The 102,647-nt window shown below is 44.2% G+C and carries 80 protein-coding genes, 5 tRNA genes, 1 other RNA gene and 1 pseudogene; 54 read left to right on the top strand and 33 right to left on the bottom strand.

Annotated features, from left to right (window positions below; all coding sequences use genetic code 11):
- Positions 1 to 209 precede the first annotated feature (209 nt).
- The 7 genes from BLR43_RS01005 to BLR43_RS01035 all read left to right on the top strand — a co-directional run bounded on the left by BLR43_RS01005 (position 210) and on the right by BLR43_RS01035 (position 12,201).
- On the top strand, positions 210 to 1,013 hold the full coding sequence (locus BLR43_RS01005; RefSeq protein WP_167669366.1) for a sulfite exporter TauE/SafE family protein: 804 nt from the start codon (positions 210 to 212) through the stop codon (positions 1,011 to 1,013).
- 50 nt (positions 1,014 to 1,063) lie between these two features.
- Positions 1,064 to 2,005, top strand: coding sequence for a hypothetical protein (locus BLR43_RS01010; RefSeq protein ID WP_093067699.1), 942 nt, complete (start codon positions 1,064 to 1,066; stop codon positions 2,003 to 2,005).
- A 66-nt stretch (positions 2,006 to 2,071) separates the two neighbouring features.
- Positions 2,072 to 5,995, top strand: a complete 3,924-nt coding sequence (locus BLR43_RS01015; RefSeq protein ID WP_093067703.1) for an AAA family ATPase — start codon at positions 2,072 to 2,074, stop codon at positions 5,993 to 5,995.
- Positions 5,996 to 6,210: 215 nt separating this feature from the next.
- Positions 6,211 to 7,227, top strand: coding sequence for a cell division protein ZipA (locus BLR43_RS01020; protein ID WP_071002312.1), 1,017 nt, complete (start codon positions 6,211 to 6,213; stop codon positions 7,225 to 7,227).
- Between the two features lie 625 nt (positions 7,228 to 7,852).
- Positions 7,853 to 9,919, top strand: a complete 2,067-nt coding sequence (gene ligA, locus BLR43_RS01025) for an NAD-dependent DNA ligase LigA (protein ID WP_093067959.1) — start codon at positions 7,853 to 7,855, stop codon at positions 9,917 to 9,919.
- A 200-nt stretch (positions 9,920 to 10,119) separates the two neighbouring features.
- Positions 10,120 to 10,875 carry a hypothetical protein gene (locus tag BLR43_RS01030; protein WP_143007400.1) on the top strand — a complete coding sequence of 252 codons (756 nt, stop codon included), beginning with the start codon at positions 10,120 to 10,122 and terminating at the stop codon, positions 10,873 to 10,875.
- A gap of 465 nt (positions 10,876 to 11,340) precedes the next feature.
- Positions 11,341 to 12,201 (top strand): MauE/DoxX family redox-associated membrane protein, encoded by an 861-nt coding sequence (locus BLR43_RS01035; RefSeq protein ID WP_143007401.1) that lies wholly within the window; start codon positions 11,341 to 11,343, stop codon positions 12,199 to 12,201.
- Between the two features lie 36 nt (positions 12,202 to 12,237).
- On the opposite strand, the gene BLR43_RS01040 is transcribed toward BLR43_RS01035, so the two are convergent.
- From BLR43_RS01040 to BLR43_RS01050, 3 genes are all read right to left on the bottom strand, one after another.
- Positions 12,238 to 12,804 (bottom strand): hypothetical protein, encoded by a 567-nt coding sequence (locus BLR43_RS01040; protein ID WP_244265472.1) that lies wholly within the window; start codon positions 12,802 to 12,804, stop codon positions 12,238 to 12,240.
- Positions 12,805 to 12,983: 179 nt separating this feature from the next.
- Complete coding sequence (locus BLR43_RS01045) at positions 12,984 to 13,394, bottom strand: hypothetical protein (RefSeq protein WP_093067709.1); 411 nt, start codon at positions 13,392 to 13,394, stop codon at positions 12,984 to 12,986.
- A gap of 334 nt (positions 13,395 to 13,728) precedes the next feature.
- Positions 13,729 to 16,203, bottom strand: a complete 2,475-nt coding sequence (locus BLR43_RS01050) for a YgiQ family radical SAM protein (RefSeq protein WP_093067713.1) — start codon at positions 16,201 to 16,203, stop codon at positions 13,729 to 13,731.
- A gap of 519 nt (positions 16,204 to 16,722) precedes the next feature.
- Between BLR43_RS01050 and BLR43_RS01055 the strand changes: the two genes are divergently transcribed.
- Together BLR43_RS01055 and BLR43_RS01060 are read left to right on the top strand one after the other, a co-directional pair.
- Entirely contained in the window at positions 16,723 to 18,033 is a 1,311-nt protein-coding gene (locus tag BLR43_RS01055; RefSeq protein WP_379542918.1) for an ammonium transporter, read from the top strand.
- Positions 18,034 to 18,043: 10 nt separating this feature from the next.
- The gene (locus BLR43_RS01060) at positions 18,044 to 18,676 is read left to right on the top strand and encodes a hypothetical protein (protein WP_093067716.1); all 633 of its coding nucleotides are present in this window, start codon (positions 18,044 to 18,046) and stop codon (positions 18,674 to 18,676) included.
- Between the two features lie 103 nt (positions 18,677 to 18,779).
- Here BLR43_RS01060 and BLR43_RS01065 read toward each other — a convergent pair whose 3' ends face one another.
- Complete coding sequence (locus BLR43_RS01065; RefSeq protein WP_093067720.1) at positions 18,780 to 19,532, bottom strand: YidX family protein; 753 nt, start codon at positions 19,530 to 19,532, stop codon at positions 18,780 to 18,782.
- A gap of 146 nt (positions 19,533 to 19,678) precedes the next feature.
- The gene (locus BLR43_RS01070) at positions 19,679 to 20,146 is read right to left on the bottom strand and encodes an Lrp/AsnC family transcriptional regulator (protein WP_093067723.1); all 468 of its coding nucleotides are present in this window, start codon (positions 20,144 to 20,146) and stop codon (positions 19,679 to 19,681) included.
- 244 nt (positions 20,147 to 20,390) lie between these two features.
- On the opposite strand from BLR43_RS01070, the gene rarD reads away from it, so the two are divergent.
- Complete coding sequence (gene rarD, locus BLR43_RS01075) at positions 20,391 to 21,410, top strand: EamA family transporter RarD (RefSeq protein WP_244265473.1); 1,020 nt, start codon at positions 20,391 to 20,393, stop codon at positions 21,408 to 21,410.
- A 284-nt stretch (positions 21,411 to 21,694) separates the two neighbouring features.
- Here the strand turns inward: rarD and smpB are convergent, their stop codons facing one another.
- On the bottom strand, positions 21,695 to 22,171 hold the full coding sequence (gene smpB, locus BLR43_RS01080; RefSeq protein ID WP_093067726.1) for an SsrA-binding protein SmpB: 477 nt from the start codon (positions 22,169 to 22,171) through the stop codon (positions 21,695 to 21,697).
- 252 nt (positions 22,172 to 22,423) lie between these two features.
- Between smpB and coaD the strand changes: the two genes are divergently transcribed.
- Positions 22,424 to 22,942, top strand: a complete 519-nt coding sequence (gene coaD, locus BLR43_RS01085) for a pantetheine-phosphate adenylyltransferase (protein ID WP_058024491.1) — start codon at positions 22,424 to 22,426, stop codon at positions 22,940 to 22,942.
- Positions 22,943 to 22,986: 44 nt separating this feature from the next.
- Here coaD and BLR43_RS13980 read toward each other — a convergent pair.
- Positions 22,987 to 23,037 (bottom strand): annotated as a pseudogene (locus BLR43_RS13980) (hypothetical protein); the annotation flags it as partial.
- Between BLR43_RS13980 and BLR43_RS01090 the strand changes: the two are divergent.
- From BLR43_RS01090 to recO, 11 genes are all read left to right on the top strand, one after another.
- On the top strand, positions 23,038 to 23,286 hold the full coding sequence (locus BLR43_RS01090; protein ID WP_058024492.1) for a YfhL family 4Fe-4S dicluster ferredoxin: 249 nt from the start codon (positions 23,038 to 23,040) through the stop codon (positions 23,284 to 23,286).
- A 55-nt stretch (positions 23,287 to 23,341) separates the two neighbouring features.
- The gene (bioA, locus tag BLR43_RS01095; protein ID WP_379542916.1) at positions 23,342 to 24,661 is read left to right on the top strand and encodes an adenosylmethionine--8-amino-7-oxononanoate transaminase; all 1,320 of its coding nucleotides are present in this window, start codon (positions 23,342 to 23,344) and stop codon (positions 24,659 to 24,661) included.
- A 2-nt stretch (positions 24,662 to 24,663) separates the two neighbouring features.
- Positions 24,664 to 25,380 (top strand): dethiobiotin synthase, encoded by a 717-nt coding sequence (gene bioD, locus BLR43_RS01100; protein WP_093067729.1) that lies wholly within the window; start codon positions 24,664 to 24,666, stop codon positions 25,378 to 25,380.
- Between the two features lie 91 nt (positions 25,381 to 25,471).
- Positions 25,472 to 25,854, top strand: an RNA gene (gene rnpB / locus BLR43_RS01105) — RNase P RNA component class A.
- A gap of 122 nt (positions 25,855 to 25,976) precedes the next feature.
- Positions 25,977 to 26,053: transfer RNA gene (locus BLR43_RS01110), tRNA-Met, on the top strand.
- Positions 26,054 to 26,457: 404 nt separating this feature from the next.
- Positions 26,458 to 28,257, top strand: coding sequence for a translation elongation factor 4 (gene lepA / locus BLR43_RS01115; protein ID WP_093067732.1), 1,800 nt, complete (start codon positions 26,458 to 26,460; stop codon positions 28,255 to 28,257).
- 105 nt (positions 28,258 to 28,362) lie between these two features.
- Positions 28,363 to 29,265, top strand: coding sequence for a signal peptidase I (gene lepB, locus BLR43_RS01120; RefSeq protein ID WP_093067736.1), 903 nt, complete (start codon positions 28,363 to 28,365; stop codon positions 29,263 to 29,265).
- Between the two features lie 130 nt (positions 29,266 to 29,395).
- Positions 29,396 to 29,788, top strand: coding sequence for a DUF4845 domain-containing protein (locus BLR43_RS01125; protein WP_227674169.1), 393 nt, complete (start codon positions 29,396 to 29,398; stop codon positions 29,786 to 29,788).
- A 103-nt stretch (positions 29,789 to 29,891) separates the two neighbouring features.
- Positions 29,892 to 30,689: a ribonuclease III gene (gene rnc / locus BLR43_RS01130; RefSeq protein WP_093067743.1), complete on the top strand. Its 798-nt coding sequence runs from the start codon at positions 29,892 to 29,894 to the stop codon at positions 30,687 to 30,689.
- 248 nt (positions 30,690 to 30,937) lie between these two features.
- Complete coding sequence (gene era, locus BLR43_RS01135) at positions 30,938 to 31,969, top strand: GTPase Era (RefSeq protein WP_093067978.1); 1,032 nt, start codon at positions 30,938 to 30,940, stop codon at positions 31,967 to 31,969.
- Between the two features lie 62 nt (positions 31,970 to 32,031).
- On the top strand, positions 32,032 to 32,808 hold the full coding sequence (gene recO / locus BLR43_RS01140) for a DNA repair protein RecO (protein WP_071002297.1): 777 nt from the start codon (positions 32,032 to 32,034) through the stop codon (positions 32,806 to 32,808).
- A gap of 205 nt (positions 32,809 to 33,013) precedes the next feature.
- On the opposite strand, the gene BLR43_RS01145 is transcribed toward recO, so the two are convergent.
- Positions 33,014 to 33,742 carry a GspH/FimT family pseudopilin gene (locus BLR43_RS01145; RefSeq protein ID WP_227674167.1) on the bottom strand — a complete coding sequence of 243 codons (729 nt, stop codon included), beginning with the start codon at positions 33,740 to 33,742 and terminating at the stop codon, positions 33,014 to 33,016.
- A gap of 585 nt (positions 33,743 to 34,327) precedes the next feature.
- Between BLR43_RS01145 and BLR43_RS01150 the strand changes: the two genes are divergently transcribed.
- From BLR43_RS01150 to mscL, 3 genes are all read left to right on the top strand, one after another.
- The gene (locus BLR43_RS01150) at positions 34,328 to 35,527 is read left to right on the top strand and encodes an OmpA family protein (protein ID WP_093067746.1); all 1,200 of its coding nucleotides are present in this window, start codon (positions 34,328 to 34,330) and stop codon (positions 35,525 to 35,527) included.
- Between the two features lie 348 nt (positions 35,528 to 35,875).
- Complete coding sequence (gene typA / locus BLR43_RS01155; protein ID WP_093067749.1) at positions 35,876 to 37,726, top strand: translational GTPase TypA; 1,851 nt, start codon at positions 35,876 to 35,878, stop codon at positions 37,724 to 37,726.
- A gap of 272 nt (positions 37,727 to 37,998) precedes the next feature.
- Positions 37,999 to 38,442 carry a large conductance mechanosensitive channel protein MscL gene (gene mscL, locus BLR43_RS01160; protein ID WP_093067752.1) on the top strand — a complete coding sequence of 148 codons (444 nt, stop codon included), beginning with the start codon at positions 37,999 to 38,001 and terminating at the stop codon, positions 38,440 to 38,442.
- A 113-nt stretch (positions 38,443 to 38,555) separates the two neighbouring features.
- Here the strand turns inward: mscL and BLR43_RS01165 are convergent, their stop codons facing one another.
- From BLR43_RS01165 to cysM, 6 genes are all read right to left on the bottom strand, one after another.
- Positions 38,556 to 38,996, bottom strand: coding sequence for a hypothetical protein (locus BLR43_RS01165; RefSeq protein WP_093067758.1), 441 nt, complete (start codon positions 38,994 to 38,996; stop codon positions 38,556 to 38,558).
- A gap of 290 nt (positions 38,997 to 39,286) precedes the next feature.
- Complete coding sequence (mutM, locus tag BLR43_RS01170; RefSeq protein ID WP_093067761.1) at positions 39,287 to 40,216, bottom strand: bifunctional DNA-formamidopyrimidine glycosylase/DNA-(apurinic or apyrimidinic site) lyase; 930 nt, start codon at positions 40,214 to 40,216, stop codon at positions 39,287 to 39,289.
- Positions 40,217 to 40,271: 55 nt separating this feature from the next.
- Positions 40,272 to 42,809, bottom strand: coding sequence for a RelA/SpoT family protein (locus BLR43_RS01175; protein ID WP_071002292.1), 2,538 nt, complete (start codon positions 42,807 to 42,809; stop codon positions 40,272 to 40,274).
- Between the two features lie 380 nt (positions 42,810 to 43,189).
- On the bottom strand, positions 43,190 to 44,743 hold the full coding sequence (gene rlmD / locus BLR43_RS01180; protein ID WP_083328877.1) for a 23S rRNA (uracil(1939)-C(5))-methyltransferase RlmD: 1,554 nt from the start codon (positions 44,741 to 44,743) through the stop codon (positions 43,190 to 43,192).
- A gap of 62 nt (positions 44,744 to 44,805) precedes the next feature.
- Entirely contained in the window at positions 44,806 to 45,630 is an 825-nt protein-coding gene (locus BLR43_RS01185) for a 3'-5' exonuclease (RefSeq protein WP_093067765.1), read from the bottom strand.
- A 27-nt stretch (positions 45,631 to 45,657) separates the two neighbouring features.
- Positions 45,658 to 46,614 carry a cysteine synthase CysM gene (cysM, locus tag BLR43_RS01190; protein ID WP_201587605.1) on the bottom strand — a complete coding sequence of 319 codons (957 nt, stop codon included), beginning with the start codon at positions 46,612 to 46,614 and terminating at the stop codon, positions 45,658 to 45,660.
- A 573-nt stretch (positions 46,615 to 47,187) separates the two neighbouring features.
- Between cysM and BLR43_RS01195 the strand changes: the two genes are divergently transcribed.
- From BLR43_RS01195 to tsf, 10 genes are all read left to right on the top strand, one after another.
- A complete protein-coding gene (locus tag BLR43_RS01195; RefSeq protein ID WP_093067772.1) occupies positions 47,188 to 50,655 on the top strand; it encodes an ATP-binding protein in 3,468 nt (1,155 codons plus the stop codon).
- A gap of 209 nt (positions 50,656 to 50,864) precedes the next feature.
- On the top strand, positions 50,865 to 51,677 hold the full coding sequence (locus tag BLR43_RS01200; RefSeq protein WP_093067777.1) for a crotonase/enoyl-CoA hydratase family protein: 813 nt from the start codon (positions 50,865 to 50,867) through the stop codon (positions 51,675 to 51,677).
- Between the two features lie 301 nt (positions 51,678 to 51,978).
- Entirely contained in the window at positions 51,979 to 53,238 is a 1,260-nt protein-coding gene (locus BLR43_RS01205) for a multidrug effflux MFS transporter (RefSeq protein WP_093067781.1), read from the top strand.
- A 353-nt stretch (positions 53,239 to 53,591) separates the two neighbouring features.
- Positions 53,592 to 54,464 carry a substrate-binding periplasmic protein gene (locus BLR43_RS01210; protein ID WP_093067785.1) on the top strand — a complete coding sequence of 291 codons (873 nt, stop codon included), beginning with the start codon at positions 53,592 to 53,594 and terminating at the stop codon, positions 54,462 to 54,464.
- Positions 54,465 to 54,476: 12 nt separating this feature from the next.
- Positions 54,477 to 56,687 carry an ATP-binding protein gene (locus tag BLR43_RS01215; protein ID WP_093067790.1) on the top strand — a complete coding sequence of 737 codons (2,211 nt, stop codon included), beginning with the start codon at positions 54,477 to 54,479 and terminating at the stop codon, positions 56,685 to 56,687.
- A 62-nt stretch (positions 56,688 to 56,749) separates the two neighbouring features.
- On the top strand, positions 56,750 to 57,112 hold the full coding sequence (locus BLR43_RS01220; RefSeq protein ID WP_058025789.1) for a response regulator: 363 nt from the start codon (positions 56,750 to 56,752) through the stop codon (positions 57,110 to 57,112).
- Between the two features lie 30 nt (positions 57,113 to 57,142).
- Entirely contained in the window at positions 57,143 to 57,592 is a 450-nt protein-coding gene (locus tag BLR43_RS01225; protein ID WP_075107654.1) for a chemotaxis protein CheX, read from the top strand.
- A 38-nt stretch (positions 57,593 to 57,630) separates the two neighbouring features.
- Positions 57,631 to 58,080, top strand: a complete 450-nt coding sequence (locus BLR43_RS01230; protein ID WP_093067793.1) for a chemotaxis protein CheX — start codon at positions 57,631 to 57,633, stop codon at positions 58,078 to 58,080.
- A gap of 399 nt (positions 58,081 to 58,479) precedes the next feature.
- Positions 58,480 to 59,253, top strand: coding sequence for a 30S ribosomal protein S2 (rpsB, locus tag BLR43_RS01235; RefSeq protein ID WP_071002285.1), 774 nt, complete (start codon positions 58,480 to 58,482; stop codon positions 59,251 to 59,253).
- 362 nt (positions 59,254 to 59,615) lie between these two features.
- Entirely contained in the window at positions 59,616 to 60,497 is an 882-nt protein-coding gene (tsf, locus tag BLR43_RS01240; RefSeq protein ID WP_071002284.1) for a translation elongation factor Ts, read from the top strand.
- Between the two features lie 195 nt (positions 60,498 to 60,692).
- On the opposite strand, the gene BLR43_RS01245 is transcribed toward tsf, so the two are convergent.
- The 4 genes from BLR43_RS01245 to hflX all read right to left on the bottom strand — a co-directional run bounded on the left by BLR43_RS01245 (position 60,693) and on the right by hflX (position 64,931).
- Positions 60,693 to 61,502, bottom strand: coding sequence for a lytic transglycosylase domain-containing protein (locus tag BLR43_RS01245; protein WP_093067798.1), 810 nt, complete (start codon positions 61,500 to 61,502; stop codon positions 60,693 to 60,695).
- A 505-nt stretch (positions 61,503 to 62,007) separates the two neighbouring features.
- The gene (locus tag BLR43_RS01250; protein ID WP_093067802.1) at positions 62,008 to 62,697 is read right to left on the bottom strand and encodes an LrgB family protein; all 690 of its coding nucleotides are present in this window, start codon (positions 62,695 to 62,697) and stop codon (positions 62,008 to 62,010) included.
- A gap of 16 nt (positions 62,698 to 62,713) precedes the next feature.
- Positions 62,714 to 63,148: a CidA/LrgA family protein gene (locus tag BLR43_RS01255; RefSeq protein WP_093067805.1), complete on the bottom strand. Its 435-nt coding sequence runs from the start codon at positions 63,146 to 63,148 to the stop codon at positions 62,714 to 62,716.
- Between the two features lie 349 nt (positions 63,149 to 63,497).
- On the bottom strand, positions 63,498 to 64,931 hold the full coding sequence (hflX, locus tag BLR43_RS01260) for a ribosome rescue GTPase HflX (RefSeq protein WP_093067809.1): 1,434 nt from the start codon (positions 64,929 to 64,931) through the stop codon (positions 63,498 to 63,500).
- A gap of 307 nt (positions 64,932 to 65,238) precedes the next feature.
- Here hflX and BLR43_RS01265 point away from each other — a divergent pair, with 307 nt between their 5' ends.
- Positions 65,239 to 66,039, top strand: coding sequence for a lysophospholipid acyltransferase family protein (locus BLR43_RS01265; protein WP_093067814.1), 801 nt, complete (start codon positions 65,239 to 65,241; stop codon positions 66,037 to 66,039).
- A 131-nt stretch (positions 66,040 to 66,170) separates the two neighbouring features.
- Here the strand turns inward: BLR43_RS01265 and BLR43_RS01270 are convergent, their stop codons facing one another.
- Both BLR43_RS01270 and BLR43_RS01275 read right to left on the bottom strand, forming a co-directional pair.
- Positions 66,171 to 67,211, bottom strand: coding sequence for an aldo/keto reductase (locus BLR43_RS01270; protein ID WP_093067818.1), 1,041 nt, complete (start codon positions 67,209 to 67,211; stop codon positions 66,171 to 66,173).
- Between the two features lie 48 nt (positions 67,212 to 67,259).
- Positions 67,260 to 67,757 carry an FKBP-type peptidyl-prolyl cis-trans isomerase gene (locus BLR43_RS01275; RefSeq protein ID WP_093067823.1) on the bottom strand — a complete coding sequence of 166 codons (498 nt, stop codon included), beginning with the start codon at positions 67,755 to 67,757 and terminating at the stop codon, positions 67,260 to 67,262.
- A gap of 161 nt (positions 67,758 to 67,918) precedes the next feature.
- Here BLR43_RS01275 and BLR43_RS01280 point away from each other — a divergent pair, with 161 nt between their 5' ends.
- The 4 genes from BLR43_RS01280 to BLR43_RS01295 are packed head-to-tail and all read left to right on the top strand — an operon-like array spanning position 67,919 to position 71,055.
- Positions 67,919 to 68,587: a DUF1294 domain-containing protein gene (locus tag BLR43_RS01280; RefSeq protein ID WP_227674166.1), complete on the top strand. Its 669-nt coding sequence runs from the start codon at positions 67,919 to 67,921 to the stop codon at positions 68,585 to 68,587.
- A 20-nt stretch (positions 68,588 to 68,607) separates the two neighbouring features.
- Positions 68,608 to 69,399, top strand: coding sequence for a Hint domain-containing protein (locus BLR43_RS01285; RefSeq protein WP_093067827.1), 792 nt, complete (start codon positions 68,608 to 68,610; stop codon positions 69,397 to 69,399).
- An 18-nt stretch (positions 69,400 to 69,417) separates the two neighbouring features.
- Positions 69,418 to 70,233 (top strand): Hint domain-containing protein, encoded by an 816-nt coding sequence (locus BLR43_RS01290; RefSeq protein WP_093067831.1) that lies wholly within the window; start codon positions 69,418 to 69,420, stop codon positions 70,231 to 70,233.
- 18 nt (positions 70,234 to 70,251) lie between these two features.
- On the top strand, positions 70,252 to 71,055 hold the full coding sequence (locus tag BLR43_RS01295; RefSeq protein WP_093067837.1) for a hypothetical protein: 804 nt from the start codon (positions 70,252 to 70,254) through the stop codon (positions 71,053 to 71,055).
- Positions 71,056 to 71,184: 129 nt separating this feature from the next.
- Here BLR43_RS01295 and lspA read toward each other — a convergent pair whose 3' ends face one another.
- The 4 genes from lspA to BLR43_RS01315 all read right to left on the bottom strand — a co-directional run bounded on the left by lspA (position 71,185) and on the right by BLR43_RS01315 (position 77,432).
- Positions 71,185 to 71,835, bottom strand: coding sequence for a signal peptidase II (lspA, locus tag BLR43_RS01300; RefSeq protein WP_093067840.1), 651 nt, complete (start codon positions 71,833 to 71,835; stop codon positions 71,185 to 71,187).
- On the bottom strand, positions 71,828 to 74,677 hold the full coding sequence (gene ileS, locus BLR43_RS01305) for an isoleucine--tRNA ligase (RefSeq protein WP_093067845.1): 2,850 nt from the start codon (positions 74,675 to 74,677) through the stop codon (positions 71,828 to 71,830). Before ileS ends, lspA begins: the two co-directional genes overlap by 8 nt.
- 452 nt (positions 74,678 to 75,129) lie before the next feature.
- A complete protein-coding gene (locus BLR43_RS01310) occupies positions 75,130 to 75,687 on the bottom strand; it encodes a protein disulfide oxidoreductase (RefSeq protein WP_093067848.1) in 558 nt (185 codons plus the stop codon).
- Between the two features lie 107 nt (positions 75,688 to 75,794).
- On the bottom strand, positions 75,795 to 77,432 hold the full coding sequence (locus BLR43_RS01315; protein ID WP_093067851.1) for a carbon-nitrogen hydrolase family protein: 1,638 nt from the start codon (positions 77,430 to 77,432) through the stop codon (positions 75,795 to 75,797).
- A 534-nt stretch (positions 77,433 to 77,966) separates the two neighbouring features.
- Between BLR43_RS01315 and BLR43_RS01320 the strand changes: the two genes are divergently transcribed.
- Positions 77,967 to 78,596 carry a BLUF domain-containing protein gene (locus BLR43_RS01320; RefSeq protein ID WP_093067856.1) on the top strand — a complete coding sequence of 210 codons (630 nt, stop codon included), beginning with the start codon at positions 77,967 to 77,969 and terminating at the stop codon, positions 78,594 to 78,596.
- A 96-nt stretch (positions 78,597 to 78,692) separates the two neighbouring features.
- On the opposite strand, the gene BLR43_RS01325 is transcribed toward BLR43_RS01320, so the two are convergent.
- Positions 78,693 to 80,135: an FAD-binding oxidoreductase gene (locus tag BLR43_RS01325; RefSeq protein WP_093067860.1), complete on the bottom strand. Its 1,443-nt coding sequence runs from the start codon at positions 80,133 to 80,135 to the stop codon at positions 78,693 to 78,695.
- 335 nt (positions 80,136 to 80,470) lie between these two features.
- Here BLR43_RS01325 and serA point away from each other — a divergent pair, with 335 nt between their 5' ends.
- Positions 80,471 to 81,697: a phosphoglycerate dehydrogenase gene (serA, locus tag BLR43_RS01335; RefSeq protein WP_093067868.1), complete on the top strand. Its 1,227-nt coding sequence runs from the start codon at positions 80,471 to 80,473 to the stop codon at positions 81,695 to 81,697.
- A gap of 89 nt (positions 81,698 to 81,786) precedes the next feature.
- Here serA and trhO read toward each other — a convergent pair whose 3' ends face one another.
- The 4 genes from trhO to metX form a co-directional block, all read right to left on the bottom strand.
- Positions 81,787 to 82,860, bottom strand: a complete 1,074-nt coding sequence (gene trhO / locus BLR43_RS01340; RefSeq protein ID WP_093067872.1) for an oxygen-dependent tRNA uridine(34) hydroxylase TrhO — start codon at positions 82,858 to 82,860, stop codon at positions 81,787 to 81,789.
- Between the two features lie 263 nt (positions 82,861 to 83,123).
- Positions 83,124 to 83,705 carry a tetratricopeptide repeat protein gene (locus tag BLR43_RS01345; RefSeq protein WP_058025769.1) on the bottom strand — a complete coding sequence of 194 codons (582 nt, stop codon included), beginning with the start codon at positions 83,703 to 83,705 and terminating at the stop codon, positions 83,124 to 83,126.
- Positions 83,706 to 84,105: 400 nt separating this feature from the next.
- A complete protein-coding gene (metW, locus tag BLR43_RS01350; RefSeq protein ID WP_058025768.1) occupies positions 84,106 to 84,723 on the bottom strand; it encodes a methionine biosynthesis protein MetW in 618 nt (205 codons plus the stop codon).
- Entirely contained in the window at positions 84,720 to 86,072 is a 1,353-nt protein-coding gene (gene metX / locus BLR43_RS01355; protein ID WP_227674214.1) for a homoserine O-acetyltransferase MetX, read from the bottom strand. The genes metW and metX overlap by 4 nt, the downstream gene beginning before the upstream one ends.
- 443 nt (positions 86,073 to 86,515) lie before the next feature.
- Here metX and hemH point away from each other — a divergent pair, with 443 nt between their 5' ends.
- Positions 86,516 to 87,535 carry a ferrochelatase gene (hemH, locus tag BLR43_RS01360; RefSeq protein WP_093067877.1) on the top strand — a complete coding sequence of 340 codons (1,020 nt, stop codon included), beginning with the start codon at positions 86,516 to 86,518 and terminating at the stop codon, positions 87,533 to 87,535.
- A gap of 115 nt (positions 87,536 to 87,650) precedes the next feature.
- Here the strand turns inward: hemH and BLR43_RS01365 are convergent, their stop codons facing one another.
- From BLR43_RS01365 to BLR43_RS01380, 4 genes are all read right to left on the bottom strand, one after another.
- On the bottom strand, positions 87,651 to 88,001 hold the full coding sequence (locus BLR43_RS01365; RefSeq protein WP_071002267.1) for a hypothetical protein: 351 nt from the start codon (positions 87,999 to 88,001) through the stop codon (positions 87,651 to 87,653).
- A gap of 544 nt (positions 88,002 to 88,545) precedes the next feature.
- Positions 88,546 to 89,082 (bottom strand): hypothetical protein, encoded by a 537-nt coding sequence (locus BLR43_RS01370; RefSeq protein ID WP_093067993.1) that lies wholly within the window; start codon positions 89,080 to 89,082, stop codon positions 88,546 to 88,548.
- A 265-nt stretch (positions 89,083 to 89,347) separates the two neighbouring features.
- Positions 89,348 to 92,326: a DNA polymerase I gene (gene polA / locus BLR43_RS01375; RefSeq protein ID WP_093067881.1), complete on the bottom strand. Its 2,979-nt coding sequence runs from the start codon at positions 92,324 to 92,326 to the stop codon at positions 89,348 to 89,350.
- Positions 92,327 to 92,549: 223 nt separating this feature from the next.
- On the bottom strand, positions 92,550 to 92,963 hold the full coding sequence (locus BLR43_RS01380) for an organic hydroperoxide resistance protein (protein WP_071002265.1): 414 nt from the start codon (positions 92,961 to 92,963) through the stop codon (positions 92,550 to 92,552).
- Between the two features lie 254 nt (positions 92,964 to 93,217).
- Between BLR43_RS01380 and BLR43_RS01385 the strand changes: the two genes are divergently transcribed.
- From BLR43_RS01385 to tuf, 11 genes are all read left to right on the top strand, one after another.
- Positions 93,218 to 94,120 (top strand): hypothetical protein, encoded by a 903-nt coding sequence (locus BLR43_RS01385; protein ID WP_093067885.1) that lies wholly within the window; start codon positions 93,218 to 93,220, stop codon positions 94,118 to 94,120.
- A gap of 181 nt (positions 94,121 to 94,301) precedes the next feature.
- Complete coding sequence (locus tag BLR43_RS01390; RefSeq protein WP_071003680.1) at positions 94,302 to 95,897, top strand: peptide chain release factor 3; 1,596 nt, start codon at positions 94,302 to 94,304, stop codon at positions 95,895 to 95,897.
- A 362-nt stretch (positions 95,898 to 96,259) separates the two neighbouring features.
- Positions 96,260 to 97,114, top strand: coding sequence for an RsiV family protein (locus tag BLR43_RS01395; RefSeq protein ID WP_093067890.1), 855 nt, complete (start codon positions 96,260 to 96,262; stop codon positions 97,112 to 97,114).
- A gap of 116 nt (positions 97,115 to 97,230) precedes the next feature.
- Positions 97,231 to 98,424: an FHA domain-containing protein gene (locus tag BLR43_RS01400; protein ID WP_093067893.1), complete on the top strand. Its 1,194-nt coding sequence runs from the start codon at positions 97,231 to 97,233 to the stop codon at positions 98,422 to 98,424.
- A 237-nt stretch (positions 98,425 to 98,661) separates the two neighbouring features.
- Positions 98,662 to 100,158, top strand: a complete 1,497-nt coding sequence (gene trpE, locus BLR43_RS01405; protein ID WP_093067896.1) for an anthranilate synthase component I — start codon at positions 98,662 to 98,664, stop codon at positions 100,156 to 100,158.
- 194 nt (positions 100,159 to 100,352) lie between these two features.
- Positions 100,353 to 100,428: transfer RNA gene (locus tag BLR43_RS01410), tRNA-Thr, on the top strand.
- A 67-nt stretch (positions 100,429 to 100,495) separates the two neighbouring features.
- Positions 100,496 to 100,579, top strand: a tRNA-Tyr gene (locus BLR43_RS01415).
- An 85-nt stretch (positions 100,580 to 100,664) separates the two neighbouring features.
- A tRNA-Gly gene (locus tag BLR43_RS01420) sits at positions 100,665 to 100,738 on the top strand.
- Positions 100,739 to 100,841: 103 nt separating this feature from the next.
- Positions 100,842 to 100,916 (top strand) — tRNA-Thr (locus BLR43_RS01425).
- A 211-nt stretch (positions 100,917 to 101,127) separates the two neighbouring features.
- The gene (locus tag BLR43_RS13760; protein ID WP_071002261.1) at positions 101,128 to 101,445 is read left to right on the top strand and encodes a DUF6122 family protein; all 318 of its coding nucleotides are present in this window, start codon (positions 101,128 to 101,130) and stop codon (positions 101,443 to 101,445) included.
- 276 nt (positions 101,446 to 101,721) lie between these two features.
- On the top strand, positions 101,722 to 102,647 hold a 926-nt coding region (tuf, locus tag BLR43_RS01435; protein ID WP_093067900.1), incomplete at its 3' end, for an elongation factor Tu.

Here is a 102,647-nt window from a genome sequence, read left to right on the forward strand (position 1 = left end):
AACGCAGTATGGGGCAATTTTAGCATCAGCCCCAACGATAAAAGCAGGGGACAGGACTCTTTTTTGCCGCTTCATCGTTAAAAATAAGCGCTTAGAATGACTAAACTTATTATTTTTAACATCGAATCGCCTAAAAAATAGTCGCTGTCAGTGCCATGGTCGAATGTTCAACACGCCCTAGGCCAGTATTATAAAAGGTTTGTTCTATGATGTTATATGTGTGGTTTGTGATTGCAGGGGCGTTTGCAGGTGTCAGTGCAGGCTTGTTTGGCGTGGGCGGCGGCATGATTATCGTTCCTGCACTGGTCTGGATTTTTACCGCGTATGACTTTTCGCCAGAGGTGGTGACACACCTAGCTATTGGTACGTCTCTTGCGACCATTGTTGTGACCTCGATCAGCTCACTGACGGCTCACAATAAACGCGGCGGTGTCCGCTGGGAAGTATGGCGCAAGATGGCGCTTGGTTTGGTGGTGGGGAGTTTGGTCGGCGCTGGTATCGCAGATATGATTGATGGTCAGGCGCTACAAGCCATCATTGGGGTCGGTGCGCTATTGGTTGCGCTAAAAATGCTGTTCTTTTCTAACAAAGAGCAAGTGGGTAAGCCGCTGCCACCTGCTGGGGTACAGTTTGGCGCTGGTACGGGCATTGGCATGGCGTCCTCTATCTTTGGGATTGGCGGTGGTAGTTTGACCGTACCATTTTTGAACTGGGCGGGGCTGCCGATGAAGCAATCGGTCGGTACGTCAGCGGCGTGCGGTCTACCCATTGCTCTGGCTGGCGCGGCTGGATTTGCTTGGTTCGGTCAAGATGTGGTCAATCTGCCTGAAGGCACCATCGGATTTGTCCATGTCATAGGATTTTTGTGTATTTCGGTGGCGAGCTTTGCGATGGCAAAAGTGGGTGCCAAACTCGCTCACGTACTGCCTGCCTTGATGCTCAAGCGCGCGTTTGGCATATTATTGATATTTGCAGGAGGGCAGTTGTTATTAAGTGGATTGGGTGTGTTGTAATCACGACACATCTTTGTTGTAAAAAATGTAAACCATGAGACATTATTAGTATGAAAGCAGCAGAAAAATATCGCCGTGTCTTTGGCTCGGTGAGGCACTTGAAAGATCAGCTATCATGGACGACTGGTCTTACCAATATGGTAGAGTTTTTGGCGTGGGAGCCCAAGCAAATTCTTGGTATCACCAAAAAGCAATATGTACGCCAAATCATTGAGTGGGCTACCCAGCCTGAGCTAGCAGGCAAAAGTGTAGAAGAGATTGAACACGCCATTATCAAAAAGCTCAACGCAAAAATGCATGACACGGAGCAATTAGAAACCTATTCATCCCAAAGGGTCGGTATCTGTCATCCGAGAGAGGCCACCCGCCGTGTCATGTTTTTTTCTGAAGAGTATCTCAACAAAGAGTTCGATATCTTTTTAAGTTTATGTAGTGATGTCTACTTAGACTCATTTTATCAGCAATTCATCACCTTTGAGCCAAATGGGTCGTGGTCAACCCATGGCAACAGTGGATTGTTTGAGGCCAGCACAGAGCTAAAAGCAATGTATATGGACAATTTGGCCTACAACCATCAGGCGAATATGCTGGTAGCCAATGAATTGAAATTTAATGGTCGAAAAAACCCAGATCAGCTGCTCAAGTACTGCGTGATGTATGAGCATTTACTTGATAAAGGCTTTATTGATAAAGGGGCTAAGTTTTTGTTGTTGTTCATCGGCGGCAGTGAGCTAGAGCACAACAAGCAGCGCTTAGCCGACCGAGAGCTGGCGCTGTGTCACAAAAGACCCAAAAAATATCAGCATCTATTAAGACCAGAGCTGTTAGACATCGTCGATCATCTGCAAGTGGCCAGTATCACGTGGTCAGCATTGATTGCGTTCAATCAACGCTACTTAGGAGAAAACGAGGTCAGCCAAGTGGAGCAAAAACTATTACGAGGGTTTCATCAAAGCCTGAAGGCAAAATCGTTTATGCACTTAGACGTTTAACCCTAAAAACTTACAACAATTTCAGGTAGAATAGCCGCCTGTTTTCGCCATATCAACTGACTATTCATGCGCTTAAAATCCCTAAAGCTGGCAGGCTTCAAATCTTTTGCCAACCCAACGACCTTTACTTTTCGTCATGGTATCACCGCCATCGTCGGGCCAAACGGCTGCGGCAAATCCAATGTGATTGATGCCATACGCTGGGTGCTGGGTGAGACCTCTGCCAAGCAGCTGCGCGGCGGGGCGATGAGCGATGTCATCTTTGCTGGTACGCAAGACAAAGCGGCCAAGAGTGTGGCGAGTGTCGAGCTGACCTTTGAGCATACCCAAGATGAGCAGACAGGTATTCGCCATGAGCTTAACTTGTACCAAGAGCTGTCCGTTCGCCGTCAGGTCAATAAAGACGGCCGCTCAGATTACTTTATCAATGGTACGCGCTGTCGCCGCCGCGATGTGGTCGACGTGTTCTTGGGAACAGGGTTGGGCGCGCGTAGTTATGCGGTCATTGAGCAAGGTATGATTGGGCGGATTGTTGAGTCAAGTCCTTTGCAGCTGCGTGAGTTTATCGAAGAAGCGGCTGGGGTGTCGCGCTATCAGGCGCGGCGTGAAGAGACACAAAAAAAGCTTGAGAAGACAAGAGACAATCTGGCGCGTCTGCACGATATGCAAAGCGAGCTGCTCCGCCAACAAAAGACACTGTCCAAACAGGCAGCGAGCGCGCAGCGTTATGAGGAAATCTCACTAAGCTTGGCTGATATTGAGCAGCAGCTTGCCATTCAGCAGCTCTATCAGGCCAAGCAGCAGCAGCATCAGCAAAAAATCGCACATGAGCGCAGTACGGCTGAAGTGTCAACATTGCAAGCCGATTATGACACGCTAAAGGCAAAGCAAGATAAGCTCACCGCTCGTATTAACCAAGAGCAGTGGCTCAAAGATGATGCCCAAAGCGCGCATTACGAGCAGCAGCTGGGCTACCAAACTGCCGAGCATCAACTGAGTGATGCCACTGCACAGCTGGCAGCCATTGAGCAGCAACTGTCTCACTTAGCGCAGCAGCGTGAGCAATCACTCGCTGATATTGAGCGGCTTAACGCTGAACAAGCTGAGCAGCAGCAAGCATTAGAGACGTTACGCCCACAGCTCGCTGAGCTGAGCGACAAGCGTGATAACCACAAGCGTCATGAGCAACCATTGCAGCGCGCGTGGCATGATGCGCAAAACCAGCTGTCACGCTTGCAAGACAAGGCTCGCACGCTTGAGCAGCAGCAGGCGATTAATACTCAAGCACAAAAGCGCCATCAGCAAAGCGATGATAAGTGGCAACGCCGCGCGCAAAACTGGCAAAACCTCTGGCAGCAATTACAGCAGTCTATAGCGCCATCTGCCAGTGCTGTTAGTGCCAGTGCTGATGCAAGTCAGGCAGCGGACGAGCAAGACTTGCATCAGGTGCTAGAAGAGCAAGTCGCTAAGCTGAGCAAACAGCTACAGCAGATTGAGCGTCAGCAAGAAGGGGTGGATGAACGTCTGTCTGAGATACAGCCGCAAGCGCATCATTTGCAGCAGCGACTGAACACGCAGCAACGCGAGCTGAGCGATGATGAAAAACGTCATGCGTTACTGGCAGGTGAATACGACACTTTGCATCAGATATTGCATCCAAAACCTATATCAAACTCTCAAAACAAAGCAGCTGCAACAAATAACACCGATAGTGGCGCTGTAAATACGCAGCAATTGGCTATTACGACGCTGCGAGAGCAGATTGAACTGAGTGCGACGGGCCAAGCACACGCACAGCTGCTCGATAGTATCTTGGCGTTATGGCTAGACAGCCATGTATTAATTGCAAGCCGTGCTGATCATGTGAATGATGCGGATCAAAAAGCCAATAGTTTGAGTTTGTGGCAAGCACTTGAAGATGATGTTACTGATTTACTGACTTATCAAACCATACAAAACACCTCAGCCAGTACAAAAGACAAAACACTAGCAACGGGTCATAGCCTATGGTTGCCTGCGAAGCAAAATAAAACCAGAGACAGTGCCTTTACCAGCGACTTACCAGAGAGCTTAACTGATAAAGTGTTGCCATTATCACAGCTGATTGCGCAGCCTTTGCTTGCGCTATGGCAGCAGTGTTATCTATACACAGCGCAGTTTGAGTCTACTAGTGAGCATGATATTAACGTGTTTGCCGATGTCTTAAAGTCATTACCGTCATCAGCGCTTCTGCTGACTGCTGATGGTTGGATCATCAGTCGTCAAGGCACGCTTAATTTGAGTAAGCTCGCTGGCGCGCAAGACGATCAAAGCGAGGGCAGCAGTCAGTTTCTCACCCAGCGTTTGGCGCAGCGCACACGTTTGCAAACGCTAGAGGACCTACTCGGTGAGCTAGAGTTGAGCATCGACAATCAGCAAAAATCTATCGCAAAAAATCAGCGCGATTATGATGCGTTGATAGTCAGTTTGGAAGAAACGCGCGCCCAAGCTGAGCAATTAACCCGTGATAAGCATCGATATCAGCAGCAACTGACGACCGAGCGCGCCAATGCCGAGCGCTTGCAAGCAGACAGCCAACGCCTAAATGCTGACAAAGCGGCGCTCGAGCAGGAAAAGCAAGAGCTTGCGCATGAGGCGCAGACACTTCTTCATGAGCAGCAGGATATCGAACGCGAGATCGCCACACTCACGCCGCAAATAGCAGAGGCACGAGCGACCAATCAGCAATTACAATCTGAGCGCAGCGAGCTAAACCGCGCACGTCAAGCCGATGATGAGGCTTGGCAGGCACTGCAGCTACGTATTCAGCAGTACGAGATGCGCCTAGAGCATCGTGTGAGCAGTCTGGCGCGTGCAACCGAGCAATATGATAAGTCATTAAAGAATGAGCAGAGTCTACAGACGCGTCACAAGCAGCAGCAAGCCAAACTGCCCGATCTGCAAGCCGAACTGCATAGCGCACAGACAATGCGTGATGAGCAGCAAGCGTTATTGACCGAGCGTGATAGCGCGCTCACAGCGCTAAAGCAAGCGTATTCTGAGCAGCAGACGGCATTTGATACGTTGCAAAATACCTTGCAGAAGCAGCAAAGCGAACTTGCACAGCATGCAACTGAGTTAGCATTAAGTGCCGCGCGTTTAGAGGATGCAAGTAGACATACCCAAAGCGCGCTAGAGGCTTATACTCAAGTGAGTGAGAAATACAAAACGCAAGCAGAACACTCGCAACAAACCATGAGTGTCTCAAACTTGCTGGCAGACTTTATCGCTCATGATCGCCGTGTGCGTCCAGACAAAATCGCTGAGCTTGCGTCCGAGCGCGCCAAGCTTGCGCAGCAATTAAGTAAGATTGGCGCTGTCAATCTTGCTGCTGTCGCGGAGTTGGCCGAGGTCAATGAGCGCTTGGAGCCACTTGCGCAGCAGACCACCGATATCGCCGCCAGTATGCAGACATTGACTGAAGCGATTGCTTCGATCGATGAGACGACCAAGACGCTATTTATGCAGACGCTCGATGCGGTCAATAATGAGCTGGCCAATTTGTTTGCCAAAGTCTTTGGCGGCGGGCAAGCCAGTCTGACGTTGAACACAGACGAGATGCCAGCCAATACGCCAAAATCAGAGCAATGGCGAGCAGGGCTTACCTTGATGGCGCAGCCAAAAGGCAAGTGCAATAGCCGCTTAGCCGTACTCTCTGGCGGTGAAAAAACACTGACCGCATTGAGTTTGATTTTTGCGATATTTAAGCAGCATCCGGCGCCGTTTTGTGTGCTTGATGAAGTTGATGCGCCGCTCGATGATGCCAATGTTGCGCGTTTTACTAGCCTCATTCATGAGTTGGCAGATGACTTGCAGTTTATCTTTATCAGTCATAATAAACTGACGATGCAGATTGCCGATGAGCTAAAAGGCATCACCATGCCAAGCGCAGGTATTTCTACCCTAGTCAGTGTGTCGCTTGATGAAGCCGCGCGTTATGTAGAGAGCTAAGACCAAAAAAGCCAAAATTAAAAGCGCTATGAGAATCAAAGCGATGCAAATATAATCAATCCATCGGCATAAATACAAATAAGCTTGACCTCAGTCCAGCATACTGGTTATAAAGTACACAATGTGGTGACGACATGGGTCAGCCATGCTAGAATATTGCCATTTATGCTCGTTTGTGTATTCCCTTTTGTTATATATACTAGGATGTATTTATCATGACCGCTATTCAGTTTGTATTGATTGCCATTGCCGCGTTTATCGTGCTCGCAGGGCTGTTTATGGTCATTCGCAGTTTTAAGCGCCGTAATGGTGCTGAAGCTGCTGCGGTCAATTATGATAAAAACGGTATTCCCATCATACCGCGTCATGAGCGCAATATCGTTGATCAGCCAGACTTTGATGATACGGTTGCTGGCGAGACGAGCATTGGCCCTGACCGCACTTATCTGAATGCGGTCGTTGAAGAAGAGCCATTGACGCAGACTCATACTAACGTCGATCCCCAGCTGACTGCTGAGCGTGACACTATGGCAGATGAAGATCATGACGTCGTCGACAATGAGGACTATGCGCGCTGGCAAGAAGAGCAACGTCGCGCTGATAACGCTGAGTTTTTAGAGGCGGCTGAGCAGATGCATATCGAGCAAGAGCCTGATGCATTCTCTAGCCTCATGTCGGCAACAGATAGCTTGATGCCATCGATTGACACGGCAGAAGAGCCAAGCTTCGACAACAACAGCCCGATACTGGATCAGCATTTATCAGAGTCAGGCGATGATGCGCAAAACGGCCCCTTGATCAATGCCAAAGACAACATCAATATCACCATCTTGCCGCACCAATATCGCGATCGTCCAACCGCGATTATCCGTGGTCATGATCTGCTAGCATTGATTGATAAATATGGTCTACGCTATGGCGCGATGAATATGTTCCATCGCTACGAGCAAAAAGACGGCACGGGTATGCTGTGGTTTAGTATGATGGGTATCACCGACAGTGGTATCGCGCCCTTTGATCCGCATAGTGTCGCGACCAACACGTATAACGGCATCGTTATGTTTTTATCATTGCCACATCCTCAAGCCGTGCGCAGCTTCGATAGCATGATGAGCATTGCTTATATGATGGCAAGCGATCTTGACGCGATTATGCTCGATGAAGAGAACCAACCAATCACGTCTGAATACAAGCAGCAGCTACGTAATCAAGTTCGTGATTATGAAGGCTAAAAGCTTAAAGGCGAATAGCTCGAAGGCTAAGTAAATCAACTGCTAAAAACAATTATAGAGTGTTAAAAAGGCAAATAGCGATTCATGTTATTTGCCTTTTTTAATGGGCTATAGTTTCTGAAAAATATTAGGGCGTGTTGAACATTCGACCATGGCACTGACAGCGACTATTTTTTAGGCGATTCGATGTTAAAAATAATAAGTTTAGTCACTCTAAGCGCTTATTTTTAACGATGAAGCGGCAAAAAAGAGTCCTGTCCCCTGCTTTTATCGTTGGGTCTGATGCTAAAATTGCCCCATACTGCGTTACAAATCTCGCTAAGGCATCTGCATTATCGTCGCTTTGTGCCTTGTCTGGAACAATTTTAGCGATCAGCAGTGCCTATTTGCGAATGTTCAACACGCCCTAGAGTCGGTTCAAGATAATTTAGATACAAGGAAGGCGGGGGAAAGTACTACACATAGTAGACTGAGCGAGCCTGACACAGTAGCTGATTTATATAGGATTGGCTATATCCGAGTATCCTGTAAACTTGTTATCATATCGTCATCTTGAATGACAAAAAAGACCCCGACTATGACTGACGCTACCTTATCAAATAATTCTAAAAACCTATCTGCTCAAGTGCAAAGTGCAACATCTAATATAGCCAGTTCGGCCAATGACGGCACAAATAATAATGCAGAAATTGTCTCGCAAATGCGCATGCTTATCGAGTCTATCAAACGGCACAACTACGCCTACTATGTGCTTGATAATCCAATCTTAGAAGACAGTGAATACGATCAATTGCGCCGCTCGCTGCTTGAAATCGAAGAAGAATATCCAGATTTGGTTCAGCCAGATAGCCCAATCAATCAAGTCGGTGATATGCCGCTCTCCGCTTTTACTCAAGTCACGCATGATATTCCAATGTTGTCCTTGGGTAATGTTTTTGAATATGATGATTTGCGTGACTTTATGCGCCGTGTCAATGATCGTCTGAGCGACTCGCAGCAAAACCCTGAATACGAGATGGAGCTAAAGCTTGATGGTCTGGCCGTTTCATTAAAATATGAGCATGGCAAATTTGTCCAAGCGGTCACGCGCGGTGATGGGCAGACGGGTGAGGACATTACCCAAAATGCCAAAACCATTCGCAATTTACCATTATGGATCGCCGATGCGGCTGATATTGAGTTGTTAGAAGTGCGCGGTGAAGTGCTGATGCCAAAAGCCGGTTTCGAGCGCCTCAATCGTTTGGCGGAAGAAAAAGGCGAAAAAACCTTCGCCAATCCACGTAATGCTGCCGCTGGTAGCTTACGTCAGCTAGATCCCGCCATAGCCGCCAGTCGTCCACTGGCATTTTATGGCTATTCGGTCAATCAAGGATTGCCTGAAAATATCGACACTCAATCAGGGGCGCTGGCATGGCTCACTGAGCTTGGCTTCACCGTCAGCGCTGTAGAAGTGGTCGCCAATCCACGCGCTGCCCAGACTTATTATGAGTCAGTGATAGAAAGTCGTGCCGATTTGCCATTTGAGATTGATGGCATGGTCATCAAGGTCAACAGCCTCGCTCTACAGCAGCAGCTCGGGTTTTTATCGCGTGAGCCGCGCTGGGCGACGGCCTATAAATTCCCTGCCGAGACCGTCATGACGCGTCTCAACGATATCGAATGGCAAGTCGGGCGTACCGGACAGATTACCCCTGTGGGCAAGCTGGAGCCTGTCAAAGTCGGCGGTGTCACTGTCAGCAATGTCACCTTGCATAACTTTGGTGAGATCCAGCGCCTTGACGTGCGCGCAGGCGATATGGTCAGCGTGCACCGCGCAGGCGATGTGATACCCAAAGTCACCCGCGTTTGGCACGAGCAGCGCCCAGCGGGTTCTGAACCTGTGACCCTACCTTCTACTTGCCCTGTCTGCGACTCTCCTGTTGTCCTGCCAGAAGATGAGGCATTGGCACGCTGCACAGGCGGACTGTATTGCCCCGCGCAGCAGCAAGAGGCGCTGATTCACTTTGTCTCACGTCGTGCTATGGATATTGATGGGCTTGGTGAGCGCTGGCTGATTAGCTTCTTTGAGCATGGCCTTATCAAAACGGTTGCTGATATCTATCAGTTGCACAATCATGCGGATGAGATGGTCACCTTTGAAAAACTGGGTGAAAAATCGGTCCAGAATATCATTAATGCTATCGAAGCCAGCAAGCACACGACATTGGCGCGCTTTATCTATGCGCTGGGTATTCGCGGTGTGGGTGAAGGCACAGCACAGAACTTTGCGCAGCAATTTGGTGATTTAGATAGTCTGATGGCCGCCAGTATTGAGACCTTGATAAAAACGCCCGATGTTGGCGAAATCACCGCTGAGCTGACCTATGAGTTCTTCCGCGCGCCGCACAATATCGAAGTCATCACCGCATTACGCGCGGCTGGCGTGCATTGGGATAAAGTCGAGCAGGTCGCCTCAGAAGGGCTACCACTCGATGGGCAAACATGGGTCATCACGGGTGCGCTCGATAGCATGGCGCGTGATGAAGCCAAAGCCAAACTGCAAGCACTAGGCGCAAAAGTCTCAGGCAGCATCTCGGCAAAAACCACTGCGCTACTGGCAGGTGATAAGGCAGGCTCTAAGCTAACCAAAGCAGAGAAACTAGGCATTAAGATAGTGGGTGAGGAAGAGTTTTTGGCGTTGGTTGAGGGCTGAGGTTAGCGGTAGGGTGCGCCCAGCGCACCATTTAAAAATTTGATTTAGGAATTAAAAGTATTATTCAATAAATAGCTGAACGTTGAATCATTTTCATAGATAAGTGTTTTTCAATATATTGTTTCCTATTTATGCGTTGGTGCGAAAGGCGTACCCTACGACTTAAATTACTAACACCTTTATCAAAATTTCGGAAGGCCATGACATACTACACTTATACTCAATTAATGCGTCACATAGCTGTCATCGCCTGCATAAGTGTGGGCGTCGAATATTTAACCGGAAGTATTAGCTTATCGTTTTTACTACTACTTATCTTAGTCATGAGTTATTTGAAATGGTTAGGTATATTTAAGTCAGTCAACTCTCAAAAAATAGACATCAGTGCTAGCATGCAACACTTAAAAAGTGCTAATACTCAGGCTGAATCGAGATTACCAAGTTTCGAATTTGTAGCGAAAAAGTACAACTCTGGACTTTTATTGACGATAGCTATCTTTGCATCGATGATATGGTTGAGCACAAAACTAATTATCGCATGGCTAATGCCCTTGTTCACAAATCAACCATTTGCTCCTTCTGACATTATATGGACAGTGATACCGATTGGCATAGCAATACTCAGCTATCTAGTAGGCAAAGATGAAGAAAAAAACAAAATACCATTAGTATCAATATCTACTCTTAGGTTTTTACCAGAAAAACTACAAATTATTAAATCCAATCAAACGTTAGATATACCATGGCAGTCGATTGAAGATATTCATGAAAAACGGACACTTTCACATGCTCTATTGAAGATAGTAGTGAACGAAGAGAGTAGTGGAATTAAATCAAACTATGGAGAGTATTCATTTGATATTTATGATGTTTGCTATAGTGCAGCAGATATTGAACAGCTTGCTATTATTTACTGGGCAAAAGCCATAGGTAAAGAGATCAAAACAGTCGAGTAGGGTGCACTCCGCGTACCATTTAAGAACTTTATTTAGGAATTAAAAGTATTATTCAATAAATCGCTGAACGTTAAATCATTTGCATAGATAAAGGTTTTTAATCTATTGTTTCCTATTTATGCTTTGGTGCGCGAGGCGCACCCTACAAATTACTAATTTTCCACACCCATAATCTCATATACTTAAAAACCTACTCCACCAATTCCTCATGCGGATTAACTTTAGACTCACCTTTCTTACCATCAGGCTTGATCTCAATGGGTAATACCAGTCCTTTGGCAAAGTCAGTATTCAACTATAGTCTGAACACCAGCCTACCTCCGAAAAACCCACCACTTATCATTAAACCTAACAAAGTTAACAAGACTGATTCAGATCGCGCTTACCGATGCTTATAAGATAATAGTCACAGTCATAAAAGAACTATGATCAAGCAGCGAATAAGCAAAACGTAAGGAGCGCGTTATGGCAGACAATACTAATAATAAATCTAATACCGACACTATAGATAGTAGCCAAAGTCCGCAAGTACAGCATCTCATCGACACTCTACAAGGCGAGCATATCGGCAAAGAAGGCGGGCAGTCTGCCGTCATCTTTCGGATGGTGATGCCAGACCACCTATGTCCGTTTGGCCTCAAATCAATCGATGCGCTCAAGCACGCAGGCTACGATATCATCGATCGCCATATCACGACCCAAGATGAGAATACATTGGTCAAAGACACGCTTGGGGTCAAGACCACGCCGCAGACCTTTATCGATGGCAAGCGCATTGGTGGTAATGATGATCTGCAAGTATTTTTGGGTAATCACGAACCCGAGACAGACGACGACACCACGTACGCGCCCATTATTGCGATATTTGCTGTTACCGCACTCATGACACTGGCATTATGCTGGGCTTTTGCTGTTAGTGTCTTTTCGATACAAGCGCTTATGTGGTTTGTCGCGCTCTCCATGTGTGTATTGGCGATTAAAAAGCTTGAGGATTTAGAAGGGTTTACCACTGGGTTTTTGGGCTATGATTTGCTCGCACGCCGCGTGGTACGCTACGCCTATGTGTATCCTTTTTTAGAAGCGTTTGCCGGTATCGCTATGCTTGCCGATCAGCCTTGGCTCAATCCGATTGCGGGTTTGGTCGCCTTTATCATCGGCTTAATCGGCGGAGTATCGGTTATTAAAGCCGTCTATATCGATAAGCGCGAGCTAAAATGCGCCTGCGTCGGCGGCGATAGCAATGTCCCACTGGGCGCGATCTCTTTAACCGAAAACGTCATGATGTTCGGTATGGGTGGTTATATGCTGATTCGCGCTTTATTATAATCAAATGGTTTGATGATGCATAATAAATACATCGAGCTACTCCGCTATTTCCCCATGCGCCTTTGCGTCACCTTTTTTGCCATCGGGTTTGATCTCGATAGGCAATACCAACCCTTTGGCAAAGTCGTCTGATAACACATAATCGTAGGTACTGGCAGCCACATCGGGCGTAGTATGAATGACCAGTGTCATCTCGTTGCCATCGGTCAGCTCATGTGAGACGTAGGTTTCGCTCAGCTGATCCAAGGCTTTGGATAGCGCTTCGTTACTTGCCATACTGATCGTGAGGTTGTGTTGAGCGGTGGCAAGATCGACATCGAAGTACTCTGCATAGTCACGGACGTTTTGACTATCGATTGCAAATGGATACTTGTAGTTGGTGGGGTCGGCAGGCTTGGTACCACTAGCGACTAATGACCAATCTATCTGATCGGCTGCGGGTGTTGACGAGTCTGATGTGGTCGCTGCTGTTTCGGCGGCTGGATCAGGGGTTTTGACGCTATCATCGCAGCCTGTTAGCGTCCACATACTCGCAGCTGCCATTACCATCATCGTTATCAGACGCGTCGCCATCGGGTTATCCTTTTTACTATTGATCATCATTAATTGGTGCTAAGTCTATTTTGACAGGTTTCGGTGTGCTTCTCTAGCAAAACAAACCAGCACTGATGATATTCATAATCATCAGAGAGAAGATGTGTATAAAGAACACGCATAAAAAACAGCCGCTCAAGGGCGACTGTTGTTTTATTTTTGATAGAGTGCTGCTTATCTTTGAATAATTAGAGTTGGCAGTTTACTTTATATTCTTGGCCGCTTGCCCATTTGATGGCAAAGATACCTTTGTCACCTTTCATGTGCCACGCATAGACCGCTTTTGGATTTGAGTCGTTGACATAGCTTGCGACGTCGCCTTTTACATCACCGTTTAAGACGAGCTTTTGCTCTGTCCATTTTACTTTAGGTAAGGTGGCATTGAGCATGACTTGTTTTTTGTTAATAGACTGCTTTGCCATGATGGTGCTGCCATCGGTACAGGTATATGGGGCTGCTGCCATGCGGTCATAAGCGGCAGTGACTTTTTCTGGCGCAGGGGTATCAGTCGTCTCTGGCGTGGTAGAGACAGTCGTGGCACAAGCGCTCAGTAAGGCAAGCGCAGGTAGGGCAGTTGCAATTTTAGTGATGGTATTCATCATTCTCTCCAAAGTATTACTGGTGTCATTTACTTGTTCTTAATAATGCGTTTAGCATATGAGGCTTATAGTAGCGAAAACCAAATATTGCCGTGTTAGAAATTGTTCATTACCTATTAGCTTCGTTACCCAATCACTGACAAATGTAACTTAGCATCGCCAACCTATTGAAGGCTAAACGATCGTCATTTGACTATTTATTTACTAATGAGTGAGACAAAAAAAGCCCCGATCAACTGAGCGCTGATAGGGGCTTTTTTTATGAGTTTAATACGGCCTACGTTTAGTTCATGTTTCTATACTATTCATATTATTAAAACTACTTCTTATCAAGCTATTTGGTTTTGCGCGGTGGCAGACCCGTATGCTGAGTTTGGAAGTTGCCTTTGCTGACTTTTTTCTTGGTATTTTTGCCGACCCTATTTTTGCTTGTGCCAGCACGGTTTGCAGCGTTGTTGTTTGACGAGTTGTTGCTACGCTTCACCGAGTCATTGCCTAGGCGACTGTTCTTTTTGCGTGCTGACTGATAGCTGTCTTGCGCCGCATCACGCCCCTCTAAGTGCGCGTTAAATGGCGGAATCAAGCAACCACGGTTTTTGCCAATCAGATCACTACGGCCCATGTCTTGTAGCGCTTTACGTAGTAGTGCCCAGTTTTTTGGATCATGATAGCGCAGGAACGCTTTGTGCAGTTTGCGCTGCTTACCAGATTTGACGATGTCCATATCACCACCCTCACGGCTGACCTTGTGTAGCGGGTCTTTGTGGGTGTGATACATGGTCGTGGCGGTTGCCATCGGGCTTGGATAAAACGCCTGTACTTGGTCAGCGCGAAAGCCATTGCGTTTGAGCCACAGCGCAAGGTTCATCATATCTTCATCGGTGGTGCCAGGGTGCGCGGCGATAAAGTAAGGGATGAGGTACTGCTCTTTGCCCGCCTCGGCACTAAAGCGCTCAAACATGGCTTTGAACTCATCATACGTGCCCATGCCAGGCTTCATCATTTTTGACAATACGTTGTCTTCTGAGTGTTCAGGCGCGATTTTTAGATAGCCGCCGACGTGGTGCGTGACCAGCTCTTTGACGTATTCAGGGTCTTTGACCGCCAAATCATAGCGCAGACCTGAAGCAATCAGGATTTTTTTCACGCCTTTGATATCACGGGCTTTGCGATACAGTTTGGTCAAATTACTGTGATCGGTCAGCAGGTTTTCGCAGACATCAGGATAGACGCAAGACGGTTTACGGCAGTTTTTCTCAATCGTCTCGTCTTTACAGCTCAGACGATACATATTGGCTGTTGGCCCACCAAGATCAGAGATCACGCCAGTATAGTTGGGTGCAGTATCACGAATCGCTTCGACTTCGCGCAAGATTGAGTCTTCTGAACGGTTTTGGATAATGCGTCCTTCGTGCTCGGTGATCGAGCAGAAGGTACAACCGCCAAAACAGCCACGCATGATATTGACCGAAAACTTAATCATGTCATAAGCAGGGATACGCGCATCGCCATAGCTTGGGTGCGGCAGGCGTGCATAGGGCAGGTCAAACACATAGTCCATCTCTTCTGTCGAGAGTGGAATCGGTGGTGGGTTCAGCCAGACATCGATAGAAGTATGCGAGTTACCTGCACCGCTGCTATGACGCTGCACCAGCGCGCGGGCGTTACCCGGATTGGTCTCTAAATGTAAGATACGGTTGGCATGCGCATAAAGCACAGGGTCAGATTTGACATGCTCATAGTCAGGCAGACGAATCACCGTTTGCTCACGTGGGGGCATTTTAATTTTGTGCTTGCGGGCAGTTTTTGGCTTATTAAACGCATTGTCAAAGCCGCGCATCTGTACCACTTGGGTATCAGTATCCACTTGGTCGGCATTAATGATTTTGTCAGTGACTGGCTCAGCGACAAAACCCTGATACTGTGATGACATAGATGACGGCATGGCTTGCCCAACAGGCGAGTCCGATGGTTTGTTCTGCTCAATTGAGCAGCTATCAACGTCTTCGGTCATGACATACGGGTTGATGATCGGATCGACACGGCCAACGGTATCGACATCGTTACTGGCGACCTCAGTCATATCGGCTTGCCAATGACGACGCGTTGGGGTCAATAAATACGCTGTACCGCGTAGCTTACTCATTTGCTCAAAGCTATAGCCTTTTGACAGACCATGTACGACATCGACGATGGCGCGCTCAGCATTACCATAGAGTAAGACATCCGCACGCGCATCGAGCAAAATACTACGGCGCACTTTGTCTGACCAATAGTCATAATGCGCGATACGGCGTAAGCTGCCCTCAATACCGCCCAAGATAATAGGCACATCAGGATAGGCTTCACGGCAGCGCTGGCTATAGACGATAGCCGCGCGGTCAGGGCGCTTATTAGCCACGTTGCCAGGAGAGTAGGCATCATCACTACGGATTTTACGATCGGCGGTATAGCGGTTGATCATACTATCCATATTGCCAGCGGTCACGCCGTACGCATAGACAGGTTTGCCAAGCTCCATAAAGGCGTCTTTGCTCTTCCAATCAGGCTGCGCGATGATACCGACGCGAAAGCCTTGTGACTCAAGCAAGCGACCGATAATCGCCATACCAAAGCTTGGGTGATCGACATAGGCATCGCCTGAGACGATGATAACATCGCAAGCATCCCAGCCCAGATCGTCCATTTCTTTGCGGCTCATCGGCAGATAAGGCGCAGGCTCGTAGCAGCTCGCCCAGTGTTTGTCATAATCATAAAGTGGCTTGGTGCCTTGTTTAAAGGCAGTGCGGGCAATGGTATCGGCAGACATGGGCGGACCTGTTAATTAGAAAATGGCACTAAAAATACACCCCTTATTCATCATTGATGATAAAGGCTGATTTAAAAGCGCTCATTTTAACATGAATCACCTTCACTATGCGACCTATTCTATGAGTGGTGATTGCCGATAAGTCATTGATAGCGCGAGATAAACTGCTTATGCAAAGTGAGCGACTAGCCCAGCCAAACAATGGCAAAAATGGTTTCAGCAGAACCGTCACATTGTCGCAAGCATGGTTGTTAAAGTGCAGTTATCAAAGTATGGGTTTGGTCAGTACTAATCATTTGTTTTCTCATGTTTGTTAGCCGTTCTGATTTTCATCCATAGCTTTTGGCATAGCTTTTGCTCCAACCCCGTTAGGGCTTATTTGTGTGCATTCATGAGTGAAAATGGTGCACCGATAAAAATTGAACGGATAGATAAGTGTTTGGAGATAAAATGAGAACATCATCTGTTGGGCTGGATGCGATAAAAGGGCTACTAAGAACATTACTGCACAAGATACTTATGCTGGGGACGCTATTGTTTGGCACGATCGCCAGTGCACAAGCGGCCGCGGCTGACACATTGACGGTGGCGCAGCTACTCGAATATCAAAATATCGCTTGGATTATCTGGGGCGGGGTTTTGGTGTTCTTTATGCAGGCAGGTTTTGCGCTACTTGAGAGCGGATCGGTACGCGCAAAGAACGCCGTCAATGTGATGATGAAAAACTATACCGATATGTGTATCGGTGGTCTGGCGTTTTATTTGGTGGGTTTTGGGCTAATGATGGGTACTAATCATTCGGGGTTTGTCGGTACCGATCATTTTATGCCAGTCAATCTATCCAATATGGACTGGGCACTGATGTTCTTTCAGATGATGTTTGCGGCGACAGCGGTGACCATCGCGAGTGGTGCCATGGCAGAGCGTGTCTCGTTTATCGGCTATGCAGTCGCCGCTTGCTTGATCTGTTTATTTATCTATCCTGTGTTTGCCAGTTGGGTCTGGGGTGGGTATTTCGGCGGGTCAGGGTGGCTAGCTGAGCTTGGTTTTATTGATTTTGCTGGTTCGACCGTGGTGCATTCTATCGGGGGTTGGTTGGCGCTGGCAGGTATTTTGGTCATTGGGCCAAGATTGGGCCGCTTTGCCCCTGATGGTACGCCAAGACTCATTGCAGGTCACAACATGACGCTATTGGCGCTTGGCGGGTTTATCTTATGGTTTGGTTGGTTTGGCTTCAATGCTGGATCGACATTATCTATCACTGGAAATATTGGCTTGATTGCCGTCAATACTTTTATCGCTGCGGTCAGTGCGGTGGTGAGCTATATGCTGATTGCTCGGACACTGAGCAAAGCCATTTTGCTCAGTGATAGTGTCAATGCCAGTTTGATTGGTTTGGTGTCTATCACGGCAGGCTGTGCCACAACAACGCCTGTTTTCGCCGTTGTCATCGGTGCCATCGCCTCTGTGGTCTATATTTTATCCACGCAAGCATTATTGAAGCTCAAAATAGACGACGTGGTATCAGCGGTGGCAGTGCATGGATTCGGCGGTGCATGGGGCACACTCGCGGCTGGATTGTTTTATACAGGGGACTTATTTAACTTATCACGGCTGGGCGTACAAGCGCTAGGCGTGGGCGTGGCGTTAGCTTGGGGACTGGGGTTGGGTCTTGTGATGTATAAGCTGATTGATCTAAGCTTTGGGTTAAAGGCCAGCCGCTTACATGAGCAGCGTGGCCTTGATTATACCGAGCATGCCGAGCTCGGCTATCCTGAGTTTCAAAAGCAGATGTTCGATGCGAAAAGCCTAACAGAGCGGCATTTATAGGAGAGAGCTGATGAATATTGATACTCAATCCGTCGACCAAACCGTGTCCGCGATGGCAGAGGTGCTGTCAGAGTATTTACATCCTGAAGAGGTGCGCCTGCTCAAGAGGCAGTGGCAACAGTACTCAACTGTCTCTGTCAAAATGATGCAGCAGTGCATCTTGGATGCGACAAGGCGCTATCCTGAACTACAAGATCACAAATCTAAAATTCGTAAAGGCTTTTGGGCTACGTTGCAAGTGGATGGTCAGCAGACAGTGGAGTCTGACAGTCACAATGGCCATAACGAGACAATCAATGCACCCGTACCTATCTCTGAGCCCGTTCTCGCATTTTATACCGTGATTGAAGCGCTGCGCAGTCAGCTAACGGCAGCAGACAGTCGCAGCTTTTTTCATAGTATGCACCAAACTGTTTCGCAAGAACGCACCTTCAAAGGGCACCACATCAATATCAATCAATTTTTGGAAGGTAATCGTCCACCTGTACCGGACAATGAGCACCTGTTAAACAATCTGATGCAGCTTGCCTATGTGTGCTTGTGCGATATTACTGGTCCTGTAGAGGCAGATGAGATACTGTTTCAAGCAGCACAAACGGCCAAGCAAAGTTATCCAAAAGCCGTCGTCGAAAAATTATTTTAACGTAGCGTTGAGCACGTAATGATAAGGTAGGATACCTACCTTATCGTTCTTATCGTTACGTGCTCTCTAGCTTCAAATCAAGCAATCAGTTGTCCAAGCGCTATTAATCGTCTAATAATTGAAGCGGGAAAGTCACCACATCAAATGCAAGGGCAAAGGGCAGCAGCACCAGTTTTTGCGCGCTATTTGGTCCATGACGGTTTGTGTTTTTTTGCTGGGTTTGAGTATAAAAACTTACCGTATAAGGCTTGGTTAGAGCGCGATAATTTGACTGAATCAAGCTTAAATTACTCACTTGCGGATATATGGCACCTTTTACGGGGACATTAAAACAAAAACGCTGGGCACCAATACGTTGATCACTGGCGGAGGTACACTCTCGGGCATTATTTTGTAAAAAGAACTGATAATCTGAGCGTCCAAACTCGTCTTTTAGTTTGGCATAAGACAGCTTCATCTCCCCTTGGAAATATCCATCGTTATTGGGGACATAAAAATTCATGTCATTGTCAACGTGGATGTCTTTTTGTGTCAGGTTGGTGAGCAAACTGGTCATCTCAGTCCCACCTTGGGTGAGTACGTAGCTGTTTTTTTCACCAACGATTACCATCGTCGCATTTGGCGTTTTTGGTAATGCTTGCGCTGGACGGCCAAAAGCGATCACTTGATCTTCTGACAATGTCTGCTTGGTCGTGATGATATGGTTATTACTTTCTAGCAATGAGCTGGTCGCACAGCCCGACATTGCAAGCACAGAAGTCAGCAAAGTCCCTGTTACCAAAGCTTTTGGGCTTATATGCTTTAGTATGTTATACCTGCTACTGGTCTTGTGAGGGCAGTCTGGTTGAGAGGTCATGCTCAGGCTTCCTTGTCTACTACGGTGAATAAAAATTGCTAATATTATCCAACTTATGTTAGTTTTTTACAAGTTTTGAATGCAGTTTTAACACCAATTATTAATAAAAAAGCTGATACCAACTCAACTAATACAGGTAGATGTATTTAGTCTAAGGTAATCTTGGTTCCACTTTTGGTAAAGTTCATCACAAACTGACTCTTAAAATTGCGTACATTGTTTTCGTAAGTCAGCAAGCTACGGGTGAACTGGTGGTAGTCGCTCATGTTTTTGGCATTGACCATCAGCATAAAATCAAAATCGCCAGATACTTCATAACAGCTCATCACCTGTGTTTGCGAATCCATCAAACGCTCAAATCGATGTTGCATTGATGTGTTGGAGCGCTCCATTTCTATCATCACCACTGCGGTCAGACCGTAACCCACTTTATTAGGATTAACGATGGCGACTTGCTTGGTAATCACGCCGCTATCTATCAACGCTTGAATACGGCGCTGAGCAGTGGCAACAGACACATGCACTCGTTCTGCGACAGTTTTAAGCGGTAATGTCGCATCATCTTGCAATAAGTTCAAAATAGCTTTATCAGTGCTGTCTAGGATATGGCTCATGATAATGTACCCTCATTAATTATGATTATTAGGTTTTCGATTATAAATATTATCACTAATAATTTAAATTTAAGAAAATAGTTATTTATATGACATTATTTTGATAAATTTATCCATAAATACATTTTTATAGAGATAATATATCAAAACACTCTAGTAAAATAGACCGTACCAATCAGAGCTGCTTTAAAAAAAGAGCGAGTAATTGTGTTTTTATCATCTACTAATAACTACGGTGCTTATCATGTCTATCTCAATGCTCTCCAATGTATTCGCTAATGCGCTAGCAACCACTACTTCACGTTTGCCATTGCCTGCGATTTGGACGACTGGTAACACGCAGCAGCGCACGCTGATGTTGGGAGTGTCATTTGCCATCTTATCCAATATTTTGTTTGGTGTACTTTATGCGTATAGCAGCTTTCTGACGCCTTTGTCAGGCACACAAGTGTTTATCTGGCGTATGCTGTCAATGTGGGCAGTGTTGGTTGGCTACTTATTGATAAGTGGACGGCTAGGCATGCACATCGATAAATTGCGTGCACTGCGCTCAGTCAAACAGTGGGTTTGGCTGCTACTACCTACGCCGATATTTTTGAGTCAGCTTTGGCTATTTATGTGGGCACCGGTCAATGGGCAAGGTGTACAAACCGCGATGGGCTATTTTTTGTTTCCACTCATGATGGTGGTGTTCGGTTGCCTGCTGTTTGGCGAAAAGCTCAGTCGTCTACAGTGGCTTGCGGTCGCATTTGCGGCGGTAGGGGTGTGTAGTGAAATCATTCGTACGCAGAGTGTTTCTTGGGCGACATTGTGGGTGTGTGGTACTTATCCGATATATTATATCGTGCGTAGACTCCAAGGCATTGACGCCATCACTGGTATGCTGGTCGATCTGACCTTGTTTGCCCCATTTGCGCTTGGTTACTTGTACTTTTTTGCACCTAGCAATTTGGCGATGGTAGCAGGGTCTGGATTTTTGATCATGATGTTAGTTGGTCTTGGCGTTTTGAGCATCCTAGCAATGAAAACCAATATTGATGCCAGCCAAATGCTACCCGTCAATGTCTATGGCATGATGAGTTATATAGAACCTGCTTTGCTATTTATATTGGCGGTGACGGTGCTCGGTAATCCGTTTGAATCAGCGATGATCTATAGTTATGGGTTGATCTGGTTAGGTATTTCTTGTTTGATTGCTCATGGGATAAAGCAGCTTCGAGCTCGTAAAAGTGTGCCATCATCAATCAAGGGGCAGGTCGCGTAAGCGGCTAGTATGGTAGTTAATGAGTATTGTCAGTCACGAGTATTAACAGTTGATAAGTATAGTGGATCCAATTTAAAAATGTTATAGCGTTACTGGTATAAATTTTCCTTGCTTGCTGTATACACAGAGGCTGTGAAAAATTCATCCCAGTAGCTCTTTGGAACTTATGACATTTTTGTTTTGAACTGACTATATAAGCATTAATAAGGTACAAAAAAGGACGGCTCAATATTTACTGAGCCGTCCTTTTTTATAATGATTGTTCGACAATACTTGAATGAATATTAACCCAAGTGCTGCTTGAAACCACGCTGCTTATCACGTTCCCAGTCACGATCTTTTAACGTCTTACGTTTGTCATGCTGCTTTTTACCTAGTGCGAGGCCGATTTGGCATTTCACTAGCGAGTTTTTCCAGTAGCAAGACAGCGGTACGCAAGCGTAGCCTTTTTGATTGATTGCTCCAGACAGTTTTTCGATTTCACGACGATTGAGCAGCAGTTTACGGGTACGAATACTGTCTGGACTGACGTGCGTAGAGCTCGATAGTAATGGCTGAATGTGCGCACCAAATAAGAAAGCTTCGTTATTGCGAAATATGACGTACGCTTCAGTGATGGTCATTTTTCCTGCACGAATGGCTTTGACTTCCCAGCCTTGCAATGCCAGTCCCGCTTCAAAGGTTTCTTCGATAAAATATTCATGACGCGCCTTTTTGTTGGCGCAAATCTGATTATCAGGTTTTTTTGATTTTTTTGACATAATTTCTCCATAAGGATTGCCTAAAAACACAGGCGCCTTATTTGACCAGTCCTACTAATTCCTCATCTTAACCCATTCAATGGTATTGAATTTTATTTGGATTATAAGTCAGATGAGTCGAACCGCCTATTGTATCAAAGCCTCTGGTGAAAAGGTAAATCGGCTGTTAGGACAAATGTAGCAGATAAGTATTAAGTTTGAGCAAAATTTGCTAGCATATGGCCTAATATTACCGATTATATTAGCCATGCTATGAGCCATTCTATTTCTCCTAATTCCTCAAAGCTACACACCAAAATTCTATATCCTGGTACGTTTGATCCCATTACCAATGGTCATGTGGATTTGGTAACACGCGCAACCAAGCTCTTTGATGAGGTTGTGATTGCGGTTGCCTCGGGGCATCATAAAAAACCTCTATTTAATTTTGAAGAGCGAGTCGCCTTGGTCGAGACCGTATTTGCCGATTTGCCGCAAGTCTCGGTGATTGGCTTTGAAGGGTTGCTCGTTGATTTTATGCGCGAAAAACACGCCACCGCCGTGCTGCGCGGGCTGCGCGCGATGTCCGATTTTGAGTACGAGTTTCAACTGGCCAATATGAACCGCGAGCTTGATGAAAACTTTGAAGCAGTATTTTTGACCCCATCTCAGAACTATTCATTTATCTCATCTACCATGATTCGTGAAATTGCCAAACTCGGTGGCGATGTCAGTAAATTTGTCCCACCTTGTGTGTTGCAAGCTTTTGACAAAAAATTAAATAGTAACTAAAAGATGCTGCATTAAAAATACTCTGCTAGCACTTGCTAAAACAGTCAAGCGCAGCCAGATAGGGCTAATATGAGCAAAAATATAAGGAGCAGTTTATGGCGCTATTAATCACTGATGAGTGCATTAACTGTGATGTGTGTGAGCCTGCTTGCCCAAATGAGGCCATCTCAGAAGGCGATGATATTTATGTCATTGATCCAGATCTATGCACAGAATGTGTCGGACATTTTGACGAGCCACAATGCGTGGTGATTTGTCCCGTCGACTGTATCCCTCATGACCCCAATCATGTCGAGACAGAAAATGATTTATTAGCCAAATACAAGCGTATTACAGGTCAATAAAATCTTGATAAGCGATTGATGACGTTTGGGTTTACAACGTTTTAGGGACAATATAATGACCAGCAATACAATGACAACCAAATCCATGCAAGTAGCCAGTGAGTTCGATCAGCAACATCTTTGGCATCCATATGCCAGCCTACCACCCATCTATTCCAATATCGTTATCGATCGCGCTGAAGGGATTTATATCATTACTGAAGACGGCACGCGCTTAATTGATGGTATGTCGTCATGGTGGGCGAGCGTCCATGGCTACAATCATCCTAAGCTAAATGACGCACTGACTCAGCAGCTGGGTAAAATGGCGCACGTGATGTTTGGTGGCTTGACCCACCAGCCAGCGATAGATTTGGGCAAAAAATTGCTTGGCATTGTGCCTTCTGGTCTCGATGCGATTTTTTATGCGGACAGTGGCAGTATCGCCGTAGAAGTGGCACTAAAAATGGCGCTGCAATATCAAGTGGCTGCCAAGCGCCCAAACAAGCAACAGTTTGCCTCGACCCATTCAGGCTATTACGGTGATACGTGGCATGCCATGAGTGTCTGTGATCCTATCAATGGAATGCACAGTCTGTATGGCAAGCAATTACCGATGCAACATTTCGTTCCAGCACCGCCACTTGGGTTTGATCGCGTATTGACAGTAGATGATCGTGAAACATTAGCTCAGTTTTTTGCAGAGTATGGCGCGCAGCTGGCAGGATTTATTATCGAGCCGATTATTCAGGGCGCAGGCGGCATGCGTTTTTATAACCCTGAATACTTGCGGCTATTACGCGCACTTTGTGATAAGTACAATGTACTCTTGATAGCGGATGAGATTGCCACTGGGTTTGGGCGTAGTGGCAAACTATTTGCGTGTGAACATGCTGGTATCAGCCCTGATATCATGACCATTGGCAAGGCGCTGACCGGCGGCTACATGACTTTTGCCGCAACGCTATGTACCCGCAAAATTGCCGATACCATTCACAATAGCGACTATCCAGCGCTGATGCATGGTCCGACCTTTATGGGTAATCCGCTCGCCTGTGCGGTCGCCTGTGCATCGATTGATTTGATCCTGTCTTATGATATCGAAACGCGTACTGCCAGTATGCAACGTACGATGGAGCAAGCCCTGACGTCAGCTGCACAGCTGGCAGGTGTTGCCGAGGTACGTTGTTTGGGCGCAGTTGCTGTGATTGAGTTAGAAGACGCTGTTGATATGCCCATTTTTCAGTCTTTATTGATTGATCATGGCATCTGGGTCAGACCCTTTGGTAAGTTGGTATACATCATGCCTCCTTATGTGATTACTGATGATGAACTGACCACCTTATGCCAAGCGCTGCTAAAAGTAGTACGTAAATATTTAGAACATCGAGGTTAACCATGAGCGTGCTATTTGTATCCGGCATTGATACCGACATTGGCAAAACCTATGCCACGGGTCTGCTTGCTAAATCATTAATGCAGCAAGGTGTGAACGTTATCACGCAAAAGTTGGTACAAACAGGCATCAGTAAACAAGCAGATGGCGAACTAGGTATTGCGGATGATATTGTAAGTCACCGTCAATTGATGCAGATGCCATTACAGCCATGCGATCTGGACTTTACCACCTGTCCTTATCGCTATGAGAAGCCTGCGTCACCGCATCTGTCCGCAGCATTGGCCAATCAGCCTCTTAACATCAATGTGATTACTGATGCCACCAACGCATTGCAAGCCGATTATGAGTTGGTGTTGCTTGAAGGGGCAGGCGGGCTACTGGTACCGATAAATGAGCAACTATTAACCTTGGACTATATTGCCAAGCAGGGCTATCCTATCGTCTTGGTCACCTCTGGCCGACTGGGCAGCATCAATCATACGTTGCTTAGTTTGGAGGCGATAAAATCGCGCGGCTTAATGATCCATAGTGTGATTTACAATCATATCCATGATGATGCTGAACAAACGGATGCTGAGATTGCAAATAGTACCATTGATTTTTTGCAGGCGTATTTGGCTTGCCATTATCCCAAAGCGCACTGGCTGGTCTTGGCCAAACAAGCAAATGAACATTCAGATGTTGCTGACATAGCCTTGCCAACAACGTTTATCTAAGTTTTTGTGTCTTTTAGGTAGTCATAGTCATTCTAAAAATAAGCCGAAAAGACATTCCCATACAGGCGTTAGTTTTGCTATACTAGCGCGCTTGGTAGACTAGGCGATCGCCGCTGCACACTGGCAACAGATGAGCAGGGGAGGAAAGTCCGGGCTACATAGGGCAGCGTGCCAGCTAACGGCTGGGCAGAGTAATCTGACGACCAGTGCAGCAGAGAGTAGACCGCCTTTGACTTAGTTGATTGTCGCAAGACACCAATGTCATCGGTAAGGGTGAAAGGGTGCGGTAAGAGCGCACCGCGTGGATGGCAACATCTCACGGCATGGTAAACTCCACGCGTAGCAAGACCAAATAGGCATCGGCATGGCGCGGCCCGCGTTCGATGCGGGTAGGTTGCTTGAGCGTATCAGCGATGATACGCCTAGAGGAATGATCGTCCACGACAGAACCCGGCTTATCGGTTTACCAAACCTTTTTTATCATTTGTTGTAGTAAGTAAGTGCAGTTAATTTGAATGACATTCATTTTTTTGCAAAAAATGCCCATTAGGGGTTGACGGCGGTCAGCAGCTTGGGCATAATGTGCAGCCTAAAACGGCGATGTAGCTCAGCTGGTTAGAGCGCACGACTCATAATCGTGAGGTCGAGAGTTCAAGTCTCTCCATCGCCACCATATATAGCAGTATTAAAAAGCCAATCTCTCTGGGATTGGCTTTTTTTTGCCTGAAATAATCTTTCATTTACAAGGTTTGTATGTGCTATTGCTTAGTCAAATACTCCTTGTTAGATGTCTGTCAGTCTCGCTTACTTGATAAATACTTTCTCTGCTACTAAAATCGCCTTACTTTGCAGTAGAAAACTGCTAGAATACTCTTTGGTATGTGCGTACAAAAGCGCAGCAGAGTTACCGTACTAAGTACTGGGCTTTAGGCGAGGTTATCCATTCTAAGGATTACGATCGACACAACAGCTGACCTGTAGCATACGTTTTAACGAAGCATACCTATCTTATCAAGTGTACTTGACCATATTTATCTCTTATCTTTATTCTATCACCTTTAATTTAGTAGGCGCTTTGTGACTGCATTAGCCAATATTCGTAACTTTTCAATCATTGCCCACATTGATCATGGTAAGTCGACCCTTGCCGATCGTTTTATTCAAATGTGCGGCGCCTTGCAAGATCGCGAGATGCAGGCGCAGGTGCTCGACTCGATGGATATTGAGCGTGAGCGCGGTATCACTATTAAAGCGCAGTCGGTCACGCTATATTATGACCATCCTAATGGTGAGCGCTATCAGCTTAACTTTATTGATACGCCAGGTCACGTTGATTTCTCGTATGAGGTGTCACGCTCATTGGCCGCTTGCGAAGGCGCGCTATTGGTGGTCGATGCCGCGCAAGGCGTAGAAGCACAGTCGGTTGCCAACTGTTATACCGCAGTCGATCAGGGCCTAGAAGTCATGGCTGTCCTTAACAAGATTGATCTACCGCAAGTGGAGCCTGAGCGCGTCATTCAAGAGATTGAAGATATTATCGGAATAGAAGCCATTGATGCCCCTCGTGTTTCAGCGAAATCTGGTCTGGGTGTCGATAAATTGTTGGAAGCCTTGGTTGAATTCATTCCAGCACCGACTGGCGACCGTGAAGCACCCTTACAAGCACTTATCATTGATTCATGGTTTGACAGTTATCTGGGTGTGGTCTCACTGGTTCGCGTACGTGAAGGGACGGTAAAAAAAGGCGATAAGATCTATATCAAATCAACGGGCGATGCTCATCCAGTAAGCTCTATCGGTGTATTCACGCCCAAACCTGTCGATACGGGTATCTTAGAAGCGGGTGAAGTAGGCTTTGTTATCGCTGGTATCAAAGATATTGCAGGCGCGCCAGTTGGCGATACGATTACGCATGCCAGTACGCCTGATGTTGAACGTATCCCAGGTTTTAAACAGATCACGCCACAAGTATATGCAGGAATGTTCCCAGTCGATTCGAGTGATTTTGAAAAATTCCGTGAAGCGCTGCAGAAATTGCAAATCAACGATGCGTCATTATTTTTTGAGCCTGATACTTCAGACGCGTTAGGCTTTGGCTTTCGTTGTGGCTTCTTAGGCATGCTACACATGGAGATTATCCAAGAGCGCTTAGAGCGTGAGTATGACTTGGATTTGATCACCACTGCGCCTTCAGTTATCTATGAGATTGAAAAGAAAGGCGGTGAAGTCATCTATGTTGATAATCCATCAAGACTGCCTGAGCCCAACAATATCGAAGAGTTCCGTGAGCCAATTGCCCGCTGTCAGATTTTAGTACCGCAAGATTACTTGGGTAACGTCATGACGCTATGTATCGAGCGCCGCGGTGTACAGGTCGATATGCGCTTTATGGGTAAGCAGGTTCAGGTTATCTTTGATATTCCGATGGGTGAGGTGGTCATGGATTTCTTTGACCGTCTAAAATCAGTCTCTCGTGGCTTTGCATCACTGGACTATAATTTTGATCGTTATCAAGTGGACAAATTGGTCAAAGTCGACGTGCTAATCAACGGTGAAAAGGTGGATGCCTTGGCAATGATTGTACACCAAGACCAAGCGCGTTTCCGTGGTAATCAATTGGTGACCAAGATGAAAGAGCTGATACCACGTCAAATGTTCGACGTGGCGATTCAAGCCGCAATTGGTAGTCAGATCATTGGACGTAGTACGGTAAAAGCCATGCGTAAAGACGTCTTGGCCAAATGCTATGGCGGTGACGTATCGCGTAAGAAAAAGCTGTTGGCTAAGCAAAAAGCAGGTAAAAAACGTATGAAACAAGTGGGTAGTGTGGAGATTCCACAAGAAGCCTTCTTGGCTGTCTTGCAAGTTGATAGTTAATAGACAGTGCTATCTCAGATAGTTTTTGTACATAGCAGTAGTTGAATATCGTCAGTTTTTTGATTAAAGCAACTAGACAAACAGCACGTTAATAGGCAATTTGGTATGGATTTTGATTTCAATTTAATTTTAGTGCCGTTGACCATAGGCTTAGGAATTGTCTGGTTGCTAGATAAGCTGGCACTCAAGCAGCGCAAAACTCGCGGTCGAGGTCAAGAGAGCCTGTTAGTGCGATGGGCCTATGATTTTTTTCCTGTGTTGGCCGTCGTATTGATCGTACGCTCGTTTTTGATTGAGCCTTTTAATATTCCATCTTCTTCCATGGTGCCAACGTTATATACGGGTGATTTTATTGCGGTCAACAAGTATGCGTATGGCGTTCGTCTACCGCTAACGTATAATAAAGTTTTGGATACTGGCGAGCCTGAGCATGGCGATGTAGTGGTATTCCGTTATCCTGAAAACCCAAGCATCTACTATATCAAGCGCTTGATTGGGTTACCTGGCGATACCGTCAGCTACAATCAAGGCACAATCTCTATTAATGATGTACCAGTGGAGACGACGCCTGTCGATTTTTCGGCCAATGCAGAATTGACGTCACAACTTTATTTGCCAGGACAAGTTGGTCCAGGTCAGGTGCTCACAGAAGAGAGTGCTGCTGCGATGGGTCAGGAAGAAGAGGACGCCGCACAATATTTCCAAGAGACACAGGGTAAAAACACACACCTTGTTCGCTACTTAAATGGTATGAACAGCTCACAGTATGCTCCCTTTCTACAACAACAATCACCAGAAGTTGTGAGTTCAGAAGGTACAGAGTGGCGCATTAAAGTACCAGAGGGTCATTATTTTGTGATGGGTGACAACCGTGATCGCAGTGCAGATGGTCGCTTTTGGGGATTTGTTCCTGATGAAAATTTAGCGGGTAAAGCGGTCTATATTTGGATGCATAAACCACCAGGATTAAACTTACCAACTTTCGAGCGTAATGGTACCATTGATTAATACCATGAGTACTCTATTGATTGAGTTATCGATAATAGTTTTATGCTAATATCGTTGCTATCAAATAAACGGCTGTCTAATATACAGATAGCTGTCAAAAATAGTCATCTATCTGTAGAGGGATATCATAATGCAGCAGTTATCTGGTCTTGCCACGCAGCGCGGTGCTAGTGTGACAAACATCGTTCTCATTATTATGATGTTGGGGATCGCGGTTAAACTCCTAGTGGCCATTGTGCCTGCTCAAATTGGTGACTATCAGTTGACTAAGCTCTTGAGTGCAGAGCTTAAAGTAGCCAATGACAATAACGAGACAGCCAAGCAATTCGTTGAGCGTGTTAATAAACAGCTATCCATCAATGCTGACTATGACACCAATGCAGAAGATGTATTCACTTTTACCAATAAAAAAACGGGCCAATTGGCCATTCATAAAGAATATGCAGTAACCAATACGTTCTTTAGCAATGTCGATATTGTGAATCGTTTCGAAGGAGACATCGATATGGCTACAGCAGAATAAATAATTATAAGATAGGACAGCGCTTTAGTGTCCTCAACAAAATCCAATATAGACTCTTATTAAACTGAATTTGTAAAACAGAAGGGATAACCACAAGCCACGCATGAAACCAACTTCGCAACATTCCCAAGCGGTTCTTACTCCTAAAAAAAATAGCACGTCTGTCGACACGCTTGTTGTTAGCTCAGAATTTACTCAGCGCTTAGCAGTCTTAGCGCGCAAGTTAGGCTATGTATTTAATGATTTGAGTCTGCCAAAGCTTGCATTGACGCACCGCTCATTTGACAGCAAAAAAAACTATGAGCGTCTAGAGTTTTTAGGTGATGCGCTTTTGGGCATGATTGTGGGTGAGGCTTTATACCATCGTTATCCTAATCAAAACGAAGGGCGTCTAACCCGTATGCGTGCAACTTTGGTCCGCCAAGAATCATTGGTTATTATCGCGCAAAATCTAGAGCTGTCTAACCATCTGATATTAGGCGTTGGTGAGCGTAAGGGTGGCGGCCGTAATCGTGCTTCTATATTGGCGGATGCGGTAGAGTCTTTGATTGGAGCCATCTATTTAGACAGTCAAGATATGGAGATTACTCGTCATTGCGTACTCTCTTGGTATGGAGACTTGATTGACAACGTCAATGACCAAAAAGCACTAAAAGATGCGAAGAGCCGTTTGCAAGAGTGGTTACAGTCTAAGCAATTTGATTTGCCAAGCTACGAGCTTATGGAAACACGTGGCAACGCTCCTCATCAAATCTTCGTGGTACGCTGTCACGTGAATATTCAAAACTGCCCTGATATTACTGAATCTGGTGAAAGTCGCCGCATCGCTGAGCAAAAATCAGCAGAACTTATGATCAATCAGTTGCATAAACTTCCAGGATCCGCTAAAAAACGCTCTTAGAGAATATTCGCAGGTGATTATAGGCATATTTCTGAGTCAACAATGCCGCTTTTGCGTGATAAGACCTGAAGCGGCATAGACCTAATTTACCTTATATACTACTTATTTCAAATATTACCAGCTGATATCCAATAGTAACTACACCGACAAACTATTAAGTCATATTTGGCTGGATATAAACCCTATAGGATCAACTTATGAGCAATCACCCTGATGTGCCATCGAATAATGAAGATAGTACTCAAAATATGATTGAAAATACAGATGTCGATACGAATGCAGATAGCGTAGAAGATATCACACTAGAAAACGATCTGGCGATTGAAGAGTTTTTTGCACCAAGTGGTAGTGCCCAGTTGGCTGATGATTTTAGATCAGGCTATGTGGCCATCGTTGGACGCCCAAACGTCGGTAAGTCAACGTTGATGAACCACTTATTGGGTCAAAAGCTGTCTATTACCTCACGTAAGCCGCAAACGACGCGCCACCGTATTCATGGCATTTTGTCCAATCACGAGATGCAGGCGGTGTTTGTCGATACGCCAGGCATCCATCGCAATGAAGTACGGGCGATTAATGAGCGTATGAATAAAGCGGCAGTATCCGCTCTAGTAGATGTTGATCTGGTATTGTTCGTTGTTGACTCAGATCAATGGCGTGATGATGATCTATTGACGCTGCAAAAGCTTGGTGAGACCGATTTAACGATCGTACTGGTTATTAATAAATCAGATACTTTAAAAGATAAAGGCAGCGTATTGCCGCTTATTGAAACCTTTAATGAAAGTTTTGACTTTGCTGATATCGTTCCAGTATCTGCACTTAAAAACCAAAACTTAGATCGTTTGCAAGAAGTGATTGCCTCACATTTACCAGTTGCTGCACCTATTTATGATACAGAGCAAATCACTGACCGTTCAGAGCGATTCTTAGCGAGCGAAATCATTCGTGAAAAAATCATGCGTAGTGCGGGTGATGAAGTGCCATACGACTTGACTGTACAGATTGATGCGTTTAAAGACGAGCCTGCGCATACAGATCCAAAGACAGGGCGTCCACGTAAAGCCTGTACCTTTATTGATGCAACTATCTATGTTGAGCGCAGTGGTCAAAAAGCCATTGTTATTGGTGATAAAGGCCAGCGCATCAAGCAAGTCGGTATGGATGCTCGTAAAGACATGGAGCAACTGTTTAACAAAAAGATTATGCTAACGCTATGGGTCAAAGTCAAACGTGGCTGGTCTGATGACGAACGTGCATTAACCAGTTTGGGATATTGATAGCAATCACGCATAGTACGGTAATATTGCTATCCATATGTTAAATGCTGAGGTAATAAACGATGCGTAACGAAGCGTTAATTGGCTATTTATTACATCAGCGTCCTTATCAAGAAAAGCGTGCGTTGTATTATCTTTTTTCTCAGCAGCATGGTGTGATACATGGTGTTGGGAAAAAAGGTGCACCGTTATTTATGCCTTTACAGCTATTTGCCACTGGCAAACGCGACTTAAAGACATTCACTCAAATCCAGATTACTTCGCAAACCACTCTCCAAACAAGTAACGAGCAAAAAGAAGGTACCTCTGCCACACTATCTACTGTACCTTATAGTAATATCAATGGACAGCACCAATATGCGGCGTTGTACCTTAATGAGATACTGTGGCGATTGTTACCGACCGAAGATCCAATGCCGGTATTGTGGCAACATTATCAGGACAGTTTACAGCAGCTGAAGCAACCTTTAGATAACACTGAGCTTCGTTTATGTTTGCGCCAATTTGAGCAGCACCTATTCAATGAGTTAGGTTTCACCTTAACGCTAACGCATGATAACATCGAACATACTATCGAACCTAATTGTGTATATCGCTTTTTACCTGATGTGGGGTTACTGCCAATCATGCAGAATGCTATAGAGTCCGAGCATTTAGAGAGTAGTACCGGACAGACTATATTTAAGGGTATTGATATTATCGAGATGGCCTACCTAGGTATCACTAAAGCAACGCTGAATAATTGGTCAAAGCTACATCGGCATCTGATAGATCATCTACTTGATTATCAACCATTACAAAGTCGGCTGCTATGGCAACAGCAACAACGTTATCAATAAAGAGATTATCATTTTTAAATCTATTGAGTTTAGGCCATGGCTTAACTTGTGGGAATATCGATACTGTTGCCTAGGCCGATGGTGTTGATGAGTTAAATATAGAACACGCTATGATTTAGGATTATAGCAAGCTGTTGTTATGGTAAAAAATGCGATGTATTAAAATGCTTAAAGGTAATGTACTTGCTACTTTGTCCGCATTCAATTACCCATCACAATCGGTAGGGTGGTCTTGATTAAGCTTCTGACTGACTCGACCGTTTTGATTGAAAGAAATTTGGTACATTGCATCATTATAGGTAGATGTGGGGCAGTACTTGATATGGCCAAAATGCCCCCGAGGTTTGCCACTATCCCCCCAAAATTTGATGTAATGGCGACCCGCTCCGACTCTGAGTTTCAGTGTACTATATTTTAAATTAAAATATTGATTGAGTACTAGAGTATCAGCATTTGTATCGAAGTTTTTGTTACCGTTTTTGTCTACGAATAATATAAGCATGTTGTCACTATTGCGGTCGCATTGTATACCGTCATTCGATAAACAAACCAATACATCTTGTCTAGTGATATAGCTTTCAGCTTTTGCCAAAGCGAGGGCGTTCTCTAATTGGGTTTTGACGCGTTTGGCTTCCATACGCGTTAATTGCGTCAATATGCTTGGCGTTGCAATCGCTACTATGATAGCAAGCACCGTTACAGTAACAATCAGCTCAACAAGAGTGAAGCCATTCCTACCTTTAGCGCTTAAAGCTTGTAAATGCGTTGCAGAGCGTTTGTTACATATAGTTAACTGGTGTAGTGGAGCGTACAACTGATTTATTCGAAATATTAGCCTATCATAACTAAGCATTCCCTTCATCAAAGTAGATACAGGTAAAACCACTATCAGTAATCTGCGATAATTTGATGATGTCTTATAAAGCGATTTCATAGATTGCTACATCCTATGGCTTCAGACTTTCCAAATAAAATAATCGCGCTTATCTGCAACATCTAGCTAATCCATTATGTAGAAAAAATACTTGATAAAGACTAGTATTTGGGTTTGTTGGCAGTATACGAAATTATTACTTTTCTATAAGTTACTTCGAATATCAAATAATGTCGACTATTGTAATATAAACAGAATATATGTCTATTGTCAAAAAATGTTTCAATTAGTGAATAATGTGCATTAGGAATAGAGAAAAATTATTAATTGTAATAAAATATGTTCAAACGATAGGTGCTAGTTAATTTAGCATCTATCGTGAACTGACATACAAAAGATAAAAAGCGTAAGGTGTGTTAGTTCTAAGTAACTTAGAATGGCTATTGTGTTTTAGTTACAACATTATCGTGTAATAATGTGTAGCTCGTTAACGAAAAAAGTTGTAAACTGAATGGATAATCGCTAAGCTACTTCTTAATTGGTTTTGCTTTGTAACCTAAAATGCGTAAAAGATGTCTGATTTAGAGCGTCTTGAGAATCGGTTTTGCTTAATGCATCACTAAAATTATCCTTTGGAGGAAGTCCATGAAACTGAATAAAATTGCTTTAGCACTGTTCGCTGTAACAGCTGCACCTCTAGCAGCTAATGCTGGTGTTACTATTAGCCCACTATTATTAGGTTATCACTACAGCGAAGGCGCTGATGATGATCAAGCTGAATTACTAGGCGACTATAGTGGTAACGGTAATAGCTACTATAAAGAAGATGGTTTATACACTGGTGCCGCTTTAGGTATCGAGCTAACGCCTTCTACTCAGTTCCAAGTAGAGTATGGTGTGTCTAACACTGATGCTAATGCTACAGATGTTGGTGGTAACGATCTTGGCGATTCTTACGATGCAGAGCAAGAAATGATCTCTGGTAACTTCTTAGTTGGTTTTGAAGAATTCAGTGGCTACACTGAAAATGCATTCAAGCCATACATGCTAGTTGGTGCCGGTCAATCTAAAATCGAAATCGAAAACAGCAACGGTGACAAAGTTTCAGGTACTAAAGATACTATCGGTAACCTAGGTCTAGGTGCTATGTATCGTATCAACGATGCACTAAGTCTACGTGGTGAAGCTCGTGCGATTCATAACTTTGACAACAACTGGTGGGAAGGCATGGCATTGGCCGGTCTAGAAGTTGTACTTGGTGGCCATCTAGCACCTACAGTAGCAGTACCACCAATGGAAGAGCCAATGGTTGACAACACTCCAGTAGTTGTTGTTGAAGCTGACCTTGATTCTGACGGCGATGGCGTACCTGATAGCATGGATGCATGCCCAGGCACTCCAATGAATGTAGTGGTTGATGAGCGTGGTTGCCCAGTACCAGTAGATATTACTGATGAGCTAAAAATGGAACTACGTGTATTCTTTGATAACGATAAATCAGCTATCAAAAACCAATACAAGCCAGAAATCGCTAAAGTAGCAGAAAAAATGCGTGAGTATCCAAACTCTACAGCTCGTGTAGAAGGTCATGCATCTAAAACTGGTCCTTCAGCACGTTATAACCAACGTCTATCTGAAGCTCGTGCCGTTGCTGTTAAATCTATGCTAACTAACGAATTCGGTATTGCTCCAAACCGTCTATCAACTGTTGGTTATGGTTATGACCAACCAATCGCATCAAACGATACTGAAGAAGGTCGTGCTATGAACCGTCGTGTTTATGCCATCATCACTGGTGATAAAACTATGACTGTTGAACAAACTAAAGATATGGTTGTTCAGTAAGTATTAGATAAATAATCGTATAGTTAGATATATGGTTACAAAAAAAGTCACCCAATTGGGTGGCTTTTTTTATTTATGTATTGAGAAAAGTAAGTTATTTCATAAATTTATGAATCAATAATGTTATACTAGCCACCCAAACATTCTGTAAATTGACAGAATGTACATTAGCATAGCTATCTGTACGATGAATTTATCGGCATAGATATTTGATTATATTGAGATTTTCTGAGCGATAGCATTTATTGTGTATCATCTAAAATTCAATATTTATCTGATTGATGATAAGATTTTATCAAGCGGCGCTTATTGCTACTGCATTTTTTTAAGACGACACGAGCATTTTATATGGCGAACGATATCAAACACCTGCGTAACATTGCAATTATTGCCCACGTTGACCACGGTAAAACAACTTTGGTTGATAAATTATTACATCAATCTGGTACTTTTGGCGATCGTGCAAATATTGCTGAACGTGCAATGGATTCAGGTGATATTGAGCAAGAACGTGGTATTACTATTTTGGCTAAAAACACAGCCATTCGTTGGACAGATCAGACTTCAGGAACTGAATACCGTATTAATATCGTTGATACCCCAGGTCACGCCGATTTCGGTGGTGAAGTTGAGCGTGTGATGTCAATGGTTGATTGCGTACTTTTGGTTGTTGATGCTGTCGATGGCCCGATGCCTCAGACTCGTTTTGTAACGCAAAAAGCATTTGAACAAGGTCTAAAGCCGATTGTTGTTATCAATAAAATTGACCGTCCTGGCTCACGCCCTGATTGGGTAATGGATCAAATTTTTGATTTGTTCGATAATCTAGGTGCAACTGATGAGCAGCTTGATTTTCCAGTGGTTTATGCATCAGCGTTAAATGGTATTGCAGGTTTGGAAGCAGATGATTTAGCTGATGACATGACGCCACTATTTAAAACTATTGTTGATGTCGTACAGGCGCCGCAAGTTGATGCAGACGCACCATTCCGTATGCAGATCTCAAGCCTTGATTACAATAGCTTCGTCGGTGTGATTGGTATTGGTCGTATCCAGCGTGGTAAGGTTAAAACCAATACACCAGTTACTGTCATTGATAAGCATGGTAAGACACGTAACGGCCGTATCTTAAAAATCATGGGCTACCATGGCCTTGATCGTATTGATGTTGAAGATGCACAGGCTGGTGATATCGTTTGTATCACAGGTATCGATGCGCTTAATATCTCAGATACGATTTGTGATCCTAATAAAGTTGAAGCATTACCAGCATTAACAGTTGATCAGCCTACCGTATCAATGAATTTCCAAGTAAATAACTCACCATTTGCTGGTCGTGAGGGTAAGTTTGTCACGTCACGTAATATTCGTGAGCGTCTTGAGCGTGAGTTGATTCATAACGTTGCTCTGCGCGTGGAAGATACTGAATCTCCAGATAAGTTCAAAGTATCAGGTCGTGGTGAGCTTCATCTATCTGTACTTATTGAAAACATGCGCCGTGAAGGCTTCGAGATGGGTGTTTCAGGCCCAGAAGTTATCGTAAAAGAAGTTGATGGTGAGCTACAAGAGCCGTATGAAAACGTTGTCTTCGATATCGAAGAAGAGCATCAGGGTTCTATTATGGAGCAGATTGGTCTACGCAAAGGCGAGATGACCAATATGGAGCTTGATGGTAAAGGTCGTATGCGTATTGAAGCGACAGTACCAGCTCGTGGTTTGATCGGTTTCCGTTCTGAGTTTTTAACATTGACCTCAGGTAGTGGTATCATGACGTCAAGCTTCTCGCATTACGGTCCACAAAAGATCGGTGATGTGGGTGGTCGTTCAAACGGCGTATTGGTTTCTATGGCAAATGGTACTTGCCTAGGCTTTGCACTGTTTAACCTACAAAAACGTGGTAAGTTGTTTGCTGAGCCACAGCTTGAAGTTTATGAAGGTATGATCGTCGGTCTTAACTCGCGTAACGATGATATGACAGTGAACCCAACAACCGGTAAGCAGTTAACCAACGTACGTGCTAGTGGTACTGATGAAGCGTTGACGTTGACGCCAGCGGTTAAGTTTACGCTTGAGCAAGCGCTTGAATTTATTCAAGACGATGAGCTGGTTGAAGTAACACCAAAAGCGATTCGTCTACGTAAGCGTTATTTGACTGAAAGTGAGCGTAAGCGTCACGGTCGTAGTAAGAAAAATGCATAATATCGACAGTATAAACTATTCAATCTTTTAGAGCGTTGATTTTCAACACCAAAATTTAATGTCTTTTAGACATCGGAGTAGTTAAAGAATTAGCAGTATAGGGTGAGCTATAGTGGTTCACTTTATACTGCTTTTTTTTGTTGTAATTTTGAAAAAATAAATACAAAATGAACATTAGTTTTGATGTGTTCAATGATTAACGTTAGAGTGAAGTATGATACTGATTATATAAAATATCTATACGCCTATAGATAATTTTTGAGGAGAATACAATGAGTATGGTTTCAGAATTTAAAGAATTTGCTCTAAAAGGCAATGTGATGGACTTAGCAGTTGGTGTTATCATTGGTGGGGCTTTTGCTACCATCACTAAATCATTGGTAGATGATATCATTATGCCAATTGTCGCTTTCATTGTAGGGGGCGAGATTAACTTTAAAAATATGCTTTTGGTATTGGGTGATGTGCCTAATGGGGTTGCTATGACCTATGATGCACTCAAAGAAGCTGGCGTTCCTGTATTAGCATATGGTAGCTTCATCACTGTACTCATTAATTTTCTAATTTTAGCTTTTATTATTTTTATGATGGTTAGAGTAGTAAATAAAATGCGTCGTACGGAAGCTGTAGAGGAAGCTATAGTAGAGCCATCAGAAGAAGTACAGTTACTGCGTGAAATCAGTGCTAAATTGAGTAATACTCATATTGTAAAATAATAACGTACGGTTTAGTGGTAATAAAAAAGGCTAACTTTACGTTAGCCTTTTTTATTGTCTATTCACAAAGTCATATTTTGTGATTTATGCTAAAAACGATCAAACACAGTAGTTTATGGCGTGACAACCACGTAATCGTTAGTATTAATCAAAATCTCTGATGGTTGGTCAACGACAATACGCACAGTATTATTGTCAATAACTTGTGATTTATAATAGTTATCTTCAGCAACTGTACAGCCTAAACATCTTCCCATAGCATCCCAAGGCTCAACAAATAATTTTTGCTGCGCTTGATCGGCATTTCCACCGATAAGAGAGAAGGGTAGGCTCACGATATAGGCGGCGGTACCAGCCACAGCATTGACCAGTTGTAATGGTTTACCAACAATCGTATCTACTACCATCGTCTCATAAGAAGGGCCAAAGTCAGTTTCGTCTATTTCTATGGCTGCAAAAGTAGGTTGCATACTAGCAGCCATTAACGCTAAGGAAGTAAAGACAGGAAACAACTTTTGCTTAACTGCGCGTTTGTTTGTGGCTTTAACCGTCATAACGATATCCTAAAATTTACAATTAGTATGATTAATGGCTGCTGCTGTCTCCATATAGGAATATCGCGGCAACGACAGGTAGGGTAAGTATTACAGAAGAATAAATAGTGCGCACTATTTTTGTAAGCGCTAGCACTATTAAAGCAAGATGTACGCCAATAAGCAACAAGAATACATGGGATATTCTTATGTGAGTAAAAAAATATATCAAACTAGATTGTATTTATTTTGAAAATAGTAGCAGATTTGTCTTTAGTTAAGGTAAGAAATCATATGACCACTAATTAAGCTTAAGCTAACGGCTGACAATTTGGACAATAAACGCTGGCTCTACCATTGAGCTTAACATTTTCTAGAATGGTATCGCATTTTAGGCAATGCTCTCCTTGCCGACCATAAACATTTAAGGTCTGCTGAAAATAACCCGTTTGACCACTCGCGACTGTAAAATCTCGTAGCGTTGAGCCACCAAGTTCAATGGCTTTTTTTAGAATGTCTTTAATATGATCAACCAAAACAACAAGTTGGTCAAATGAAAGTTGGTTCGCTGGGGTAGCGGGATGTATGCCTGATAGGTAGAGGCTTTCCGTCGCATAGATATTACCGACACCTACCACGACTTTTTGTTCCATAATGACAGATTTGATAGCTCGTGCGATGGACTGTGTTCGTTTGGTCGATGGTTTTTTGTTAGAGCCTGTATTGTTATGATCTTTATCGGATAAGTTATTACGTTGAATAACGTTATAAAGATATTCTGCGGTAAAATCTTCTGAGAGTGGCTCAGGGCCCAAGTGGTCCAGTAATTTGCTGCCGTAATCTTCATACCATAATACTGAGCCAAATCGTCTTGGATCGTAATAATGTAGCTGAGACTTTGCATTTTCAGAATCCCTAAATACTACTATTAGATGATCATGTTTACGTTTGTCAGTGCCATAACTGTGCTGCTGTAAACTACCTGACATGCCTAAATGAATCAAAAGCTTAAGTGGTGCTACCATGGCATCATTATCATTAAGCACTGTGGGCAAAAATTTAAGAACAAGATATTTTGCTCGGCGTTCAACGCTATCTAACGTGTAGTCAGCCAGACTACTTAAGTCATCTGGCATCGCCCAACGTAGCTTGGGTTCAAAGACCTTTATATCAATCACCTGTTGTCCTAATAATGGTGCAAGGCTAGTCTTGGTGGTTTCTACTTCTGGCAATTCGGGCATGATGTTTTATGACAACTCTATTTTTGAGTGAATAATTGGTAGCTTAGCATTTCAACTAAGCCACAGCGCGACGAGCATGTAAGACACCGTGCTGTTGCTCTAGTTTCGCCAGTAACTTAGATAGATGCGCTAGCCCTGAAACCTCGATATGAAATTTCAAAAAGGCGATATTGTCATCGTTACTAAGCGTTTCAACTTTGCGGATATTGACGTTCTCTTTATCAATAATCTGTGTCAAATCACGCAACAGGCCGCGTCTGTCATACGCCTCTACGTGGATATCGACAGGCTGGTAGCGACCAGATTGTACTTGCCAAGCTGCCTCTATTTTGCGCTCAGGATCACGCTCGACCAAACGCAAATACTCAGGGCAACCGCGGTTATGAACGCTGACACCTCGCGATAAGGTAATGTATCCGGCAATTGGCTCACCATGTACAGGATGGCAGCAGCCTGCTAAATTGATTTCAATATTATCCAGACCGTCGATACGGATTTTGTAGGCATCGAGCTTGCTCGCATCTCTAGTATCGACGTGCGGTGCAAAGTTCTCTGGTGGTATCTCGGGTTCTAGATGCAGCTGCCGAGAAATATGGCTGGTTAGCTGGTTGAGACCGATATCACCTGTGACGAGCCCCACGATAATATCATCGGTCGTATTGACGTGGAAATGCTGGATATAGTCATTTAAGTCAATGCTATTGGGATGCACGGATAGGCGCTCAAGCTCTTTGCTAAGCATCTGACGACCTATTTCAATATTCTTATCACGGTCTTGTTTGTTGAACCATTGACGCAGTTTTGAGCGTGCGCGATTGGTATGAATATAGCCCAGTGAGGCGACTAGCCAATCACGATTGGGCTCACGCGATGCCTTAGTGATGATCTCAACTTGTTCCCCTGTTTTTAGCTGATAAGTCAATGGCACATAGCGCTGATTAACTCGGGCTGCCTGTGCACGGTTACCAACTTGGGTATGCACATAATAGGCAAAATCGAGAACGGTTGCACCTTTTGGTAGCTCGGTGATGTCGCCGTCACGGCTGAAAATATAGATACGCTCGAGCTCATCAAAATCAACGAGTTGTTCTTCTTCGTCAAGCTCCATGTCATCTAGCTCTTCGCCTGTCATGACAGCTGAGCGCGGCTGGTTACGGGTCTCGTTGTTAATAGACAGTAGCTGACGTAGCGAGCTGATTCTTTGATTTAAGTAATTGTCTTTTTTATTCTTCAGGCCTTCTTTGTAATTGACATGTGCGCACATGCCAAGTTCCGCCTCAAAATGCATCTCCTGAGTACGAATCTGCACTTCAAGCGATTTGTTTTCGGCAATGACGGCGGTATGTAGTGAGCGGTAGCCGTTTGACTTTGGGTTGGTAATATAATCGTCAAATTGCTCAGGAATATAACGCCACAAACCATGTACCAAGCCTAAGACGTGATAACAGTCTGAAGGATTATTGACCAATACTCGTAATGCACGAATATCATAAAGCTGGTCAAAGGATAAACCTTTGAGCTTCATTTTGCGGTAAATAGAATAGATATGCTTGACGCGTCCGGATACTTCGCCCTCAATGCCAGCATTCGCTAATGCCTCATTGAGCTTGTCTTCTACACGCTGAATATAAGACTCGCGTTCGCTTCGCTTTTCGGACAGTAGCTTGGCAATCTCTTTGTACCTATCGGGCGCAAGGTAGCGAAACGCCAGATCCTCAAGCTCCCATTTAAGCTGCGCGATACCTAGGCGATGCGCTAATGGGGCGTAAATAGTCATGACCTCACGCGCGACACGAGTTTGACGCTCTGGCCTAGAAAACGTCAACTCACGCATGGCAAAGGTACGCTCTGCCAACTTAATGAGTACCACACGCACGTCGTTGGTGACAGAAATGAGCATGCTATAAATATTTGATAGCTGGTCACGCTGATTATTGACGAAATGATCTTCTAAGCGTTTATTGCTCTCAATAATCTCTGAGAGTTTCCCCATTGCTAAAGTGTCTTTAACAAGGGCTAGGATATCCGCACCAAAATTTTTCTCAACTTCAGCAAGACTAATGATGGATTTGCGGGCACTGCGATATAGCATGGCAGCAACAAGCGCATCTTCATCTTGATAGAGATAGGTCAATATGTCTGTCATGCCAATACCAGTGACGTAAGCACCTGAGCGCTCAGATTCGCTAGTATTCATGTGACTACGGATAAACTCACAAGCAGCACTCAGATGAGGTACAGACTCTTGTCCGATACGCTTCGCCACATTGTCGAGCCAAGTGGGTACATCGATATTGGCTTGATCTAAATCAATGGATTCGAGCTCTTCATCTGAGAGCGTATAGGTGTTGTCCAGATACTCGTTTTCAAGCGCGGGATCGAGGCCATCATAAGTATGTGCCGCTGATCGATCAAACGTAGTATGTAGTTTGTGAGTTGACAGCTGGTATTTGATATCGAGAGGAATCTGGGCGTAGCTGTTGGCAGATTGGTGAGAGCGTTGGCTCGCTACCAATTGCGCCGCCAGTGTGGCACTGTCGGCCTGCGTGGTTTGTCCATCCACCAACGGCAACCCCTCACGAATTTTTACCATAGCCGACTCCTCTTAGCTATTTTGAATTGATTATAACCTCATCTACTATGCACACACTCTGAATGAACGATTCATAAAGTGCCAGCTATAAACCAATACAACTGCTAAAAATCTGATTTTTAGCAGCCATAAAATGCGCGTAAAATATATAAAGCTACGAGTACAAGTGCTGCTTATACGGCGATATACAGTATAAGAAGATTGTTTACTATTATCTCACTTTGAAAGGACAAATCAAGCGAGGCTCTGTAATGACTTTGGTTAATTATGTGAAATAGTCGTGAGCTATGGGCAAAATATTATCCAAGCTTGGTTTCAGTGTTGCGGTCATAATACGGCTACTTAAGAGGCTATTACGAATCATAAGATACGTATAAAAATCAGCTGTCTACTTTTTCAAAACGAGCGATAGACTCGACGTGTCCAGTATGGCAGAACATATCCATGACACCCGCATGCGTCAAGCGATACCCTTGCTCTAGTAATGCTTTGGTATCGCGGGCGAGGGTTGCTGGATTACAAGAAACGTAGACGATACGCTCAGCGTTGAATTTTGGCAAATACTGCATAATCTCCCAAGCACCAGAGCGCGGGGGGTCGATGAGTAAGGCGTCAAAACCCTGATTGGCCCAAGGTTTGTCAGTGCAATCTTTTGTCAAATCTTGACTATAAAATTCAGTATTGCTGATACCGTTACGACGAGCATTGTCAGCCGCACGCTTGGTCATGGCCTCACTACCTTCGACACCCACCACAGAACCTGTTTCACCAACGAGACGTGCTAGCGGCAGGCTAAAATTACCCAAACCACTAAACAGATCCAGTACTCGCTCACCTGCTTTTAAATCTAATAAGTCGCAAGCCAGCTTAGTCATTTGGCGATTGACAGATAAATTGACTTGGGTAAAGTCAGTAGGAATAAATTCAAAGGTCAAATCATATTCTGGCAGTTGATAATATAGGCGACCAAACTGCTCGCTTAGATCATCTGCCTCTGTCAAAGCGATACGTTCAATACTATCAGCGCCTTTTGACTGTAGATATAGCTGCCAATTGCGCGCTGCAAAGAATGCTTTTAATTTGTCTATATCAGCCTCTGACAGCGGCTCTAAGTGACGCACGATTAGTGCAACAGGTTGATTGCCGTCAGGCAATTCTGGCAATTGCTCACCCATCGCAAGCTCAAGCTGAGCAATCTTGTCACGGCTCTCTAACGTGCTGATGAGCGTCTTTAAGTTCTCAATTTCAAAACCGATGCGTGGGTCTAAGATATGGCATTCATTGAGCTCTGCCAAAAAGTTACTTGAGCGCTCACGAAAGCCGACCAGCGCGGTTTCTTTTTTGACGACATAGCGCACGCCTAGACGAGCCTTGGTGCGATAGCCAAGACGATCACCTACGACAGGTGCCAGCCAGTTATCAGGTTCTACATTGGCTTGATGCATGAGCATCTCAGCAAGTACGGACTGCTTAAAATTTATCTGCCCATCTGGCTGCCAGTGTTGTAAGTTGCAGCCACCGCAAACACCAAAATGTGGGCAAGGCGGCACAGCACGTTCAGGATTTGGATTGGCAGTGATGCTGATTGCATCGCCTTCTTCAAAGCTGGCACGGCTATTGGTGATTTTTACCAGTGCGCTTTCACCCGGTAGAGCAAAGCTTACAAATATTTTTTTGCCATGCTTATCTTCAGCATGGCCATCATCTACACCAAAACCATTGCCATAGATGGCTACGCCGCGACCATCATGTGACAAACCATCAATGTTAAATGGAATCGGCTCTGCATCTTTTAGACGACGGCGCGTTTTTGATGATGGCTTAGATTTTTTCTTGCTGGGTGGAATGGCAATCTTTTGGCTATCATTCGTTTGAGTAACACCGTTCTGCGGAGCAGAATTGGCTATTGAGGTTTTGGAGTCGGTGGGTTGCATAAACCTGCCTTAATAATAAATAACTATAAGAGGAGAATAACAAACTGCTAATAATACGGTTTCTATAATTTGGGTGCCGATGACCAGTCAGCGATGAACTCTTGATGTCTTGGGCTACCATCGGCTTGGGTATATTGTGCTAGATAGTCGTAGCTCTGCTGTTGCCAAGCATCAAAGTCTGGTGAGGACAGCTTTCCTGTCAGACGTAGCCAACGAAGATAGATGAGCCAAGTGTTCATCACATCAGACTCACAATAGATGGAGAGTGTCTGCCAATCACCACTACTGACGAGCGCGCCCACCATGCTACCATCAACGTCAGTTTTGCCCGGTAATCCATATAAACTGGCGACGATATCCATGGCTTCGCGGCGACTGGCACCGTACTGACTAAATCTGTCCATCAAATCAAGATGACGCGTATGGAAACGATTGACGTAGTTATCAAAGCGCATATTTTTGATACGTTCACCTTCTTCAAACAGCCATGGCGCTGATAAATCATATTGCATAGCGCGATATATCAGTACAGGTATGTCAAAACCTGAACCATTCCAACTGATGAGCTGTGGCAAGGTCTCAAGATCACTGAATGCCCGAAAAAACTTGGCAAGAATGTCTTTTTCGCTAAACTTATCCGCGGTCAATGAAAACAACGATAACTTACCATCCTTGATATACAGTGCCGAGATACAGACAATGCGCTGCAATGGCAAGCGCATAAAATCATGTCCTGCCTCCTGCATGCGGATGGCTGTCAGTGCGCTTAAGGTGTCTTCATCATTCAGTGCAGCCAACTGCGGATAAATACGCCGTGCGCCATCGATATCGGCGACCGTCTCGATATCGAAAACTAGTATAGGGTCGGACGGTAGAGCTTGTGACATAAAGAATCCTGCATTTTTATAAGCTTACTATGCTGCGTTATCTGCATCATTATCGATATGACTGTCATCAACATTGTATAAACCTGTCGATAAATAACGGTCTCCACGATCACAGACGATAAAGGCAATGACGGCATCAGGATTGTTTTTGGCGACTTGCGTTGCTGCCCATGCCGCTGCACCTGAGGACACTCCAGCAAAAATACCTTCAGTTTTTGCCAGTTTGCGCATGTAAACTTCAGCGATACGCTGATCGACATCCATGATCTCATCGACCAAGTCTGCGTCAAAAATACCCGGCATATATGCAGCAGGCCAACGGCGGATGCCAGCAATAGAAGCGTCTTCATCAGGCTGCAAACCAATGATTTTGACGTCTGGATTTTGTTCTTTTAGATAACGTGAGACACCAGTGATGGTGCCAGTGGTACCCATTGAGCTAATAAAGTGGGTGATCTTACCGTCAGTTTGTGCCCACAGCTCAGGCCCTGTGGTGAGATAATGCGCTTGACTGTTGTCAGGATTATTAAACTGATCCAGTACGATGCCTTTACCATCGGCTTGCATCTGCAATGCCAAATCACGCGCCGCTTCCATGCCTTCATCGACTTCAATCAACGTCGCGCCGTAAGCAATCATGGCATCTTTACGCTCTTGAGTAGAGTTGGTTGGCATCAGTAATGTCATTGGATAACCGCGCATCGCCGCGACCATAGCTAATGCAATGCCAGTATTGCCGCTAGTGGCTTCAATCAACGTGTCGCCGGGTTTGATATCACCGCGCTGCTCTGCTTGATAAATCATATTAAAAGCAGGGCGATCTTTTACGGAGCCTGCGGGATTATTGCCTTCTAATTTGGCTAATAATGTGGCGCCATTTTCGATATGCTCTTGTTCAGGTAGGCGCTGCAATTGAACCAATGGCGTTTGACCGACACAATCGGCAAGCGTGGTCACGTGAGTGATAAAGTTAGCGTTTGACATGGCCGTTGCGGACATAAGAAATCCTTATTTATTTTCTAAAATATTTTTTGGGCGATAGGCTGTGATCGAATCACTATTTTTTATTGTCTGATCATCATTTGAGACAAGCGTTTTGTGTATTGGCTTATAGTGACAGATAAACCAAAACTTAACGGCAGTAGCGTACGCTCTCATTCATCATGAGGGTAAACCATCTATTGTGGCAAATAAAAAGTTGCGTCATTATATCATTTTGTTGCTAGCTGCGCTTATTGCATAAAAGAATAATACTTGATGAAAGCGCCTTTTACTGGCAATTTTTTTAGGGACAAAAGCAGGTTTTATGGTGCCGCAACCATGCCGTTTAGTAACGTATGTATATTTGTTAGGTTTGCTTAAAGCCATATTGGTCAAAGTTTGTGTTTCATTCACCTTGAATGGGTAAACGTGATTTATAGAATCCTGTTAAGATAATCTTGAGCCATAAAAGGCGTATCATTAAAAAACAAGCTAGCAAGCTTAAGCATTTTTTATGGTAGCGTAGAGACCGTAACAAAATTCACAGACAGCATTTTCGTAGAGAGTAGAGCGAGCATGGCATATAAAAAACGTTTCAATACCAGCAGTGCCTATGGGCAGCTGATCCTATTGGTGTTTTTACCCATCTGCGTGTTGGCGGCGGTAGGGGGTATTTTGGTATTTCACGAAACCATGCGTGCGAGCGATTCAGAGCAAGAGGCACTGGCTGAGGCGGTATTGATTCGTTATACACCAGTCATTGCAGAGCTGATTCCTGATTTGTTGGAGCAAGAACGTCAGCAAGCAAAAAGCAGCACAGATAAGGCATCACAGAGTGCGATGACAACGCTCGAAAGCATACAGGATAAACTCGGGCGTATGCAGTCTGAGCAGCATGTACAGCGTATTGCTGTTATCAATGAAGGCAATCAAGTATTGGCGACCGTAGGCTATGGTCTGAACGAGAAATGGCCGCTAATCAGTGACTCAGCAAAGTTTTTATCGCAAAAACCAACGCCTGTAGGCACGGCATATGGCAGCGTGTTGGGTGAGTTTGAGGGGCAGACGTTGTGGCTACTGGTCGATATGGACAACGAGCCACTTTATATCGCCCGTTATCGTATTGCGATGGCGCTGGTGATTACCGGTCTGTTTACCATTCTGATTTTATTACTCAGCTTAAATATTTACTCAAAGCGTTGGATTGCACCTATCTATGAGCTGCGTTTGCAATTACAACGTACCCATGTTGATAACTTATATCAGCCTGTACCAGTAGAGTCAGATGGTGAGCTTAATTTATTACAGCAAGATTTGGTCAAGACATTTCGTCGCCTCCATAGAAGTTTTCAGGAGCTCAAGGATCATGCCGAGCAAACCGAAGACGATCTGCGTTTGGCATTTGATGAGATGGAAATGCAAAACATCTCTATTCGAAATGCGCGTGATGCTGCCATCTCAACCAGCCAAGCCAAATCCGCATTTTTGGCCAACATCAGCCACGAGCTGCGCACGCCGTTGAACAGTATCGATGGCTTTATTAACTTATTAGCGCGTCACGGTGAGCTCAATCCTGAACAGGATTTATACGTACAGACTATCCGCAAATCCTCAGCTCACCTACTTGCCTTGGTCAATGATGTTTTGGATTTCTCTAAGATTGAGGCGGGCAAGTTGGTGCTTGATCGTCATGAGTTTGATTTGTATGACACCATTTATGATGTGGTTGATATGCTCTCTCCTGTCTCTGCGGAGAAAGGTCTACGTATGGCTGTCTTGTTCTATAACGACGTGCCCATGCGTATCAATGGCGATGCGCTGCGCCTCAAGCAGGTATTGACCAATATCGTGGGGAATGCCATCAAATTCACAGACAGTGGCGATGTGGTCGTACGGGTCAGCTTGGACGATCATCGTGATAACTATCTGATGATCAGTGTGCAAGACAGTGGTAAAGGCATTTCGCTTGCTGACCAAAAAATGCTGTTCCAAAGCTTTAGCCAAGGTGATCCGTCAATCACGCGCCAATATGGTGGTACGGGGTTGGGTCTGGTTATCTCCAAACAATTAACGCGTCTCATGGGCGGCGATATCGGCTTTCATGACAACGCTCAAGAGAACATCGCCAATCAAGGCGCGACGTTTTGGTTCCGTATGCCAGCCCATGTCGATGTGCTAGAGGCACCAACTGGTCAGACCATTGAGCTGCCAGTATTGGCACCGCTTGCAAGCGAGACTGATGAGTTCAACGTCTTGGTTTGGATCAGTCATACGGCCTCAATACAAGTGTTGAAGGCCAGCTTGCAGTACTTACCGATTAAGCTCACTCAAGCCAATTCATTGCCAGGGGTGCTTGAGTCGCTCAAAGAGCATGGCAACTTTTGGGATTGGGTCATCGTTGATGATGATACGCAAGACGATATGATGGCGTTACTCAAGCAAATCCGTCTCCATTATCAAGGCAAACTTGCTGTGTTTGGCTATCAAGTGGCGGCTGACCAAGCGCTGCTTAACCGCTATCAAGCCAATATCTTGTATGAGCCATTGGACAAAAGACAGCTATACGCAATGCTTGATACACAAAATCGCAGTATGCCAAAGAGCTTACAAGAGCCGCGCTGGAAAGGGATTACCGTGCTGGCAGTTGATGATCATCTACCAAATCTATTGGTGCTTGATGCGCTATTGAGCGAGCTTGGCATACAAGTCATTACAGCGAGTAGCGGCTTTGATGCCATAGAAATTATCAGTAAACAGCAAACCAAAAATGTCAAATCTGCTAAAAACGATAAGCAAAGTCTGTCGAATAAAACGCAACTCTCAAAAGCCGAGACACGCGATGAGGTCAATAAAAAATCCAGCACCTCCCTGTATGCTGAAGAGAGTGCAAATGACGATAAAACAGCTACTCAAGATAAAAATCATATCGATTTGATATTTATGGATATCCAAATGCCGCGTATGTCAGGTCATGAAGCAGCGAAGCAAATTCGGAGCATTGAAGTGGCTGATAGTCGTATTCCTATTATCGCCTTGACAGCCCATGGCCTAGCGGATGAGCGTGATAAGCTTATCGCCAGCGGTATCAATGACTACGTTGGCAAACCAATTAGCCAACCTCAGTTATTGCAAGTACTCCAAAAGTGGCTAGGCCGGAAAAGCATCACACCGCAAATAACGGCATTGGCTGATACTGATTTGCAAGCTTCTAATTTGCAAAGCATCGATTTACAAAATACCGACTCCGAAAATATACACCTCACAGAACAATCGACGCCGCTCTCGGATCAAAAGACCGCCATTTATCCGATGGTCAAAGACAACGAACGCGTTCGTAATAGGACTGAAATCACAGAACCGCCAAAAGTCACTCGACCATTATCACTGAAAAAAATCCGTGATGACTACTTGCGTGACAGTCAGCCACGTGACGATTATAGACGAGAGACCACCCGTGAGAACCAGCCTCGCTATGAGAGCCTACGTTTACACAAGCAAGGGCAAGAATCATTATTGTATCCACCAAAAGAATCGACAGATAATTCTGATAAAGACATAACAGCGAATATGGATAAAAGGCTATATGAGCAAACGGATCACAACCTCCATCAAAAAAACCTCAGTACAATGGATACGTCTGATATTTTAGACTGGCAAGATGCACTTACCCGCTCAGCGAACAAACCTGATTTGGCAGCCAAGCTCATCATTATGATGCTCGATACGATTAACGAGGAAAAGCAAGCACTGACTCAAGCTTGGGAAGCTCGTGATCGTAACTTGTTGGCACAAATTGCCCATCGCATATTGGGCGGCAGTCGTTATACAGGAGTGCCGCAGCTTCGTCAGGCCAGCCAAGACTTAGAAGATAAATGCCTATTGAATGTACAGCATACCACGCCTGCCCAGTTTGCAATGATTGAGCCATATTATGAAGCGCTATTGACCGCACTGAATAATTTACAAAACGTGGATTTATCGGCTTATCCTCAGCTCAACTATCATCGTTTGAGCGAAAATGACATGACGTGGAAAATGATTTAGAGCAGGTAATCGAACCGTTATTGTGAGATGGATTAAGTGAATTGTATACGATACCGATCACTAGCAGCCAGATAATGTGCGAATATTAAAAGGCAGACGCTTGATACAGTATCGTAGCAGTCAGTTATTGCTACGGTAGAGTAGGGTTAAGCCTGCTAATATTGTGACCATCATTACTATAGTTATTTTATTCATTAATAAGGATTATTATGAACGTGGTTGCAAGCTACCAGTACGAGACACTACAAGTAAGCATCGTAGACAATATACTCACAGTCACTTTAAATCGTCCAAATAAAAAAAACGCGATGAGTTTTCAAGTCATCGAGGAGCTGATCGCCGTAGCAGGTCGCATTAGCAAAGACAAAACGATACGCGCGGTTATTTTAAATGGTGCAGAAGGCACATTCTGTGCAGGTATTGATTTAGGGGATTTAAACCATCCAAAAAACCAAGTCTTTGCTATTTGGGAGCTGATTAAGCCTTGGCAAAGCTCATTCCAACGTGTCTGCTTGGTGTGGCGTGATCTACCAGTACCTGTCATCGCGGTACTAGAAGGCTACTGTATTGGTGCTGGGTTACAGCTGGCATTGGCCTGTGATGTGCGTATTAGCCACCCAGATTGCCAGCTCTCTATTATGGAAGCCAAATGGGGTTTGGTACCGGACATGGGATTGACTCAATCCGCATTTGGCGTGGTACGAGAAGACGTTCTCAAAGAGCTTGCCATGACGGCGCGCATCATTAATGCTACTGACGGCAAAGAATTAGGATTAATCAGTCATTGTAGTGAAACGCCGCTTGAGCAAGCACGACAGCTGGCGGCTGAGTTTGCTGAGCGCTCTCCTGATGCGGTGCTAGCTAGCAAACGCGTAATTAATGCGATGTATGAGCAGCCTGCAACTACCTTATATAAAGAAAAAATCTGGCAGATTAAGATGATGCTTGGACGCAATCGCAAACTTGCTCTGAGAAAAGCAAAGCAAGCTAGCACGGTGTTTAGCAAACGTCAGTTCCGCTAATGTTCTTTAATTTTGGTAGATATTGTCTTAAGGATTTTATCTGAGACAATTTTGGCCTCAGTACTTAAGTACTTAGATTAAAAGTACGCCAGACATATTTTGAGTAATTACTTTGATTGTTTTTAGTTGTTAAGGCTTGTTTCATAAGTCCCTTATGACTATTGAAATACGAGCGGACAGCACGATATAACACTGTCCGCTTGCACAGATTTAGATAAAGATGCACTATTGTCGTTAAAAATATCTATTTCATGCATCTTACAAGCGCTTAAGTAATCATCACTATATAAATGGTCTAACTATGTCTGCCCCAAAGTCCTCTCTACCAAATAAACCTATCGCCTCCGAACGAGTACGTTCTGCTGATCTGCCTGTTGCATGGATTATGATGCTAGGATTAATGGTTGCGGTAGGACCGTTATCCATTGATATGTATCTGCCTGCGCTACCATCAATGGCAGATGATTTTGGCGTATCTACGGCATTTATGGCCAACTCTGTGCCAGCGTATTTTTTGGGTTTGGTATTCGGGCAGTTATTTTATGGCCCTTTTAGTGATCGTGTTGGCCGTGTTAAGCCTTTATATATAGGTATGACACTATATGTGATTGCGTCCATTCTTTGTGCGACCACTGACAATGAATATGTATTATTTGTAGGGCGAACGATGCAGGCATTAGGCGCTTGTGTAGGGGCAGTGGTGACCCGAGCTGCTATTAGAGATCGCCTAACCGCCAAGCAGACCGCAAAAGCTTTTTCGATTATGATTTTGGTCATGGGCTTAGCACCCATATTAGCGCCGTCGCTTGGTGCACTATTTTTACAGTTTTTTGATTGGCATTCCATTTTCTGGTTTTTGGCCGCTTTTGGTGCCCTAAATTTATTGCTTACTAAGTTTTTCTTTTTTGAGACATTGACCGAAGAAAATCGTAATGTGCGTCCTGCAAAAGAGGTGCTTAGTCAGTATTGGGATTTATTAAAAGATCCCAGCTTTAACTACCCTGCGATTGGTGGCGGGTTGTTGATGGGTGCGATGTTTGTCTATATCAGCTCAGCTTCTGAATTAATCATGGACACTTATGGCGTCTCGGCCACGCACTTTGGCTGGTTGTTTGGGATGAATGCGGCGGGCTTTGTGGGTTTGACTCAATTGAACCAATGGTTGACCAATCGCTTTCGTATCTTGAGCATATTACGCTTTGGGACGATGATGCAGGTGCTCTCTGCAGGCACGTTGTTTGTTGTCGGTATATTTTTGGGGACCGATGCTTGGTTGCCACTGGTGCTGGCGTGTATTTTCTTTTGTATTGCAGGCTTGGGATTGACCCAGCCAAACGCCTCAGCGATTGCGCTGGCTTTTCAAAAGCAGCGTGCGGGTATGGCAAGCGCGCTGCAAGGCTCGCTGATGTTTTCAGTAGGTATTTTTGGTGGTTTATTATTAAACTTATTCCCTCTCAATCCAGTGTTAAAAATCGGTATTGCACTTTTTGTCCTGATGAGCTTGGGTGCGTTTTTAATCTGGCAGATAGACCGTAACCTAAATCTTGACGATGCAGAGTAAGTATAAGGTTTCATCGTAAATTAAGTACTTATAAAAAGCACCCATACGTTTAGAGCGTATGGGTGCTTTTTTATGTCTGCTATTAATTTGTGTATAAGATTTTCTTTTTGATAAAGCTTTTTCTACAAGTTCTATAAATATTAATAATATATATATTGTATAGATATATATGAATTATTATGTATATATAACTAATTGTATATAACTGCCAAACATTATTATTGCAATTGTAAAGTTAGGTAAGTATTATCTAACGTAACTTTCTGTAAGTAAATATTATAGGAATATTGCTTAACCTCTCTAGATTGTCATTCATTAAATTGCATAACCACATTAATTCTCAAGGATAGATTATGAAGCAGCTATACCGAATATTACCAGTCGTTTTAAGCGTAGGTATCTTTGGATGCAGCAACTCTAGTACACCAGAAAGTACTGCTGCTGAGAACACACCTGCAGAAGGGCAGGAGGAGTTTGTCAGTAGCCTTCCAGATTCAGCGCCAGTTTTAAAAGTAGCAACCACAGGGACCATGCCTCCTTTCTCATTTCAAGATGACTATGGCAATATGCAGGGCATTGACATTGACTCTATTCGCGCGCTTGGCGAAGAAGAAGGGTTCAAAGTTGAGTTTTATAAAGAAACCTGGCAAAACATGTTCGATACAGTAGAGTCGGGTAGTCGCGATTTAGCGATTTCAGGCATCTCTTATAAAGATGAGCGTGATGCTAAGTACGGGTTGTCTCAGCCTTACTTCTTTAACCCTGCCGCCATCATGTATGCAAAACCAGAACTAAATATTAACAGCCTAGATGATTTGCAAGGCAAAAACATCTCTGCAATGGAAGGCTCTAAGCAGGTCGATCAAGCACAGCAAATGGGTAAGTACAACAACTTCTCGACCAGAACGACTGCCTTTTTATTGTATGAAGATTTAATGCAAGGCAAAGTAGATGCGATTTTGCATGATCTACCTATCTTGCAATATACGGCAAAAAACCATCCTGAGCAAAAAGTAACCATCGTTCCTTATGAAGGGCAAGACAATCCATCAGCACAGCAGGTTATTTTGATGGCAAAAGGTAATACTGAGCTCATTAACAAAATCAATGACGGTATTACCAAGCTAAAAGCGAAAGGTAAGTTTAAAGAGATTGAAGCTCGCTGGCTTGGTGAGACTACAAGTCCAACGGCTAGTGCTTCTGCCACCACTGAACAAGCAAACTAAGGGACGTTTGATATGGCTACAATAAATAATGGAGATAACAAACGTTATCGCGGCTTGATTATTTCGATTGCACTGTTTTTGTCTTTGATCGGTGCTTTACTTGTATTTACTTTCTATACATCAAGCTTGCTTGAAAGAAACACGGTATTGATTGATCAGACCAACCAAGTGGCAAATAGTGCACAGTCAGTTATTAAAGATCTGTTCGATTTGGATAGCAGTTACGGTGAAGATACCAGTTCACCGCACATTCAGCGTGTATTGGAGCGTTTGGAACAGAATACAGCACTGATTAACAATACGTTGACGGCTATCGGAGAAGGCGGCACGATTACCGACGATGCTGACGGCAAAACGTACAAATTACCGAGCGTTAGCGGTAGTGCGCAAGAAAATGTACAAGCGGCAAACGAGCAATGGCAGCTACTTGAGCCTAGAATTGAAACTTACTTAAAAGATGCTGATAACGTACTGGTCGATTCATCAGATGATTTGACTCAGGCGGTAGAGCAGGCAAAAACCTCAAGTTTGCTAATGAACGAATCATTAGATGATTTGACCAACGAAGTGTTTGATGATGCAGAACGCCAAGCCAATACCATTCGTCTAATTCAGGCACTTGGGGTTGTTGCGATTTTTGCCTACTTCTTGATCTTCGTATTCTTCTTTGTACGCCGCTTACGTGAGACGGATGCTGAGGCATTTGCGGCTCGTCGCGAAACGCAAGAGATTATGGAAACGGTAAATACAGGTCTATTCCTACTGGACAAAGACTTAAATATTGGTCAGCAGCACTCGCGCGCCCTAAACAGTATCGTTGGTTCTGATAGGCTAGCAGGAGAAAACTTTACCAACGTCTTGCGTGGTCGTATTTCTGACAAAGATCTTAAAACCACTCAGCAATTCATCGAGCAGCTTTATAATCCTCGAGTTAAAGAAAAATTGGTAGATTCTCTAAATCCTTTGCACAAAGTGATGCTACATAACAGCTCTGATGATAAAGGACTTAACAATCGCTTCTTAGACTTTAAATTCTCACGTGTTTATGAAGATAAAGACATTGCGCGTATTTTGGTTAACGTCAACGATGTGTCAGATGCCGTTTACTTAGAACAGCGTTTAGAAAAAGAACGCTCGCAAAACGATATGCAGATTGAGATGTTAACCACTATCTTGAATGTAAATCCAAAGATCATTAATGAGTTTATTAGCAACACCCAAGCGCATATCGAGCGTATGAACAACATCTTGAAAAACCCTGGTAGCTCACAATACGAGCTTGAAGGCAAACTAAATGCGATCTATCGTGAAATGCACAGCTTGAAAGGTGAGGCATCGGCACTAAAACTGCATAGCTTTACTAAAATTGCGTCAGAAGCAGAAGACAAATTGCATGCCTTGCAAAATCAAGGCCAGCTATCGGGTAATGATTTCTTACAGTTGGCAGTACACTTAGACGACTTACTAAGTCTATCAAATACCATTGCGACCTTGGGTGAACGTATTAACCGCTCAGCACCGCCTAAAGCGGCGACAGCCAATACGCAAGCCCCATTAAGCGATTCTACTTTAAAAGACAGCGTGGCAAAAACAGCTGCGGTAAATAGTCAGCCAGCGAGTAGCATCAGCACTGATGGCGGTTTAGATATTGATCTAGACGGTGAAAGCAATGATGATCGACTGTCTTTTTACAATGAGTTTGCAAAAGAGATTGCCGCTAGACAAGGCAAGCAAGTACAGCTAAAAAGCACGACACTGGCGCAAACTCACATACCAGAGCATCTTGCCAAGCCAATTAAAGAAATCAGTATCCAGTTACTACGAAACGCAGTTGTGCACGGTATCGAAACCCCAGGTGTTCGTCATTCTGCTGGTAAGACTGAAGTCGGTACGATTGACTTAGAAGTACAAGACAATGGTTCAGACTTCATACTAGTAGTGCAAGATGATGGCCAAGGTATCGACTATGACAGCATCCGTAATAAGCTAAGCAAAGAAGGTCGCTTTAGTGAGGAAGAAGCAAGCCAGCTCAGTCAAGGCGATTTACTCAAGCAGTTATTTTCTTCTGGGTTCTCTACCAAAGAAAACGCAGATGAAGATGGTGGACGCGGCGTTGGACTGGATATCATCAAAGCGCAAGTAAAAGACTACAATGGTAAGCTGAACGTAAATAGTGAGCTGGGTCAAATGACACGGTTTGTCATTACGTTACCAAAAGCTTAATTAAAAACACTAAACATATTGTCAGGGACGACAAGCGTTTCATTAAAGGTAATAGACAAGTTATGCATAAATTAATGATTGTTGATGATTCAAATATTATCAGAAACCGTATTCAGCGCGCATACGATTCAGGAAAGTTTATGCTGGTTGCAACAGCGACTAGTGGCGTTCAAGCCATTGAAAAATTTAACATTCATCGTCCTAACGTGATCACGATGGACTTGACCATGCCACAAATGGATGGTCTTGAATGTATCGAAAAAATCATTGCGATTGATCCTGATGTGCGTATTTTGGTCGTATCAGCGTTGTCTGATAAGGCCACTGGCATCGAAGCTTTATCACTAGGTGCCAGTGGTTTCTTGTGCAAGCCTTTCTCAGAAGAGGAGCTCGTGGAGTCTTTGTATGAGCTGATGCAAGACTAATACCATTCATCGATTAAAGCAGATGTCATTATGAAAGAACAAAAGCTACAGATTTTTTTGAGTATTATTAGTAACTATTTTAATCAGTTTGGTGGCGAAGAGCTGGTTGCTGATACGCCTTACTTATTAGAAAACAAACAGCCAAAAGTCCACGATTATACAGGCGTTATTGGTATATCAGGTGGACAAAAAGGCGTGGTGTATTTTTCGGCAACTCGTCAATTACTGTCTTCAATATTGGATAGCATGGGTGAAGCCGATAAGAGTGAGGAAAACTATATCGATTTGGCTGGTGAAGTTGCCAACACGATTTCGGGTAATGCGCGTAAAGAGTTCGGCTCTGAGTTTCATATCTCTGTGCCGTTTGTGTTCAAAGGCGCACCGCAAAGTATTGTGTTGCCGAACGATGAGCGTTCTTTTATCATTCCCATCACTTGGCACTCGCAAGTTGGCGAGATTGTGGTTTGTTTGCAGGACTAATGCTGCTGCCACGTAATACAGATGGATATTAATATATTATGTTTAAAGTAGAAAAGTTGGGTGTGTTTCTAAGCTCGATCAATGCTTTTTTTGCACAGATCGACGGCTCAGAAGTATCTATCGATACCCCTTATTTGAACAACAATAAAACGGCGATTGGTTTTGATTACAGTGGTGTCATTAAGATATCAGGGCCTCTTGAAGGCTGTGTCTATGTCAGCGCACCAAGCGTAATGTTGCGAGAAGTGATAAATGTGATGGGTGAGCCTGACTCTTCGATCACGATGATGAAAGACTTGCTGGGTGAAATGGCCAACACTATCTCTGGTAATGCCCGTACAGAATTTGGTTCTGAATTCATTATCTCTACGCCGCAGATTGTTGAAAGCGCACCAAGTGTGTCTTACTTACCTAGAGATCGCCAAAGCTATATCACGCCATTCACATGGCGCGGTTACAAGGCTGTGATTGGTATCTGTATTGCATAATCTAATATGAAACCATTCATATAAAGTCTAAAGCCAGAAATAAAAAAGCGATACGAATGTGTCGCTTTTTTTATTGCACTACCGATCTACTGTGTCTGTAACGCATTGAGGCACTATGAATAAACTGCTGGAGACTTTAAGGTATTATGTGATAAAATACAGCGCAGCTATTTTCATAGTTTAGATATAATTAGTTTAAACGCACAATGGCTTATTTTTTTTTGAAACCAACCAATGACACACACATCATGGCAAAAAATTGCTGGGTGTTTGGCGACTTGATTAATTTGCGAACCATTAGGGCTTTAGTAATAAAGACTAGTCAGTAGCAGATGCGTGTCGCCAAATAGGCTGTTTTTGTGATGTGGAGGCATAACCCAACCAATAGGATATATTATCATGGCTACAAAGAATCCAACCAAAATCGAAATGCGCGACTTACTACAAGCTGGCGCTCACTTTGGTCACCAAACACGTTTTTGGAACCCAAAAATGGGTCCATACATCTTTGGCGCACGTAACAAAATCCATATCATCAACTTAGAGCACACCGTAAAAGCGTTCAACGAAGCGTTGACTTACGTAAACGGCCTAGCGGCTAAGAAAAACAAAGTATTATTTGTTGGTACTAAACGTGCTGCAAGCGGTATCGTACGTGAGCAGGCAGCTCGTGCTGGTATGCCTTACGTTGACCATCGCTGGTTAGGTGGTATGTTGACTAACTGGAAAACACTACGCCAGTCAATCAACCGTCTAAAAGAGCTAGAAAAGCAATCAGAAGACGGTACTTTTGCGAAGTTAACCAAGCGTGAAGCGCTAGAGCGTACCCGCGATATGGAAAAACTTGAGCGTTCACTAGGCGGTATCAAAGACATGGGCGGCCTACCTGATGCTATCTTCGTTGTAGACGTAGATCACGAAGCCATCGCTATTAAAGAAGCTAAAAACCTAGGTATCCCAGTTATCGGTATCGTTGATACCAACTCTAGCCCAGACAACGTTGACTACATCATCCCAGCTAACGATGATGCTATCCGTGCTGTGACTTTGTACGTAACTTCTATGGCTGATGCTATCATCGCTGGTAAAGAATACGCACAAACTCAAGCTGGCGGTAAAGCTGAGCAAGAACCTGCTACTGAAGAAGCACCAGCTGCAACTCCAGCAGAGTAAATAGCTGAGTTAAAAAGTTTAACTTTGTAAGGATATCTTGATAGTGTGGCTATCAGCATCCATATAATGTTATAAACAGCGTATAAGCTCATAATAGGCATGATGTAGTTTTACTCGTCATGCCTTGTTATTGAATAGAGCATTATTAATGAGGCCGTTATACATAACCGAGTAGCTAATGGGCGAGTATTATCGTTCGTACTGGCTATAGCACTATGTTTTTAAGATGTTATCTTTTTGACATCATTGATGGCTATATTGGTAATGACTCAAAATGAGCGGTCTTGCTAGATTTAAAGCAACATTAAGATATCGAATAGACATTAATTCCTCTTATACATAACTATACTAAGGTGACTCTTATGACAGAAGTAAAAGTATCTGCCAAAATGGTAAAAGAACTGCGTGACCGTACTGGTCTTGGCATGATGGAATGTAAAAAAGCGTTAGAAGAATCAAACGGTGATGTTGAAGTTGCCATTGATAACCTACGTAAATCTGGTCAAGCAAAAGCAGCTAAAAAAGCGGGTAACATCGCAGCTGATGGCGCTATCATCATCGCTCAAGGCGAAAACAAAGCATTCTTGTTAGAAGTTAACTGCCAAACTGACTTCGTTGCAAAAGACGACAGCTTCACTGCTTTTGCAGAAAAAGTGGCTAACGTTGCACTAGAAAACAACGTCACTGATGTTGCTGCTATCTCTGAATTGCCTTATGGTGATGGTCAGACGGTTGAAGAAGCACGTGTATCTTTGGTACAAAAAATCGGTGAGAACATTCAGGTTCGCCGTGTTGAAGTACTTGAAGGCGCTAACATCGCTGCATACCGTCATGGTCTACGTATCGGTGTAGTGGTTTCTTATGAAGGTGGCGACGCTGACACTGGCAAAAATCTTGCCATGCACATTGCAGCATTCAACCCTGTGGCTGTCGATGATGAAGACGTTGCTGCTGATGTATTGGCACGCGAAAAAGACATCATCGAAGCCAAAGCAAAAGAGTCTGGCAAGCCTGACAACATCGTTGAAAAAATGATCGAAGGTGGCCTACGTAAGTACCTAGACGAAGTAACTTTGCTACGTCAGCCATACGTTATGGACAACGACAAAAAAGTTGGTGATGTCCTAAAAGCTGAAGGCGTAAAAGTACTTGGTTTCAAACGTCTAGAAGTTGGTGAAGGCATTGAGAAGAAGCAAGAAGACTTCGCTGCTGAAGTTGCTGCAACTCAGGCTGCTAACAAGTAAGCACCAAGTAAGAATTAAGTCATATTGGAAAATACTGTGAGTGCTGATTTAGCGCTCACAGTTTATCTTTATAACTGATGACCTATCAAAATATAAAGCGTCCAAGCACAAAAAAGCCCGTTAAGAAATTAACGGGCTTTTTTGCGTCTGGCTTTTTAGGTCGCCGGTCTATTTCATTTCTAGCTTAGCTCTGGCTTAGCGTAAAGCATCATAAGCTGAGTTAGCATAGCTGGCACTATTCACATTATTGCTAGTGCCGTAACTGACGTTGCGCAATCCACTGTTAATGGTGCTACTCGTTTGATTGCTGGCACTCATACTGGCGCCAGATAGCCCAGCATCATTCTTATACAAGCTATGATAACGGCTCATGACTCTTTGCACATAGTTACGGGTTTCTTTAAAAGGAGGAATACCGCCGTATTTATCGACATTACCTTCACCTGCATTGTAGCCAGCTACTGCATGTTCGACATTGTTATTGAAACGGCGCATGAGCCAAGCGATATATTTGGCTGAGCCTTCAATATTGTCTGCAGGGTTCCAAGGGTTACTTACATTAAAGCGACGAGCCGTCGCTGGCATTAACTGCATGAGGCCTTGCGCACCGACAGGTGAGCGAGCATTGGGATTGAAAGCAGATTCGGTATGCATCATTGCTTTCATAAGGGCAGGATCTACGCCATGACGTTCAGCAGAGGCGCGAATGTAGCTGTCGTAAGCATTGCGGCTACCACTCTTGCTAGCGGCACTGCTACCATAGCCATTGCTACTATTAATGCCGTCATACATTTTAGAGTCTTTATAATAAGTGACTTTAACTTTCTTAGTGAATTTATCAAAATTGCCACTAGGATTGACGTTGGTCAGTAATACTTGTCCAGCTTTGTCTTTATAGATATACATATTGCCAGCGTTGGCAGCAGTAGAAAAAGTAGAGAGGGCAATCGCACTTAATAAAATAGGAGGCAAACAGCGAATAATCAAAGTAGCAGTATTTATCATAGTGTTATCACTTTTTATCGAATAATAGCAAATTGTTTTGCCTATAGACGCGTCATTTTACGCGCTTAAGCGGTCATCGGGGTTGCAGGATTTTATAGCTCGTCATCGATATAGCCACCTAGCAAATACCACGTTTAACAAGAACCACTTGCAATAGATACAAAAAATAATAGTTGCTTACTATAACATATAATAACTTTTTACCGCATCAGATTGACAAAATAAGTTGTAAAATCAAATTTTTATCGTTAAACAAACTTAAATAAATCAAAATGCTATATTTTTGAAGATTGTTAAATATCTGTTTATATTGGATTACAGGCAAGCACTTTTTTGATGCATACCTTATTTTAATTCTCTAAAATGCAAAGGTGATGACAATGGTTGGATGAACCAAATGTCATGTCTATTAGTCTCGTTACTGAGTAAGCAATAACAATAAAAATAATGATTGAAATGATGAAACAGTGCTTAGTCATCTGTCAAAGCGGTAAGCAAAATCAGTCTAGATGCCTAACGCACTGATAAATACAGGCACCCAAATGGCAGTCACTAAACCATTGACTGCCAGTCCAAATGCCGCATATCGTCCTGCCGTATGGCTGATTTGCCACGCTTCTACTGTGCCAAATGCGTGAGCCGCCAGTCCAAGTGCAAGACCCTTAGCTCGATCATCATTGATACCGCGAAATAAAAAACGGGCGACAGCGCCGCCAATGAGACCTGAGACGATGATGATCAGGTTCGCCAGTGCTAATGGCGCATTGATTAAGTCTGCAACACTCAGGCCAATGGGAGTAGTCACAGAACGGGTAGCAAAAGCAAGTATGCTGTCGTGACTCAATGAAAATAGATAAGCCAATGACATGGGCAGTAGGGTACCAATGACACTAGCAATAGCAACGATCAAAGAGAGCTTTTTGACAGGCAGTCCTTTAAAGTTCATTGCGGCTAGTGGTACCGCCAAAAGTACTGTGACATATCCTAATAGATGATCGAATATAGGCTTGGCCGCGCTGTAGTAGTTGTCATAATCCCATTGCAATAAAAATAAGAAGACCAGTACCAAAACGAGCGCGGTAATTACCATCGGTAACCATGATAATTTACGCGCTAACAAACGTGCAATGACGTGTGCCGCCAAGGTTAGAAGTACGGCTGCTAAGGTCGCCATAAATACGCTGTCAAAAGTCATAATATCTCTCCGCAGCTCACGGCTGTTCCTTTTGCTGATTAGTCGTGCTGCTATCGGCATTGGCATCTTGATTCAACCAGCGATTGGCCAGTAGCGCGAGTCCCCACATCGGTATGAGCGTGCTTACTATCATTGTGACCATCACGCCCAACAGCTCATCTCCTAGCGCGAATAGCAGTAAGCCTGCACCCGCTGAGACGGGCAGAAATGCAAAACCACTATCGACGAGGAGGGTGTTACTGGCTTGAGTGAGCCAGTTAGGCAACCCTTTGAGCAATCGCCATATCATCAAGATAACAAACATCGCCACCAAGCCGACAATATTGGCGGCTTTTGCGATACCTGCCAACTGACAAAGAACCACAGCCGCCTCTCGGACAACGATAACCATGGTCAACGTTAAAATTAACGAAATCCATAGCGGGAGATGGGAGGAGTGAGCAGGCTTCATAAGCAGTGTGGCCAAGTCAGATATAGGTGATGGGTTTATAAAAACGAGCGGGCGATGGTATCAATGATATAACGTGAAAAATAATATTATGAACGCTGATAATAGACAGTAGTGACATTTCAACTTTTGAGTGGCGAGTATTACCTATCAATATTTGTTGAATGTATAACCGTTGATTATATAGAGAATAAGCTTACTAATAAAACTTGTAGACACATTCAAAAAAATAGACGATATCGATTGATACCGTCTATGCTATTTTAACCTACTGTATAAAAGATTGCTGTCTAACAGTATGAATCAAAGGTTTACTTATCTATTGACGTCAACAATCGTTTTTCAGCAGCGACTATTTTTCAGAATCAGCGGTTTGTGAATTGAGCGCATTAAATTCGTCAAATGCTCTTTCTTCTTCTGCTGTCATCGTCGGCTCTTCAACTTCATGTTCGTCGGGCTGCTCAAATTCCTCAAGTACTGGCATCAGCAATGTTGCTTGTGCAAGCGGTAATACATCGGTGGGCTTGAGATTGGCTTGTCCGAGTAGTTGTCTTAGTCTATCGCTTGGCAAGCGAATCGTCAAGCACTCATGGCCGCTATCATCATAGCTTTCTTCTTCAATAACACCAAGCTCGTACAAGGTATTTTTTAACTGTCCTGCATGATAGGGTAGCGTCAAATCAAAAGTGGTCAATGTGCCAGTTAGTAGCTGCTGCACGGCTAATGACAACTCTTCTATGCCTAAGTTCTCTCTAGAAGACACATAGACACGATTAGGTTGACCTTCGCTAGCATAACCAATACGTGCAGGCTCGTCAGTCAAATCAATCTTATTATAAACATTGAGTACCGGCACATCGTTATCAATCTCAGCCAGTACCTCTTTGACCGCCTGAATTTGCTCATGCATATCTTCACTAGAAGAATCGATGACGTGTAATAATAAGTCCGCCTCTAGCGTCTCTTCTAGCGTTGCATGAAAGGATTCAACCAATTCATGCGGCAAATGACGAACGAAACCGACGGTATCAACCAAGACTACACGTCCCACACCTTGCCAGTCTAAGCGGCGTAGCGTTGGATCGAGTGTCGCAAATAGCTTATCAGCCGCATAGATATTTTCATCGACTAAGCGATTAAATAAAGTGGATTTGCCCGCATTGGTATAACCAACCAGTGAGATAGTCGGTACGTCTGATTTTTGGCGACGTGCCCGGCCCTGAGCACGAGTCTGTCTGACCTTCTCAATTCTACTTTTGAGCTGCATGACGCGCACTTGTAGCAAGCGACGATCGGTCTCAAGCTGGGTTTCGCCGGGGCCACGTAAGCCAATACCCCCTTTTTGACGTTCCAAATGCGTCCAACCACGGACCAAACGTGTCGATAAATGGTTTAGCTGAGCCAGCTCTACTTGTAGCTTACCTTCGTAAGTACGAGCCCGCTGAGCGAAAATGTCTAAAATCAAACCAGTACGATCCAAGACGCGGCATTTCACCAGCGCTTCGATGTTACGCTCTTGTGAAGGCGACAAGCTGTGGTTAAACAGTACAATATCCGCATCATGCTCGCGCACCAGTTCTGCAATTTCCTCCGCTTTACCGCTACCAACGAAATACTTGGCGTCAGGGCGTGCACGTGAGCCTGTGACCAGTGCCAAGCGATCGGCACCTGCTGAATCCGCCAACAATTCAAACTCATTGAGATCATCAGGATCTTGAATTTGGCGAATATCTAAATGTACTAAAATGGCGCGCTCGCCACCTTCATGTCTTTCAAAATAATCCAAAGAGTATCACCTATTTAATAAAGTAAATATATCGCTATTATCAGTTCAGTATACTTTGATATAGCGTTCATATGATTGTCTATATGTGGTCTTATCACTTGATGTTAAAGGGTATGAGCACAATTAACGATGGTTTTATGTTACAGCGATGACTGGGATTAATTTTTTATAAATCTGCTTTATTGCCCGTTTGTATAAAAGTGAGCAGCCACTGAATGGATACCCTATCACTGAGCGTATGAACTTTGTTATACTGGGCTCGTTTTTTTGACTATTAAACACCCGTTATTTAATCATGAGGGCGAAGATGAGCCGAGCTAAATCAAGCTTTTCACTCAGACGACAGTTGGGGCGCGGTAAGCAAATTGCTGGCATGACCACCACCATCGCTGGTGGTATGCGTGCCGCTCAACGCATTGGGGCATTCAAGCAGCCACCGCGCGAAAAACTACCACGCTATATTCAAACGTTTTGTCGCAAGATGGCAGGCTCATTTGGGGTCAAGGTCGTTGAGGTGGAGCCTGTAGAGCAGCATCACGGCTTGTGGGTGTCAAACCATGTGTCATGGATGGATATTCCTGTCGTGGGCACTGTGAGTCCAGCATTCTTTTTGTCCAAAGCTGAGATTGGTGAGTGGCCTGTGTTCGGTAAGCTCGCGCATGCGGCAGGCACACTTTTCATCGAGCGCGGCTCCGGTGATGCAGGCTCCGTATCCTCACAAATAGCTGATTTCTTAGCCAAAGGTTTTTCGGTGATTTTCTTCCCTGAGGCGACCACCACCAGTGGCAAAAAAATCAAGCGTATTCATGGGACATTGCTCCAGTCAGCGATAGATGCTGACGTGCCTATCAGACCCATTGTTATCGCTTATGTCGATAAAGATGGCACGCTTAGCGACGCGCTGCCATACTATGGCAAGATGACAATGAAGGACAGCATGAAAAAAGTGCTCGATAGCAAAGATGTCACTGCGTATGTATTGCCACTGGCGCCGCTAGATCCAAAAGGCTGTACCAAAAGTGAGCTGACTAATTTGTTGCAAGCACGTATGCAAGAAGGGTTGGCAGAACTGCATTCACGAGTACTTCGTGTACCCGTTGAAGATTGATTATTTATAGCTAAGCCAGTTTAGTTAATAAAAAGGCGCAAATCGCGAGTTATATGACTGCGATTTGCGCCTTTTTTGTGTCTATAATAAATGCAGGTGTAGCAATTTATAGACCGCTGATCTAGATCGAATTAAGGGGATGGATTGGGATGTTGTGTGTGTACCGCTTCAATCGCTTCCAATACATCTGCTGTTAGCTCCACATTGACACTATCAATGTTTGACTTGAGCTGTTCGGTTGTCGTCGCGCCAATGATATTGCTGGTGACAAAGTGACGTGAATTGACAAAAGCCAATGACATTTGCGCCATGTCCAGTCCAGCATCAGCGGCGATCTTTGCATATTGCTCGGTCGCTGATACCGCTTGCTCATTGGTATAACGGGCAAAGCGATCATACATCGTCAAGCGTGCGCCATCTGGACGCTTGCCATCGAGATATTTACCAGACAATACGCCAAAACCAAGTGGCGAGTAAGCAAGTAGCCCCACGTTTTCGCGATGGGCAATCTCAGCCATACCAACTTCGTATAAACGGTTTAATAGGCTATATGGGTTTTGCACCGTGATAGGCGCGATCAAGCCATTTTTGTCCGCTTCCCATAGATAGCGCATGAGTCCCCACGCCGTATCGTTTGATAAACCATAAGCACGAATGCGACCTTTTTTGATCTCATCATTTAAGGCCTGAATGGTCTCTAGAAAGGGTGTTAAGTCATCTACTGCCTGTGCTGCCATGTCCTCTGTATAGCCGCGCTGACCAAAAAAGTTTGTGTTACGCTCAGGCCAATGCAGCTGATAAATATCGATATAATCGCTTTGCAAGCGCTCAAGGTTGCTATCGATCGCGCTACTGATATGCTCAGCATTGAAGCGTGTTTGACCATCACGCAAAAAATCCATCGGTGATATTTTGCTGGCAAGGATGACTTTGTCACGCTGTTTGGTTTTATCAAACCAAGTACCCATGAATCGTTCGGTATCACCTTGTCTGTCTTTATCTGGTGGTGATGGATACATCTCTGCTGTATCCCAAAAGTTGACGCCCTCAGAGAGTGCCATATCCATCTGGGCGTGTGCCTCAGCCTCGGTGTTTTGCTGTCCCCAAGTCATCGTACCTAGACAGATCTTAGATACTTTTTCATCGAATTGCGGTAACGTTGTATATTGCATTCGATTGTCCTTTCTCGTTTTTTTATTGTGGATTGTGCGTTTGGACAACTACATAAGTTGTATACCAGTGACGCCAGGTGGTGTGACCTTAAAGATTTTTACTTTAAATAATACGTCTTGCCCAGCCAGCGGATGATTGAAGTCGACTTCGACTTGGTCATCATCAATGGCACTGATCGTACCGGGCAAGGTGTTTTTGCCTTTGTCTTCGAATTCAACCATCATACCGATTTCTGGATTGTCAGCGACGAGCGCAAACTGAGCACGGCTAAAGTGTTGGATGTTTTCAGGATTCCATTCGCCAAAAGCTTGTTCTGGCTCAAGGTGAGCGGTACGAGTGTCGCCTGCGCGTAGATTCATAAGCACCTGCTCAAACCCTGGCAACAAGCTTTCATCACCAATGGTCAAAGAGACGGGCGCATCACGACTAAACGTTGAGTCAATGATGGTACCGTTTTCTAGTGAAACTTCAAAGTGTAGGCTAACAAGGCTACCAAAGGTGATGCGCGTGTCTTCATTTGGATTAATAAATTGAGAGTGAGTCATAATAAAAAGCCATCGGTTGCTGGAATAAAAGAATAAAGAATCTGGATGCCGTATTATAGTGTAAGAAATAATAAGCCATCTAAGGCCAGATGTAAGCGTCAATAATGTAACGCATATAGTGTACTATAACTGGCAATTCTAAAAGATATGAGGTGTCGGTGGTGAATAAACAACAAGGCACTGTCAAAAAATGGCAGGATGATAAAGGGTTTGGCTTTATCGAAACCGAAGCAGGGGATTCAATCTTCTTTCACGTGAGTGAGTTTAGAGCGCAGCGCCGTCCTGAGGTTGGCGAACAAGTGGTATTCACCATGGGACGAGACAATCAAGGGCGCTTGCGGGCAACAGAAGTACAAGAGCTGCACTTTGTACAACAAAAAATGGCACAAAAGAATCAGCAAATCCGTCAGCGCAACCAAAAACGCAGTCACCAAGCGGATTTTGAAGCAAGACAAAAGAAACGCTCGTTCCTTGGTTTGGCTTTTTATGGTGTCTTAATTTTATTAGCAGCAACCGATAAACTAAGCTGGCTAGTGGTCGGCTGGTATGCTGCACTAGGGTTAATCACTTATATAATGTATGCCAAAGACAAAGCTGCTGCGCAAAGTGGCGACTGGCGTACACCTGAGTTTACATTACACGTGCTGAGCGCGCTTGGCGGTTGGGTAGGGGCGCTATTGGCTCAGACGTATCTGCGGCACAAATCACAAAAGCCTGAGTTTCGAGTGACTTATTATTTGACCGTTGTTGTGAACATGGCAGGGTTACTGTTTTTATTGGCAGGTGGTGGGTTAGAGACTGTGACTGATGTATTATCAGAGTTGCTATAAATGAGAACTAAGACATACATATGGATAATGTGATTATGAATACGTCAGGCTTCGTTGGTGGCACATTGGTGCATACCAATAGAGGATTAGTACCGATCAAAGATATTAAAGTCGGGGATATGGTTTTATCTAGAGATCAACACAACGCGGAAGGTGAGCTAGTCTATAAGCCAGTACTTCATACTATAGTCACAAAAGATATGCCTGTGTTTTTTGCTACCTTTACACCTGAGTCTGTAGACGACTTACCATTCGAACAACTAACTGATCATAACCTTTATGTGGATTTGTTATGTACCGCAAACCATCCGTTTTGGGAGAGAGATATAGGATGGAAAACTGCTGCAGAGTTGAGTAGAGGTAACATTACTGTTTTAAAAAATAACGAATCTGCATTCTTTGAAGGAGGTAGTGAAGAAGGGGGAATTGAAGTTGTATTCAAAACTGATAAAAATGCGGTTGGTTTTATTCCTAATTTTTATGATCAATCAAACAACGGACGATTTGTTGACTTAGAAACAGGGCGTACTTTATATTTTGGAAGTTATGCCCCAGTATTTGAAAAGCTTTTCGTGGAAGATTCGGGGTGGAAACAACGACTATTAGAGCAAACCCCAGTAGAGTTAAGAGACAATGCCGAGTTTTATAACTTCCGTACAGGCTTTTGGCAAGATGATGCAGGTATCGACTGGGCAGAGGGGGAAGGGCCAGTTACCACTACGGTATATAACATTGAGGTAGCAGATACTGATACTTACTTTGTCGGTGAGCAGGGGTTGTGGGTGAATGGTGATAATCCTGACAAGACATAATTTTGGCGAATGAATAATATGAATAAAGATTTTTCAGGTTTCACTGCCGGCACCTTAGTACATACAGAAACAGGACTAGTACCAATAGAACAACTAAAAATTGGCGATAAAGTACTTTCAAAAGCAGCTAATGGTTTAGGTGAACTGATATATAAAGCAGTAACGAATACTATGGTTACTGAAAGTGTATTGGTGAAGCTATTAGAATTATCGATTGCAATTGATTCTTCATTACCCATGAAAGAACAAATTGAACTTCAGAGGTTAGTCGATGATCAACCTTCAACTCGATTATTGATAACAGAGAATCATCCATTATGGGTATATGACAAGCAATGGATAAATGCTAAAGAGGTAAAATCTCAAGATATTTTAATTAACAAAGACTTGATTAAATATTCGGCTGAGTCTGGCAATAATTCCTATGACACTACATCATTAAGACAAATTTATAGAACGGATAGATCGAATATTGGTTTCGTACCAAAATTCGATGAAGACATTCCTGCTCAATATGGCAGTCTAATTGATTTAACAACAGGCGAGGAGCTTCAGAATAGTGTCACTTATCAAGCAGTGACAGACAAGTTATATGAGCATGATGAGGAGTGGAAACAACGTCTATTAGAACAAACGCCAGAAGCTGATCGAGAAGGTGCAGAGTTCTTTGGTTTTCGTCAAGGTGAATGGAAAGATCCTGATACTATAGATTGGGTAGAGGGCGAAGGTCCTCTTACTATGACGGTATATAACATTGAGGTAGCAGATACTCATACTTACTTTGTCGGTGAGCAGGGGTTGTGGGTGAATGGCAATAATCCTGACAAGACATAATTTTAGCGAATGAATAATATGGATAAAGATTTTTCAGGTTTCACTGCTGGCACTTTAGTACATACAGAAACAGGACTAGTACCAATAGAGCAACTAGAAATTGGAGATAAAGTGTTGTCTAAGGCAGCTGATGGTTTGGGTGATCTGGTTTACAAGAGGATAACTCGGACGACAACTAATGATGCATCAATTTTCATGATGTATTTTAATACTTATGTAAATCCACAATTGAATTTGGCAGATAGAGTTAATCTAAGACGTAAGTTAAAGAAACAACAGATATTGCCTGAACCTCTATTAATGACAGCAGATCATCCCTTTTGGACACAAAACAGAGGTTGGGTGAGAGCAGATAAATTGAACGCTCAAGATATCTTAGTGACTAAGGATAATACTTATTTTACAACTGATAGTGGAGGTGGGTATGACTATAGATATGAAGGCATAATACCTATGTATCATGCAAATAAAAAAGGATATGCTTATCAGGTAAGCTTTGGTGATGAAACAGGCGAACTCAAAGGATCATACGTTAATTTATTAACAGGAAGGTATGAACTTTATACGGATCCAGCACCAACATGGATAAATAAATTGTGGCAAGCTGACTCAGAATGGGAGCAACGCCTATTAGAACAAACACCTAAAGATAAAAGTGAACATGCTGAGTTCTTTGGTTTTCGTCAAGGTGAATGGAAAGATCCTGATACTATAGATTGGGCAGAAGGCGAAGGTCCTCTTACTATGACGGTGTATAACATCGAGGTCGAAGACACGCACACTTACTTTGTCGGTGAGGTTGGTATTTGGGTGCATGAATAGAGATTGTGCAGATAGGTCAAATTAACATATATATTCAATCGTCAAAAACAGACAAAAAAAGGTGGGTTACGACTGAGTAACCCACCTTTTTAATTTATCAATTAAATTAATATCTTTAGCTATAGACGGTTATGACCGTAGCATTTCACGCTTCCGTTCCAAAAACAGCATATCGATGACAATCAGTACAACCCCGAGAGAAATCCCAATATCTGCAATATTAAAAATCGGATAATGCCAAACATCAGCATAGTGCACATGGATAAAGTCAATCACATGACCATGTAGTAAGCGGTCGATCAAATTACCAAGCGCACCGCCTAGTACCATGGCAAGTCCAAGCGAGAGTAGCGTGGCTTTGCGAGGTGCTTTGAGTAAATAGATGATCAGAAACAGTGACATGAGTAATGCCAGTCCTGAAAAAAACCACTTCTGCCAACCGCCAGCATCTGCCAAAAAGCTAAATGCTGCGCCGTAATTATAAGCAAGTGTCCAGTTGAGAAATGGCTCAATCACGGGCACTGGATCATGAAAGGTCAGCTTGGTTTCTGCCAGCCACTTGGTCCACTGATCGATGACAATGATAATCAGCGCCAGTGCATACCAAATAAAAGCACGAGTACCGTTAGCCACCAGTTTTGGTGTCTTCTTTGTTGACTTGCTCAGGCGGCCTCTAGGCGTGGTTGAGCTACCTGTGGTCGCATGAGCAGGCTTGGGCGAATGATCAACCTCAACCTGCGAGTCATGCGGGCTTTCAGATGAATCCGTTGGGTTAGGCATAATGACGTACCTCGCCGTCACCACTGACGTTGGTTACGCAGCGCGCGCATAGTTCAGGGTGTGCGCTATCTGTGCCGATATCATCACGGATGTGCCAGCAGCGTACGCATTTAGTACCAGTGGCAGCGCTAACTTGTACCACTAAGTCAGCAGCTTCGTCTGTATTGGTCTCGTCTGCCTGCTTGGACTCAGTAGGTGCTTCGCTCATTGGCTTTAGTTCTGCGTTGCTAGTGATGAGTACAAAACGAAGCTCTTCATCAAGCTTGGCTAGACTTTCATACATGGCACCGTCAGCGTATAGGCTCACATCGGCAGATAAGTTGGCATTGATAATTTTTTCACCACGTGCGGTTTCGATATGCTTGTTTACCATGTCTTTGGCAAACATAATACGCTGCCAGTCATCATTGCTGATAGCACTTAGCTCAAACGCTGGGAACTCGTACCACTCTTGGGTAAACACGTAGCCGCCTTTATCAGCCTCACGTTGGTTCAGTACTTCCCATGCCTCTTGCGCCGTGAATGATAAGATCGGTGTGATCCAGCGAATCAGCGCATGAGCAATATGGTAGATTGCCGTCTGGGCAGAGCGGCGCGGCTGACCGTCTTTTTGGGTGGTGTACTGACGGTCTTTGATGATGTCTAAATAAAAACTGCCCAAGTCTTGCGAGCAAAACGCGGTCACGTGCTGGGTGACTTGGTGAAAGTCCATTGCATCATAGGCACTGATGATTTGCGCTTGTACGGTTTGCGCGCGCTCAATGATGAATTTATCAAGACTGACCAGCTCGTCCATCGGTACACTGTCGGTTGCAGGATTGAAGTCATCAGTATTGGCCAGTAAGAAGCGCAAGGTGTTACGAATACGGCGATACATATCGATCGCGCCTTTAAACACCGTCTTACCTGCGCTCATCTCATAACGATAGTCGCTAGACGCAATCCACAGACGCAACATGTCCGCGCCCGTTTTGTTGATCTCTTCTTGCGGCGTGATGATATTACCCAATGACTTACTCATCTTACGACCGTTTTCATCGACCACAAAACCATGGGTCAGTACTTGCTTAAACGGTGGGCGCTCATACATGGCCTCTGACGTCAGTAATGACGTTTGGAACCAGCCGCGATGTTGATCAGAACCTTCTAAATACATGTCAGCTGGGTTGGTCAGCTCATCGCGTTGCTCAAGTACGGCGAAATGCGTCGTGCCTGAGTCAAACCACACGTCCAATGTGTCCGTTGCTTTGTCATAATCAGCCGCTTCGCTACCTAAGAAGTCCTCGCAGCTGGCGTCAAACCACGCTTCAACACCGCCCTCAGCGATTTTTTGCGCCGCAGTTTCCATCAGCTCAAGCGTATTTGGATGCAGCTCGCCTGTTTCTTTGTGCGTAAAGAACGTAATCGGCACGCCCCACGTACGCTGACGTGAGATACACCAGTCAGGGCGACCATTCATCATCGCTTCGATGCGGTTCTGCCCCCATGCAGGTGTCCAGTTGACCGATGGAATATCAGCAAGGGCGCGAGCACGTAGACCTTGGGTTTCCATATTGATAAACCACTGCGGCGTGGCGCGGAAGATAATCGGTGACTTATGACGCCAGCAATGTGGATAGCTGTGTTCAATTTTGGTATGGCTGATTAGATGGCCATTGTCATGTAGGGCAGCGATGATTTTTGGATTGGCTTTATAGATGTGCTCGCCTGCGAAGATCGCTGCGCTGTCTAGATAAACGCCCGTACCGCTCACTGGGTTTTCCACTGGTAAGTTGTATTTTAGACCAACGATATAATCGTCGAGACCATGACCGGGTGCAGTATGTACCAAACCAGTACCACTATCGGTAGTCACATGATCGCCTAGGATAATCGGCACTTGGCGGTCTTCAATCAATGGATGCTGAGCGCTCAATCCTTCAAGCTCACTGCCTGATACGGTCGCGAGGACGCCTTTATTCTCAAGGCTGAGCGCGGTCATTGCAGCGTCAACAAGGTCAGTGGCCAGTAACAAGTTACCCTTTGAAGTCGCGACCACACTGTAGTCATGCTCAGGATGGACTGAGATGGCTTGGTTGGCAGGTAGTGTCCATGGGGTGGTGGTCCAGATGACCGCAGCGATGGTATCGTCGATGGCTGCCATGGCATCGAGCTTGTCCGTACCCAATACATCAAAGCTCACATAGATGGCGTCAGAGACTTTGTCTTGGTATTCCACTTCGGCTTCTGCTAGAGCAGAGCCACAATCCAAGCACCAGTTCACTGGCTTCATGCCGCGCGTTACGTGACCATTTTCATGAATTTTTGCCAGCGCGCGCACGATGTTGGCTTCCTGCGCAAAGTTCATGGTCAGATAAGGGTTGTCCCAATCGCCAAACACGCCCAAACGTTTAAAATCGGCCTTTTGCAACTCAATTTGGGTACTGGCGTATTCGCGGCATAAACCACGGAATTCGGTAGCAGACACTTTTTGACCGACTTTGCCGACTTTGGCTTCGACTTTTTGTTCGATTGGCAGACCATGACAATCCCAACCAGGGACATAAGGCGCATCAAATCCTGATAAGGTTTTTGATTTGACAATAATGTCTTTTAGTACTTTGTTGACCGCGTGACCCAAGTGAATCTGACCGTTGGCGTATGGAGGGCCATCGTGCAAAATATACTTAGTCGCACCAGCACGCGCCTGACGAATTTTACCGTACACGTCATCTGCTTCCCAAGCAGCTAACCAATCTGGCTCGCGCTTGGCAAGGTTTGCGCGCATCGCAAATGGCGTATCCGCAAGGTTCAGCGTGTCTTTGTAATCTTGGCTTGGTGTGTCAGTGCTTTTATCAGTCATAGAAGGTATCTTTTTAAAAGGTAGGTTTGTGTGTCGGTTAAAACCGGCTACAAGGCTCGATGTTCAACGTATTTCAATATAGTGCTGAGGTTAATGCTGTGTCGATAATACTTAATTACTAATAATAGTAGGTATATTGCTCATCATAGTCGGTTTATCAACCGCCATGTCAATAAATACCCATTGTTGCTCATTAGTCTGCAAATAGTTACGTCAATAATAAATGGTAACGAGACGATTGCAACATAAAATATGCTAGTAAAAATAATTCAAAAAAATATTTAGATCGGCAGCTATTATATGACAAAAAGAGTAGGGTAAAAAGAGCTGAGCAATTTCATCCTCATTTTGACCAATATCAACTGTTTATCTACGTTGCATGTCGTTGATGAGAGTATAACGATGACCTCTTCGCAAGATAATTTATTAAAAAATAAAGTCAGGTTCAGCCGCTAAAAAACCGATGCTAACCATAAGCGCAGTTTTAACGACCATAGTGGCTGAATACCTGTTAGCCCTTGTGTCATCTTGCCATTCTCTAATACCACATAGGATGGTGTGACTTGTCCTTGCCAATCCGCAAAGATATCACCTTCTCGGTCGTTTATGGTGGTAAAGCCAAACTGATGCTGATCGAGGTAGCTGCGTAGCTCTTGATTTGAGCCTGACTGCACAGCGATAGTGATGACAGCATGATCGTTTGTCGCTGCTAGCCTATTTATCGTTGGCGATGTGACGCTACAGACCGAGCACCATGTCCCCCAAAAATATATCAGTGTTGGCTGCTGGCGACTCAGCTCGGCCAAATCCACCGGTTGCCCTTGATAGTCCATTAATTGCAATTGCGGATCGGCTGGCATGACAGGCTGTCGCCACCAGTTGACCACACTATAAATCACCAAAAATATCACCCCATAGAGCAGTGCTGTCTTAAGCACAGACAGGATGCGCTGTTTGGGTGTTTTTTTCGGTTTTTCGAGGGTTTTGTCGATGCCAATATCAGTCGTCATAGGGGCTGCTTTTATACTTTTATGTGTTGATAGATAAAAATAAACGGCTGATGATGCAGCCGTTTATTGGATTAAAAAGTCAGTAGGGAGTTATAGCAGATACGTTATTATGGCTTTTGCGCACGGTTTTGTAAGGGATCACCGATAAGCACACTGCCTGAGTTTTCGCGGCGTTCTTCGTCACTTAATTTGCTTGCAGGAACTTTGGATTTACGTTTCCATTTTAAACTAAATAAGTCATCACGGCGGTCAATCAAGTTATGTACTGAGCCTTCGTGACGAACGTGAGTCAGCTTATCTAAGTTGACATCAGAGAAGAAAATCATCTCGGTATTGGGCGTGGTCTCTGCCATAATTGCGTCATGAGGAAAGGCAAAATCTGACGGTGAGAAGATAGACGACTGTGCGTACTGAATATCCAAGCTTTCGACTTGTGGCAAGTTACCTACCGAGCCGCAGATCATGACATAGCATTCGTTTTCAATGGCACGTGCTTGGGCACAATGGCGTACACGCAAATAGCCGTTTTTGGTATCTGTCCAGAAAGGCACGAACAAAATATCCATATCATCAAGTGCTAACAGGCGTGCAAGTTCAGGGAACTCAACGTCATAACAGACCAAAATACCAATACGCCCCGCATCGGTGTCAAAGACCTGTACTTTATCGCCACCTTCAATGACCCACGCGCTACGCTCATGCGGGGTGATATGAATTTTGCGTTGCTCTTCAACCGTACCATCACGGCGGCACAGATAACTGACATTGTACAAGGTATCGTCTTCGTCTAATAAAGGCATAGAACCTGTAATGACATTGACGTTGTAACTGACGGCCAAATGCGAAATTTCATTTTTAAACCATTCGGTATAATCGGCCAAAAAGCGAATGGCGATGTTTTGGTCAGTAGACTCGCACAAGCCCATCAGCGGCGCATTAAAGAACTCAGGCAAACAAGCAAAGTCAGAGTTATAATCGGCCATCACATCGACAAAGAACTCCACTTGCTGGAGCAGTTCTTCTGGCGACTCGACCTCACGCATCTGCCACTGAATACCACCGATACGCACCTCAGATTTACGCGTATTGGGCTTATAATCTTTTGGCTCATAATAGATATTTGACCACTCAAGCAAGGTGGCAAACCCTTTCGATTGTTTGTCATCTGGTAGGTAAGCGGTCAAGATACGCTTGACGATAAACCCGTTTGACAACTGAAAAGACAATGCAGGGTCGTGAATTTCGCGGCTCTCAACAGCGTCAATATATTCGCCTGGGCTTAAGTCTTGGTGGTTATGGTAGTTAGGAATGCGGCCACCCGCCAAAATAGCGCGGAAGTTGAGCTGACGACACAGCTCTTTGCGTGCGTCATAGAGACGGCGACCGAGACGGTAGCCACGATAATCAGGGTCAATCAGCGCATCCAAACCATAAATAGCATCACCCTCAGGGTTGTCTCTAATGATTTCTTTTTGCCCGATCAAATCATCATAGGTATGCGGGTTAGAAAATTTGGCATAATCAACACGCATGGACAGTACAATACCAATTAATTGATCATGGTCAAACAGCGCAATCTGCCCTTCAGGAAAGGCGTCTATGAGCGTATGAATGGTGTTTTTTGACCACGCGCCGCCTAGGTTGACGTAGACGCGATCCATCAAGGCTTTTAACTGGGGGTAGTCTTTTTTCTTGATCTCAGCGATCGTGAGATGAAAGTCATCTGTTTTTTCGATTTTACTCATGATATTCCTATATTAAATCTCTACTAAATTTGAGTATGCGTAATGCAATGATCCTAAGCACTCGATTTTGTCAATTTTCATGAAAAAAAACCAATAAGAATATTCCAGTAGTCAGATATAGCCTTTACAATAATTATTACCCTATTTACAATGGGTTATAGCAATATTTTATGCCATGTTACTCAGTGTATTTGAGGTTTATTCTGACTGATATAGAGGAATAAGCCTTAGTAATCATTGCCTGCCGTATCACTTGGTTTTTTATTGGATTGTTAACAACGAAATACAGGGTTGTCCAATGCCTTTACAACGGCGACTGTTTTGCTATTTATTATCTAAATATAAAATCTAAGTAATATCTATCAGTATCATTCATTTTGCTTGCTATGATAGCAAGCTATATAAGTAATAATAGTCTCACGTAGTAACTATTTGCTACGTTTTTGTGAGTCTGCAGCTTTATCTACTTCAGGCATAGTATCGTCTTGCTTGTTTCATTTGGCCGGCGTTATCGGCTTTTAGGATTATTTTATTATGCCCTTAACTCGTAGTAATAGAATCAAGCAATGGGATGCAATGCAAGAATCAGTACTGGTTCAATTGGTCTATGTCAGTACGCTAACGCTCGGTTCACGCCTAAATACCTCTATATTTGAGGATATAGAGGCCCATGCTCGCGATTATAATGAGCAGCATGGTATTACTGGTACATTATGTTATGGCAATGGTCAGTTTTTGCAGTGCATCGAAGGCGAAAAAAGACATGTCTTTGCGCTACAAGAACGTATCTTTGCTGATAGTCGTCACAAAAATATCGAAGTGCTTTTACTACAAGAGATTAATCATCGCAGCTTCTCAGACTGGCGCATGCGTCTGCTGTTTTTGGAGCGCTGGCTATGGTCGCCTGCAACCAAAGAGCAAGCAGCGCAGTTGTCACTATTTCTACCATTTGCGCCGCACGGTTGGTCACCTGATCGTACTGAGCAATTTTTGCAAATTATCAAAAATTTCGACACCCAGCCACATATCAAAGCAGCGGGCATTACTTATAATGCGCTAGGCAATATGTTCCGCCATATGGCGGCACCGCATCAAGCTTTTTTGATTGTCCAAGGGTTTCTTAGTATCTTGCTGGTAGTGGGGTTGATGTTGCTGTACTGGTAAACCATGTACCTTTACAAACGATGATCTGATGAATAAAAAAAGACGCTAGCCTATGGGTTAGCGTCTTTTTTTTGAGATAAATCGTTAGCCTACCAATCACATATCAAAAATCTTACCACGATTCATAATATTATTAGGGTCAAAAACTTTCTTGACCTCTCGCAAGTAATCGATCTCCGTCTCACTGCGGCTGTATTGCAAATACGGCTTCTTCGTCATACCCACCCCATGCTCAGCCGAGACCGACCCACCATATTTTTGTACCGTCTCAAACACGTATTTATTGACAATTTGACACTCGGCAAAGAAATCATCCTTACTCATGTTCTCAGGCTTTAAGATATTCAAATGCAAATTACCGTCACCGATATGACCAAACCAGCACACCTCAAAGTCAGGATAATTGCTACTGACAATCGCATCAATCTCAGCGATAAACTCCGGTACATAGCTGATGAGTACCGACACGTCGTTCTTATAAGGGGTAAACACAGAGATGGTCTCTGAGATGTACTCGCGCAGCTTCCACAGCTCAGCCGCCTGACTAAGGCTTTGGCTCATCACCCCATCAACCACCCAGCCCTCTTCCATGCACTGCTCAAAGATGGCCATGGCTTTTTCCATGATTGGCTCATAAGGCGCTTCAAACTCTAATAAGGTATAAAACTTGGTGCGTGATTCAAACGGCTCTTGTACTTGACCATGTGCCATGAGCTTATCAACCGCTACATCATCAAAGAATTCAAAGGCAGTCAAATCAATCTGGGCTTGAAAGGCAGAGAGCACATTCATGACGTCATTAAAGTTGTCCATACCCAGAACCATGACATTGAGGTCTTGTGGCTGACGCTCAAGTTTGATTTGCGCGTGAGTGACAAGACCAAGGGTACCTTCAGCACCGATAAACAGTTGACGCAAGTCGTAACCCGTGGCGTTTTTGACCATACCCCGGTTGAGGTGCAAGATATCCCCTTTACCCGTAACGACCGTTAGTCCCATGATCCATTGACGGGTCATGCCATAGCGGATGACTTTGATGCCGCCAGCATTGGTACCGATGTTACCACCCATTTGACTAGAGCCTGCTGAGGCAAAGTCGACAGGATAGTAGAGATCTTTTGATTCGGCGAACTGTTGCAGCTGTTCGGTGACAACGCCTGCTTCAATCTCGACCATGCGGTCCGCTGGATAGAACTGTCCAATCTGGTTCATTTTATCCATGCTGACAACGATCTCGCCATTGGCAGCAACCGCGCCTGCTGAGAGTCCGGTACGACCACCACTAGGGGTGAGGACGACGTTGTGTTCATTAGCCAGTAGGACAATGGCTTGGACTTGTTCGGTGGTCTTTGGGAAGACGATGGCGGCGGCGGCGGCGGCGAAGTGTTTGGTCCAGTCTTTGCCCCAGTGCTCTAAGCTCTCAGCGTCGGTTTTGATTTGGCTGAGGTCAAATTGATGAGTGTCAGTCAGCGTGCTTAGGATCGTTTGCACAGCGTTGGTATGGGTTTGGGAGGTGAACTGTTCGGTAGTTAGCGTCATGGTCAAATCTCAATATTAGCGTAAGCACGATGTTGGGACTGTTTATTATATAGCGAAATGACTATAAATTCAGTGAGGAGTCGGCTCGTGATGGCAATAAGTGGGTGATAGTTTCTAAATAAAAAATGAGACAAATAATAAAAAGTGGTTTGTTTGATTTCAAATCGAATGATTCACTATAGCATAAAAATTTTTCAGGCTTGATAATCAATAATTCATCTAATCTGCTAACATCGGCGTCAAATTTTGTGTAAGATATCTGGACTGTTTTCGTTTCATCCATCACAGATTATCCAACAGGTAATCTTATAAAACAAATATAGGACAGTTCTCATATGGCGCTATCACTACAAAAAGACAAAATCCGGTTTTTATTGCTTGAAGGTCTACATGACAATGCCCTAAAAGTATTGGAGGATGCTGGTTATCACAACATCGAGAATATCAGTCACGCGTTAGACAAAGAAGAGCTGATCGAAAAGATCAAAGATGCTCACTTTATCGGTATTCGTTCGCGTACTCAATTGACGCGCGATGTACTTGAGCATGCAAACAAACTTATCGGCATTGGGTGCTTTTGTATTGGTACCAACCAAGTCGATCTAGATGCCGCTCGTGACTTAGGTATTCCTGTCTTTAACGCGCCATTCTCGAACACCCGTTCGGTAGCTGAGCTGGTATTGGCTGAAGCGATTATGCTGTATCGCGGTATCCCTGAAAAGAACGCAACTGTACATCGCGGCGGCTGGGGTAAGTCTGCGACTAACTCACATGAAGTGCGCGGCAAGACTATCGGTATCGTCGGTTATGGTTCTATCGGCTCGCAGTTGTCTGTGCTCGCAGAAAGCTTTGGCATGAAAGTCATCTATCACGATGCTGTGACCAAATTGCCACTAGGTAATGCGGTACAAGTTGGTAGCCTAGAAGAGTTACTATCAATGGCTGATATCGTGACGTTGCATGTGCCTGATGTGCCAAGCACGCGCTATATGATGAAAGCTGAGCAGTTCGCTCAGATGAAAGAAGGCAGCTACTTTATCAATGCGGCTCGCGGTACGTGTGTTGAGATTGATGATCTGGCGGATGCGCTTGAGTCTGGTAAAATTTTGGGCGCGGCTATCGATGTGTTCCCGAAAGAGCCAAAATCAGCTGACGAAGAGTTTGAATCACCACTACGTAAGTTTGATAATGTGATTTTGACGCCGCATATCGGTGGGTCAACGCAAGAAGCGCAAGCTAATATCGGCCTTGAAGTCGCTGATAAGTTTGTTAGATACTCTGACCAAGGTGATACAGCGACTGCTGTGAACTTCCCAGAAGTCTCTATCCCGTTCAAAGAAAACTCGCATCGTCTGTTACACATTCACAAAAACGTGCCAGGCGTACTGTCTCAGATCAACCGTCTGTTTGCAGAAGCAGGGATTAACATCCTAGCACAGAGCTTGATGACAGAAGGCGATGTCGGTTATCTAGTCATGGACGTTGACTACAACGATTCGACTGCTGCACTCGATCAATTAAAAGATGTAGAAGAGACTATCCGCGTACGTATCTTGTTTTAATTGGTATGAATAGCTGATATAAAAAAGAGAGGCTCTATTGATTAGAGCCTCTCTTTTTTTACTTCTGTTTTATTGTACTAATGCTAGGTTTAATTGGCTTTAGCGTTGTTTGCCGCTTCTGCTTGCAGACGCGCTTCCGCTTTGGCAGCTTTGCGCTTCTCTATCACATCCATCACGTCACTACCGATATGGGCTTCACCGCGTTTTTTGGCCAGTTGCATTTGATGCTCGCGCTCGCGGAATCTAGCTTTTTGCTCATCTGTGGCTTTGTCGATACAATGCGGGCATGACTCGCCTTTAATATAGGCTGGGCTCTGCATGTCATCGCTAGTGATGGGCATACGGCAGGCAAAACACTGCTCATAATTACCTTTTTCTAAGTTGTGATTGACCGATACACGGTTGTCAAAGACAAAGCAATCACCTTGCCACATAGAATCACTGGCTGGGATTTCTTCTAAGTACTTTAGGATACCACCTTCTAAATGGTAGACCTCTTCAAACCCTTGTTCGCGTAGATACGCAGTTGACTTCTCGCAGCGGATACCACCTGTACAAAACATAGCGACTTTTTTATGCTTGGCTGGATCGAGCTCTTTTGATACGTATTCTGGAAACTCGCGGAAGGTCTCAGTGTTTGGATTGACGGCATTTTGGAACGTACCGATTTGCACTTCATAATCGTTACGTGTATCGATGAGAGTCACTTCAGGATCTGAGATCAATGCATTCCATTCGCTCGGCTTTACATAGCGACCGACCGATTGTAGTGGGTCGATGTTTTCTACGCCCATGGTGACGATTTCTTTTTTTAGCTTTACCTTAGTGCGATAAAACGGCTGCGCATCGGTATAAGACTCTTTAAAGGTAAACGTACCAATGGCTTCGATATTGCGCAGATAGTCAAGGATGGTATCGATACCCTGACGCGTACCAGAAATCGTACCGTTAATGCCTTCGCTTGCCAGCAATAAAGTGCCTTTGACATCGTTATCTAGCATGGTATTCAAAATTGGCTCGCGATACTGCTCAAAGTCAGTAAAGCGTGTGAATTTATAAAGTGCGGCAACAACGATATTGTTAGTGACGCTGTCGTAGGTGGGGGCTGATTGATTGTCAGTTATCACGGTTTCTTTGATATTACTATCTTGAGTGGTGCTCATGTGTTTCTCCTGCTGGCTAGGTCGCAAACCTAGTGCGTTGGGTTTGAAGTATCTTTTTAGTTTAAAGCATTAACAAAATTGTGGGATTGATGAATGCGCGCGTAGTGTAGCAAATTTTGTGTGGGTTTTGAATAGTTTAGGTCGCTCAGCTTGATAGGAGCTGAAATAATAAATGTTTTGATTATAAGATAAAAACAAGAAATCCAGCTCAAAGGCTGGATTTCTTATTATCAACTTAATCTTTTTTGAGGTTCGTTTAGAGTTTACTTACTCTGGAACCAGCGATCCGCTTGGTTGCGTGCATTGGCGATGTCTGAGCTTGATAAGTTCAATGCCAACTGTCCAATCTTGCCGCGCGCCTTGTTACGGACTTTTTCATCAAGCATGCCATCACGGGCAGCCAAGTCATACCATTTATAGGCATCTACCAGATTTTTTTGTTTTTCATCTAACAATGCAAGTGTATAGCTGGCACGGTTGTCGCCACGCATCGCGGCTTTCTCTAGCCAAAGACGCGCTTGCTGCAAGTTAGGTTGTACGCCTTCACCGCGTAAATACATAATAGCAAGGTTTAACTGAGCAGGAGCAACGCCTTGCTGAGCGGCTTTGGTGTACCACTGGATAGCTTGCTGGGTGTTTTGAGCGATACCTTCGCCTTTTTGCAAGCGCTTGGCTAGATAAAACTGAGCATGATCGTTACCTTGGGCAGCACGACTAGACAGCTCGCTCACAGGCATCAGCTCAAAGCGTGAAGTATCAAGCGGTACGTTTGATATTAACTCAGCATTGGCCAAACCAGCACAAGAAAATAAGGCAGTAAACAATGCGGCTTTTAATAATTTCATAGCAGCTCCAAAATTAGGCAGTTAATACGCAAGAAAATTGTACCGCTAAACATCGTCTCGCTAAAGACAGTTAGACGGCGATAATAATTAGGTGATATCTTGCGATATGAATTACCTAATCATCAGCAATAGAGTTTTTAATTTTGTATCATCGATTTAATCCAACTAATTAGACAAACGGTCGTAATAGTGGGATAACTGACAACATTTTGCTAGCTTAACACCCAAACTTACGAAACTCAAATACTAATTACAAGATTTAATAGCTGCTTGTACCTGATTGTCCTCAGTAAAATCATAGAGTTACTATAAGACAATCATTAGTTAACAATTTGCTAAGATAAAAGGTTCGGCAATAACGGTCATTTTATCCTTTTGAGCAAAAATTAAATATCTGACATTACTTCGTTTTTTTCTTTGTCACTCGATAGATAGCGACATCTGCGAGTAGATTGGGTGCCTGTCTAATTAATGCCGTCATCAGTGGGGAATGACCTTTATCAGAGTCGCTTACCGCAAAGCGATTAACGATATGAATATCATGCTGCGCACATAGTTGCTCAAAGTCTTTAAACGTACATAGATGAATATTGGGGGTGTTGTACCATTCATAAGGCAGTGCCTCAGACACCGGCATCATCCCTTTAAGCCCTAAATGAAGACGGTTTTGCCAATGGGCAAAGTTAGGGAATGTGATGATCGCCTCTCGGGCGACGCGTAGCATATCGAGCAGCAGCACATCAGGCGCTTTTACCGCTTGTAGCGCGCGTGCCATAACCACGGTATCAAAGCTGTTATCGGCAAAGCGTGCCAAGCCATCGTTTAGGTCTTGCTCAACAATCGATAAGCCGTTGCCAATGGCTTCGTTGATTTTGTCCTCATCAATCTCAAGCCCGTATCCAGTGACGCCTAACTTCTGCTGTAAGTGCGCGAGCAGCTCGCCATTACCGCAGCCCAAATCAAGTACATGTGCTTGCGGTGCGATCCAGCGCTCTGCCAGTTGGTGATCCATTCTCATGAGCGCTCTCCTGTGGCTGGGCGGCTAGGGTTAATAAATGGCGCTGTCAAAAATCCTCTAACAGCACCCATGTAGCGAGGAATATCAAATAAAAAAGAGTCATGGCCATGCGGCGCATCAATATTAATATAGCTAACAGGTTTGCCAGTAGCCATCAGCGCATCGACAATTTCTTGCGAGCGTTCTGGGGCAAAGCGCCAATCGGTGGTGAATGACACAACCAAGTACTGGCATTGTGTATGGGCGAATGCCGCTTTGAGCGCAGAAAGCTCTTGCTGTCGATCAGACTCAATGTCTTCAATCGTCGCTACCGCATCTTCTAACTCATTCTGCGCACTGGCTTTGCTAGACTCGACTGACGCCGCGATAGAATTTTCTAATGGCACGGCCGGCTCTGTATTGTCTTTTACCACCGCTGATGAGTAGTCACGTGTCGGGTCGAAATAATCTAATGCCTTGGTCATGAGCAGATAAGTATTGGCATCAAAGTTTTCACTAAAGCGCTCACCTTGATAGCGCAGATAGCTCTCAACCTGAAACTCGACATCATAGCCATACATAAACTTGCCAGATTTTAAGTCACGCCCAAACTTGGCTTTCATCGCGTCATCAGTCAAATAAGTGATATGACCGACCATCCGTGCCAAGATGAGGCCGCGACGAGGGTAGGTACCAGCTTGTATGTAGCGTCCATCCTTAAAATCAGGATCGGACAATATCGATTGGCGTGCGACTTCGTTAAAAGCAATATTTTGCGCAGATAGCTTCGGTGTACTCGCAATCACCACACAGCGTTTTAGCCTGTCTGGATAATCGACAGACCATTGCAGCGCTTGCATACCGCCCATCGAGCCGCCAACGATAGCATGCCATACGTCAATGCCCAGACGATCTGAGAGCATGGCTTGGGTTTTTACCCAGTCTTTAATCGTGATGAGCGGAAAGTCAGGGCCATAAACTTGCGGCTCATTGCTGTTATTTGCACTGCTATCGCTTGAATCGATACTGTCATCCGAACTAATGCTATCGGGATTAATAGTTGTTGGCCCTGTTGAGCCAAAACAGCTACCGATATTGTTGACGCACACCACATAAAAGCGATTGGTATCGATGGCTTTGTTCGGACCAATCATATTGTCCCACCAGCCCGCTTTTTTGTCATCAACGCTATGAAACCCTGCCGCGTGATGGTTGCCCGATAACGCATGACAAATCAAAATCGCATTTGATTTATCGCTATTGAGCGTGCCGTAAGTCTCTACCATCAAGTCAAACGAGGGCAGAGTACGGTTACATTCCAAGGTCAATGGCTCGGCAAAATGGAATTTTTGTGGCGTAACCACACCCACAGATCCAGCAGCATTATTGGCTGAGCTGTTTACGTGAGTTTGAGAATTAGGGGACTGGTCACCGGTATTATCAGAGCGTGCGTTCAAAGCTACCTCGCAAGACAACAATCATCAATAAAATAAAAGTAAAATGGCAAAATTTTAACGGGCTACTTTACTTACACCGTTTTTATAAACTGGGCTTGCCTATTGTATGGTGATGCGCGTAGGAGTACAACCGCCGAGCAGGTCTTTTAAATGCCGTTTTATCGCGTCAAATAATAAAGAGTAAATGATAGAAGGCTGGCGACTGCGTAGCAAATTGTACAAGTGCGCTTTTGCCATGCGTGATTCATGGATAAAATGCTACACTAATACGGTGTTTGCACAAAGGTGTATGAGCAATCTGGTACCTTTATGATGACACGACTTCTAATAACTTACTGCTGATAAATAGTGCTGCTATGAAACCTGAATTGCCTCCACGTATTGCTGTCCTGTTAGTCAACCTTGGTACGCCAGATGAGCCGACGGCGCCTGCCGTAAGACGTTATCTCAAACAGTTTTTGTCAGATCCGCGAGTGATCGAGATTCCCAAGTTTTTGTGGGCCATTATCTTAAATTTGTTTGTCCTGCCAAGTCGTCCTAAGCGCGTGGCAAAGGCTTACGCGAGCATTTGGGAAGGGGATTCGCCGATTCGTAAGATATTAAAAAGCCAAGTTGAGCTATTAGAGCCGCGTCTGGCCAATCGCGTAGCGCCATTTCGCGTCTCTGTGCATCCTGCGATGAGCTATGGTAATCCTGGATTGCCTGATGTGATGGATGCACTGCGTGCAGAAGGCGTGGATCACTTTGTCATTCTGCCTTTGTTCCCGCAATACTCAGCCTCTTCAGGTGGCGCGGTATATGATGCGCTGACAAAATGGACACTTAAGCAGCGTAACTTGCCAAACTATACCATTGTCAAAGACTACTTTGCGCATCCGTTATACATTCAGGCGCTAGCCAATTCTATCCGCCGTTTCCAAGAGAAACATGGTAAGCCTGAGAAGTTAATGTTTAGCTTTCACGGTATCCCGCAGCCTTATGCTGATAAAGGCGACCCGTATCCTAAGCGTTGTAAGTGTACCGCTGCGCAAGTGGCACATGCTCTTGGTCTAAAAGACGACGAGTGGATCATCAGCTTCCAGTCGCGCTTTGGTAAGCAAGAGTGGGTAAAGCCGTATACTGATGTGGTATTAGAAGATTGGGGCAAATCTGGTGTGCGCTCAGTACAAGTGATTAGCCCTGCATTCTCAGCGGATTGTCTTGAGACGCTAGAGGAGTTGGCCATTGAAAACCGCGATAATTTTTTGGAGGCAGGCGGGCAAGAGTATCACTATATCCCTGCGCTAAACCTCGATGAGACACACATTGAATTGCTCGAAGCGTTGAGCTTGCCTCTTGTAAAAGGCTGGGCTGGCACACTTGATGGATGGGTTTAATCGGCTGAAAATATCTATTACTGTTAGTTAAATGATAAGTCATAAAAAAGCACGCTTAACGATATTAAGCGTGCTTTTTCGCTCTAAAGGGCTATATTAGCCGCGGTGCTAATTTCTAAAAATCATCGTCATTGCTGCGTTCTGCGGCATCTCTATCAGCAATATCCATTGTATCTGGATAATCATTATCATCAAGATTGTCTTGCACCAAAATCTCATCCACACGCGACTCATCAAGGTTTTGACGATGCATAGGTGTTAATCCTTGCGTAGCAGCACTACCGACTTCTGAATTATCAAACCCTGCACTATTATCAATCACATCATCATTGTCGATAGTGTGCAGCATCGGATTGTCTAAATCGACCAACTGATTGTCTTGGTTATCGGTGCTGTCATTATTGTCGCGGCGATTGCCATCGATATGATCCATCTCTTCTGGTAGTGGATTCTTTGTGTTTTCCATCAGTCATTCCTTGTTGTAATTATTAGCAGTAAAGTCATTGTAAGGGCTTATAAAAGCGCTGCTTATAGCGACATTGATAATCTGTCCATAAGTTTGTACGGTTATTGGGATTTTCACTAGTAGTAAGGTGTGACAGGATGTTCAAAAAATGTAAGGCGATTGCCAAAATGCAAAACGGCTACTCATATTGAGCAGCCGTGAGTTTTCATAAAATTGCTTAAAAGATCTTTGTTGCTACGTCATTAGGGCGTGTTGAACATTCGCAAATAGGCACTGCTGATCGCTAAAATGGTTCCAGACACGGCACAAAGCGACGATAATGCAGATGCCTTAGCGAGATTTGTAACGCAGTATGGGGCAATTTTAGCATCAGCCCCAACGATAAAAGCAGGGGACAGGACTCTTTTTTGCCGCTTCATCGTTAAAAATAAGCGCTTAGAATGACTAAACTTATTATTTTTAACATCGAATCGCCTAAAAAATAGTCGCTGTCAGTGCCATGGTCGAATGTTCAACACGCCCTAATAGTATCGTAACTATAATTTTAATTATCAGCGTGTTTGAGCTCATAGTTTAATTTCTGCACAAGACATGATTCATAATCAGCCAGTTTGAATCGCCATAAATACGTCAAGGCAATCGCGTAAATCGCAGTCTCAGCCAACTCTTCGACAACTTCACCAAATGTAGGCTGGAACATAATGGCGTTCTCGCCCATATATTGAATGATTGCCAGCGCGGTAACGATGAGGTAGAGCGAGACCGGCACGTTCTTTAACACTGCCCATAGGTAGTGCCTCGAATAAGCTAATAAGCCAAGCGCGACGAGATAGATAACGGTCAGCACACTATCTTCCCACCAATCATAAGAGTGATTTAAAAACGAGAAATCGCTCGGAACCAACAAATCTGGTAGATAGTTTAGCTCGCGACGAATGACGGTAAAAAATACAAGTACGGCTGCCAACCAAAAGGCCTGAATGTGTTTGATATGACTTTTTATCATGTACTGTGTGCAACGCAGCAAACAGACAAATAGCAAGATCATACCAGGAATTTCAATAATGCCATCTGAACTCAAAATAACTGGCTCCTGCGTATCAAAAAAATGTGTCAAAAACAAAAAAGTGAGCCCGTAGGCTCACTCTAAACCAAAAAACATCTAACGAAATATGCATAATCTACTATGACGCTATTATAACCCAATATGGTAATAATAACGTCATAGAATATAACCAAGTAGTCATAAGTGGTTGTTTATATAGATGATACAGTGGGTTTCAAAACCCATCATAACCCATAATATCTTTAAGCTCGCTAGCGTTCTAAGTTGACCAAATCAATGATTAATGCGCCTCATCCCAGTTTTGACCGCTATCAGTCTCAACCAGTAACGGTACAGCAAAGTCGACATGCCAGCCTTTATCTACGGCCGTAGTCGTCAAGACATCTTGCATGGCATCGGTAATCAGTTGGCTAACTTCGTCTACCTTATCGGCATCCACTTCAAACACCAGTTCATCATGAACTTGCAGCAGCATTTTGGCTTGATCTTTTGGCAATACCTTATCAACGGCAATCATGGCAAGCTTAATCAAATCAGCGGCAGATCCTTGTAGCGGCGCGTTGATTGCGGCACGCTCAGCGCCTTGCTTGACCATACGATTGCTATGATTGATATCAGGGGTATAGAGTTTACGGCCTAATATCGTCTCGACATAGCCTTGCTCGTACGCGCTGGCACGGGTGTTGATCATATAGTTTTTGACACCCGGATAGCGCTCAAAGTACATATCGATATAGTCTTGCGCTTCACCGCGGCTCATCTGTAATTGCTTGGCAAGTCCAAAGGCACTCATCCCGTATAGCAGACCAAAGTTAATGGCTTTGGCATTACGACGTTCAGTTGAGGTAACGTCCGTAACGTTTTTACCAAGCACTTCAGCAGCAGTGGCAGCATGAATATCTAACCCTTCGTTAAAGGCATGCGTCAAGTTCTTATCACCTGAGAAATGCGCCATGAGACGAAGTTCGATTTGTGAATAATCCGCGGCCAAGATCACGCGACCTTCTGGGGCGATAAAGGCTTGGCGAATCAGGCGGCCCGTCGCAGTACGAATGGGAATATTTTGTAAGTTAGGATCAGTTGATGACAGACGGCCAGTACTGGTCAGTGCTTGATGGTAACTGGTATGCACGCGGTCGGTCTCAGCATCTGCAACATTATCGAGTGCATCGGTATAGGTGCTTTTTAGCTTAGACAGCCCGCGATACTCTAAGGTGATATCGACTAATGGGTGATCGATTTTTGATAGAACCGCTTCACCAGTCGAGTATTGACCAGATTTGGTTTTTTTGCCACCCGGCACGCCAAGCTTGTCAAACAGCATCTCACCAAGCTGCTTCGGTGATCCTAAGTTAAACTCTTCGCCAGCCACTTCATAAGCACGTTTTTCTAGCGCGATGATTTCTTCATCAAAGCGTTTTGATAGCTCGTTTAAGAAAGAGCGTTTGATGAGAATGCCGTTTGCTTCCATTTGGCAAAGTATCTCTGCCGTTGGAATCTCTAGCTCGTGTAGCAATTTGGCATTATTGGCATCGTTAGCCAACTCAACGCTGAACACGTCAAATAACTGATAAGTAATATCAGCGTCTTCACAAGCATAGTCACTCGCAATATCGATAGCCACTTGGTCAAAGGTGACTTGCTTCGCGCCTTTGCCTGCGACTTCCTCAAAGCCAATCGTCTGCGTTTGCAGATAATGGCGTGCTAAATCGTCCATACCGTGTCGAGTCGCTGCCGCATTGATAACGTAGCTTGCCAGCATGGTATCCATCGCCCAGTTATTTGGCTGCTCATGTATCGCACCGACTAGGTCGATATCATAGTGAGCAAGGATATGCGCATCGTACTTTAGATGCTGTCCGATTTTACCGATATTTGGATTCTCTAACACAGGCTTTAAGCGCGCCAGTACGGTATCGCGGTCGAGTTGTCTCGCTGTTAGCTCATCACCTTCTAAGCGGTGGGTGAGCGGGATATAATAGGCCTCGTGAGCTTGTACAGCAAAAGACAGCCCGACGATTTGCGCGTCACGCCAATGAACGCTGGTAGTTTCGGTATCGATAACAAAGTGCTGAGCTGCTTCTAATAATTCGACCAAGCTATCAAACGCAGGCTCGTCGAGCACAGTATGCCACGCTTTATCTTGATGGTTACTGCCCGTCATATTATCAATATGGGTCGATTGCAGCGATTTGGCAACTTGCGCTTGTGACTCAGCGTCTGCTTGGCTATCAGCGACACTTTGCGCGCCATTCGCAGGATGGTTTGGATGATCAAGAGATGCCAGCTCATTTCTAAATTCAAGCTCGGTATATAGGGCGCGAAGCTCCTCTATATGCGCACAAGGATCGGTGTTGATTTTGAGATCATTCCAATCTTGGCCGATTTCCAAATTGGTGACGATGGTAGCAAGCTTTCTGTTAAAAGGAATATCATCGGCGTGTTCGATCAAACCTTTTGCGCCGCGGCCTTTGATAAAGCCAATGTGCTTGAGCATGTTGTCGATGTCACCATACTCAACCAACAAGTCTTTGGCGGTCTTTTTACCGATACCTGGCACGCCTTTGATCCCATCAGAGCTGTCGCCCATGAGCGTTAAGAAATCAATCATTTGGTTTGGGTTAATACCAAACTTATCGATTACCGCTGGTGTATCCGTGACTTTACCAGTAAAGCTGTCTTCTAAGATGACGCAATCATTAACCAACTGCATCATGTCTTTATCACCCGTTGAGATGACCACATGGTGACCTTGCTCGACGGCTCGATGGGCAAGTGTACCGATGATATCATCGGCCTCTGCACCCTCAATACGTAATAGCGGAATACCCAAGGCGCTGACCAAACGATGAATATAAGGAATTTGCTCTACCAGCTCTATGTCGATAGGCGGACGAGCGGCCTTATAGTCAGGCGACATATGATGGCGAAAAGTCGGTGACTTGGTATCGAAGCAGACGGCCATATGAGTAGGGTGATAACGACGCATCAGTTTTAGCAGCGCATTCAAGGTACCGCGTATCGCATTGGTGATTAGACCCTGCGAGTTTTGCATGGTCTTTGGGAGGGCATGATAGGTGCGAAACAGATAATACGAGCCGTCGACTAAGATAAAGGGCGGCTGATCTTTGTCTACATGACTGGTATCCATCAGTGCCACATTTGGCATATCGTCAAAATTCGGTAAGGCTTTAGGATCGAGTGCTTGATGGGAGTTGTGGTCGTGATCGGCGGTATTGTCAGCTATATTATCAGTCATAAAAGTCACTTATCAGCTATTAGATAAAAATATGCTCTTATTATAACGATAAAAACAGTGCGTGCCGAACTGCTTAACCGTTACGAGATGTTCTGGCGGTTTTATTTTTTCACCAAAATTTCAAACAAAAAAAGAACCCAGACCAGCTGAGTTCTTCTATAATTAACGTATTTTTAATTAACTACTTTCTTAATTAATTGTTGATAATGAGTCTCATAATACGTTACTTTACTTCTGAGGTGACTTCAACATCGATGTTGCCGCGTGTGGCTTTAGAATATGGGCACACTTGGTGCGCTTTCTCGACTAACTGTTGAAACTCGTCAGCTGACAATTCTGTATTTTCACCAATGACATGAATTTTAGCAGCCAGTTTATAGTCATGGCCTTCGCCTTGAAGCAAATCTACTTCAATTGAAGTGGTTGAATCAAACTTTGCTTTTTCCATTTGCTTAACAGCTGCAAGGGCGCCATCAAAGCAGGCACTGTATCCCATGGCAAATAGTTGTTCTGGGTTATTGCCCTCTTTTCCAGAGCCTGGTGGTACCATGTTTATAGTCAGGTCATTGTCACTTAAGCTTGCTGAACCTGCACGGCCGCCAGTAACAGTCGCTTTGGTTGAATATAACGTTTTCATAACACATCCTTTGTTTTGGTTTTTAGATTTTCGTGGTAAAGCCAAATAACCAACCTAGGATAACAAATCATTAAAACAGCTCAGTAAGTCGGTAGTAAATCTTTACGACAAGTTTGTAAATATGACTTTTGGACCTATCTACAATAACAGTAGAGGCTGATGCTCATAAACAGAATGACCGAAGCCATGTGGTTGGTCATATTAATATCATCAAATTGGATGATAAAAAATCTAAATCATAAGGACATTGTTCGATGAATAGAGTGGTTGCGATATCTGGTGTTTTCTTCTGGACAATGCTTGCGCTCATAGGCTGTGAAGAAGATAACGGCACTTATAGCAATAATAGTAATCGTATTACGGTAACAAGCTTTGCTAATAGCTATGACAGCAAGGCCAACGATACTGCCATTGCGCGCATCGATGAGACTTATCGCACAGGCGCACGCGAGATCAAAACCACCAATCTCATTAACAGTTATAGCAACCAGAGCCTCAATGATTTAGACAGAACCATATTGGCAGATAATTTCGAAGGTCGACTCGAAAACAAAGACATCGAAGTCAATGGTCGCACGGTCAAGCGTCCTATTTATGAAAAAAACAGTAATAACAAACTGGACTATCAAACCACCTATCAAACACTGAACTTGTCGGGCTTAACGACCCGCAGTTATAGCGCGGGCACGAATATTGAAGAGCGCCGCGGTATTCTCACCGATTTGAGTAATTATGCCAATATTCCATCTAATATTGCCTTCCCTGAAGGCTCCGTTTGTTACATTCCAGTCGTGACAAGCGAGCGCTCATTTTTGGCTTTCAATGACAAAAATAAGACAGGCTATTCGTCATTGGAGAAATGGATCGAAGCTGCTAAACAACGCTTTAGTGACGACAGAGATCATAGAACCTCTCAGTTTGGTGTTGGTATAGCAAATAAGCAAAAAGCGGCGCAAGTGATGTTCTTTGCATACAAAAATCAACCTGCCTATGAATATAGTGGTGTTGAATATGGGAAGGATATTTATGAGGCAAATTATGTTGCCAAAGGTAGCACCGATCCAAATATAGATAGCCGCTTTGGCGTGGTAGATTGTACGCTTGTCAATGAAGTCGCAGGAGACTTCTTAGCGGAGCAAATCAAGCGCTATTATTAAAATCAAGCAAGCCCTACGCTGACGGTTAAAAATTTTGTTAACACGCTTTGTCTGACTGATAGAGCGTGTTTTTTGTGCGTGAACTCTGCACCATAACGCGAAATCGGCTACAATACGCTCATTATTGATTCTATTTATTTAGATTGACTTCTAAATGACACAACTGTTGAAGCTGAAAACTATGAGCGTAGATCCAAAAAAACTCAACAAAGAAGTGGCCAAGCGCCGCACCTTTGCCATTATCTCGCATCCCGATGCTGGTAAAACCACCATGACTGAAAAGCTGTTGTTATGGGGACAAGCGATTCAGGTAGTGGGCGAAGTCAAAGGCCGTAAGACCGATCGTCATGCCACCTCAGATTGGATGAGTATGGAGCAAGAGCGCGGTATCTCAATCACCACCTCTGTCATGCAGTTCCCGTACAAAGACCACATGGTCAACCTACTAGACACCCCAGGTCACGCCGACTTTAGTGAAGATACCTATCGTACGTTGACTGCCGTGGATAGCGCACTGATGATGGTCGATGGCGCAAAAGGTGTCGAAGAACGAACCATCAAGCTGATGGAAGTTTGTCGCATGCGCGATACGCCAATCATCTCGTTCGTCAACAAGCTCGATCGCCAGATTCGTGAGCCGCTTGAGCTACTGAGTGAAATCGAAGCGGTACTAAAGATTAAATGCGTGCCCGTCACGTGGCCGATTGGTATGGGACAGGATTTTGTTGGAGTGTATCACCTTGCAGAAGACAAAACCTACTTATACGAGAAAGGCAATGGCGGCAAGATGACCGTCTCTGAGACACGCGAAGGCTATGATTATCCTGATATACGCGAGCGTCTCGGGCAATTGATGTTTGATGCTTTTGAGGAGTCACTCGAGCTGGTACAGATGGCGCTAGAAGAGTTCGATGTAGAGGCGTTTTTGGCAGGTGAGATGACGCCAGTTTTATTTGGCACGGCATTGGGTAACTTTGGTGTCAATATGGTACTCGATACCTTGGTCAAATACGCGCCGCCACCAAAAGCCCATCCAACGACTGAGCGTAAAGTATCAGCAACCGAGACTGACTTTACAGGCTTTGTTTTTAAAATTCAGGCAAATATGGATCCACGTCACCGTGACCGCATCGCCTTCTTGCGCGTGTGCTCTGGCAAGTACGAGAAGGGCATGAAAATGAAGCACGTGCGTCTAGGTAAAGACGTCCGTATCGCTGATGCCTTGACATTCTTGGCAGGCGACCGCGAGGCGCTAGAAGAAGCCTATCCGGGCGATATTATTGGTTTGCATAACCACGGAACGATCTCTATCGGTGATAGCTTCACTGAAGGCGAGGAGCTGAGCTTTACCGGTATTCCTCATTTTGCTCCTGAATTGTTCCGCCGCGTGGTACTAAAAGATCCGCTTAAATCAAAAGCCCTGCAAAAAGGACTACAGCAATTAAGTGAAGAGGGTGCCACGCAGGTATTTATGCCGCAAATCAATAATGATTTGGTCTTGGGCGCGGTTGGGGTGCTACAGTTTGAAGTGGTCGCGCATCGTCTCAAAGAAGAATACAAAGTGCAATGTACCTTTGAGCCAGTATCGATTGCCACTGTACGCTGGATTCACTGCGATGATGACGTGGCTTTGGCAAAGTTCAAGAAAAAAGCCCATGACCAGTTATCAATCGATGGTGGTGGTTATCTGACTTATCTTGCGCCATCACGGGTCAACTTACAATTGATGCAAGATCGTTATCCAGAGATCACCTTTAGCAGCACGCGTGAGCATTAAAACGACTGTTATCAAATCAACCGTATCACTGTATTGTTCATTGATTAAGACACGCTAGCCGTGTCTTTTTTATTGTCCGTTATTTATGCGGCAAATGAGTCAAGAGAGGTTTTGAATGATTATAGTTAAGTCTAAATAAAAACGATACAGGATAATAAATTCATTTGATTAAACGCTATTTTTCTTGCTTGCTGTGACTACGTCTCCAGAGGCTGCGCAAAATAGCGTTTAATCTTATTGTATCGATTTTATAGTGAACCGACTATAGCAACACTTCAAAAACACAAACAGTGTTCCTACAATACAGCGTCATTGTTACGGTAGAATGTATTGCAACATTTTATATTTATAAAAGAGGATACATGAAAGCTATGGTTCAATCTCATCTTAATAGGTTCACGCTGACGCATATTTCTTTAGGCAGAGTAGGGCGTACACGGCGAATTGGTCTCTTAGCAAGCGGTTTACTGATGGGTGCCGCTAGTCTGTCCGCAAATGCAGGTAGCCTTATCAGCTCAGCAGAGTATCTCGATTATCAGTTACCAGAAAAAATTCAAAAGATGTGTACTGAGCGTGATAATTGCCCAGAAATTGAAGTCAAATATCTCAAAAGCAATCACAGCTGGATAGACAACACCGTCAATGCACGTATTGATAATTTGGTGGTGAATAGCAAGCCAACTGAGTCAGCACCTATTAAGACGAAAAGCAGCCAGGAAGACGTCACGGCTGCGATTAATGACTTTGCGACATCGCAGTTTCAAGATATGCCTGAAGAGGTTTCGTGGGCTTATAGCTTGATGGTGACGCCTGATTACTTGGGTCACGTCAATAACTTTGAGCTGTTCGAAATCAACTCCTACGTCTTTACTGGTGGTGCACACGGCATGCCTTATAGCGAGTATCTAACGTTTGATCTGACCACCAAAAAACAAGTCACTCTTGATGACATGCTGATCAAAGGCAAAAAGCCTCGTTTTGAAGCACTCGCGCATGATGCGTATAAAGCATGGGTAAAGACCGTCGCTGATGATGTCAGTAGCTATGAGAAAAGCTGGCCGTTTATGTTGAGCGACAATGTGACCTTGACAGAGACAGGGATTAACATTCGTTATCAGCACTATTCTATTGGTCCATACGCCTACGGTATGCCGGTATTGAGCATTCCGTATAGCCAGCTTGATAAGGTCATCAAGCCTCACTTTATACCAAAATAGATCAAGCACATGACCACTAATTATGCTCTCTATCATAGAGTGGTCAGTGAATAAAAATTGACAGTAATTTGCTTAAAATCGTTTGAAAATTAATAGAAAAAATAAGGAGTAGCAAGATGACGGATAATACAGATAGTGTGAGCACGGCAGCACAAGCCAGCACATGGCAATTAAATGCATTAACAGAGGCGCTGGGCGATCTGACACTGACAGTCGAGGATAGCTTGTCTGTTGGTCGCGGCGGTGACAATGATGTGGTACTCGGCAGCAAGCAAGTATCTCGCAATCATGCCATTCTAAGCATACTTGATGGTCAGTTATACGTAAAAGACTTAGACTCTTCTAACGGTACCTTTATCAATGATCAACGTATCGCGGGCAACGAATCAAACCGTCTACAGGCTGAGGATACGCTTGGTTTTGCAAGCTTTAGTTTTCAGGTACAAGCGCCTGTCGGTGCTACAGCAGATGAGACACTAGAGCCAGTCATAACGGACGATACAGTAAGTAGTGTCAGTGATGAGACTGCCCCAGCAGAAACTACTGAGAATTTGCATGATGAATATATCATCGAAGATCATATCGTCAGCGAACCAATCGTAAAGCAAACGAATATTGAAGAGATTTTACCCACTGCAAAGGATGCAGAGAGTCCATCTGTCGATACTACTTCAGACACCGTAGTAGATTCAGCAAGTGCGCCTGTAGTTGACAGAGCGGAAGTGGCTGAACCAGCGACTCAAGAGCCAGTAGTTAAAGAGACAGGTATTGAGGATGTCTTGTCGGCTGCACAAAGTGCTACGCCTGCATCGATTGAAACAGCACCAGAAGAGTCAGAGCCAGTATCTGAGACGTCTGTATCTGAAACGCCTGTATCAGCGGCGACTGAGTCAACTGTAACGGAGTCAGAAGCTGTGACGACTGCAGAGCCGTTGACCCCAACAGTATCTACTGATGATGAACCAACAGTATCGCAGCCAACAGTAAGTGAAGAACCTGTAGTAAATGAAAGACCAGTAGTAAGTGAAGAGCACGACAAAACGACAAAGACTGAATTACAAGAAGAAGCCGATCCTGAGGTTTTAAAAGCCAAGCAAGCAGCGACCTCGCAGTTTTCGGGTACGGCAAATTTAGGGCAGGCTCATGATCTTGGCACCCAAGGCAACAACGCGATGGATCAAGAAATCAGTAATCCAGCTCATACAGGACAAATAGAGAAAAAATCTAGCGGTGGTTGGTTTATATGGGTATTTGCTGCCATTTTGATTATTGGCTTGGCATTATGGCTATTTAACATGGGCGTTATGTAGTGACATCGATCTGTAGTTTGAATACGAGCGTTTATCCATAGCTATTCTGACTGATAAGCAGTCCGTTACCTCAGTTAGTTTATGAAGGTTGAGGCCTGAACTTAACTGCTGTATGAATCGTCATTCAGACAAACTGCTTTTTATAGCGCTAACATTCAAATACGGTGTTGGCGCTATATTTTATGGTTCAGTCCACTGTTTTATTTTTTGCCATTCTGCTGCTAAGAGAGCGTTACTATGATGACTTTCCAAGAATATCAAGCGTTTAAAGATCGGGGTTTTAGTCATGCACCCTTAGTCAAAAAACGTTTGATGGATGCACAGACGCCAGTGTCTGTGTTTTCCAAAGTACGTGATTTAAACGGCTCTGCATATTTGTTTGAGTCTGTGGTAGGCGGTGAGCGCTGGGCAAGATACTCGATGATCGGCTTGGGTAGTGATCTTATTTTACAGTACGCTGATGGCAATATGACTACCAAGCGGAACGATCATATCGATACAGCAGCAGTAGAGAATCCTTTTGATTATATCCGTCAGCTGATGGCGCAGTATCAAATGCCGACTGCTGAAGATGTGCCCACCATGCCAAGTTTTAGCGGCGGCCTAGTCGGTTACTTTGGTTACGACATGGTACGTATCATTGAGCCTAGTGTGGGCCTATCTGACGCACCCAATCCGATGTCGATGCCAGATATGTGGCTGATGCTTTCCATGAGTGTCATTGTTTTTGATAATTTAGAAAATACCTTATCTATCATCGTCTATGCTGACTGTCAAACCGAGGAGGGCTACAGCTTAGCTATCCGTGAGTTGGAAAAAATCGAAGAGAAGTTGGCAGAACCGTCCAATTTGTCCGCGCCAGTGATGCCCACACCAAAATTTATCTCGCAAACCGGTATGGAAAAGTACTGCAGCGGCGTTAAGAAAATAAAAGACTATATCGCAGCAGGCGACGTCATGCAGGTGGTTCCAGCACAGCGGTTGACGGCAGATTACATAGGCGACTCTCTAGCCGTCTATCGTGCATTACGCTATCTAAATCCATCGCCGTATCTGTTTTTGGTGCATGGCTATACGCTTGATGATCACAAACGCTTTGATATCATTGGTGCTTCTCCTGAAATCCTGTCCCGTATCGAAAACGGCAAAGTGACCGTACGGCCACTAGCAGGGACGCGCAAGCGTGGTCAGAATGAAGCGGAGGATCTGGCACTTGAACAAGAACTGCTCACTGATGAAAAAGAGACTGCCGAACACTTAATGCTTATTGATTTGGGTCGCAATGATATCGGCCGTGTTTGTGAATATGACAGTGTCAAAGTTACAGACAAGATGTTTATTGAGCGCTACTCACAAGTCATGCACATCGCGTCCAATGTGGAGGGTACGATAAGGTCTGATAAAGACGCGCTAGATGTATTTTGTGCCACGTTTCCAGCGGGTACACTATCAGGCGCGCCCAAGATTCGCGCGATGCAAATCATTGATGAGATAGAGCCAGTACGTCGGACAGTATTTGGTGGTTCAGTGGGCTATCTAGGTTGGAATGGCAATATGGATACCGCCATTGCTATTCGTACAGCAGTGATGCGTCGCGGTGAAATCCATATCCAAGCAGGCGCAGGTGTTGTTGCTGATTCTGTGCCAGAAGCGGAGTGGGATGAAACCAATAAAAAAGCATTGGCATTGGTCAAAGCGGTAAAAATGGCCTGTAATGGACTACGCATTCGCTAGTTATATAGCCAGCTATGCAGCGCATATAATCACAATAGATCAGAAGAGCAATTACGTTGTTATTTTTCTATCAAAAAAATAACAACGTAATCAGTAGCTTGAATATTATTATTAAAATAATAAAAAAAAAGATAAAAAAGGGCTTGCGCATCTCAAAATATTTGATAGAATAGCCACCACTTTAGAGAGAACAAGCCGACTTAGCTCAGTTGGTAGAGCAACTGACTTGTAATCAGTAGGTCGCCAGTTCGATCCCGGCAGTCGGCACCATCTCTTTTGAAGTAGCTTTTTATGAATTTGTCTTAAATGAGAGTCATTTTTGTTCAAAGCACCCTTAGGTGGGATTGGGGAGCGGTCAAACCCAACAGACTGTAAATCTGTCGCGAAAGCTTCGAAGGTTCGAATCCTTCTCCCACCACCATATTTTTTTAAAAGTTTGTTATAGCGCCAAGCATGCTCTATATGGTTTCTAACTCTCAACTAGAGTTATTAAGATTAGAGTAAATGCGGGTGTGGTATAATGGTAACACCTTAGCCTTCCAAGCTAATGACGCGGGTTCGATTCCCGCCACCCGCTCCATATATACACCATCGCAAAGCCTATTAATTATTCATCACGACATCAGTTATTACTACTGTATCGTGATATTTTTTTTAGTGCAGCTCAAAGGTTTACACTATACGCTCATATAGCTCAGCGGTAGAGCACTCCCTTGGTAAGGGAGAGGTCTCGAGTTCAATTCTCGATATGAGCTCCATTTATCATGTAAATCCTCTATGCTTGTTTTGCTATTTATATATAGCTTTGCGTCGATATTGAAAATATAAAATATTGAAACATATAAAATTAGTACGACAGGTAACGATTTAAAGGTGACACTGAGGTGTTGCCTTTTAGTGCTGTCAGCATATTAATAAACATTGCTTTTGATGATTCGATATCAACAGAATTAAAACTGGTAAACGAGTATGCAAACGTTTATACATTACTTTTTGCATTTTGGTTTCCCTCTCGTTATCGCAGTTGTATTTTTTAAGAAAGAGTGGAAAAAAGCATATCTGATATTGCTTGCGACTATGTTAGTTGATTTGGATCACTTAGTAGCAGACCCGATCTTTCAGGCTAATAGATGTAGCATTAATTTTCATCCGCTACATACGTATTATGCGATGCTGGTATATGTTGCTTTGCTCTTTTTTCGTAAGCCTTTTAACATCATTGGAATTGGATTGCTTTTTCATATGTTAACGGATTTTACGGATTGTTTGATGATGTCATCTAGCTGATATAATAGCTTTGCACATCGAGCCGTTAAACGGTTATAAGCAGTAGCATATTTAAGACCTCTTTAGATAATAGAAAAATAGGTTTCGAGCAAGAGATGTATGACTATTGAGGATAAGCCGGCGTATAATAACGGATACAAAAATTAGTTCGAAGTGCTGTTTGATAAGAAGCAGTGGTTCGTGCGGTTGATAGCTAGGTTTATGATGAGTTAGTTTTATTATGAGCCATTAAACAGCTTTTTATTGATCATTCACCAAAAAAAAGAGGAAATACCCATGGCAAAGGCCAAGTTTGAACGTAGCAAGCCACACGTCAACGTCGGTACCATCGGACACGTTGACCATGGTAAAACCACCCTTACCGCTGCAATCGCAACCGTAGCTGCAATCACCTCTGGTGGCGAAGCAAAAGACTACGCGTCTATTGACTCAGCACCAGAAGAAAAAGCACGTGGTATCACCATCAACACCTCACACGTAGAATATGACACAGACACACGTCACTACGCTCACGTAGATTGCCCAGGTCACGCCGATTATGTCAAAAACATGATCACAGGTGCAGCCCAGATGGACGGCGCAATCTTAGTTGTATCAGCAACTGACGGCCCAATGCCACAGACTCGTGAGCACATCTTGCTATCACGTCAGGTTGGCGTACCATACATCATCGTATTCATGAACAAATGTGACATGGTAGATGACGAAGAACTACTAGAACTAGTAGAAATGGAAGTTCGTGAACTATTGAACGACTATGACTTCCCAGGTGATGACACCCCAATCATCCACGGTTCTGCTACTGAAGCCCTAAAAGGCTCACAAGAAAAATACGGCCAACCAGCCGTTGTAGAACTACTAAACGTACTAGACACCTACATCCCAGAGCCAGAGCGTGACGTTGACAAAGCATTCCTAATGCCAATCGAAGACGTATTCTCAATCTCAGGTCGTGGTACCGTAGTAACTGGCCGTGTTGAATCTGGTATCGTAAAAGTTGGTGACGAAATCGAAATCGTTGGTATCCGTGACACTCAAAAAACCACCTGTACAGGTGTAGAGATGTTCCGTAAAATGCTTGACGAAGGTCGTGCTGGCGAAAACTGTGGCGTACTACTACGTGGTACTAAGCGTGAAGACGTACAACGTGGCCAAGTACTAGCGAAGCCAGGTTCAATCACGCCTCACACCAAATTTGACGC

Origin of the sequence: Psychrobacter pacificensis, from assembly GCF_900101915.1 — a bacterium.
Lineage (GTDB): Bacteria > Pseudomonadota > Gammaproteobacteria > Pseudomonadales > Moraxellaceae > Psychrobacter > Psychrobacter pacificensis.

What these genes read in the sequence shown, in the direction of transcription:
- rnc (WP_093067743.1), top strand. Translation starts at nt 29,892, where the DNA reads ATGAAACCAACTTCGCAACATTCCCAAGCGGTTCTTACTCCTAAAAAA.
- BLR43_RS01385 (WP_093067885.1), top strand. Translation starts at nt 93,218, where the DNA reads ATGAATAGAGTGGTTGCGATATCTGGTGTTTTCTTCTGGACAATGCTT.
- mscL (WP_093067752.1), top strand. Translation starts at nt 37,999, where the DNA reads ATGAGTATGGTTTCAGAATTTAAAGAATTTGCTCTAAAAGGCAATGTG.
- BLR43_RS01365 (WP_071002267.1), bottom strand. Translation starts at nt 88,001, where the DNA reads ATGGAAAACACAAAGAATCCACTACCAGAAGAGATGGATCATATCGAT.
- rlmD (WP_083328877.1), bottom strand. Translation starts at nt 44,743, where the DNA reads ATGCAACCCACCGACTCCAAAACCTCAATAGCCAATTCTGCTCCGCAG.
- rpsB (WP_071002285.1), top strand. Translation starts at nt 58,480, where the DNA reads ATGGCTACAAAGAATCCAACCAAAATCGAAATGCGCGACTTACTACAA.
- era (WP_093067978.1), top strand. Translation starts at nt 30,938, where the DNA reads ATGATTGAAAATACAGATGTCGATACGAATGCAGATAGCGTAGAAGAT.
- BLR43_RS13760 (WP_071002261.1), top strand. Translation starts at nt 101,128, where the DNA reads ATGCAAACGTTTATACATTACTTTTTGCATTTTGGTTTCCCTCTCGTT.
- coaD (WP_058024491.1), top strand. Translation starts at nt 22,424, where the DNA reads ATGAGCCATTCTATTTCTCCTAATTCCTCAAAGCTACACACCAAAATT.
- hemH (WP_093067877.1), top strand. Translation starts at nt 86,516, where the DNA reads ATGAAACCTGAATTGCCTCCACGTATTGCTGTCCTGTTAGTCAACCTT.
- BLR43_RS01230 (WP_093067793.1), top strand. Translation starts at nt 57,631, where the DNA reads ATGTTTAAAGTAGAAAAGTTGGGTGTGTTTCTAAGCTCGATCAATGCT.
- BLR43_RS01380 (WP_071002265.1), bottom strand. Translation starts at nt 92,963, where the DNA reads ATGAAAACGTTATATTCAACCAAAGCGACTGTTACTGGCGGCCGTGCA.
- BLR43_RS01255 (WP_093067805.1), bottom strand. Translation starts at nt 63,148, where the DNA reads ATGAAGCCTGCTCACTCCTCCCATCTCCCGCTATGGATTTCGTTAATT.
- smpB (WP_093067726.1), bottom strand. Translation starts at nt 22,171, where the DNA reads ATGTCAAAAAAATCAAAAAAACCTGATAATCAGATTTGCGCCAACAAA.
- BLR43_RS01185 (WP_093067765.1), bottom strand. Translation starts at nt 45,630, where the DNA reads ATGTCACAAGCTCTACCGTCCGACCCTATACTAGTTTTCGATATCGAG.
- BLR43_RS01070 (WP_093067723.1), bottom strand. Translation starts at nt 20,146, where the DNA reads ATGAGCCATATCCTAGACAGCACTGATAAAGCTATTTTGAACTTATTG.
- BLR43_RS01225 (WP_075107654.1), top strand. Translation starts at nt 57,143, where the DNA reads ATGAAAGAACAAAAGCTACAGATTTTTTTGAGTATTATTAGTAACTAT.
- mutM (WP_093067761.1), bottom strand. Translation starts at nt 40,216, where the DNA reads ATGCCCGAATTGCCAGAAGTAGAAACCACCAAGACTAGCCTTGCACCA.
- BLR43_RS01290 (WP_093067831.1), top strand. Translation starts at nt 69,418, where the DNA reads ATGAATAAAGATTTTTCAGGTTTCACTGCCGGCACCTTAGTACATACA.
- BLR43_RS01055 (WP_379542918.1), top strand. Translation starts at nt 16,723, where the DNA reads ATGCTGGGGACGCTATTGTTTGGCACGATCGCCAGTGCACAAGCGGCC.
- tsf (WP_071002284.1), top strand. Translation starts at nt 59,616, where the DNA reads ATGACAGAAGTAAAAGTATCTGCCAAAATGGTAAAAGAACTGCGTGAC.
- recO (WP_071002297.1), top strand. Translation starts at nt 32,032, where the DNA reads ATGCGTAACGAAGCGTTAATTGGCTATTTATTACATCAGCGTCCTTAT.
- bioD (WP_093067729.1), top strand. Translation starts at nt 24,664, where the DNA reads ATGAGCGTGCTATTTGTATCCGGCATTGATACCGACATTGGCAAAACC.
- BLR43_RS01295 (WP_093067837.1), top strand. Translation starts at nt 70,252, where the DNA reads ATGGATAAAGATTTTTCAGGTTTCACTGCTGGCACTTTAGTACATACA.
- typA (WP_093067749.1), top strand. Translation starts at nt 35,876, where the DNA reads ATGGCGAACGATATCAAACACCTGCGTAACATTGCAATTATTGCCCAC.
- rarD (WP_244265473.1), top strand. Translation starts at nt 20,391, where the DNA reads ATGTCTATCTCAATGCTCTCCAATGTATTCGCTAATGCGCTAGCAACC.
- BLR43_RS01285 (WP_093067827.1), top strand. Translation starts at nt 68,608, where the DNA reads ATGGATAATGTGATTATGAATACGTCAGGCTTCGTTGGTGGCACATTG.
- metW (WP_058025768.1), bottom strand. Translation starts at nt 84,723, where the DNA reads ATGAGAATGGATCACCAACTGGCAGAGCGCTGGATCGCACCGCAAGCA.
- BLR43_RS01005 (WP_167669366.1), top strand. Translation starts at nt 210, where the DNA reads ATGTTATATGTGTGGTTTGTGATTGCAGGGGCGTTTGCAGGTGTCAGT.
- ileS (WP_093067845.1), bottom strand. Translation starts at nt 74,677, where the DNA reads ATGACTGATAAAAGCACTGACACACCAAGCCAAGATTACAAAGACACG.
- BLR43_RS01250 (WP_093067802.1), bottom strand. Translation starts at nt 62,697, where the DNA reads ATGACTTTTGACAGCGTATTTATGGCGACCTTAGCAGCCGTACTTCTA.
- BLR43_RS01015 (WP_093067703.1), top strand. Translation starts at nt 2,072, where the DNA reads ATGCGCTTAAAATCCCTAAAGCTGGCAGGCTTCAAATCTTTTGCCAAC.
- BLR43_RS01325 (WP_093067860.1), bottom strand. Translation starts at nt 80,135, where the DNA reads ATGACGCTAACTACCGAACAGTTCACCTCCCAAACCCATACCAACGCT.
- BLR43_RS01265 (WP_093067814.1), top strand. Translation starts at nt 65,239, where the DNA reads ATGAGCCGAGCTAAATCAAGCTTTTCACTCAGACGACAGTTGGGGCGC.
- lspA (WP_093067840.1), bottom strand. Translation starts at nt 71,835, where the DNA reads ATGCCTAACCCAACGGATTCATCTGAAAGCCCGCATGACTCGCAGGTT.
- BLR43_RS01175 (WP_071002292.1), bottom strand. Translation starts at nt 42,809, where the DNA reads ATGGTAAAAATTCGTGAGGGGTTGCCGTTGGTGGATGGACAAACCACG.
- trpE (WP_093067896.1), top strand. Translation starts at nt 98,662, where the DNA reads ATGATGACTTTCCAAGAATATCAAGCGTTTAAAGATCGGGGTTTTAGT.
- BLR43_RS01320 (WP_093067856.1), top strand. Translation starts at nt 77,967, where the DNA reads ATGCCCTTAACTCGTAGTAATAGAATCAAGCAATGGGATGCAATGCAA.
- BLR43_RS01315 (WP_093067851.1), bottom strand. Translation starts at nt 77,432, where the DNA reads ATGAGTAAAATCGAAAAAACAGATGACTTTCATCTCACGATCGCTGAG.
- BLR43_RS01345 (WP_058025769.1), bottom strand. Translation starts at nt 83,705, where the DNA reads ATGAAATTATTAAAAGCCGCATTGTTTACTGCCTTATTTTCTTGTGCT.
- BLR43_RS01200 (WP_093067777.1), top strand. Translation starts at nt 50,865, where the DNA reads ATGAACGTGGTTGCAAGCTACCAGTACGAGACACTACAAGTAAGCATC.
- BLR43_RS01125 (WP_227674169.1), top strand. Translation starts at nt 29,396, where the DNA reads ATGCAGCAGTTATCTGGTCTTGCCACGCAGCGCGGTGCTAGTGTGACA.
- BLR43_RS01390 (WP_071003680.1), top strand. Translation starts at nt 94,302, where the DNA reads ATGAGCGTAGATCCAAAAAAACTCAACAAAGAAGTGGCCAAGCGCCGC.
- BLR43_RS01065 (WP_093067720.1), bottom strand. Translation starts at nt 19,532, where the DNA reads ATGACCTCTCAACCAGACTGCCCTCACAAGACCAGTAGCAGGTATAAC.
- BLR43_RS01210 (WP_093067785.1), top strand. Translation starts at nt 53,592, where the DNA reads ATGAAGCAGCTATACCGAATATTACCAGTCGTTTTAAGCGTAGGTATC.
- BLR43_RS01215 (WP_093067790.1), top strand. Translation starts at nt 54,477, where the DNA reads ATGGCTACAATAAATAATGGAGATAACAAACGTTATCGCGGCTTGATT.
- BLR43_RS01145 (WP_227674167.1), bottom strand. Translation starts at nt 33,742, where the DNA reads ATGAAATCGCTTTATAAGACATCATCAAATTATCGCAGATTACTGATA.
- BLR43_RS01310 (WP_093067848.1), bottom strand. Translation starts at nt 75,687, where the DNA reads ATGACGACTGATATTGGCATCGACAAAACCCTCGAAAAACCGAAAAAA.
- BLR43_RS01205 (WP_093067781.1), top strand. Translation starts at nt 51,979, where the DNA reads ATGTCTGCCCCAAAGTCCTCTCTACCAAATAAACCTATCGCCTCCGAA.
- BLR43_RS01090 (WP_058024492.1), top strand. Translation starts at nt 23,038, where the DNA reads ATGGCGCTATTAATCACTGATGAGTGCATTAACTGTGATGTGTGTGAG.
- BLR43_RS01035 (WP_143007401.1), top strand. Translation starts at nt 11,341, where the DNA reads ATGGCAGACAATACTAATAATAAATCTAATACCGACACTATAGATAGT.
- BLR43_RS01050 (WP_093067713.1), bottom strand. Translation starts at nt 16,203, where the DNA reads ATGTCTGCCGATACCATTGCCCGCACTGCCTTTAAACAAGGCACCAAG.
- cysM (WP_201587605.1), bottom strand. Translation starts at nt 46,614, where the DNA reads ATGTCAAACGCTAACTTTATCACTCACGTGACCACGCTTGCCGATTGT.
- BLR43_RS01400 (WP_093067893.1), top strand. Translation starts at nt 97,231, where the DNA reads ATGACGGATAATACAGATAGTGTGAGCACGGCAGCACAAGCCAGCACA.
- BLR43_RS01150 (WP_093067746.1), top strand. Translation starts at nt 34,328, where the DNA reads ATGAAACTGAATAAAATTGCTTTAGCACTGTTCGCTGTAACAGCTGCA.
- BLR43_RS01165 (WP_093067758.1), bottom strand. Translation starts at nt 38,996, where the DNA reads ATGACGGTTAAAGCCACAAACAAACGCGCAGTTAAGCAAAAGTTGTTT.
- BLR43_RS01245 (WP_093067798.1), bottom strand. Translation starts at nt 61,502, where the DNA reads ATGATAAATACTGCTACTTTGATTATTCGCTGTTTGCCTCCTATTTTA.
- BLR43_RS01275 (WP_093067823.1), bottom strand. Translation starts at nt 67,757, where the DNA reads ATGACTCACTCTCAATTTATTAATCCAAATGAAGACACGCGCATCACC.
- BLR43_RS01060 (WP_093067716.1), top strand. Translation starts at nt 18,044, where the DNA reads ATGAATATTGATACTCAATCCGTCGACCAAACCGTGTCCGCGATGGCA.
- bioA (WP_379542916.1), top strand. Translation starts at nt 23,342, where the DNA reads ATGACCAGCAATACAATGACAACCAAATCCATGCAAGTAGCCAGTGAG.
- BLR43_RS01395 (WP_093067890.1), top strand. Translation starts at nt 96,260, where the DNA reads ATGAAAGCTATGGTTCAATCTCATCTTAATAGGTTCACGCTGACGCAT.
- serA (WP_093067868.1), top strand. Translation starts at nt 80,471, where the DNA reads ATGGCGCTATCACTACAAAAAGACAAAATCCGGTTTTTATTGCTTGAA.
- trhO (WP_093067872.1), bottom strand. Translation starts at nt 82,860, where the DNA reads ATGAGCACCACTCAAGATAGTAATATCAAAGAAACCGTGATAACTGAC.
- polA (WP_093067881.1), bottom strand. Translation starts at nt 92,326, where the DNA reads ATGACTGATAATATAGCTGACAATACCGCCGATCACGACCACAACTCC.
- BLR43_RS01030 (WP_143007400.1), top strand. Translation starts at nt 10,120, where the DNA reads ATGACATACTACACTTATACTCAATTAATGCGTCACATAGCTGTCATC.
- BLR43_RS01040 (WP_244265472.1), bottom strand. Translation starts at nt 12,804, where the DNA reads ATGATGATCAATAGTAAAAAGGATAACCCGATGGCGACGCGTCTGATA.
- BLR43_RS01195 (WP_093067772.1), top strand. Translation starts at nt 47,188, where the DNA reads ATGGCATATAAAAAACGTTTCAATACCAGCAGTGCCTATGGGCAGCTG.
- BLR43_RS01270 (WP_093067818.1), bottom strand. Translation starts at nt 67,211, where the DNA reads ATGCAATATACAACGTTACCGCAATTCGATGAAAAAGTATCTAAGATC.
- BLR43_RS01220 (WP_058025789.1), top strand. Translation starts at nt 56,750, where the DNA reads ATGCATAAATTAATGATTGTTGATGATTCAAATATTATCAGAAACCGT.
- lepB (WP_093067736.1), top strand. Translation starts at nt 28,363, where the DNA reads ATGGATTTTGATTTCAATTTAATTTTAGTGCCGTTGACCATAGGCTTA.
- BLR43_RS01010 (WP_093067699.1), top strand. Translation starts at nt 1,064, where the DNA reads ATGAAAGCAGCAGAAAAATATCGCCGTGTCTTTGGCTCGGTGAGGCAC.
- BLR43_RS01020 (WP_071002312.1), top strand. Translation starts at nt 6,211, where the DNA reads ATGACCGCTATTCAGTTTGTATTGATTGCCATTGCCGCGTTTATCGTG.
- BLR43_RS01045 (WP_093067709.1), bottom strand. Translation starts at nt 13,394, where the DNA reads ATGAATACCATCACTAAAATTGCAACTGCCCTACCTGCGCTTGCCTTA.